The following is a 115,343-nucleotide window of genomic DNA, read 5'->3' as shown; positions in this document are numbered from 1 at the left end:
GGCGACATGCTTCTGCGGCACGCCATCGGCTCAGTGCTCCGCCGGATCAGGGCGGAGCGCGGTGCGACGCTGCGCGAGCTCTCCGCACACTCGCGAGTCTCGGTCCCGTATCTCTCCGAGATCGAGCGCGGCCGCAAGGAGGCGTCCTCCGAGATCCTCGCCGCGCTGTGCCGAGAGCTGGGAGTCAGCGAAGGGGAGCTGCTCACCCGCGTCGCCGCCGAATTCGCCGGAGCGCAGGTGCTCAGCCTGGTTCCGGAGCGTCAGGGGCCGCAGGAGGTCCGCACGGCGACGGAGCTGCAGCCGGCCGTCATCGGGTCGACCGCTCAGAAGCCCGGCGTGGTGGCCCTCGCGGCCTGACGGAACACCGGCGCGCTCACGGGGTGCGCGCTGATTTCGCGTGCGGGCACACGGCGGCTATTCTTGTCAGGCGCCTTCGATCACGAGACTACTGGTGGTTGGAGCGCCACGGCGAGTTACCCAAGCGGCCAAAGGGATCTGACTGTAAATCAGACTGCTCAGCATTCGGGGGTTCGAATCCCTCACTCGCCACCATTGTCATGAGTCGCGGCACACGTCTCTGCCTATCGGCCGACTAATGGGCTGGGCAGTGACCGCCGTCGTTCGGAACGAGTGCGGTCGCGCGAGCGGCGGCGCACGTTACGAACGGCCGCAGTCGCCCCTCGGGGCGGCCACATCTGCGAGGCTTGGGGGCATGACCTCCAACGCCGAACTCCGCGAGATCGCCACCACCGTCGCCCGCCGTGCCGCGGCGTTCGCGCTCCAGCGGCGGCAGGCCGGCGTCGAGATCGCCGCGTCCAAGTCGTCGCTGAGTGACATCGTCACGCGGGCCGATCGCGAGACCGAGCAGCTGATCCGGGACGCCCTGGCGGCCGCGCGCCCGCGCGACGGCTTCCTCGGGGAGGAGTCCGGCGGGGGGAGCAGCGAGAGCGGCCTGACCTGGGTGGTCGACCCCATCGACGGCACCGTCAACTATTTCTACGGCATTCCGGCCTGGGCGGTGAGTATCGCCGTGGTGGAGGGCGACCCCGAGCCGTCGACGTGGCGCACGTTGGCCGGCGCGGTCGTCAATCCGGTGCTGAAGGAGACCTTCGCGGCGTCGGCCGGCGGCGGCGCCCACCTCAACGGAGCGCCCATCCACGTCACTGACGGCGTCGAACTGGAGCTGGCCCTGGTCGGCACCGGGTTCGGGTACGACGCGGAGGTGCGCCGACGCCAGGCCCGCTTCGTCGGCGAGCTCATCGGGGACGTGCGAGACATCCGCCGCATCGGCGCCGCATCCCTCGACCTCTGCTCTCTGGCGGCCGGCAGGCTCGACGCGTACTTTGAGCGCGGGCTCAACCCGTGGGATCACGCCGCGGGCGCCCTGATCGCCCAGGAGGCCGGGGCGCGGGTCGCGGGAGTCGGCGGAGGTCCGGCCGACCACCGCCTCCTCGTGGCTGCCGCGCCCGACCTCTTCGACCGGCTGCACCCGCGCGCCGACGCCTACTTCTCCGCCTGGGACTGACGCCGTTCCGCCCCTCGAGGTGCTCGTCGTTGCGGTCGACACGCCGGTGACGGCCACAACAACGAGCACCTCACGGGCGATGGGATGCGGTCAGGCCAGCCAGACCGTGGTGTCGCGGGGGAGGTCGCCGTCCTGCAGCGGGCCGCTCGCCAGCACGACGTCGCCGGCGCCCTCCGGCAGGGCGACCGCCTCCGTGCCGAAGTTGACGACCACCGTCACATCGCCGGTCCGGAAGGCGAGAGTGTTGCCGCCGAGCTCGATCCACTCCGGGCCACCGAACGCCAGATCGTGCTGTCGGCGCAACCGCAGCGCATCCTGGTACATCGTCAGCGTCGAACCGGTCACCCCATCCTGCGACGAGCGCGTGTAGTTCGCCCAGGCGGCGGGCTGGGGCAACCAGCTGGCCGAGCCCGGACCGAAGCCGTACGAGGCAGCGTCGCCCTCCCACGGGATGGGGACGCGGCAGCCGTCGCGACCGTAGCGCTCGCCGTCGGTCCGGAACCAGGTCGGGTCCTGCCGGGCGTCGTCCGGCAGGTCGATGGCCTCCGGGAGCCCCAGCTCTTCGCCCTGGTAGAGGTAGGCAGATCCGGGCAGCGCCAGCATGAGCGCCGTCGCAGCGCGGGCGCGGTGCAGGGCGAACGCCGGGTCCGGCAATCCTTTCGTCTTCGGGCCGATGCCGTGCCCCTGCAGGTTCTCGCCCTCCAGCGCCAGACGGGTCGCGTGGCGGACGACGTCGTGGTTCGACAGCACCCAGGTGCTGGGGGCGCCGACACTGCTGAACGCCTCGATGGACCGGTCGATGATGCTGCGCAGCGCGCGCGCATCCCACGGGGTCTCCAGGTAGCCGAAGTTGAACGTCTGCTGCATTTCGTCCGGACGGACCCAGCGGGCGAGCTTGTCGAGCGGCTCCACCCAGGCCTCGCCGCACAGGACGCGGTCGCCGGCGTACTCCTCGAGGACCTTGTGCCAGTCGCGGTAGATGGCGTGGACGCCGTCCTGCGCGAAGTACGGCGGCGTCGGCGGGTCGGACTCGGCGTGCGCGGCGATCTCGGGTTCGAGCGCGACACCGCCCATGCTGCCCGTGCCCGCGGGCGGGGTGTAGTCGGGGAGGCCCGCCTCCTTCACCATGCCGTGCGCAACATCCACCCGGAACCCGTCGACCCCGCGGTCGAGCCAGAAGCGCAGGATGCCGCGGAACTGCTCCCAGACCCACGGGTTCTCCCAGTCGAGGTCGGGCTGCGACTTGTCGAACAGGTGCAGGTACCACTGGCCGGGGGTGCCGTCCGGCTCGGTGATGCGGGTCCAGGCGTGACCGCCGAAGATCGACTCCCAGTTGTTCGGCGGCAGCTCGCCGTTCTCGCCCTTGCCGTCACGGAAGATGTAGCGCGCCCGCTCGGCGCTGCCTGGGGCGGCCGCCAGCGCCTCCTGGAACCAGGCGTGGTCGCTGGAGGAGTGATTGGGGACGATGTCGATGATGACGCGGAGTCCCAGATCGTGTGCCTCGGCGAGCATCGCGTCGAAGTCGGCCAGTGTGCCGAAGCGGGGGTCGACGTCCCGGTAGTCGGAGACGTCGTAGCCGGCGTCGCGCTGCGGCGACCGCTGGAACGGCGACAGCCAGACCGCGTCCACGCCGAGGCCGCGGAGTGCGCCCAGCCGGCTCGTGATGCCCGGGAGGTCGCCCATCCCGTCGCCGTCCGAGTCGGCGAAGGAGCGCGGGTACACCTGGTAGATGACGGCGGAACGCCACCACTCGCGGCCGGGGGCCGAAGGGGTGGGCGCGGTGTCGGGGGTGGGGGTTGTTGCGGCGATGGTGGTCACCTCGTGTTCGTGTCGGGTTTCGGGTGGGGGTCAGGGATGTGCGGCGGTGCTCGAGCGGACGACCAGATCGGCTGGGGCTGTGTGGCTGACGGGCTCCGGTCGAGCGCCGCCGCCGGTACTTCGGGTGCTCCCGAGGGCGTCGAGCAGCAGCTCCGCAGCATGCTCGCCCTGCTGCACAGGATGCTGGGCCACGGTACTCAGCCCGAAGAACTCCGCGAGGGGGTGGTCGTCGATGCCGACGACGGAGACGTCCCGTGGCACGACGAGGCCCAGGTCGCGCGCGGCCAGGATGGCGCCGATCGCCATTTCGTCGGACGCCGCGAAGATCGCGGTGGGGCGTTCGTGCGGCGTTCCGAGCAGCTGCTTTGCCGCCTCGTAGCCGCCCGGCAGGGTGAAGTCGGACGCTCGGTGCAGACGCTCCTCGACCGGCAGCCCCGCCTCGGTGAGCGCCGCTTCGTAGCCCAGGCGACGGCTGGTCGGGATGTGGAAGTCGAGGTCGAACTCGTGGGAGCCGCCGATGTGCGCGATGCGGCGGTGGCCGAGAGAGATCAGGTGGTCCGTTGCGAGGCGGGCGACCGCGACATCGTCGATGGTCAGCGTGCTGACGCCGGGAAGCGGGCCGCCGACGCCCACCAGGGGTTTGCCGAGCGCGAGCAGGCGGCTCACCTCGTCATCGGACAGCTCCAAGGAAACGGTGAACACCGCATCCACACGGTTGCGTAGCAGGTGGTGCTCGAACACCCTGCTCCGCTCGTCGCCCTCGCCGCTCAGGTTGTAGAGGGTGAGGTCGTAGCCGCGGCGGAGGAGGACGCGCTCCGCGCCCTCGATCACCGAGGTGAAGAACCAGCGGTTGAGGTGCGGGATCACCGCGCCGATGTTGCGGGTGCGGCCGGAGGCCAGACTCGACGCGTCGGACGACACCACGTAGCCGAGATCGGAGGCCGCCTGCACGACCCGAGCGCGGGTGGAAACCGAGACCGGGCCGTTTCCGCTGAGTGCGCGGGAGACGGTGGCGGTGGACACACCGGCGAGGCGGGCGACGTCGGCAATGCCGGCCATCCCACCTCCTGAAGTCGGGTTCGGTGGAAGCGCTTGCTACCGCCGGTGCCGGGATGTGACCGGGCACAGGGGGAGTATAGCGAGTGCAGTGGAAGCGTTTGCACAGAGGAGCGGCTCGGGCGGTCCTGCCTCAGCGCCAGTGGCTCGGGCGGGCGAGGGACGCCGGGAGACGCGTGCGGGCATCCCCGTTCGCAGCGTTCACCTGCGGCTGGGTGAGGTAGATCGCGTCGCGGAGGTCGGCGCCGTCGAGCCGTGCGTCGCGGAGGTCGGCGCCGATGAGTTCCGCGCGGGCGAGGTCGGCGTTCCGGAGGTCGGCGGCGATCAGCAGGGCGCCGCGGAGCTCGGCGCCGCGGAGGTCGGCGTCGCGGAGGTCGGCACCCAGCAGGTCGGTGTCCGGGCGGATCCGCGAGCGGGGCACGCGTTTCGGCCCGGCGCCGATCGGCCCTGCTTCCCGCGTGAGCCGGGCGGCGTCGCGCAGCAGCCGCGCCGCCGGTGCTCGCACCAGCTCGAGGTCGGTCGAAAGGATGGTCTCGGGGGCAGCGTCAGCGATGGACTGCGCCTCGGCGCGGATGCGGCGCAGCGCGGGATGGAGGGAGGCTGCCGCCGGGAGCGCCAGCGCCTCCGTGACGTACCAGAGCAGTTCGTGGACCTGCCGCATCAGCGGGAAGACGGCGAACATGGCGGCGCGCGTGTCGCCGCTGTCGCGCCAGCTCGCGCCTCCGAAGGTCTGCTGCGTCACCTGCTGGCCCGCACCGAAGCAGTCGAAGACCGTGCAGCCTTTGAACCCGCGATCCCGGAGCTCGGGGTGGATGCGGCAGGAGTAGTCGTCGTCCAGATTGACGCACGGGTCGCCGGCCGGCTTGTCGAAGGCGAAGTCGGCGGAGCGGGCGAAGGCCAGCGCGACGCAGCACAGCCCGACGCACCGGGAGCAGTCCGCTCGCAGCTCGGGGCGGGTGTCCTGAGGGATACGCACCCGTCCACAGTACGTGCCGCATGCAACCTTTCCACATCTTCAGCCTCACCCGGAATAGCGCCAGGAGCCCCGCGTTAGCGTGGAGGACACGGACAAACGAAGGAGACACGAATGATCGCACCCCGCCGGACCATCGGCTCGTCCGACCTCGAGGTCTACCCGCTCTCGCTCGGAGGCAACGTCTTCGGCTGGACGGCCGACCGCCAGACGTCGTTCGACGTGCTCGACGCCTACACGTCGGCCGGGGGCACCTTCGTCGACACGGCCGACGGCTACTCCGCCTGGGTCCCCGGCAACACCGGCGGCGACTCGGAGCGCATCCTGGGCGAATGGTTCGATGCCCGCGGCAACCGTGATCGGGTGGTCCTTGCCACCAAGGTCAGTCAGCATCCCGACTTCAAGGGACTCGCTGCGGACAACATCCGCCGGGCTGCGGATGCGTCGCTCGAGCGCCTGCGCTCCGACTACATCGACCTCTACTACGCGCACTTCGACGACGAGACGGTCCCACTGGAAGAGACGGTGGGCGCACTGTCGGAGCTGGTCGACGCGGGCAAGGTCCGCTACATCGGCATCTCGAACTACTCCCCGGAGCGCATCGACGAGTGGTTCCGCATCACGGAGCGCGACGGGCTCCACCGCGCCGTCGCCCTGCAGCCGCACTACAACCTGGTGGAGCGCGCGTACGAGACGTCGTACCGCCCGATCGCCGAGCGCGAAGGCCTGGGCGTCATGCCGTACTTCGCCCTCGCGGCAGGCTTCCTGACCGGCAAGTACCGCGACGGCGTCACCGTCGACAGCGCTCGCGCCGGCGGGGCCGCGAAGTACCTCGATGAGACGGGCCGCTCCGTCCTTTCCGCCCTCGACGAGGTCGCCGACGACCATGACGTCTCGGTGGCGTCCGTCGCCCTGGCCTGGCTCGGCGCGCAGCCGACCATCACGGCTCCGATTGCGAGCGCCCGCACGACCGATCAGCTGCCCGACCTGCTCGCATCCGTCTCGCTCGAGCTGACAGCCGACGACCTGGAGGCGCTGGACGGCGCCTCGGAGGCCGCGAAGGCAGCCTGAGCAGGCGTGGCGGACCTGCCCTGGCGGGGCGGGTCCGCCTGCGCTCACAGTGGTATGGAGCAGCCCGTGGTGAATGGTATCCTCGTACGGTTGCCGAAAACGGCCGGCCCTCTGGTCGGCGCCGGCTCCGCCCCCTTAGCTCATTGGTAGAGCACTTCCTTGGTAAGGAAGAGGTAGTGGGTCCGATTCCCACAGGGGGCTCCGTCTCCCCGTCTCGCCACGGGGGGATGACTCGGCGGGGTAGCTCAGGTGGTTAGAGCACACGGCTCATAATCGTGGTGTCGCGGGTTCGAGTCCCGCTCCCGCTACAAGCGTTGGAAACACTGGGAACGGCGGCTGATCATCAGCCGCCGTTTCGTCGTTGATTGTGCCATTTGGACGCAACTTGGACACACTCCAATTCAGGCGGCCGGCCGAGTGCATCGATGGTCGGCGAAACGAGCTCTACGACGTGACGATCAAACGGGGTGATTCAACGCGATCGAAGCAGCATCATTGAGGCGATGTGCGACGTCATCGAGGTCGTCATTGAAGAGGTCTAGAGGCCGCTCGCGGCTCCATCGGTCGTTCGCAACATGCAGCTTTTCCCGGGCGAGTGATGCGGGGGATGGATCGGGCCGTCGCCTATTGGCAGCTGTCGCATTGCAGGTCCTCCATCGGATCGACGGGAACCAGGTAGGCGAGGGGTCTCCCAGGTAGTGGGCGTCCTCGACTTCGTCGTCTCTTGGCCCTGCCGCTCGTGACTCAAGCACTCTGCTCACGTAATCTGGATACCAAGGGGACGTAGATAGGGTCTTGGACCCGGTGTCTCAGGTGGAGTCGATTGTTCCACGCTTCGCTTCGCCTGAGCGCACCATCGAGCGAACCGCCCTGGAGCGCCGCGGCGGATTGAGACGGATTCGCTTCTACCTTGACCTTGCCCTCACGGATGTGCTTCTAACCCCACGTATGACCTGCCAGACGCGGTGTACTACAGGCACACTGGACGGAGATCCGATGAACGCGGAGCTGCCGACGTTCACGTTCAACGCCGCCGCGACTCATCAGAAGTTCCAGGACCTCGCATGGGGGTCGCTTCTCCCTTCCTTCTCAGGAGCACCTCGAGAATCTCGCCGACGGCGACTTCGTCCAGCCCTTCCCGGCGGAGCGGCTGGTTCGGATGTAGCTCGTAGAAATTGCGACTGCCTACTCGGCGGCGGGTCAGGTATCCGCCTTCGACCAGTTCCGCCACGATGCGGTGTGCCGCCCGCTCCTGGACGCCTATGCTTTCGGCGATCTCCCGGATCCGGATCCCGGGGTGGCGCGCAACGCAGTAGAGCGCATGTAGGTGATTTGTCAGAAAGCCCCACTCAGCCATGACGATGAGTCTACTGTCACCGAAGACATGTTTATCTTGCCATGTCGTTTACGACAGGATACCGTTGCCAATGTCGGCGCAGACGTTCGCAACGCAGTCACGCTGACAGAAGTCGCGGACCTGGCCGGGATGAGAGGCCCCGCCCGCCGCTGTGACGCCACCCCCACACATCTGCGAGGGCCGGCCTTCACGGCCTAGTGGAGGGACTTCTTATGGAGCAACTGTCTGCATACGCGCTTGTCTTGGAGGGTGAGCAATCCCGGCGGCTGAGCCGCTGGCTATGGCTCGTCAAATGGCTGCTTATCATTCCGCACGTCATTGTGTTGTTCTTCTTGTGGATTGCCTTCCTGGTGCTGTCGGTGGTGGCGTTCTTCGCGATTCTGATCACCGGCCGCTATCCGCGGGCAATTTTTGACTTCAACGTCGGCGTGCTGCGGTGGACGTGGCGGGTCAGCTACTACTCGTACAGCGCCCTGGGCACCGACCGCTATCCGCCGTTCCGGTTAGCCGATGATCCGAATTACCCGGCACGACTATTCATCGAGTACCCGCGGTCGCTCTCACGCGGACTCGTGTTGGTGAAGTGGTGGTTGCTCGCGCTGCCGCAATACTTGATCATCGGCGTGTTCACCGGCGCCGCCTTCGCGGGCTATAGCCAGATACGCGATGGCAACGCTTGGGCCTACAGCAGTGGCCTGATCGGCCTGCTGGTCTGCATCGCCGGCTTCGTCTTGCTGTTCTCTGGCCGTTACCCCCGTGGCGTGTTCGACCTCATCATGGGCATGAACCGTTGGGTCTACCGAGTCAGCGCCTACGCCTCCCTGATGACTGACCAATACCCACCACTGCGCATGGACATGGGCGGCAGCGAACCCCCGCTCAGCGCAGAGGTCTCCAGGACGATCGGGCCGGACCCGCTGCCGGCGACTTAAGGACGCCCAAACCATGCGGAAGCGGTGGCCATCAACGAAGCCCAGAGCGAAAGGCTCCACGACCGCTTCGCTCTGAACGATAGGGGTCCGCCACCCGTCAAGTTCCCTCTCCCCGTGGGCCCGCCGCCCGCATCACGATTCATCACAACCAGTGCCAACGCACCATCAAAGGAGCACGCAATGGCCGCCAACACCGATATCGCCCCGCCCGTGAGAGCTCCCATGCCGGGACATCGAATGCGCCCGACGAGGCGGATCTCCCTGACGGTCGGCATCCTGTACCTGCTCACGTTCGTCTCCATCCCCACCCTCGCGCTGTACAAGCCCATCAAGGACAACGTCGGCACCTTCATCCTGGGCGCCGGAAGCACAACCGCCCTACAGTGGGGCGTGCTGTCCGAGGTCATTGTCGGCTTGGCCGGCATCGCAACCGCCGTAGTGCTGTACCCGTTGACTAAACGAATCAGCCAAACCGCGGCCCTGGGGTTGGTGGCCGCCCGGCTCCTGGAAACCTGCCTCATCTTCGTCAGCGTCGTCAGCCTGCTCACGATCATGACACTGCGAAATGACGTGGCCGGCACCGCCGGGACGAACCCGGCGCTGGTCACAACCGGCCACAGCTTGCTCGCAATCTACAACTGGACGTTCCTGCTCTCCCAAAGCCTGATGCCCGTCGCAGTCGACCTGCTCCTGGGCTACATGATGTACCGGTCCGCCCTCATTCCCCGCATCTTCCCGATCGTCGCATTCATCGGCGCACCGCTGCTCCTGGCCTCCGACATCGCGGTCTTCTTCGGCGCCTACTCCCAGGTGTCCACGATCGCCGTTCTCGCCGCACTGCCCATCGCCGTGTTCGAACTGGCCTTCGGCATCTGGCTGATCATCAAGGGTTTCAAGACAACGCCGCTGACCGCCGACTACGACGGCAACAGCAAGATCAGGATGCCCGAGAGCTGAATGCTCCGGCGGAGTCCCCCATGAAAGCGGCCCGGATCATCCACGAGGATCCCCGTAGCCGGTCAGGCATGGAATGGAGTTCATCATGAGTACCGGCCGGACCACGCCCGCCCCGGAGCGCGAAGATCAAGGCCCTCCACCACGGACCGGTCGCGGTCCGAGGGGCCACTTTGGTTGGGTCGTGCTGGTCTCGCTGGTCGCGGGATTTGTCTGCGCACTTCTGCTCTCAGCGGCCCCCTTCGTCCCGGCGACCGAGAACGGCGTGACTGGCGCAGTCCTCTTCGGATTCGGGCTGGGCTGGGCGACGTTGGCCATGCTCTCGGTGTGGTTCACCGACCGACCCCAGAGATGGGCCGCCGTACCGGCCTTTTTCATGGGGGTGGGCGGCTTGCTTCTGTTCGTGCTCGGCTCGTCAGTGCGCGGCGTGATCGACTGGGTGTGGCCTCCGGCCTTGCTGGCGTTGGCGGTGTGGATGATTTTTTGCATTCATCGACAACTTCCGAGTCGCGCTGGACGCTGGCTGCTCTACCCGGTAGTCGGGTTCTTGGCTCTTGCGTCCGTCGGTGGCGGATACGCGATCGTCGGGGCAGCAGCGGATGCGTCGGCCTACCCGATGCCGGGTCGGTTGATCGACGTAGGCGGTCACCGGTTGCATCTGAATTGCACGGGCTCCGGCAGCCCCACTGTCGTTCTGCAACCGGGCGCCGGCGAGATGTCATCGAATCTTGGATGGATCGCGTCGGCCGTAGCCACTGCCACCCGGGTCTGCGTCTACGACCGCGCAGGTCGCGGATGGAGCGACTCCGCCGACACCCCCCAGGACGGTACGCAAATAGCGACCGACCTTCACACGTTGCTTCACAACGGACATATCCCAGGACCATATGTGCTGGCGGGCCATTCCTTCGGCGGGCTCTATGTGCAATCTTTCGCAGCCCTTTACCCCGAGGAGGTCGCCGGGATGGTCCTGGTGGACTCCACCGATACTGCGTTGGCGGTGAAATCGGCGCCGGCGTTGCCCGGCAAGGTGGACTCATACGACGTCATGGGCCGTGCCGCCGCGTTGGCCTCGATTACAGCTCGACTGGGTCTGACCCGCTTGTACGCCCCGCTCGAAGGCGGCAATCTCCCGCCGCGGTCCCGAGACGAGGTACGTGCCAACATTGCGACCGCGAGCAGTCTCCGCAGCACGATCGACGAGTACCTCCAGTCGGACACCTCAATGCGGCAAGCTGCAGCTCTGCGTGACTTCGCCGACAAGCCTCTGATCGTCCTCACGGCCGGCATCGGAAGTGGCGCCACCCACTTAGCGGAGCAGAACCACCTGGCCACCTTGTCAACCAACAGCCTGCACCGCATCACCGACGGGGCAGACCACGAAGGGATGGTCGCCACCCAAAAAGGTGCCGCCGCCACCACACAAGCGATCCTCGACGTACTGGGAGCCGCGAGCTCCCATACGCTCCTCCGCTGACGGCCGCGCCGTCCAGCCCACCCGGGAACTCCAGCGCAGAGGTCCACAATCCGTTGAGTGAGCGGTAGGTCTAGTTGCGTGATGCGCGCGGACTCGTTTGGTTTCAGTCCTTCATCCGGTCGCGTAGGTACTGGTGTACAGACGCCACTGCGGCGGATCCCTCGCCGACGCCACTGGCAACCCGCTTAATGGATCCGAACCGTACATCACCAACCGCGAAAAGACCGAGGAGATTCGTCTCGAAAGGAAGCGGTGGGCGATTCGCCGGCCAATATTCCGCGGGCACATCTGATCCGGTCCGGACGAAGCCGCGGTTATCTCGACTGATGTCCACCAGCCAGTCTGTATGGGGTTCGGCTCCGATCAGGACGAACGCTGCGCTCACCGTAAGCACTCTGCGCCTCCCCGAGTCGGTATCTTCAATCTCCAAGGCGTTCAAGCGGGCATCGCCGGCGCCGTTGATGATACGCGCGCAGAGCATCACCCGAATCTTCGGTGTGGCCTCGATTTGGTCAATGAGATAGCGGGACATTCCCGTTGTTAGCGAATGGCCGCGCACGACCATGGTGACTTCGCTGGCGAACTTGGCGAGATGCAGCGCTGCCTGCCCGGCGGAGTTAGCGCCACCGATGACGGCAACGGGTTCACCCGACAGCGCTGGTGCCTCGACCCCCGCGGCACCATAAAACACGCCGACCCCTGTCAACCGGTCGATGCCTTGGATGCCCAGTCGGCGGTACGTAACCCCAGTGGCGAGGATGACGGCATCCGCTCGGATTTGTTCGTCGTCGGTCAGTGTGAGGTTCAAACTGTGGCCGTCAGACGTCACTGCCACCGCCTCGTGAGTGAATACGAACTCTGCGCCGAGCAGGACGGCCTGCTCCCAAGCCCTGTGAGCGAGTTCGCCGCCGGCGATGCCGCGCGGAAACCCGAGGTAGTTGCGAACCATTGAGGTGGTGCCGGCTTGGCCGCCGATGGCTTGGCTCTCGATGATCACGGTTTGGAGGCCTTCGGACGCGCCGATTACTGCCGCGGCCAGGCCGGCCGGTCCCGCGCCAACGATGGCGAGATCATACTTTTCTCGCAAAGCATGGATGGAGATGCCGTGTGCGGCCGCGATCTGAGCGGAAGACGGGTCGTGCAGAACGGAACCGTCGTGGCGAATGAGCGCGGGAAGTTGTCGGCCATCCACGCCGTGGTCGAGCGCCAGGCGCTGACCCTCTTCGGAATCTATGGAAAAGAAGCGGAACGGGATCCCGTTCCTAGTGAGAATGTCGCGAATCTCGTGGGAGTGCGGGTCCCATTGATGACCCAACACGCGGTAGACGAGGTGTTGAGGCCGGTTAGCCAGTGTCCAGGCCGTAAGTACCTCTTGCATTTGGGGATACAACCACTCTTCGGGAGTGTCCCATCCCTTCACCAGTGCTAGGTCGATTTGACCCAGGGCGGTAGCACGGTGAATCCGATGCAGCTGGGTAAGTGGAATATTCGTGTGGTACTCGTCCATCGCGATCATGAGGATTCGAGTTGCTTGACCAGCAAGCGCGTGGGCGCTCGCCAGGAAACTCACGCCGTCCACGTCAGGGAGTCCGATGTCCGCTGCGATAGTGGCGATGTCGTACCCGAGTTCGATGAAGTGACGGATGCTGTCCAGGCCCTCAGCGCCCGAACCCACGGCTTCGATCTCGTAGTCCGCTCCGAATCGTCGTGTCAGCGCCGTCGATGCGGCATCGCGCGACGAGTCCTCTGCGTCCGCAATCAGGATCACTGGCGAGTAGGGCATGGTTCCGGAGCCTCCCTCAGTCTGCCCATTCGCGTGCACAACTCCCTAGGACAATCGCGGAGCCAAACCCCAAAGTTGCGCTGGGCTGCTGATCTGCTCGGGTCCGCCCGCTTCCAACGAGGCGTTCGCCGCGGAAGGCGTCGGGCCTTACGCTTCACCAAAAACTGTCCTCCGGCTTGTGAGGATGTGTCAAGTCACCAGCCCGCCATTGCATTCGGGACCACGTAGTTGCTTTTCCTAATTGCTGGCGACGTCGTAATTCAGCAATAGGGCGCCGGTGTCCATTTGTCGGGTGTCGATCAGGCGAAGGCTTTCCCCCGGTCCTCCGTTGTGGAAGATCGAGCGGCCGCCGCCGGCGAAGCGCGGCATGATGAGCAGGCGGTAGTGGTCCACCAAGCGTGTGCCAATGAGGGCGGATATCAGAGAGATGCCGCCGACAGCGACGATCTCGCCTTCGTGCTGCTGTTTGATGCGGGTCACCGCCTCGTCCAGCGGGCCGGATTCGACCGTGGCGTTCCAGCCGGGTGCCTTCAGGGTGTTGGAGACGACGACTTTCGGGAGGCGGTTCATGGTGCGTGCGAAAGCTCGATACTCGTCGCCGTTCTGTTCGGTGTCGGCAGTCGGCCAATAGGACGCGTTGAACTTGAATGCGGTGCGTCCGTAGAGCAGGAGCTGACCGTCGTGGGCGTTCGCGCCCGACCAGTACTGCTGCATGTCGTCGGACCAGTCCGGCGAGATCAGATCGCCGTCGCTTGTCTCGGTGTATCCGTCGAGGGTCATGAACATGGCCACGGTGAGTGTTCCCATTGCGGTTCTCCTTCTATCGGTGGTGCCGTTATCGGGTGGTAGATGAGGTGCGTCGGACGAGGACGAGGGCAACCGGCAGCGTCAGCGCGAGGGCAAGGAATGCGGCCGTAGAGCCGATGAGCGCGGCGAGCGTGCCGATTGCGAGCGCGCCCACCGCCATGCCGCCGTCGTAGCCGGCGTTCCAGAGGGCGCTCACCGTGCCGAACAAGCTCTCATCCGCCCGCTCGTACATCGCCGAGATGGTGCTGTTCTGCAGGGCCCCGAAGCCGAGTCCGAAGACCGCTGCGCCCGCGATCAGGAGCGGAACGCTCGCCGTGGCTGCCATTGCTGCCATTCCCGCGGCGGAGAGGGCGATGCCCGGGATGAATAGCCGGTTGTGACCGAGGCGGTCTCCGAAGCGGCCGGCGAGCCAGCGTCCCGCGGAAGCGGCGGCGGGCTGCACGAGGAGCAGGATCGGCGCGAGGGTCGAGGCGGCACCCGTCAGGGCGCCCGGAACGCAGGTGACGACGACCCCGGCGACGGCCGCCGAGGCGGCGAAGACGAGAGCAGGACGCAGCAGCTCGGGCGACCGCAGGCCGGCGATGATCCCGGACGACGAGCGGACGCTGGATGAGGACGTGACCGCGGCGCTTGCCTGCCTGGAGCCGAGAAGTGGCAGCGCGTGGACCGATGCGAGCGCGAGTAGAGGGACCGCTCCCGCGATCACGAAGACCACCTGGGCCCCGGAGGCCTGGCTGAGCCAAACGCCGAGCGGGAGAGCGAACAGAGAGGGGATGGCGCTGACCAGGCCGGCGATTGCGAGTCCCTCGCCACGCCGTTCGCTCGGGACGAGCGCCGCGGTCACGGCTCCGCCGGCCACGATCGCGAGGGCGAAGCCCAGCCCGCGGAGGACAGCGGTCGCGGCCAGCATCGGCAACGACACGGAGAACAGCAGGAGGAAAGTCGGGGCGCCGAGCAGCGCCAACCCGGCTGCGAGGACGAACCGTGCGCCGAGGCGCTTCATGAGCCACGGCGAGAGCAGCTCGCCGACGACGGTCGCCGCCAGCAGCGCACCGTTCGCCAGACCACCGGCGAGCCCCGGGTTGCCGGCGCCGGGAGTCGCCGTGGCGTCCGCAAGCAGCGGAACGGCCGCGAGCGGAAGGAAAAAGCCTACCGAGCACGCCATGATCGAGACGAAGCGCAGCAAGAGAGCGGGGGTCACCAGCCGTGCGCGGGGCGGAAGGGCGGTTGTGCTGAACGTCATCGCTGTCATAGGGCCGAACCTAGATTGCGTGGTGGCATGCCGGTAAGATCCATTCGCATGGTCGTGGAGTGGTCCAATTCAAGTCCGGATCTACTGGTCCATCTGGACAGGGACCCTGGAGTTCCGCTGCGCACTCAGCTGCAGGCGCAACTCCGCGCCGCAATCCAGGAGGGACGGCTCGCGGCGGGGGAGCGGCTTCCGTCGTCGCGGGACTTCGCCCGCAGTCTGGGGGTGGCCCGCGGAACCGTGCAGGACTGCTACGAGCAGCTCGGCTCCGAGGGCTACCTGGTCGCCCAGACCGGGTCGGCCACCCGCGTCGCGAAGGTGCGCGTCGACAACGCTGACGATGCCGCGGTCCAACCGGGCGGACCTGGCGCTCAGCCACCGCGTCCGCTCATCGCCGACTTCGCCTCTGGAGTGCCAGATCTGGGCAGCATCCCGCGCGACGACTGGATGTGGGGCCTCCGCGAGGCGACGAGAACCGCCCCGAACGCAGCCTTCGACTACGGCGACCCCCGCGGTGAGCCCGCTCTCCGCGCAGTGATCGCCGGGTACTGCCGCCGCGTGCGGGGGATGAACGCACGGGCGTCGCAGATCGTGGTCTGCGGCGGCTTCGCACAGGGCATCGCGCTGACCTTCCGCGCGCTCGCAGAGCGCGGGCACCTGTCCATGGCGGTCGAGGACCCCGGCTCGATCGGCACGATCACCCGGGCGGCCGAGGCGGTCGGCGCCTCGGCCGTCCCCGTGCACGTCGACGACCTCGGGATCGACGTGGAAGCCCTCGACGCCAGCGGCGCCCGAGTCGTCGTGCTCACTCCCGCCCACCAGTGGCCGACTGGCGTCGTGCTCGCCCCCGATCGGCGACGGCAGCTACTCGCATGGGCGGAACGTCGGAACGGCGTCATCGTCGAGGACGACTACGACGCGGAGTTCCGCTACGACCGAGAACCGGTGGGCTCGATGCAGGGCCTCGCTCCGGACCGCGTGGTCACCCTCGGCACGGTCAGCAAGTCGCTCGCACCCGCCCTCCGGTTGGGGTGGGCGGTCACCCCGGCGTGGCTCGCCGACGAGGTGGCAGCAGCGAAGGAGGCCGCTGACCGTGGAGCGCCGACACTCGACCAGCTCGCACTCGCCCGCCTCATCGAATCCGGACGCTACGACCGTCACCTGCGGCGCATGCGCGCCCTCTACGCCGCGCGCCGCGACGCGCTCGCCTCCGCGCTACGCGCAAACGCGCCTCGCGTGCGGCTCACGGGCCTCGCGGCAGGCTTCCACGCAGTGGCTCACCTGCCCCCCGGCGCCAGCGAGCGGTGGGTCGTGGAAACCGGTCGTGAGCGTGGCGTCGGCCTGTACGGGATGAGTACCTACCGCTCGAGCAAGAGCCCAGAGCCGCCCCGCCTCGTGTTCGGCTTCGGAAACACGTCGGTGGAAGCGATCCACGCGGGAATCAGCGCAATCGGTGACCTGCTGCGATGAGGAAACCGTTGTGCGTTTCTCAGTGAGTTCTGGGCCATAGCTCCCTGCCGATAACGATCGTTTGCGAGCAGTCCCAAGGATGTGGAGGGACGCGCCCGGAACTTCGCGAATACGTGTTGCTCAAAACCCTTGCCGAAGCCCCCAATTGTTCAAAACGCTTACTAAAGGTTTTTGAGCAGCTCGTAGAACGGAGAGGTCGAGAGAGGCGGCGATGAGCGGCAAGACCGCCAGCACGATTTCCGCTGCCGAGCGCGTGCTTCGCCGCGGGTGGTGGCTGACGCCGCGCACAGCTCGGACATGGAGAGCCTGACAGCCTCGGCCGAGTACCGCGCGGACGCTACCGCGTTCGTCGAGGGGCAGTTCGACGCCGACGAGTTGGGGCGCCGCACCCGCACCCGCGCCCGCTACGGCCTTAGCTGAGGTCGTCGACGAGAGAGCGAGCCGACGACGACCGTGGCGGTCGGATGCGCGCGAGATCGCCTCGGCGCACCGAGCGGATCCTGATCGAGAGCCTTGAATGGTGCTCAGCGATTCACGACCCCGCACTTAGCCTGCACATTGAGGCAGATCCAGGTCGATCCAAATCAAGTCGTTGCAGTCGAAAGCCGCGGAAAATCAAGTCAAACGCACCCAAGGGGACCCAACAATATCTATCGGAACCTAATCGTGGTGTCGCGGGTTCGAGTCCCGCTCCCGCTACAAGCGTTGGAAACACTGGGAACGGCGGCCTTCAACGGGCCGCCGTTTCGTCGTTAAGTGAGCCATTTGGACAAAATTTGGACACACTCCAAATCAGTGGGGCCGGCCGAGTTCTTCTGCGTACACGTCCTGCAGGTCCTCGTAGGCGACAGCCGGATCCTGGTCGATCATCGCGGCGATCGAGTACGACGTGGGCGCACTGACCGTCGCGTCCAGGATCAGGTCCGCGACCGGCGACTCGAGGTCGCGTCCACGGCGCTCGCCGGTGAGGGGATCGATCCCGTCGATCCACTTCTTGAGCTCAGAGCGTGTGAGCGGGTCGTCACGGATCGCACCGTCTCAACGACGTACCGGGTCATCAACGCGTCCGCATACCCCGCCGCGGCGATCACACCTTCAGCGGTCTTCGCGGTGCGCGTGGCATCGCACACGCCAGCGAAGGCGTACTGCACCGTCTGTCTCACGCCCTGTGAAGTCTGCCTGCGCTTCCATCGCTGAAGCCCTCCCCTCGTACCAACACATTGTGTTTAAGGGAAACCCCGGCCCAGGTGGGCGCAATGGTGCGAACCGTCATCCCGCTGAGGTGCCGATAGTGGCGACTTCGAGTTCTTTTGCTCGACGGCTAGGCTCCGGTGCGGCCTCGGTCGAATCGCGGATCACCATTCCGACTGGCACGACTACGTGGCGCGAGCGTGTTTCGGGCTGCTCGATCGCCTCGATGATGAGGTCGACCGCTGCGCGAGCCATCTCTGGAAGGGGAGAGCGGACGGTTGTGAGCGGTGGGGTGAGGTGGTGGGCAGCGGGGATGTCGTCGTAGCCCACGACGGATAGATCGCCCGGAATGCGGATTCGCATTGAGGCGGCCGACACGATGAGGCCCACCGCGATGATGTCACTCGCGACGAACACAGCCGTCGGTCTGCGTTCCGACGCCATGATCTGCGCGAGCACTGTCGCGCCGTATTCTTCGGTGAACGAACCGGTTCCGCGGAATTGCTGGTCGGGGTCGATGTTGTTCTGCCGGAGCACATCCCTATAAGCCCGCAGCCGGTCTTGTGTTGTGCGCATGTTCGATCCGGCGACGAAGCCGATCTCTCTGTGGCCCTGTGCCACCAGGTAGGAAACGGCCTGGAATGCACCGGAGTAGTCGTCCTGGAAGACCGTGTGTGTCTCCAGGGCCGACTCCTGCGGCTCGTCGACGACGACGACCGGGAACTTCGCTCGGATCGCTTCGTCGAGCGCCTCATTGTGGAATGTCGTTCCGAGGTAGAGAAGGCCGTCGAGGCTGAGGCGTTGGGTGAGCTCCACGTACTGGCGCTCATTGCCCGGAAGATTCGTCGCCGAGAAGATCACGGTGGACAGCGACTGCTGGTCTGCCGCAGCGATGATTTCCTCCGCCAGGATCGCGAAGTACGGGTTCGTCAACTCGGGGACGATGATGCCCACGATCGAGCGCCGCTTCGGTTTCGGCCGCTTCGCGCGAGGACGATGGACGTACCCCGTGGACTCGAGGGCGGCATCCACCCGGGCCTTGGTCTCGCCTTTCAGGACCAGAGTGCCGTTGAGATACCGCGAGACGGTGGATGGCGCAACCGCCGCCCTCTTTGCTACCTGCTGGATGCTCACAGACCTGGCCTTCCGTACTCGTCGCGCAGTGCGCACAGTAAGGCTATACCGCTTGGTGTTGCGCACGCAACAAGCAATCAAGATGCGCAATTGTGTTGACACGATGATCTCGTTGTGTCAATCTGGCCGCATGGTGAACTTCTCCTCAAACGACGCGCCGGACGCGAATGCCATGACGGCTGAGCGGCGTTCCCTGAGTTCGCACTATCTGCGTCAACTGCCGAAGGCCGAGGTCCACTGTCACCTGGAGGGGTGCGTGCCGCCGAGGACCGCCGCCGTTCTTGCCGAGCGCCATGGTGTGACCCTGCCGGCCGGCGCTCTCGTCGGTGACGGCCGCTACCACTTCCTGAACTTCGACGAGGGCCTCGAAATCTACGTCGCCGTCTCCAACTCGATGCAGACCGCAGACGACTTCGAAGCGGTGACCTACGAGAGCCTGATGATCGGGGCGGAGGGCGGGCTCCGCTACCGGGAGATCGCTTTCAACCCGCAGAACCACCCCGAGCTGACCTATCACGAGATGATCAGCGGGATCCTCTCCGGTGCACGCGCGGCGGAGGTGGATGCCGGTGTGGTCTCCCGAATCGTGGTCGCGATCAACCGAGAACTTGGGGGTGAAGCGGCCCTGGCTCTGGTCCAGGATGTGCTTTCGCACCCGCACGAGGAAGTTGTCGCCATCGGCCTGGATTCCAACGAGCTCGCTGGTCGACCTTCGGAGTTCATCGACGCATACGACCTCGCACGTGAAGCAGGACTCAAACTCACCGCGCACGCAGGAGAGCATGGCGATCCGACCGAGATGGTCGAGTGCCTCGACCTTCTCCGCGTCGACCGCATCGATCACGGATACGCCGCGTTGCTCGATTCCGCCCTGCTGTCACGCACCGTCGCCTCACAGATCCCCTACTCGGCGTGCTGGTTCATCGACGAACCGGCCCTCGAAGTGGAGGGTCGGCGACGCGATGTCGCCGCCATGGCCGCTGCGGGTCTGAACATGTCCCTCAACTCCGACGATCCCGCGTTGATCGGACCGGAGCTGCATGAAGACTTCATCGATGCGGCGATGCATCTCGACTGGACAGTCGAGGACGCCGAGAAGTACGTGCTTGCGGGCTTGGACGCCTGCTTTGCGGACGACGCCACCGTCGCACGCCTCCGCGCCGAGTTCACTGCCGAGCTCGAGCGCCTCCGACCGGTCGCCTACGGCACCGACGAACAGTAAGGACGAAGACATGACCAATCAGTCACACGCCTCGTGGTTCACGAAGCAGCGCCGGGGGCTCCTCAGCGTCGGGCTCACGGCGGCCCTCGCCATCGTCCTTTCCGCGTGCTCCGGCGCGTCGGCGGGCTCCAGCTCGGATGATGCGTCAGCTGGAAAGCTGGGACAACTCGACTACGCCTTCTCATGGTTGAACGACGTGACCCAGGCGGGGCCATACATCGCGGACACGGAGGGCTTTTACAAGAAGGCCGGCTTCTCCTCCGTCAAGTTCATTCCCGGTGGCCCGCAAGCGGTCTCCGTACTGACACAGCTGGCGAACGGGACGGCCCAGTTCGGTGTCTCCTCGCCGACCGAGATCGTGGGAGCCAACGCGAACGGCGCTTCGTTCAGGGTCATCGGAGCGATGTACCAGAAGGATCCCCGCGCCATCGTCTCGCTGGCGGGTAAGCCGATAAAGACCCCCGCCGACCTCAAAGGCAAGACCATCGCGGTCTCCGACGCTGACAAACCGTTCATGAAGGCTTTCCTGGAGCTCAACGGCCTGAAGATCAGCGATCTCACGATCGTGCCCTTCCAGTACGACCCGGCTCCGCTCGTCGCCGGGCAGGTGGACGGGATCCTGGACTACTCGACGAACTCGCCGCTCAGCCTCAAGCAAACCGGTCAGAACCCGGTGGTGATGATGTTCTCGGACTTCCACTGGGCGACCATCACTCAAACCTACGTCGCCTCCACCGACGAAATCTCCAAGAACCGGGTACAGCTCAAGGCGGCACTGCTCGCCGACATCATGGGCTGGCGCGCGGACATCGCCGACCCGAAGAAGGGGGCGAGCCTGACCGTCGACAAGTACGGCAAGTCACTGAAGCTGTCCCTCGACAATCAGATGGCCGCCAACGACGCCAGGATCGACTTCATGAAGACTCCTGACACGGAGAAGAACGGGATTCTCACGGTCACCCCTGAACTGCAGAAGGACACAGTGAAGACCCTCGCCCTCACAGGTGTGAAGACAACCCCTTCCGATTTGTTCGACCTGTCCCTGCTGAACGAGGTCTACAAGGAGCACCCGGAGCTGAAGAAGCTGCAGTGATCTTGCCACCGGCGCCACCCATCCACCCATGAGAGCGAAGGAGCTCCCGATGCCTACGCAGATCGACCATCCCCCCGCCGCGACGCCCGCCGGCATTCAGCTCGACGACGTCACGAAGACCTTCGTGACCCGGCGGCAGCGGATGGACGCCCTGGGCGGCGTCAGCCTCACCGTGGAGCGAAACCAGTTCGTGAGCCTGATCGGTCGCTCGGGCTGCGGGAAGTCGACGGTGCTGCGCCTTCTCGCCGACCTCGACACCCCGACCGCCGGCCGTGTGTCCGTCAACGGTCAGAGCCCGTCGGTAGCTCGCAAGAGTGGGCGGTTGGGCGTCGCGTTCCAGGACTCGGCGCTTCTGCCGTGGCGCAGCGTCAGCGACAACATCCGTCTGCCTCTCGAGGTGGCCGACAGGCGGCCCGACCGGTCGACGATTCAAGACATCGTCGACCTGGTCGGGCTCCGGGGGTTCGAGAAGTCGCGGCCCAACCAGCTCTCCGGTGGGATGCGCCAGCGCGTATCGATCGCCCGCGCACTGGCCTTCGAGCCGGAAGTCCTGCTCCTCGACGAGCCGTTCGGCGCACTCGACGACATGACACGGCAGCGCCTCAACGTGGAACTGCAGCGGATCTGGACGGAACGACCCGCCACGACACTCCTGGTCACCCACGGTGTCTCCGAGGCGATCTTCCTCTCCGATGTCGTCGTCGTCATGACACCGCGACCCGGTCGCATCCTGCGAACCGTCCCGATCGACCTCCCCCGACCGCGCGTACCCGAAATGATGCGCACCCCCGAATTCCATCGCCTGGTCGACGAAATCGGCCAGCTGCTCTTCGAGGACACCGCAGCCACTCCCACCGAGCCCGTCGCCCAGCGGAGCGCCTGAGATGACCACGATGGAAACCAGTCGCGGACGTCAGCTCGTCCCGTCTGGAGCGCCTCACGGTTCGCGCCCCTCGCGCGCCCCTCGCCACACACGGCAGGTACCCGGCATCGTCTGGACCGTGAGCGGGTTCGCGCTCGCCCTCGCCGCATGGTGGATCGTCGCCCTCTCCGGGATCCTCCCGGCCGCATCGGTCCCGAGCCCGGTGAGCGTGGCCGAGGACCTGGTCGGGAACTTCTCCTACTACCTCTCCAATGCCATCCCGACATTGATCACGGCGCTCGAAGGCTTCGCCGTCGCCGTCGTCGTGAGCTTCGTCTTCGGGGCGGTGGGATCGCTGACCGGGGTACTCGAACGTTCGGTGTCGCGTGTCGGCCTGGCGATCTACTGCCTGCCGCTCCCCGCGCTCCTTCCGCTGATCTCCAGCCTTCAAGGCCCGGGGCAGCCCACGAGGGTCACGATGGCGTTCCTGTTCTCGTTCTTTCCGATGCTCATCGGGACCCTCGCCGGACTCCGCGCCACTCCCGCGGACACCGCCGCCATCGTCTACTGCGCGGGTGGCGGCCGACTGAAGGTGCTCCTGAAGGTCGGGCTTCGCTCAGCGCTGCCGTACATCATCGGCGGCATGCGCATCGCGGGCCCGGGGGCTCTTCTCGGAGCGCTCCTCGCCGAGTTCAGCGGTGCCGACAACGGCCTGGGCGTCGCCCTCGTCGTCAGCCAGCAGAAGCTGCAGACCGCGCAGACCTGGGGTATCGCCATCGTCGCCACCATCATCGGAGGCCTGCTGTATGCGCTGATCACAGCGGTCGGCCGCTGGCTGCGAGCGGACCCTGTCGAAGCGCAGATATCGATCGGATCCGCCCCCGGAGCGAGCCCCGTGCGACGCACGCTCGAGTTCCTCACGCCCGCCTTCGCCGTGATCGTGATCTGGTTGGCGCTGATCTGGTTCGGCGGGGCCAGCCCGCTGGTGTTCAAGTCACCGCTGGACGTGCTGAATTACCTGGTCAGCAACCCTGCTGCGGGCGAACACCGGGATGCGTTGCTCTCGGACTGGCTGACCACCATGCGCGACACCGGCATGATCTTTGTCGTCGGCATGGCAGCCGCTCTCGTCGCGGGGTGTCTGCTGGTGAGCTTCCCCGTGCTCCTGCGCTTGGGGCTGCCGCTTCTGATCGCGTCGCAGTGCGTTCCGCAGATCGCGTTCATCCCATTGCTGGTCGCGATCTGTGGGCGCGGCCCGGCCTTCATCATCGTGGCGGGCCTGCTGGTCGTCTTCTTCCCGGCGATGATCGTGATCGTTACGGCACTGGAAGAGCGATCACGCTCGACTCTCGACGTGGTGAGCGTCTTCAGCGGGGGGCGCTGGTCCATCCTGCGCTACGTGAGGCTTCCGGGTGCAGTTCCCGGCATCCTGAACGCCGCGCGGATCAGCATCCCTCTCGCGCTCTTCGGGGCACTGGTCGCCGAATGGCTGGTCACCGGCACGGGGATCTCGGAGGCCATGACCACCGCCACCACCACCTTCGACTACGCCCGGCTCTGGGCCGATGTCGTGGCCGTGACCGTCACCGTCACCGTGCTGTACGAAGTGGTCGCCGTGCTGCACAAGCGCGCCGCCCGACGCTTTTCCAGTTGATCTCGCGCGGGCCGATCGGCGCCGCTCATCCATCCACCGACACGGGCTCGGCAACGTCATCGCGCCCGCAAGCAAGGAGAGAACATCATGGTCCGCTTCATCGGCCCCGACAACGACGCCTACGTCGCGAGCGTCGCCCGGCACATCGACGAGTTCGAGGAGCTCACCGGCCAGAGCGCGACCCTCGAGATCATCGCCGAGACCGACTACGTCACCAACTCGCTCGACGCCCTGCGCTCGCGGCTCCGCGGCGAGAACGCTCCGGACGTCTACCTCTCAGGGCCCGTCTCGATGTGGAAGCTCGCCGGCGAAGAACTGGTCGAGCCGCTGGACGAGTACATCGATAACGCCTCCGATGGCTACGACCCCGGTGACTTCCTGCCGCAGCTGCTCGACGTGAACCGCTGGTCCGGCCGGCGAGCCGATGCGCTGGGCGCCGGGCCGCTGCTCGAGATCCCGATCAACTGGGAGACCTACAACCTCGCCTATCTGCCCGAGCTCCTGGAGCAAGCCGGCCTCAGCGAGCCGCCGGCGACCTGGGAGGACTACTTCGCAGCTGCGGCCCGGATCGCCGAGAGCGTACCCGGAGTCCGGGGCTTCGCCCAGCGAGGAACGGACATGTGGCACACCATGTACACCGGCTTCGCGACCCAGTTCTGGTCGTACGGTGCCACCGACTTCGACGCCGACGGACGCAGCGCCGTCGCGAGCCCGGCGGCGTTGCGGGCCACCGGCGACTTCCTCGACGCGGTGCGTCGATCCGGACCGACGGCCTGGCCGGACGGACACTGGCTGGATGTGGCCCGCGACTTCGCCGCCGGTCGATACGGCCTCATCGTCGACTCCGACCACTACGTCGCCTTCTTCGAGGGTCCCGGGTCGGCAGTTCGTGGACGCGTCGCCTACACCGCACCTCCGACCGGCCCGGGCGGCCTGCGCGAGGCCAACATGTGGACCTGGTCGCTGGTCATGAACACAGCATCCGGCGACAAGCAGGCGGCCTGGCGCTTCATCGAGTGGGCGAGCTCATCGGACTTCCTCACCCGCGCCGCACTGGAGGGCAACATGAACCCGACGCGTCAGAGCACGTGGGACAACGATGCCTTCCAGGCCGCCGCATCCGGATGGAACGGCTTCGCGGAGAACAGTCTCCAGCTCCTGCAGACGACCGCCCGTGTGCTCCCAACGCCGATGCCCGAATATCTGGATGTCGCCGCGCTCTGGTCCCAGGCGCTCGTCGACGGCTACCGCGACCCGGTGGCGCTGGAACAGATCCTCATCGAGACGGCGGGGTCGATCGACCTGCTGCCGAGTAGAGACGTGGCACGTTCACTATGAGAATCGGGGTGATCGGAGCCGGCCGCCACGCAAACAACGCGCTGTACCCGGCCATCGTCGAGTCCGGCCTCGAACTGGCCGCCGTCTGCGCGCGCACTCCCGAGCACGCACGGTCGACCGCCCAGCGCTGGGGAGCGGCCCGTCACTACACGTCGATCGACGACATGCTCGCCCGCGAGGACCTTGACGGCGTCGTCATCGCCGTACCGGCCGCGGAATACCGGCCGCTCGTCGCCCGTTGCGTCCAGGCCGCGGTGCCGGTCTTCTGCGAGAAGCCCGGGGGACAGTCCGCCGAGGAACTCAGTGAGTTGGCCGGCCTGGCGGCGGCAGCGGAGTGCGAGGTCGTCGTGGGCTACATGAAGCGATTCGCTCCGGCCTATCGCAGAGCCGTCGGACTGATCCGTTCGCCGGGATTCGGTACGCCGAGCTTGGCGCATTTCTCCTTCACCATGGGCCGCATCGACGAGTACCTCGCCGACCCACGCCACTATCTCATCGACAACCCCGTGCACATGATCGACCTCGCGCGATACCTGGTGGGGGAACTGCGAGACATCTCCGCCGTCGTCAACACGATTCCGGATGTCGGCATCAGCGTGAGCCTGGTGGCGCGGGCCGAGGGTGGCGCCGTCTGCTCCTTCGACTTCTGCACCACAGCCTCCTTTGCGCACCGCGGGGAGTCCGCGGAGGTGTACGGGCACGGATCCGCGGTGCATGTCGACAACGTCGACACCTGCATCCATCGCCCGGTGGATGGGCCCGCCCAGGTCTGGCGCCCCAACTACACACTTCCGATACCTGAAAACTCCGGGCTGACGACGATGGGTTTCATTCCTGCCCTGCACCACTTCCGCGACGTGGTGGCGGGAGTCGCTGTCAACGAATCCGACCTGGAAAGCGCGGCACGGACGTTGCAGACCACCGAGCGGCTCTGGCAGCAGGTGAGTGCCGCGATCTCGTGCGGAGAGGCGGAGTCACGATGACGATCGACGTCGCCCTCGCGATCCTCGGCTGGGCCGGAAGCGTGCTCCTGGTGGTGTCGCTCCTGCAATCCAGGATGCTCACGCTGAGGATCCTAAACCTTATCGCCGCGGTCCTGCTGACCGCCTATACCGCCGCACTCGCCGTCTGGCCGTCGGTGGCGATGAATGCCGCAGTCGCCCTCATCAATACCTACTACATCGCCGCTCCGCGACTACGACGAATCCGCCCCGTCGTCCCCGGGTCCGCGATGAAAGGAGATGTGAAGGAAATTGGAACCCGAGATCCCGTTCACCCCGCCAACTGAACTTCTCCTCGAAGAGGACGCTCTGATTCTGGAACGAGTCGACGAAGTCACGTGCTACTCGCTCGGACGCTACATCGTCGAGCTCGGGCTAGAAGAGCAACAGCCGCTCACCGTATCCGTACGGTTGGGCGATCGCGAAGTGTTTCATGCGGGGCTGCCCGGTTCCACCGCGGTCAATGACGTCGTCGTCACGGCGAAATGGAACACCGCTAAAAGAGGCGGGCACTCGAGCTTGTTCGAGCGGAACGTGTGGCTCGCGCGCGGCACCACCTTCGAGGAAGCGACAGGGCTGACGTTCCCCGCCTACGCAGCGTTCGGCGGTGCGGTCCCGGTTTGGCAACAAGGGCAGGACCACGTACAGGCGTTCGTGACGGTCTCCGGCCTCTCACAAGAGGAGGATCACGCGCTGGCCGTCAAGGCCATCCGATCCGGAGGCGCGAAGCGTCGTGAAAGAGATGACGAATGACATTTATTGATGGCATCCGTTTCGCCCTGCACCAAGGCGAACTATCCGGGCCGGGATTCGATCCGCGCCCCATAACTACTAGGAGGCTCATGAACACATCGCTTGAAACTGGTCCTACGACTGGACTCAGTAAGGAATATCTTCTGGCCCTGCCGAAGGCCGAACTCCACTGCCATCTCGGAGGCTGTGTCCCCACGGAGATGGCTGCACGGCTCGCGAAGAGCCATGGAGTGGAGATCCCGGAATCGGCCGTACGTCATGGCGGCCGTTACCGCTTTGCGAACTTCGACGAGGGCCTCATCGTGCTGAACGCGGTCACATCGTCAATGCAGACAGCCAGGGACTTCGAAGAGGTCACCTACGAGAGCCTGAAGGTCGCGGCGAGCGGAGGCGTGCGGTACCGCGAGCACTACTTCGATCCTCAGAACCACCCGAAGCTCAGCTACCCGGAGATGCTCAAGGGCATCCTGGCGGGGGCGCAGGCGGCTGAAGACGAGGTGGGAGTCGTTTCCCGCATTGTCCCGGCGATCAATCGGGAGCTGGGCGGGGAAGCCGCCGTCGAGCTGGTGCGTGAGATCATTCGTCATCCGCACGAGTACGTCGTCGGAATCGGGCTCGACTCCGACGAGAAGGCCGGAAGGCCTTCGGAGTTCGTCGCGGCGTATGATCTGGCTCGCGAAGCCGGGTTGAAGCTCTCCGCTCATGCCGGTGAGCACGGAAACCCGGACGAGGTCGAGGAAGCGCTGGACCTGCTCAAAGTGGACCGGCTCGACCACGGGTACGCCGCGCTTGAGGACGCCGAACTGTCGTCACGTCTGGCCGCATCCCAGCTGCCGGTGGCAGCGTGCTGGTTCGTCGACTACCCGGCGTGGGAGGTCCCGGGCCGCATTCGGGACCACAAGGCCATGGCAGCAGCGGGATGGAACTTCACCATCAACTCCGATGACCCGGCGCTGATCGGCCCTGAACTGCACGACTGCTACTTCGATGCTGCGACCCAGATGGGTTGGACGGTTGATGATGCAGAGCGGTACTCGTTGGCGGGCCTGGAAGGCAGTTTCGCAGACAGCCCCACCAAGGATCGACTGAGGGCTGAGTTCGAAGCAGAACTCGAACGTATACGTCCTCTAGCCTGAGGCGGACGGAAAGTCCTGAGTAACGGCGTATGGCCGGCTGTCACATCGTGGACGCCGGCCATACCGCTTTTGCGCAACACGTGCGGCATGCGAGCTCGATCGGCTCGGACGTGGTGGCCGGCGCTTGCGCGCGCTATAAAAAGTTGACTATGGTGACTTTTTAAGTAGAATGACTAGTCACTCTACATCTTTCAACGAATGGACAGACATGACCACCACCACCCCCGAGGCGCGGCCCGCGACGATCGCCTCGTCGCTGCGCGCCCTGTACTTCACTCGCTTCGCCTTCGCAATCGTGTGGGCGACGATCATCGCCCTCACTGCAGCGGCCGTCACGCCGATCAGCGCGACGCTGCTCGTGCTCTACCCCGTCTTCGACCTGCTCGCCGCCGTGATCGATCACCGAGCCTCGCGGGGCACCCGGTCGGCCGGACTGCTGTACGTGAACATGGCGCTGAGCCTGCTTGCTGCCGTCGGTCTGGCCTTCGCGGTCGGGTCCGGGCGGTCGGCGATACTTCTGGTCTGGGGGCTGTGGGCGATCACGGCCGGCGTTGTGCAGCTGGTCGTCGGCATCTCGCGGCGCTCTCTCGGCGGGCAGTGGCCGATGATCCTGAGCGGTGGGATCTCTGTCTTCGCCGGTGCCGGGTTCGCGCTGCAGTCGGCCGGTTCCTCCGCGTCACTTGTCAGCCTTGCCGGATACGCCACGCTCGGCGGGATCTTCTTCCTGGTGTCGGCGATCCGCCTGTCGCGTGCGGCAAAGGCGGGGAACCGATGAGCGGCGACATGTACGACGTCATCGTGATCGGCGGAGGTCCCGTCGGCGAGAACCTGGCCGACCGCGCGGTGCAGGGCGGCCTGACGGCGGTGATCGTGGAGGCCGAGCTGGTGGGAGGCGAGTGCTCGTACTGGGCGTGCATGCCGACCAAGGCGCTCCTCCGGGACGCCGCCGCGCTCCGAGCCGCCCGCAGCCTACCCGGCGCGGCCGCGGCCATCACCGGGAGGCTGGACACGGCCGCCGTGCTCGAACGCCGCGACCAGTTCGCTGCGCACTGGCACGACGACGGGCAGGTCTCCTGGCTCGAGAGCGCCGGCATCGCGCTGGTCCGCGGCCACGGCCGCCTCGTGGGGGAGCGCACGGTCGCAGTGACCAGGCCCGATGGGAGCGCCACGGTGCTGGAGGCCCGGCACGCCGTCGTCATCGCGACAGGCACGAGCGCGGCGGTTCCTCCGATTCCGGGGCTCGCCGAGGCGAGGCCGTGGACGAGCCGGGACGCGGTGGGAGCCGAACGCATCCCCGAGCGGCTCGCGATCATCGGCGGCGGCGTCGTCGGCGCCGAACTGGCGACCGCCTACAGCGCATTCGGCACGGCCGTGACGCTCATCGCCCGCGACGGGCTCCTGCCCCGCGTCGAGCCCTTCGCCTCCGCGCAGGTCGCGACCGCGCTGACCACGGACGGCGTCCGCCTGCTGATCGGCGCCGAGCCCACCGAGGTGTCGCGCGAGGACGACGGCACGGTGAGGATCGTCCTCGCCGTCGGCGAGACCGTCCGCGTGGACGAGCTGCTGGTAGCGACCGGCCGTCGGCCGAACACCGGCGACATCGGCCTGGAGAGCGTCGGCCTCATGCCAGGCAGCTGGCTCACGGTGGACGAGTCCCTCCGCGTCGTCGACGAGTCCGGCACCCCCATCGCGGGAGGCGGGCTCTACGCGACGGGCGACGTCAACGGGCGCGCTCTGCTGACCCACCAGGGCAAGTACCAAGCCCGTGCGGCGGGCGACGTGATAGCCGCGCGCGCCCGCGGTGGGGAGGTCGACGACGCCCCCTGGGGTCGCCATGCAGCGACCGCGGACCACCTTGCGGTACCGCAGGTCGTCTTCACGCATCCGGAGATCGCGTCGGTGGGCCACACGCTCGCCAGTGCGACCACGGCGGGCCTGCGGGTGCGCTCAGTCGAGTACGACCTCGGCGCGGTCGCCGGCGCCTCCCTGCACGCCGACGGCTACATCGGCCGGGTGAGCATGCTGATCGATGAGGATGCGGGCACGATCGCCGGCTTCACCGCCGTCGGTCCCGACACCGCCGAGCTCGTCCACGCCGCCACCGTGGCCATCGCGGGACAGGTGCCGATCGAGCGGCTCTGGCATGCCGTCCCCGCCTACCCGACAATGAGCGAGCTGTGGCTCCGCCTGCTGGAGACGGCCGGCAGCGACACCCGCACCCGAACCACAGACCAGCTCGTCACGAGCGACCGATAAGAAAAGGAAGAACAGTCATGCCGACCAAGATCACCCTGATCATCGACAATCCGGCCGACCCCACCGCTTTCGAGGACGCGTACACCGAGGTCGAGACCCTCGCACGCCGCCTCCCGGGGGTGCGCCGAGTGGAGGCGGCCAAAGTCTGGCCGAAGGAAGATGGAAGCCCCACGCCCGCGCACCGTACCCTCGACCTCTACTTCGACAGCTACGAGGAAGCCTCCGCCGCTGTCGCCACCCCGGTTGCCGGTGCGTTCTTCCAGCGACTGATCGGAACCGGTACCCCGTTCACCGGGCTGTTCTCGGACATCGCCCAGGATTGAGCCGGTCCACCACGACCGAAGCCGGGCCCGCTCTCTTTCAGGAGCGGGCCCGGCTTCGTCGGTCGTCGTGCCGGTGTCAGGCCCGCGGCCGCACCCGGAGGGTGACGATCTCGAACGGGCGCAGTGTGAGTCCGACGGGCTCCTCACCGCTCCAGTACCCCTCTCCCGTCTCCCGCTCGAGCAGATCCGTTCGCCAGGCGTCGATGAAGGGCACGCCGAATGTCAGAGCCGCGTCCGTACGGGCGCCCTGCGACTCGAACAGGCGGACGACGAGGTCGCCGGACCGATCCTCCGCGAGCTTCACCGCCTCCACCAGCACCGAGGCCGCCGAGACGGCGACGATGGGATCGACGGCAGTGCGCCCGGCGCGGTGCACGGATCGCACAGGAAGGTTGAGCGCGTAGCCGGACCGGGCGGCGTCGAGCGGCGTGGCGGCGAACCCGAGGGTGCTCCGGAACACGTGCACGCCCTGGTCGGCCGCAGGGTCGGGGAACGTCGGCGCGCGCAGCAGCGACTGGCGCACCAGCGTGGTCGTCCCTCCGTCCGGCCGCACGGTGCGGGTGACGTCGTGCCCGTAGGTGGACGCGTTGGCCACCACTGCTCCGAACCCCGGCTCGGCGACGTGCACCCAGCGGTGCGCGACGGTCTCGTAGCGGGCCGTATCCCATGACGTGTTGGCGAAGGTAGGCCGATCGATGTGCCCGAACTGGATCTCGGATGCGTAGGAGTCGGCCCGGAGGTCCAAGGGGAAGGCGAGCTTCAGGAGCTTCTCCTGCTCGTGCCAGTCCACCTCCGTCTCCACCTGGAGGTCCGTCGCGGTGGCGCCGAGGCGATACCGCTGGGTGATGAAGGAGCGGCCGAACGAGTGGCGGACCGCGAGTGCGCCGTCTTCGATGGTCACGCTCTCGGGGGAGCGAAGCTCCGTCACCGTGTGCGCATACGAACGGTCGATGTCCCACGCCTCGAACAGGTTCGGGCGGTCACGGAAGACCTGCAGCACGGCGCCGTCGTCACCGGCCGGGATGAGATCCCGACCCGAGACCAGGTCTTGCAGCGATACGAGCAGGCCGCCGGCGTCGAACCGGGCGCGAACACCTCCGTTCGCCAGTTCGAAGCCGCCGTCCGTGCGAACCGGCGAAGGGTGCTCGTTGCCGGCCGAGGCCGCCGCGACGGCACTCAGGGGCGCGACGCCCTCCAGCGGGACGGGCGCAGCATTGAAGTGGACCGTCGTCTCGCCGACTCCTGCCAGGGCGCGCTGGGCCCGCGTGATCAGCGCCTCGAGCTCCCGCTCGATCCTCTGGTACTCGGCTTCGGCCTCCTGGTGCACCCATGCGATCGCCGAACCGGGAAGGATGTCGTGGAACTGATGCAGCAGGACCGTGCGCCAGATCGCGTCGAGCTCGTCGTACGGGTATTCCACGAGGCGGCGAACAGCGGCGGCCGCACTCCACAACTCCGCCTCACGAAGCAGGTGCTCGCTCCGGCGGTTGCCGCGCTTGGTCTTCGCCTGGGAGGTGTAGGTGCCGCGATGGGTCTCGAGATACAGCTCTCCCGTCCACACAGCGGGTTTCGGGAGCGCGGCCTTCGCTCGATCGAAGAACTCTGCGGGTGAGCCGAGTGCCACACGCGGTGACCCTTCCAGATCGTGAGCGCGGTGAGCCGCCCCCAACATCTCGCGGGTGGGGCCGCCGCCGCCGTCGGACCAGCCGAAGAGGGTCGCCGACACCTCAGAGGTACCCTTTTCGGCGAACTGCCGCTGCGCCTTCGCCAGATCGGCTCCGCTGAGGTCAGAACCGTAGGTGTCATTCGGCGGGAAGTGCGTGAAGATGCGGCTGCCATCGATGCCCTCCCAGAGGAATGTGTGGTGCGGGAGGGTGTTGGTGTCGTTCCACGACATCTTCTGCGTCAGGAAGCTGTCGGCCCCCGACGACAGCGCGATCTGCGGGAAGGCGGCCGTGAAACCGAACGTGTCCGGGAGCCACGCCTCGCGGGCGATGCGACCGAACTCCTCCTGGAAGAACCGTTGGCCCTGAAGGAACTGGCGAACAAGGGACTCACCGCCGGGCATGTTCAGGTCGCTCTCGACCCACATCCCGCCGACGGGCACGAACCGGCCCTCGGCGACCCGGGCTCGGATGCGTTCGAACAGTTCGGGGTAGTGCTCCTTCACCCAGGCGAACTGCTGGGCGCTCGATGCGGCGAAGACGAACTCCGGGTCCTCGTCCATCAGATCGAGGACATTCGAGAACGTGCGTGCCGCCTTGCGCACGGTCTCCCGGGCGGGCCACAGCCATGCGGAATCCAGGTGCGCATGCCCGATCGCGACGATCGAGTGAGCGGACGTGGAGGCCGGTGCGCTGAGGGCCCCGGCGAGCTCGCTGCGGGCGGCGCGGGCCGATCCGGCGACATCCTCCGGGTCGATGGAGTCGCACATCCTGTCCAGGGCGCGGATGATCCCCGCCCGGCGAGGGAGGGCCGAGTCGAGTTGGCGGACGAGGCCTGCGAGCACGGAGATATCCGAAAGCAACTCGCTGACGTCATGGTCGCGCTGGACCAGGGCGACGTTCTGGAGGGTGTAGATCGGCTCCGAGCCGGCGGTGGCCTTATCGCCGAGGTGCGATACGGGCGGTCGCGGGGCCGGCATGAAGGGGCCCGGCAGTCCGGCACCGCCGTCGGAGGTGATGCGCGGGGACACGAAGAAGTGCGCCAACATGTTGGGATTGGAGGCGGCCTCCACGTAGAGATCGATCGTCCGCTCGTGCGCATCGACGTCGACCGCATTGTTGAACGGTTCGAGGCCTTTGACGATGCTGCCATCCGGGCGGTAGAACATGCCCTCCGATTGGAACGCGGGGACGAGTCCGGAGAACCCGAGGTCCACGATGACCTGCAGGGTCGTCCCGTCCGAGTCTGCGCTCCATTCGGTCGGGATCTCGCCGGTCAGGTGGAACCAGGTGGTGCCCCAGGGTCTGCTCCACTTCTGCCCGACGTGGAAGGGCGAGAACGTCTGCTTCACCGCCTCGGCGAAGGGCACAGGCTCGTCCGGGACCTCCCAGGCGCCGATGGTGAGGGGTGTGCTGCGGCGGCGCAGCGCGGGTGCCAGCTGGTCGCGGACGGTGTTCGCGACGCGATGCTCCACCCGGTCGAGATCGTCAGTCATGAGGGGCAGGGTACCAGAAAGTTCCGCGTGGAACATTCTTGACTTGCTACCGTGGTGCCCATGCAGAGCAAGCAAGCAGAGCCGCACGGGGCCGAGACGGAGGCCACGCCGGCAAAGGGGCCCGGTTCTCGCGGTCGCTACCCGAAAGGTGTGATGAGGCGTCAGCAGATCCTCGATCGCACGATCGAGGTCTTCGCGCAGCTCGGACTGGAAGGGACGAGTCTGCGGGCGATCGGCGAAGCGATCGGAGTGAGTCACGCTGCGCTGCGACGTTACTTCGAGACGAGGGAGGAGCTTTTCCTCGAGATCCTGCGCGAGAAGGACCGACAGGCCCTCGTCGACGCGCAGGAAAGCGGGCGCCTTTCCACCGACTTCGCCGGCCACCTCGACTCGTACGCGTCCGGGGCGCCGGGGCTCATGTCGCTGAGGCACAGCATGGTCGCCCGCGCGCTAGAGCCCGGAAACGAGTATTCGCGGACTTTCTTCGTCGAGCGGTACCGGCAGCTTCGCAGCGATGCGCTCGACATCCTCCGTCTGGCGCAGGGCGCGGGCCTGGTGCGTGAGAACATCTCGCTGGAGTCCGCATCCGCTCTGTTGATCGCGGCGATGGACGGGCTGTCCACGCAGTGGCTGCTCGACCCGGAGGTCGACATGCATGCCGGCATGGTGCTGTACGAGCAGCTGCTGCAGCCGGTCGGTGACGGAAGCAAATAAAAAGTTCCAAGTGGGGCTTTTAGTGTTATCTTGGTCTCTGCCCGGGGGCATCCGCACCCGGAAACCCGCTTGCAGAGAGAAGTCAACGTGGACGAGCCCAAGCCCTTCACCGTCCCCGCCGCGTTCAGCACAGAAGTGTTCCCGTCGGACCAGGTCGTCGCATCGGCGCCCGGCCCGGCGCGTCCTTCGCGCTACCCGATGGTCGCCATCCCCCTTGCGATCCTCGGCTTCTCGATCGCCCTGGTCCCTCCGCTGGTGATCACGATCGCGCTCCGACTCCGAGAGCTGGATCTCGCGAACTCGGCCGCCGATCTGGGAGTCGTCCTCGGCATCGGAGCGCTCTTCTCCCTCCTCGCCAATCCGCTGGCGGGCCGCATCTCCGACAGGACGACCAGCAGGTTCGGGATGCGCAAACCCTGGATCGTCGCCGGCGGCCTGGTCGGATACGTGGGAATCGCCGTCATCGCGGTCGCGCCCAGCGTCGCGCTGGTCCTGGTCGGGTGGAGCATCGCCCAGGTCGGCCTGAACTTCGCTCTCGCGGCCCTGGTCGCGATGCTGCCCGACCAGATCGGCCCGGAGCGTCGAGGCCGCACCGCCTCCTTCATCAGCCTGGCGCAGAACGTCGGTGGCGTCGCCGCCACCTTCCTGGTCCAGCTCTTCCCGGTCGGGCTCGTCCAGAGCCTCGTCCCCAGCCTGATCGGCGTCGCGCTCATGATCGGCATGGTGCTTCCCGTGAAGGACCGCATCGCCACGCGCGGCCCGAAAGAGCCGTTCAACGCGCGGGAGTTCTTCGGCGCTTTCGTCTTCAACCCGCGCAAGCATCCCGACTTCGGCTGGGCATGGCTGACGCGCTTCTTCCTCACCACCACGCAGTTCACCGCGACCAGCTACCTGACTTACTTCCTCATCTCCCAGTTCGGAGTACCCGACTCCAAGGCCCCCACTCTCGTGTTCCAGGCGATCCTGGCCAACGCCGTCGGCATCCTGCTCGTCACCCCCGTGCTCGGATGGCTCTCCGACCGCCTCCGGCGGCGTAAGCCGTTCGTCGTACTCTCGTCGGTCATTGCCGTCGTCGGGCTCACGATCATCGCGTTGGCGCCGTCGATCGCGGTGGTGCTCCTCGGCGAGCTCGTTCTCGGTGCCGGGCTGGGGGCCTTCTTCGCTGTGGAGTTGGCGCTCCTCACCGACGTGCTGCCCAGCCCGGACACAGCGGCGAAGGACCTCGGCGTCGCGAACCTCGCCCAATCGCTGCCGCAATCCCTCATTCCCGTCGCCGCTCCCGCCCTCATCGCGGCGTTCGGATACCCGGGCCTCTTCATCAGCGGGGCGATCTTCGGGGTGCTCGGCGCCCTCAGCGTCACCCGCGTCAAGAAGGTGAGATGAGCTCGCCCTGACTGGCGCCGGTGATGAAGGTGGTTTCCGAATCGACGCTCTGAATCAATGCCGCGCTGAAAAGGCTTCCCACATGTCGGAGGTCGCCGAGACCGTTGCCTTCCTCGCCTCCGATCGAGCGGCCGCCATGACGGGAACGGTCGTGAATCTGTCGGGTGGAGCCCTGGTCGATTAGTGCCAAGAGGAACGTCAAGCCTCGCGACGTCGATGCGGTTGGTTGGTGAAGCGCCCCTGACCGCATTCAAGCGGGCCGCGTTCGTCGGCTGTCTGGTTCGTCCCACAGGCGTCGAAGATCACCGACAACCTGATCGGAGCGGGCTTCAGGGGCCGCTCGATCTACGCCGAGAATCACGGCGGGCTCCTGATCACCGCGAACAACGTCTTCCCCCGCGGTGCCAGCAGCGTCCACCTCAGCGGCGTCACGCGCTCGAGCATCACCAATAACCGGCTGCATTCGTTCTACCCGGGGATGGTGCTGCTCGCCGCGAACAGTTCGGAGAACCTCGTCGCCTCGAATCACTTCCTCCGTGATCATGAGCCCTGGACGCCGTTTCTCGGGGTCGACAACGGACGGGACGACCTGTTCGGGCTTCTTTCGGTCAGTGGCAGCAACAACTCCGTCATCGGCAACCACTTCTCGGAAGTCATCGACTCGCAGAGCATCCGTCCGGCCGGTGCGACGCCCGTCATCATCAGGCTGATGAGCGGGGGCGGCAACTACGTCTCCAGCAACCACGTGGTCGCAATGGACGTCAACGCGAAGTCGAGTGACTCCGCCTACGCAGCTCAGGTGGACGCGCTGCTGGCGACCGGGTCGTCGGAGGGTCTCGCCGTCATGGCCGTCACGGTCGACCCGCAGTCGGTCCGCAACACGATCCTCGACTCGGGGACTGAGGCTCACGTGGTCGTCGATCGCGCGGTCAACGCTTTCAGGCCCACACCGTCGGTTGGAGAGTAGACGTGAACTCTACTCATGGGACGGGAAGTCGACCACCGTACTGCCCACCGGAACCGGGACCAGTGTGCCGGCGCCGACCACGCAGGTAACTGTAGAATGACCAGTCACTCTACACAATCGCAACCGTAGGTGCCAGGAGTGATCGACGCATGCAGCGGAGGCGGAGAACTTATGATCGGGGATGTGAAGGTGTCGATGCGTGAGGTACTGGTCGACGCAGCGACGGAGCTGTTCTATGCGGAGGGCCTCCGCGCGGTGAGCGTCGAGAAGGTCATCGAACGCGCGCACACCACGAAGGTGACGTTCTATCGCCACTTCAAAAGCAAGGACGACCTGGTCGTGGCCCACCTCGAGCGTCGGGCTCAGCAGGAGCGCGACGGGATCACCGGTGCCATCGAGGAGGGAGGCGGCGACCCCGACCGCGCCTTCGCCGTGATCGCCGAGGGGCTGGGCGCGATGGCATGTCTTCCCGGATTCCGGGGCTGCCCGTTCATCAACGCGGCCGCCGAGTACCCCGATCCCAGCAGCTCGGTGCGCAGGACGGTCAGTCAGCACCGCGCCTGGTACAAGAAGACCTTCGCCGAGCTGGTCAGCCCGCTCGGGCTTCCCGACCCGGTGGCCGTCGCAGACGACATCATGCTCATCCGCGACGGCGCGATGGTCGCCGGCTATCTGGACGAGCCCGACACGCTCGCTGCTTCGTTCCTCCGCAGCATCCGCGCCCTCATCCAGCCGCGCTGAGGAGATGTCCTCCGAGTGGATTGGGCTGGTCGCCGTTGCGCCGAAGTCTTCGGCGACGTGTCACCTGTAGACCGGGGCTGCTAACGGCTCGCAGTGATCTCCACTTCGAATCGGCAGTCACGTGCCAGGGCGGCGACGCCGACAGTGGCTCGAACGGGCGGGTTTCTGGGAAAGAGCTCGCGGAAGATCTGGTCCATTTCGGGGAAATCGGCGAAGTCCATGAGGTAGATGACACACCTCACGACAGATTCCAGCCCGAGCCCAACGTTGGAGAGCAGCCCCGCAGCACTGGCGAAAGCGGCGCGCACTTCTGCCGCGAAATCGGCGGGGTAAGTCTCCGGACGGCCACCCAAACTGCCGACCTGACCTGCAAGAAAGACCAGCTGACCTGCCTCGACTACCTGCGAATAGGAGTCGTGACCGGGCTGTACACCTTCAATGGGAGGAATGGTCTTCGTCACTTTCAGTTCCGATCGTGTGTAGGGTTCAGCGCTGCTGGGGATTCGGTGGTGTAAGCGGCTAGGACAGGTGGCCGCGTGCGTCGACGGGCCATCGACCCGCCACGGTTCCGGCATCGATGACGATGTACTCGCCGAACAGATTGGCCACCGGGCAGGCGTGGTTCGGTACCACGATGAGGACGTCTCCCACGGACGGGCGCGTCACGCCCTCGTGTATCGAAAGGTACCCGTGGTGCTCGTTGAGGAGGCGAAGCGAACTCCCCGGCAGTGAGGGAACCAGCCCATATCCCTTTTCCGCGTTGCCCTCCCTGCCGAGGGCCTTTGTTCCAGCGTCGATGATCACTTGCCCTTCGACAGCGGTACTGACCACCGTGGTGGCGACGAAGAGGCCGACATCCGCGAGACTTTCGCACGTGCCGAGGCGCACATTGTCGGCATCGTTGAAGATGTACTCGCCGGGCCGTGATTCCGTTATCGGGGCGTGCGCGGAGATCACGGCTGTGGGGGTGGAGCCTGCGCTGACGATTCCCACGGGTATGCCCTGTGCCGAAAGGGAGGCGATGGCCTGTTCGACGGCGTGAACCTCATCGGCCGCACCGCTGAAGCGTGCGTCCTTGGACGTGCCAGCATGACCGGCGTAGGTGAAGATCCCCACAACGTCGAGACCGAGCTGCTGACACTCGGCTGCCAGGTCGCCGGCTTCCTCTGATCTCACTCCCGTGCGATGAGCCCCGCTGTCGATCTCCACGAGCACTCGCAGCGGCCGGTCCGCACCGCGGGTAGCATTTGCCAGCTGTTGTGCTCCTGCGGTGGAATCCACTCCGACGGAAAACGACCGTACCCGCTGGTGAAGACCCATGATCCGTCCAGCCCGACGTGCCGAACCGGCCCAGATCGTGTAGGCGAGAAAGATGTCCTCGACGCCCGCATCTGCGAAGACTTCGGCCTCCCCGACGCTCGAAACGGTAATCCCCACCGCTCCAGCTTCTAGCTGGCGTCGCGCGAGATCGACTGACTTATGGGATTTCACGTGCGGGCGGAGGTTGACGCCCCTGCTGGTAATGGCGCCCTGCATGCGGGTGATGTTCGCGTCGACGACCTCGAGGTCGATCACGACGGCCGGCGTCTCGATCGTGCTCAGTTCTTCGGCGTTCAGCATCTTCTTGTGCTCCAATCACGTGCCGTTACAGGCGGCGCGCCATCACCAGGGCAGAGGCGAGCGGTCGTAGAAGTAGCCTCCTGAGGGGCCGTCTGAGGGCAGAGTGGCCAGCCAAACGGCGGTGTCTGCTCCGACCTCTACAGTCCTCGTCGCGTTCGGACTCATTCGCGTCCGCGTGTAGCCGGGCGACGCGGCGTTGACCAGGATTCCTGTCGAGCGCAACTCCGCTGCGAGAACCACGGTCAACATGTTCAGCGCTGCTTTGGAGATGCGATAGGCAGGAGACTCCTCATCGGCCGTCAACTCCATGGACGCCATGTTGCTCGACATGTTGACGATCCGCCCAAAGCCAGCGACCCGCATATGGGGCACCACAGCGCGAGCACACGCCCACGAGCCGATCAGGTTCGTGTCCAAGGTCCTGCGAATCGTGTCGAAATCGGGCTCCGATGGCCGATGGCCTGGTCCATCGATTGCGATGCCGGCGTTGTTCACCAGCACATCGATCCCGCCGAATTCGCTGACAGCCGTAAGGGCGGCCCGGTGGATCGAATCAGGCTCCGTCACGTCCAACTCGACTGCCGAACTGCGGAACCCGAGAGCCCTGAGCTCGTTCGCTGAGCTCTCACCATCGGCTTTGCTCCTGGCTCCCACCATGACATGGTGGCCCCGCGCGCCAAGTTGCCGGGCGATCTCGAGGCCAATACCTCGATTGCCCCCCGTCACGAGAGCGACCTTTCCCTCCGGCTCGGCAGTCATGACAGTGCTTTCCCGTAACCGCTCCCACCACGACCGGTGAATCGGTCGGGCCTGAGGAAATCGAAGCCGGGTTCCTCCTGTCCGCCGAGGGCCTCCCGGGCAGCCATGGCGCCGAACGCTGACGACATCTTGAAGCCGGTGCCTGAAAATCCTGTCGCGTAGTAGATGCGCGGGCTGGAACCCGAAGTCCCCAGGAGGGCCGCCTCGTCATCCGTGAAGAGATCCGGGTAGGCATCCGACCGGACGATGTCGGGGATCAGTCCGGGGAGGAACTCGGCGACCGTTTCCTCGGTCTCGGCGATCTCTTCAGGCGTGAGTTCCCTTTGCACCGAGGCGGCGTCCGCGGCCGGGGAGCTGCGCCCGTCGAGCGTGGCCTTGACCGTTACGCGATCCACCGTCGGCGCGCCGTAAAGAGATCGATCGCCTGAGATCCGAATGAAGATGGGGAAGCGTTCGGGAACGAACTGCGTGGCGTCGCGTGCGGCGAACCAAGACAGATAGGAACGACGAGGCCGGACCCACCGTCGCAATCCGTCCGGAAGCAAGGTCGTCGACCATCCACCGCCGGCGACGATGACTCGATCGAAGGTCCACGACGATGTCCCGGAGTGCACGATCACTCCATCGGCCACTTCGCGGATTTCTTCCACAGCGGTGTGGCGCATGATCGACGCACCGTTGGCCCGAGCGACGTCGAGCGCAGAAAGAACGGCGCGATCGGTGCGGAGGAAGCCGGCTTGGGCGTCGAAGACCGCGCACTCACCTTCACGGAGGTTGTGCTGTGGATACCGCTCAGCCATTCGGGCCTGGTCGAGGATCTCGTGCGGTGCACCTGTGCGATGGATCGATTCGAGAAGCTGCGGGATGTACGTCTCGTCGGGTGAGCCGATGGAGAGCCCACCGCACTGCGTGAGGATGCTCTGCGATGACTCCGCCTCGAGTTCACGCCACAGGTCTCTCGAGCGCTGAAGTATCGGATAGTAGTTGTGCTCGCCTCGGTAGGTCATGCGGAACAACCTTGTGTCGCCGCCTACTGCGCTCCGCGGGTGGCCGGGGCTTTCGGCCTCGAACCCCACAACGGACTGCGAGATCTGGGAAGCCTGCCACAGAGCCATGCTCCCGATGCTGCCGATGCCGATGACCGCGAGCTGCCCGTCGGTCACTACAACACCATCCTCAGGAATTGCTTCGTCCGTGGCTCTTTCGGATTGGTGATGACCTCGCGTGCGTCGCCGCGCTCGACGACGACCCCGCCGTCCATGAAGATCAGAGTGTCTGCCACCTCTCGAGCGAATCCCATTTCGTGGGTGGCGATCAGCATGGTCATACCGCGCTCGGCCAGATCTTGCATCACGCCCAGAACTTCGCCGACCCACTCGGGGTCGAGGGCACTGGTCGGTTCGTCGAACAGCATGACGCTCGGGTCCATCGCCAACGCACGAGCGATCGCAACCCGCTGTTGCTGGCCACCGGAGAGCTGGGACGGATAGTGGCCTTCGAGTCCCTTGAGGCCCACGCTTGTGAGAAGCTCCGTGGCTCGAATGCGGGATTCCCTCTTATTGGCCCCTTTGACCAGCACGGGGCCGGACATGACGTTCTCGGCGGCCGTCATGTTCGGGAACAGGTTGAACTGCTGAAAGACGACCCCCATCTTCGTCCGCTGCCGTGCTACCTGCTTGGGACTGAGCGCTTGATACGCGGTGGGAGTCTCGTAGTATCCGAGGTCCTCGCCATTGACGCGCAGGACGCCCGAATCGACCGATTCGAGACCGTCGATACAGCGCAGCAGCGTCGACTTCCCCGAACCACTGGGGCCGATGATGCAGCAGATCTCGCCAGACGCGACATCCAGATCGATGCACTGCAGCACCGTTCGGTCACCGAAACATTTGCGCAGGCCCCGCACGTGGACTGTGCCGAGTTCGCTCATTTTCCCTCACCTATCTGGATGCTCTCGGTGGGCATGATTGTTCGCCCGATTGCCGCGGTGGAGCGCGAATACCGCTTCTCGATCAGAGACTGCGGGTAGCTCAACAGAAGGGTCATCGCCAGGTACCACAGGCATGCCACGATCAGCAGGGGGATGGTCTGGTACGTTCGCGCGTAGATCAGTTGTGCGCTCTCCAAGAGTTCCGCCACCCCCAGCACGCTGACGAGCGATGTCTCTTTGAACATCCCGATCACCTGGTTGCCGGTCGCTGGAATGATCGCCGGCATCGCTTGCGGGATGATGATCTTGCGCATTTTCGTCATCCCGCTCATCCCGAGCGAGTCGGCAGCCTCGAGTTGCCCCTTGCCGACCGAGGTGAATCCTCCGCGAATGATCTCCGCCATGTATGCGGCCTCATTGAGTGAGAGTCCAATGATCGCCGCCGTTGTGGCACTCATGATCTGATTCACGTTGATCGTCTGAGAAACATCGGTGAAGGGGATCCCGATGGCCAAGTGCGGATACAGCGCCGCCAGGTTGAACCAGAAGATCAGCTGGACCAGTACGGGCGTGCCTCGGAAGAAGGTGATGTAAGCGGATGCTGCCAGCATGATCGGACGGATCGAGGATGCACGCATGACGGCGACCAACAGGCCGATGAGCGTCCCGAGGACCATGGAGACCGCCGTCAAGACGAGCGTGAGTCCGAGCCCGCGAAGGATGGACGCAGACGTGAAGTACTGCGCAACCACGTCCCACTGATAGTTGGGGTTGGTCGTGAGCGAGTACACCAGGCCGGCCGCCAGGAGGATGAAAACCACCCACGAGACGTACTCCAGCACGCTCTTGCGGTGGACCCTCGGCTTTTCTGACGCATCCACGGTGTCCACTCTCCCTATCTCGCTGGTGCGACCGATAGCGGGCGCTTTCACAGACACGACTACTGCTGCAATGTTGCTGTCGTGATCGCGCCGGCACCCAAGCCCCAATTATTGAGCGCCTTCTTGTATTGGGGGCTGTCCAGGACCGCTTGCGTTGCAGCGTGCAGGGCGGGGATCAGCGGGGAATCCTTGGCGATTCCGAGCGCGACAAGATCGGTTCCGGTCTGCTTCTTGTATTGCGGAGTCAGCAGTTCGAACGACTGCGACTGCTTCTTCGCCGCCCAGCCGAGCGAGCTCGTGTCGTAGAAGACGCCGTCAAGCCGCTTGGACGCGAGCTGGGTGAGTGCATCCTGAACGTTCGGCAGAATGACCGGCTTCACGGGCTGCGCGCCAGCTGACTCGCACTTCTGCGAAATCAGCGGAATGTATTGTTCGGCCTGTGTCGACCCCACGGTTACACCGATGCTGTGGCCGCACAGAGAATTGTTGGCCAAGCTCAGCTTGGCCGGGTTACCGCTACTGACCACCAGAGACGAACCTGCGTCCCAGTAATCGATCATGCTGAGTACCTTCAGACGAGCAGGCGTAGCACTCATGTCCGTTGCGGTGAAGTCGTACCGACCGGCCGCGATGCCCGGAACGATGGTATCGAATGACACGTTCTCGATCTGGATCTTCAGGCCGAGCTTCTTGCCGATCAGCCGCGCGAAATCCGGATTGAATCCGATCGCCGTAGCGTTGTCGGAGGCCAGAAACGAGGTGGGCGGATAGTTCAGGTCCATCGCGACAGTGAGCACGCCTGCCTTCTTCGTCGCGGCCGGCAGCAGCTTGGCGGCGGCCGGATCGACCTTCACACCCGCTGTTACATCGGTTGAGCTCGACCCGGCGGCTGAATCTCCGCCGGAGGAGGCGCTACAGCCGCTCACAGCCAGGAGAAGTGCGGCGCCTGCGGCGGCTAATGTCAGGGTTTTTGCGGATCTCATGGTTCGTCCTTCCGGGGCAAGTGACGTCTTCGTGACTCACATAAAACCATGGTCTCGGCAGATTGTCGACAATCTGCCACGAACTTGCATTACTGCAATTTGCTGGAATGCGCGATCAGGGGCCGACCGCCGGCAGAGGAGAGGTGAGGCGGGTCGCCGCGACGTTCAGATGCGAACTGAGCGCGTCAAGGATTTCGTCGAGGTTGCCACCGACGAGCAACTCGATCAGATGCTCGTGATCTGCCACGAGGTCTAGCCCGGCGGGATAGGCGATTTCAAGACGGTTGATGCATGCAAGCGCTTCGGCCGAAAGGATGGTGTACGCATGCAGGAGACGGGAGTTGCCGGCAGCAGCGATCAGCCCTGTGTGAAATTCGAGATCGATAGCCGAGACTTGGCGTCTGTCGCCGGCCCGGATGGCGTCGGCGAGGCTCGGCAGAATCCGACTCAGTTGTTTTGCTGCACTCGAACGTGCTGCAGATCCCCCCGACACGATCTGGGACGCTGCATGCTTTTCCATGGCAAGGCGAGCGTCGTAGATCTCTCGGATGTCGTCCGGAGTGAAAGACACGACAGAGACCCCCTTGTTCCTGGCGGCGACCACGAGCCTCTCTTGTACGAGCTGCTGCAACGCCTCCCTGACCGGGGCTCGGGAGACCCCGAGTTGGCCCGCGATCTTCGCCTCGCCGAGCTGTTCGCCCGGCCGCAATGTACCGTCGATGATCATTTGCCTCAGCTCGTCGCTGATGCGGTCAGCGGTCGATCTCAACTCGAGCGCCTTCAGATTGCTCAGACCGGCCATCACGTACCTCCACCGCGGGTATAGCTGAGGCGGCGCCCCCGCAGGCTGCCCGCCGAGGCCGCAGGCATAGCTGACCCCGCTCTCTATCTTGGCATGCAATGATGCTGTCAACAAACGGTTGCCGACTGTCGACAATCGGCACATTTGAAGATATGTTGATCACGAACTGCAGGAAGATCTCCGGGACCCTTCGGAGAGCCCGGAGCCAGAAGATTGGACACGTTATGCCAAACACGAACTTTCGACCGAAATACGTCTCGTTCGACTGCTACGGCACCTTGATCAATTTCGAGATCGAGAGCGTCACGCGTCGGCTGATCGGCAACCGCCTGTCGGAGGAACAGATCAAGACTTTCCTTCCTCAGTTCAGCAAGTACCGGTACGACCAGGTGTGCGGCTCGTACTACGCCTACCCCGAGGTTCTTCACGATGCCTACACCCGTACGTGCCGCAAATGGGGTCTCGATGTGCAGGCCGATGCCGGGGAGCAGCTTGCGGCCGCGGTCCTCACCTGGGGTCCGCACCCGGGTGTCGTCGAACCGCTGAAGAAGATGGCCGCGAACTTCGAACTCGTGATCCTCTCCAACGCCGACACGCGTTTCCTCGAAACGTCCGTTCCGAAGCTCGAGGCCGACTTCCATGCCGTCTATACGGCCGAGCAGGCCGGCTTCTACAAGCCGCGCTATCAGGCCTTCGAATACATGGTCGACCAGCTCAACGCGACGCCGGAGGACTTCCTGCACGTGTCATCACACACGCGTTACGACCTGATGCCGGCCGATGATCTCGGCTTCACGAACAAGGTCATGCTGGACCGCGGGTACGACCCGCAGAGCCCGGCCTACAACTACACGTTGGTCAATTCGCTTGACGAACTGAATTCCCTTCTCGGAATCTGAACCGCGCACTAACAGGAGGTCCTGGTGAAACTCACTCCGTACTGGTTGGACACTGCGACGCCGTCCGGCGACTATCGGCGCACCCCGGTCCCGGAAAGCGCAGACGTCGTGGTCGTGGGCGCCGGGCTGACAGGACTGTCAGCGGCTCTCGAGTTGGCCAAGCACGGTGCAAAGGTCGTCGTGATCGACGAGCACACCGTCGGGTGGGGCGCATCCGGACGAAACGGCGGGATGGCCACCACAGGGCTCGCGATCGGATTCGGCACCGCCATCAAGCGCTACGGCGAGGACCGCGCGGTCGCCATGTTCCGGGAATACAACCGGGCCATCGACACCGTGGAAGGCCTGGTCACGGACAACGACATCGATTGTGATTTCGAGCGGTCCGGAAAGCTTTCTCTCGCGTTCAAGCCCGCACACCTACAGGGCATGTACGCCACGCAGAAGAGCCTCGCCAAGCTCGCCGACTATCACGTTTCGGTCGTCCCCAAGTCGCAGATCCATGATGAGATCGGGACGGATTTCTACCACGGCGCTATGGTCGACCCGCTTGGAGCGGGGGTACACGTCGGCAAATTCGTCCACGGCCTGGCCAAGGCGGCGGTCGCAGCGGGCGCTGTCATCTGCGAGGACGCCAAGGCGATGAAGCTCTCCAGGATCTCCGGGGAGGTTCACGACGTCCAGACGACCAGGGGAGTGATCAGGGCGAGCAAGGTGCTGGTGGCGACAAGTGGCTACACGGGCTCGTTGACCCCCTGGCTACAACGGCGTGTCGTCCCCGTGGGCAGTTTCATCATCGTCACAGAGCCCCTCGCCCAGGACGTGGTCGACCGGATACTTCCCCATCGCCGTCAGGCAGCGGACGCCAAACTTCTCACTTACTACTTCCGCATCACACCGGATAATCGCTTGCTGTTCGGAGGCCGCGCGCGGTTCGCGCTGTCGAATCCGGAATCCGATCTGAAGAGCGCCGAGATCCTGCAGCGGGCGATGCTCACCCTCTTCCCTTATCTGGCGGGGACGCGTATCGACTACACGTGGGGTGGGCTCGTTGACATCTCGATGGATCAGATGGTTCACGCGGGCACCCACGACGGCGTGTTCTACTCCATCTGCTACAGCGGTCACGGCGTGCAGATGGCCAGCCACATGGGCAAGCAGATGGCTTTGCGATTGGCGGGCAGGCCGAGCACCGAAGTGTGGCAGAGCTTGAAGTTCCCCCCGGTCCCGGGACATTTCGGACCGCCCTGGTTCCTGCCGTTCATCGGTCTCGGTGCCAAAGTCGTCGACTTCGTGAAGTAGAAGGAGCATCGGATGGACGTGTGCGAACAAGTCAGGCTCGCTCCCGGCGGCGCGTATATCGCCGGCGAGTGGCAGCGCTCCGAACTGAATCTGGCGGTCACGGATCCGCAAGACGGCCGGGTTCTCGGACACGTGGCTTCATCGACGAAAGACGATGTGACTCGCGCCATCACCGGAGTCGCGGAGTCGCTCGAGGAACAGGCGTGGCCGGTTTGGGCTCGTCGCGAAGCCCTGGAAGCGTCGGCTCGCCTGGTCGAGGCGCAGTCAGACGATTTCGCGCGGCTCATCGCCTCCGAGGGCGTGAAGACGCTGGCCGAGGCCGAGCGGGAGGTGCGTCGCTGTGTCGAGACACTGCGCCTGTCGGCCGAAGCCGGCGCATTCCTGACGGGCGAGACGATTCCCTTCGAGGCCAGTCGTAACGGAGTCGGCAAGGTCGGCTGGTTCACCCGCGAGCCGGTCGGCATCGTCGCCGCCATCACCTCGTTCAACGATCCCTTGAACCTGGTCGCCCACAAAATCGGTCCTGCGCTGATGGCCGGGAATGGCGTCGTCCTCAAGCCGTCATCGTTCACTCCACTCACCGCTCTGGCCCTCACGAACGCCCTCCTCGAGTCGGGAGTCCCCGCCGGGCGCATCGCAGTGGTGTGCGGAGGCGCCGCGGTCGGAAACGCTCTCGTCACCGACGATCGGATCTCGCTGGTCTCGTTCACGGGTGGACCCAGCACTGCGAGGAAGATCACAGACGCTTCGGGTCCGCGAAAAATGCTGATGGAGCTGGGCGGAGACAACCCTACGATCGTCTGCGCGGACGCAGACCTTGCCGTAGCAGTCGACGATGTCATCCGTGGTGCCTTCGGCGTCGCGGGCCAGAACTGCCTCTCGGTTCAGCGCGTCTACGTCCACAGCTCGCTGTTCGATCGCTTCCTCGCTGACGTGGTTGAGCAGACCGGTCGGCTCCGGGTCGGCGACAAATTCGACCCCACCACGGACATCGGGCCGCTCATCAGCGAGGCGGCAGCGACCCGTGTCGAGAGCTGGGTCGAGGATGCGCGGGCACAGGGTGCGACCGTCCACGTGGGAGGCCGGCGCACGGGTTCGTTCTACGACCCGACCGTTCTCACGGGGGTCCGCTCGGACTCACCGCTCATCACGGAGGAAATCTTCGGTCCCGTCGTCACGGTCATGGCGTTCGACGAGATCGATGAGGCGATCCGTGCGGCCAACAGCACCGACTATGCCCTCCAAGCAGGCCTCTTCACCCAATCGGTCCGCACCGCGTACACGATTGCTGCGCAGATCACTGCGGGCGCCGTGATCGTCAACGGCACGAGTGACCTCCGCTCCGATGCCATGCCCTTCGGCGGATTCAAGAACTCGGGCATTGGAAGGGAAGGGGCTCGATTCGCGTTGGAGGCGATGACCGAGCCGAAGAGCATCATCGTGAATGTATAGGCACCAACAAGATCGGCCCCGTCATCGCGACGGGGCGGATGGTGGCCTCAACCGCTGGTCGTAGACACTGCCGCCGAGGCTCAGCGAGACGCCCTTGCGCGCGACCTCGTCGGCGATGTCGCGAGCATCGGGAAGGGACCGGGCGAGCCTGTCGAGCTTCGTGACGACGAGGGTGTCCCCTTTACGCACGGCGGCCATCGCTTCTCGGAGACCTGACCGCGCTCGGTTGGCGCCGGTCAGTCCGTGGTCCACATAGACGTTCTCGGCATCCACCCCGAGGACGGCCAGCCCGTCCCGCTGGGCGGTGGGGTCTTGTTCGTTCGTCGAGACACGCGCGTGGCCGATCTTCATCTATTCAGATGTGCAGTTATGGTCCCATCACCGTGCATTTCATCGTGCGGGTCTTACGTACATCGAACCTGTCAACTCGTGCCTCAACGAGCAGCCGCGTCGAACTGCGCACGGTGAGGGACCGGCTTGCGGGCGCCCCCGGTGGGGCGCCCTACGATTCGTCCCGGATCAACGGATTATGACGGTGCAGAGGTTCAGCAGAGTTCCGAAGGCGGGGCCGATGACCCTCTCGCACACCAACCAAGGTCTTTGGTAGTCAACCTCGACACAAAAGAGAACGCCACGCCGAGGACCACGACGATGACTCCAGCGAATATCTTGCCAGCGGATCCCCGCACACCACCAATCAGGCGTACGCCAAGCCCGCGAATCACGAATATCGACGGCAGAACTTATTGGAAGATGTACTTCACCGGATTTGCGTCGCTCCTGCTCTTCGGTAGGCGAGGCCGGCGATCAGCCAAAGCATCATCCCTGCGATCAACAGCAGCGCTGCTGCGACGGCGGGCCATAGCCAATATGCAACGCGCCGAAAATACCCCGGGCGACCAAGCCGACGACGATGAGGACGGAAGCCAGATCAACTGTCGCTAGAACTGGCGCAACGCAACCCACGCTTCCGAAGCGAAGCATCCCGACAATACGTTGACCGGCCGCTCGCTGCGGGACGATCACGCTTCGTGAAGGGCCTTGGCCACTAGCTCGAGAGCGACATTCGGCTTGATGCCGAGGCGCATCATCTGGCTGGTGAACTCGATCGCGGCAGCCTCGGCTCGGTTCTTGGTGTCGTCGGCTGAGGAAGCCACCACGGTCCCCGCCCGTCCTCGCGTCCGCACGAATCCGTCGCTCTCCAACTCCTTGTACGCACGGGCCACTGTGTTCACCGCGAGACCCAGGTCGGATGCAAGGTGCCGGATCGTCGGCAGCTTCGCCCCGACGAGGAGAGCACCATCGGTGATCTGAAGCTGAAACTGCAGACGAATCTGTTCGTAAGGAGGAACAGCCGAGGCGCTGTCGATGGAGATCACGAGTGTTGTGACGCCGATGACCCGGGCCCGCCTGGGAGGACGGGGTCCCGGCGGAGCTCTCTCGCTGCCGCGCGACGTGGCACCGGAACGGCAGCCGCGGTCACCGTCTGGTCCCGATCAGTCAGCGGAACCAAGCCCGCGAGAACGCTTCGCGCCGCCCCGGATTGCCTTAGGTGCATAAGCCCAGAGCGAGCGTCACCAAGGCGACGCCAGCAAAGGCTGACAACGTCTACAGCGTCGGGGGAAGTGACTAATTCAGGTTGCACGCGGACCTCCTCAGCAGCCCAGGGTATACGACCGGAACTGTACGCGATCGAGGGGACGGCACGCATCGGCCCGAGACTCGGACCAGGGATCGGCTTGCTGAGTGTTAGGCGTCCCGCGCAAGACGATTTCCGGCGAGGTACGACGGCCAACCGTTGCCAAGGCCCTGGGACTGGCGTGTAACTTGGAGCGAATCAAGCCCGTGACGCGTTGACGGTTGAGATCAGCGGGCGTTGCGGACGCACACTGGTCTGGAAGGACGGGCGCATGGCGACTCTGGGCAACATCGTCTTTTACGCCGACGACCCGATACGGCTTTCTGACTTCTGGGCGGAGGTTTTCCGTTACCCACCCCAGCGGATCGATGGCGAGTTCCGTGAGATGCTCCTCGCGAGCGGGCTCAATGAGGAGCAATTGGACAGGCGGGGACTCGTCGAGAGCGCGGACGGCACCGGTCCGCGGTTGTTCTTCCACCACGCCGAGGGCCCGAAGGCCGGGCGGAACCGAGTGCACATTGATGTCCATGCCGTGCAGGGGCGGCCTCCCACCGATGAGGAGCTGGATGCGGAGAAAGACAGGTTAGTAGCGCTCGGCGCTACTAACGTCCGGCTCGTCGACCAGAGTTGGGGACCCGTGCATGAGCACTACTACCAGCTGCGTGACCCAGAAGGGAACGAGTTCTGCCTGCAGTAGTCCCTGACAGGCCACCGCGGAGGCGGCTGCTGCACCATCCCAGGACACCCTCTCACCAATCTGGAGAGGACCTTAAAGCATCCTCACTCTCTTCATAGGTAGTGTCGACGCTCGGTTAGCGCGGGCCGCAGCGTGAAAGGTGACGCTCATGCCTGCTCCCGACCGGCAGGTGCTCAATCGTCACGTCGAGCGGGGAGAGGTCGTCCCAGGCTGCTGCGTCCAGCTCTGCCGCGAGCTGCGCAAGCGCCGCGCTGTTGCAGCGGACCATTCGGAGCGGCAGGGTCAGGGAGACCGTGCCGCCGCCGTCTCCCGAGATCACGACGGCGTCATCGTGGCCGGCGTGCTTCCCGGCTCAGGAGGTCACCTCCGCGGCAGCCGCGGTCCCGAGTTGTTCGAGGGGGGTAGGCCCCTTATCCGTCGAAGCCGGCGCACCGAGATGGCGGGCGCGCAGTTCGTCCATGACCTCTTCGACGAAGGTCGGACCGCGGTCACGGAGGAGCTCGTGCCTTCGTCGCAGACCGTTACCGGCGGGACGCCAGTCGAGTCCCCAGGTGCCCAGGGCGCAGAGGACCGGCACTGTCTGGATGCCGGACTCGGTGAGGCTGTAGCGGATTCGCTGGCCCCGGGCGCCGGTGCCACGGCTCAGCAACCCTGCGTCGACGAGCCGCACGAGTCGGTCCGCGAGGATGTTGGACGCGATGCCTTCGGCCGAGCCGGTGAGCAGGGCCCGGAAGAAGCGGCGGTCCTCGAAGATCACGTCACGCAGGACCAGCAGCGACCAGCGGTCGCCGAGCACCTCGACAGCCGCGTTGACGGGACAGCCAGAGCGAGGTTCCACGAGTACTCCTTGACAGTCGCTTGGTTGTCCCTATAGTAGTTGTGAATTGCAATCGGTTGAGGAGGAGGACGCCGGTGGGTCGTTTTGTCTACTGGATGAATGTGTCGCTCGACCTGAAGATCGAGCAGGTCCCGGGAGACCACGGTGCCGGCGAGTGGCTGCGCATCGACGAGGCGCTGCACGAGGAGTTCAACACCCAGGCGCGCGACCTGGCGATGATGGTCCAGGGCCGGGTCTTCTGCGAGATCATGGAGGCCGCCTGGCCGCAGAATCGCGACGACGCGTCCCTGCCCCAGGTCATGCGTGACTACGGGGAGATCTGGACGACCATCCCGAAGGTGCTCGTCTCGCATGCGCGTGACACCGCGGACTTCAACACCCGTGTGATCGGCGGGGACGACGCGATAGACCAGCTGGCCGCGCTGCGCGCCGGGACCGAGGGCAGGATCGGCGTCGGCGGGGCCGACCTCGCCACACAGCTCCTGCGTGCCGGGTTGCTCGACGAGCTGCTGCTCTTCGTGCACCCCTCCATCCTCGGCTTCGGGCGGCCACTATTCGACGACTACGACCGGCCGGTCGACCTTCACCCGATGGAGCAGAAGTCCTTCGGAAACGGAGTCACCATGCAGCGTTTCGACCTCCGCGGCTCGGCTCAGGATGCGCCGTCCAGCCAGGGGCGGCACGAGACGACCGCGGGCACACGATGACGACGCCCTCCATCACCGTGCGGCAGGTACACGTCGCCGACCTCATGCCCGAGGATCAGCTGATGCCCGTCTACGTCTACGTCGTCGAGCACCCCGAGGGGAAGGTCCTCGTCGACACCGGGATGACCCAGCTGCATCCCCTGGTCGATGACATGAACCCGCGCATCCTCCCAGTGGCCGAAGAGGAGCTGGATCCCGCGACCATCGACATGGTCGTCAACACTCACCTGCACTTCGACCACTGCGGAGGTAACCACCTCTACGCCGGGATCCCGATCTATGTCCAGCGCCAGGAGCTCGACGACGCCCTGACTCTGGAGGACTACACGATCCGCGACTGGGTGGACGCTCCCGGCCTGCAGTACATGCCGGTTGCGGGTGAGGTGGAGCTGCTGCCCGGGATCCGCCTCGTCCCGGGTTCGGGCCACACCAGAGGCTCCCAGATGGTCGTAGTCGAGACCGCCGACCGACCCGTCGTCATCGTGGGCGACCTCGCGATCACGCACCAGGACCTCGACGACCCCCAGACCCCGGGCCAAATCCGAGTGCGCGAGCTCAACCCCTCCGAGGTCTGGCTGGCCCACCAGCACGAGCCCTGGCGGCCCAAGGCGGTCTGACGCACCTTTACGGAGGGGGACTCAGGCTTCCCGGGGCATGGAGAGGTACTTGTACTCCAAGAACTCGTCGATCCCTACTCGTCCGCCCTCGCGACCGAGCCCGGACTGCTTGACGCCGCCGAACGGTGCTGCGGGGTTGGACACCAGCCCGGCATTGAGCCCGACCATGCCGACCTCGAGCCGATCGCTGAGCCGGAAGGCGCGATCGAGATCCTGGGTGAAGAGGTAGCCGACGAGCCCCCACTCGGTGTCGTTCGCGATCGAGACCGCGTCGTCGTCGTCGTCGAAGGGGATGATCGGGGCGACAGGACCGAAGATCTCCGTCGACATGAGCTGCGAATCGGCGCTGACATCGGTCAGGACCGTCGGCGGGTAGAAGTACCCGGCGCCGCTCTGAACGGCTCCGCCCGTGATCGCTCGGGCTCCCTTCGACACGGCATCGTCAACGAGTTGCTGAACCTTGCCCAGTCCGGCCTCATCGATCAACGGCCCGATCCGGGTGTCGTCCTCGAACCCGTCACCGACGCGGAGGGCTTCCATCTTCTCTGCGAGACGAGTCGAGAACTCGGAGGCGACCGAGCGATGCACGAGGAAACGATTCGCGGCGGTGCAGGCTTCACCCATGTTCCGCAGCTTCGCGAGGATCGCGCCATCCACTGCCGCACTGATGTCCGCATCCTCACAGACGATGAACGGGGCGTTTCCGCCGAGTTCCATGGAGGTGCGCATCACGTTCTCCGCCGCCTGGGCAAGAAGAACCTTCCCGACAGCGGTGGAGCCGGTGAAGCTGATCTTTCGCGCGATACCGCTGTTCATCCAGGTCGAAACGACAGCGGACGGATCCGTGGTCGTCACGACGTTCAGCACGCCGTCCGGTAGTCCGGCCTCCTCGAGGATGTCCACCAACGCCAGCGATGACAGCGGAGTCTGAGCTGCCGGCTTGAACACCATGGTGCATCCAGCGGCAATGGCCGGACCGATCTTGCGGGTGCCCATGGCAAGTGGGAAGTTCCACGGGGTCACGAGTACGCACGGCCCGATCGGGGTACGCGAGACGAGAAGCCGATGCCGGCCGTCGGGACTGGTCGTATAGTCGCCCGAAACGCGCACGGCCTCCTCGGAGAACCAGCGGAAGAACTCGGCGGCGTACGCCACTTCGCCGCGCGCTTCCGCAAGCGGCTTGCCCATCTCGGCGGTCATGATGGCCGCGAGATCCTCGGTCCGCTCGACGATGAGCTCGTACGCTCGCCGCAGGATCTCGCTGCGCATCCTCGGCGATGTGCGGCCCCAGGCGTGCTGTGCATCGCCGGCCGCCTTGATCGCCCGTTCGGCGTCGACAGCCGATCCATCTGCGACCTCGGCGATCACCTGTTTCGTGGCGGGATTCTCCACCGGGAAGGTCGCCCCGTTCGCGGCGTCCTCCCATGCACCCTCTATGTAGAGCCGGTGCTGCAGTGAATCGATGATCACCTGTGCGTCTTGAGCGGTCGTCATGGTTCTTTCCTTTGGCGTGATGTGGGATTCGGGTTGGAGACTCAGCGAGCGACGGTCACAGCGGCGCTTTGCGCCATCGCGGTATGCAAGGACGCAGTGAGCCGGCCGACGCCCGAGTCGATCTCATCGGCGCTCACCGTCAGCGGTGGAACGATCCTGACGACGTTCCCGGCCGGCCCACAGGTGAGCAGAAGCAGTCCCTCCTCGATGGCCGCCTGCTGCACAGCAGTGGCGAGCACAGGGTTCGGCTCGCCGCTCGGCGTCACGAACTCGACTGCCTGCATGAGCCCGAGACCGCGAACGTCGCCGACCAGCGGCTGGGTTGCCTGCAGTTCGTCGAGGCTCTGGCGAAGTTGATCGCCGCGTAGCCGGGAGTTCTCGACGAGCCCCTCGTCCTTGACCACCTGAAGCGTCGCGACGGCTGCGGCGGCGGCGACAGCGTTACCGCCGTATGTGCCGCCCTGCGAACCAGGCCACGCCAGCTCCATCAGTTCATTCGACGCCGCGATGGCCGAGATCGGGAAGCCGCTCGCCAGTCCTTTCGCCGTGATCAGCACATCAGGCGTGATCGTGCTGTGCTGGTGTCCCCAGAATCGTCCGGTACGGCCGACCCCCGCCTGAACCTCATCCAGGATGAGGATGATTCCCATGTCGGTGGCACGATCGCGCAACCCTTCAAGGAAGCGCGGCGGCGTAGGAAGGTACCCGCCGTCGCCGAGGACCGGCTCGATGATGAACGCCGCAGTGTCCTGAGGGGAGGAGAGCGTCTGCATCAGATAGTCGAGTTCGGTGAGGGCGAAGTCGATCGCGGTCTCCAGATCCCAGCCGAACCGGAACGCGTTCGGGAACGGCGCGAAATGGACGCCGCCCATCAGCGGGGAGAAACCCGACCGGAACTTCGTGCCGGCGCTCGTGAGCGACGCGGCCCCCACAGTTCGGCCATGGAACCCACCATGGAAGGCGATGATGTTCGGCCGGGCGGTCGCCATCCGCGCCAGTCGCAGTGATGCTTCGACTGCTTCGGATCCCGAGTTCGCGTAGAAGACGCTATCGAGCCCTTCGGGCAGCACCTCGCCCAACGCGTGCGTGAGCGCGAGCAGTGGCTTGTGCATGACCGTGGTGTATTGCGCATGGATGACCTGGCCGACTTGGGCCCTGGCGGCCTCGACCACGCGCGGGTGGCAGTGTCCCGTGCTGGTGACCCCGATCCCGGTCGTGAAATCGAGATAGCGCTGGCCATCCATTCCGTAGATCCAGCTACCGGATGCGTGGTCGACGAGCACCGGGGTCGCTTGCTTGAGGATCGGGCTCAATGCCGCCATTGGAACTCTCCAAACAGTTGTGTAGATTGTCAACAACATACAAAGTACAGGAACCGGGCTCACCGGGCAATGGCCGGCTCACCGACAAGAAGTAGGCAAAGATGGCACGGCGAACTCACCGAGTGGCAGCTCTCCCCGGCGATGGAATCGGAACGGAGGTGCTGCCGGCGGCGCAACGAGTGCTCGACATCGCCGGCGAAAGATTCGGATTTCGGCTCGAATGGCACCAGTTCACCTGGGGCGCCGAGTACTTCGTCAAGCACGGCCGCATGATGTCCGTGGACGCGCTCGACAAGCTGGGCGGCTTTGATGCGATCTTCCTCGGCGCCGTCGGTGCTCCGGACATCTCCGACGTAGAAACACTGTGGGGGATGCTCATCCCCATCCGCCGCGAATTCGACCAGTATGTGAATCTGCGTCCTGTCAGATCGCTGCCCGGAATCGAGTCGCCGCTGAAGCACGCGAGTGATGTGGACCTTGTCATCGTGCGGGAGAACGTCGAGGGGGAATATTCGGCGGTCGGCGGCCGAAGTTACCAGGGACAACCCGAGGAGGCCGCGTACCAGCAGTCCCTGTTCACCCGTCGGGGGATCGAACGAGTGACTCGATTTGCTGCGGATCTTGCGGGAACACGCTCGGGCAGGATCACATCAGCGACGAAGTCCAACGGGATCATCCACACCATGCCGTTCTGGGATGAGGTTGTATCGGAGACCCTTTCCGACTATCCCGACATCCAGCTCACCAGTGTGCTCATCGACGCTCTCGCCGCGAGCCTGATCCTGCACCCCTCCCGTCATGACGTCATCGTGGCCTCCAACCTTTTCGGTGACATCCTTTCGGATCTGGCGGCCGCAATGGTCGGGTCGATCGGGATCGCCCCGAGTGCGAACCTCAACCCTGGGCGCAAGCACCCGTCCATGTTCGAACCTGTTCACGGGTCAGCACCCGACATCGCCGGGTTGGGTATCGCCAACCCCGTCGGTCAGGTCTGGGCTGGTGCGCTGATGCTCGAACATCTCGGACACGACGATGCCGCGGCTGCGATCGTCGCAGCTATCGAGGCGACATTGGCCTCAGGGGTGATGACTTCTGACATCGGCGGCACCGCGACCACGGAGCAGGCGACGAACGCGATCATCGAGTCTCTCGTCTCGACGGACTGAATCCATGCGAACCGAAGCAGACTCGCTCGGCCACCGCGATATTCCGGCTGAGGCGTACTGGGGAGTCCACACCTCTCGTGCTGTGGAGAACTTCCCGATCGCCAAGCGTCCGATCTCGGTGTACCCCGAGTTCGTGGTGGCACTCGCATGCGTCAAACAGGCGGCCGCGCGTGCGAATGCACGGATCGGGGTGCTGGAGCAACACAAAGCCGACCTGATCGATCAGGCGTGCAAAGAGATCATCGACGGGAGGCTTCACGAGGAATTCGTCGTCGGCGTGATTCAGGGCGGCGCGGGAACCTCGACGAACATGAACGCGAACGAGGTGATCGCGAACAGAGCGCTGGAGCTCGGAGGTCATGCCAAAGGGCAGTACGAGTTCATCCATCCGATCGACGACGTGAACCGGAGCCAGAGTACGAATGACACGTACCCGACCGCATTGAAGATCGCGCTTTCGTTCTCGCTCAATCGGATGCTCGAGCAATTGTGGCTGCTGCAACAGTCTCTTCAGCGCAAGTCGGTCGAATTCTCCCAGCTGCTGAAGGTCGGTCGGACGCAGTTGCAAGATGCCGTTCCGATGACCTTGGGCCAGGAGTTCCACGGCTTCGCGACGACCGTGGCTGAGGACTATTCGCGTCTGAAGGAAACCCTCTCGTTGCTGTCAGAGATCAACTTGGGTGCGACGGCGATCGGAACCGGAATCACGGCCGACCCGAGCTACGCCGCAACGGTCTGCGAGTGTCTGAGCGCGATCACGGGGCTGAACCTGGTGACTGCTCCCGATCTGATCGAAGCGACAAGCGACGCCGGAGTGTTCATGTCGATCAGCGGCGCGCTGAAGCGCAGCGCGATCAAGCTGTCGAAGATCTGTAACGACTTACGTCTGCTCTCCAGTGGACCGCAAGCGGGTTCGGCGAGATCAATCTGCCCGCCATGCAAGCCGGTTCGAGCATCATGCCGGGCAAGGTCAACCCGGTGATTCCCGAGGTCGTCAACCAGGTCGCGTTCTCGGTGGCGGGTGCGGACGTAACAGTGACGATGGCTGCCGAGGCCGGCCAGCTGCAATTGAATGCGTTCGAGCCGGTGATCGCGCATTCGCTGCTGCAGTCGATCGCGTGGATGTCGCAGGCATTCCAGACATTGCGGGCCAATTGCATTGACGGAATCACGGCCAACGAACTGCGACTGGAGAACATGGTCGGCTCATCGGTGGGCGTCATCACCGCGCTCACGCCGTACATCGGATACGTCGCGGCCGCGGCGCTCGCCAAGACGGCGTTGTTGACTAACCGGAACGTCGCCGACCTCGTGGTCGAGTCCGAGTTGATGAGCCGGGAAGACGTGGGCAGGCTGCTGTCACCGGCCCGACTCAGCGGAGCCGAAGCGATGAGATAGGCCCCGCCTGCCTAACACCGGCAGGGCTTTCGTCCGAGGTGACGCTCGCGGATGGCGGGCGCCGCCTCGGACGCGTCGGAGGCGTCGTCAGACCGCAGCCGGGAGAGCTTCCTCGCCTTCGTCGACCAGATAGCGGGCGTAGGCCGGGATGGTGAGAAAGGTCGGGAACTCGTCGCCGAGAGTGACCTCGCGGAGGATGTCGGCGGCGTCGTCGAAGCGGTCGCCTGGCCGACCGCCGAGCCGGGCTAGTTCCTCCTCGAGGATGCGCGCGACCATGGCGCGGTCGACAGACGTGCCCTCTTCGGTGGTGACGCGGTTCTCGATCCACTGCCGGAGCAGGGAGCGCGAGATCTCCGCAGTCGCGGCGTCCTCCATCAGGCCGTCGATGGCGACGGCGCCGATGCCGCGCAGCCACGCCTCGATGTAGCGGAGGGCGACGGACACGTTCGAGCGGACGCCCGCGTCGGTCACCGTTCCTCCCGCGCTGGTGATGTCGAGGAGATCGTTCTCGGTCACGTGGACGTCGTCGCGCAGGCGGTCGACCTGGTTCGGGCGCTCACCGAGGACGGCGTCGAATTCTGCCAGCGCGGTGGGGATGAGGTCGGGGTGGGCGACCCAAGTGCCGTCGAAGCCGTCGCCGGCCTCGCGTCTTTTGTCGTCGGACACGCGGGCGAGCGCGCGCTCGGTGGCCTCCGCGTCCCTTCGGTTCGGGATGAACGCGCTCATGCCGCCGATGGCGTGGGCTCCTCGCTTGTGGCAGGTGGCGACGAGCAGTTCGGTGTAGGCGCGCATGAAGGGAACGGTCATCGTGATGGCGTTGCGGTCGCCGAAGGCGAAGCGTTTGCCGCGCCCGAGGAACGTCTTGATGATGGAGAAGATGTAGTCCCAGCGGCCTGCGTTCAGGCCCGCACAATGGTCGCGCAGTTCGTAGAGGATCTCATCCATCTCGAACGCGGCGGGGATCGTCTCGATCAGCACGGTCGCCCGGATGGTGCCGACGGGCATCCCGATGCGCTGCTGGGCGAAGACGAAGATGTCATCCCAGAGCCGCGCCTCGAGGTGCGACTGGAGCTTGGGCAGGTAGAAGTACGGTCCGCGGCCCGAGTCGACGAGCGCCTGGGCGTTGTGCCAGAAGTACAGGCCGAAGTCGGTGAGGGAGGCGCTCGCTGGGCGGAAGTGCCCGGCACGGTCGGTGAAGGTGAGGTGCTTCTCCACCAGGTGCCAGCCGCGGGGTCGCACCACGATGGTCGGCGTGTGCTCGTGCGGGGTCGTCACCCGGTACTCCTTGCCCTCGACACTGGTGTGCCGGAGTTCGCCGCGGATCGCGGAGCGGAGGGTTGCCTGGCCGCCGATGACGTTCGCCCAGGTGGGACTGGTCGCGTCCTCCAGGTCGGCCAGCCAGACGCGGGCGCCGGAGTTGAGGGCGTTGATCGCCATCTTCGGTTCGGTCGGGCCCGTGATCTCCACTCGGCGGTCCTCGAGGCCGGGGCCCGCTCCGGCGACGCGCCAGTTCGGGTCTTCGCGCACGGCAGCGGTCGACGACAGGAACTTGGGGTCGCGCCCGTTGCCGGCGTCGACCCGACGGCGTCTCCTCTCGGTGAGGAGTTCCTGGCGGCGCGTGGCGAACGCCTGGTGGAGGTGGTCGACGAAGGCGATCGCTTCCGGGGTGAGGATTTCGTCGTGGCCTTCTGTGTACGGGCCTGTGATGTGGATCATCAGTCTGTCCTTACGTTGTTCGATGCGATGCGATTCGGTTCAGAATTGGTGCTGCTCGGTGGAGCCGACCAGGGCGAGCGTGGAGCTGTCCGGGTTGAGCGCGCTCGCGATGCGGTCGAAGTAGCCGGTACCGACCTCCCGCTGGTGGCGGGTGGCGGTGTACCCGCCGGATTCCGAGGCGAATTCCGCCTCCTGCAGGTCCACGTACGCGCTCATCTGCCGCGACGCGTAGTCCTTGGCGAGCGTGAACATGGAGTGGTTGAGGGCATGGAAGCCCGCCAGGGTGATGAACTGGAACGCGTACCCCATCGCGGCCAGCTCCCGCTGGAATCGCGCGATGGTCTCGTCGTCGAGATGCTTCTTCCAGTTGAACGACGGCGAGCAGTTGTATGCGAGCTTCTTGTCCGGGAACTCGGCGTGGACCGCCTCCGCGAACCGGCGTGCCAGCTCCAGGTCGGGTGCGGCCGACTCGACCCAGAGCAGGTCGGCGTAGGGCGCGTAGGCCAGCCCGCGGGCGATGACCGGCTCGATGCCGTTCCGCACCTCGTAGAAACCCTCCGCGGTGCGCGTGCCGGTGAGGAACGCATGGTCGCGCTCGTCGTGGTCGCTGGTCAGCAACGTTGCCGCGAGGGCGTCCGTCCGGGCGATGACAATGGTCGGCACTCCCGCGACGTCGGCTGCGAGACGCGCCGCATTCAGAGTGCGGATGTGCTGGCCGGTCGGGACGAGGACCTTGCCGCCCATGTGGCCGCACTTCTTCTCGCTGGCCAGTTGGTCCTCCCAGTGCACGCCGGCGGCCCCGGCCTCGATCATTCCGTGCATCAGCTCGTATGCGTTCAGTGGACCGCCGAACCCGGCCTCGGCGTCGGCCACGATCGGCGCCATCCAGTCGGAGATCGGGCCGTCGGTGCCCTCAACCTGGCCGGCGCGCAGCAGCGCATTGTTGATGCGGCGGACGACAGCCGGCACCGAGTTCGCCGGGTAGAGACTCTGGTCGGGGTAGGTCTGGCCGGACAGGTTGGCATCGGCGGCCACTTGCCAGCCCGAGAGGTAGATGGCCTCGAGACCGGCCCGCACCTGTTGGACCGCCTGGTTCCCCGTCAGCGCCCCGAGGGCGTGCACCCAGCGGGCGTCCGGTCCGCTGCCGTCGCGCTGGATCAGCTCCCACAGCTTTTCGGCACCGCGTCGGGCGAGGGTGCGCTCCTCCTGGACGGGACCGCGCAGCGCGACGACATCCTGGGCCGTGTAGTCGCGGCGGATGCCGGACCAGCGCGAGTCGGCGTCCCACTCGAGGCTGAGCTCGGCGGCAGTCTGGCTCGTGTCGCCGGGGCGTTCGTTCGTCATCGTGGACCTCCATCGGTCGGTTGGTATGACTCGATGATGTGGTGGCGCCAGACCCTGATGTTCGGATTGATGCGCAGAAGTTCGTGCCTTCTTCTGTTTGTCACAAGTCGGGCGCGATGTCACCATGGCTGCATGATCGAAACCTCGAACGAGGACGTCGACGCTGACGTTCTGACACTCGGCCGCCGCATCCGCGCTTTCCGGATGCGACGCGGGATGACACTGGAGGCTCTGGCAGCGGCGATCGATCGTGCGCCCTCTCAGGTGTCGATGATCGAGAACGGCAACCGGGAACCTCGTCTCGCCCAGTTGCGTCTGATTGCCGCCGCCCTGGGGGTCGGTGTCGATGATCTGCTCTCGCCCGACGCCCCCGACGAGAGAGCAGCCCTGGAGATCGCGGTCGAGCGTGCGCAGCGCGGACCAGTGTTCTCGTCGCTCGGCATCGCCCCGGTTCGGGTGTCCAGGTCCGTCCCCGACGTGACACTCCAGGCGATTCTGGCGCTCTACCAGGAGGTCGACCGCCTGCATCGTGAGCGCGCCGCGACACCGGAGGAGGCCCGTCGCGCCAACGTCGAGTTGCGCGCGACGATGCGGGCGCGGGACAACTACTTCACCGAATTGGAGGCGATCGCAGCGGAGTTGCTCGGGGTCGTGGGCCACACCGGCGGTCCGGTCTCTCACCAGACCGTGACCGACATGGCGGACCATCTCGGTTTCTCACTCCACTACGTCGGAGACCTGCCTCACTCCACCCGGTCGGTCACGGACAAGCGCAACGGGCGGATCTACCTGCCGACCGAGCAGAGCGTCTCACGCGATTCACGCTCGCCGATCCTGCAGGCCTTCGCCTCGGAGCTGCTGGGGCACGAGGAGCCGAGAAGCTACGCCGAATTTCTTCGACAGCGGATCGAGACGAATTACCTCACCGCTGCGTTGCTGCTGCCGGAGAAGGACGCGGTCGCGTTCCTTACGGAGGCCAAGAACTTCCGCCGCATCTCGATGGAGGATCTCCGGGACGCGTTCGCCGTGTCGTACGAGACCGCCGCGCACCGCTTCACCAACCTGGCAACCGCGCGTCTCGGCATCCCCGTGCACTTCATGAAGGTGCACGAGTCTGGCACCATCATCAAGGCGTACGAGAACGACTCCGTGGCCTTCCCGTCGGATGCGCTCGGAGCCATCGAGGGGACTCCGGTGTGCCGGAGCTGGACAGCGCGAACGGTCTTCGATGTGGCGGACCGGTTCAGCCCGTACTACCAGTACACGGACACGCCGAGCGGGACATTCTGGTGCACCTCCCGGATCGCGAAGGCCAAGGAGGGCGACTACTCGGTCAGCGTCGGAGTGCCGTTCGAGCACGTCAAGTGGTTCCGCGGACGTGAGACATCGAACCGTGCAGTGTCGCGCTGCCCGGACGACTCGTGCTGCAAACGTCCCTCCGGTGCGTTGGCCGAGGTGTGGGAGGGCAAGGCGTGGCCTGCGGCGCGGACCCCGACGTCGTTGCTCGCCGCCCTTCCTACCGGCGCGTTCCCTGGCGTGGATTCGACGGAGGTGTACACCTTTCTCGAGCGCCACGCGCCAGCTGCCGAATAGCGTGCGGCCTCGTCGGCTCAGCCGTTGATGACCCGCGGCACAGCCACAGCCTTCAGGCCCTCGATGCCGAACTCGAGGCCATAGCCGGACCCCTTCACGCCACCGAAGGGGATCAGCGGGTGAACGCCACCGTGCGAGTTGATCCACACGGTGCCGGCCTCGATGCGCGACGCGACGACTCGTGCTTCTTCGCGGTTGTTCGCCCAGACCGAGCCGCCCAAGCCCACATCCAAGCGGTTGGCACTCGCGATCGCATCGTCGACATCTGCATAGCGGATGATGGGCAATGCCGGGCCGAACTGCTCCTCGTCCACGAGAGCAGCGCCATCCTCGATGTCCGCCACGAGGGTGACCGGATAGAACAACTCGCCGAGTTCGGTGGCAGGGGAGCCGCCCGTTACGATGCGTGCGCCGCGGCTCTTCGCGTCTTCGACGAGCCGGTTGACGATGTCGAACTGCTGCTTGTTCTGCAGCGGACCGAGGACGTTGTTCTCATCCAGCCCGTTTCCCATGGGCGTACGGAGCGCCACCTCTGCGAGCGCGTCTACGACGTCTTCATACACGGAGTCATGCACGTACAGACGCTTGAGCGCCGCGCAGGTCTGGCCCGTATTGATGAATGCGCCCCAGAACAAGTCGTCGGCGATCGCCTTCGCGTCGGTGCCGGGCAATACGATGCCGGCGTCATTGCCGCCAAGCTCGAGCGTGAGGCGGGCCAAGTTGCCGGCCGAGCTCTCGATGATGCGGCGTCCGGTGGCGGTGGAGCCGGTGAACATGACCTTGTCGACCTCGGGATGCGACGCTAGTCGCGCTCCGACGTCGCGGCCACCCGAAACGGCGACGAGAACATCCGGTGGCAGTGCCTCGTTCAACACATCGACCATGGCAAGCACGCTGAGCGGCGTATTTCCGCTCGGCTTGAGGACGACAGTATTACCCATCCGGAGCGCCGGCGCGACCTGCCAGATCGCGATCATCAATGGCCAGTTCCACGGGCCGATCGCCCCAACGACCCCGGCTGCCCGGTATGTGAGTTCAGCGTGCGTCTCGCCGTCGTCGACGAGAACCTCGGGCTCTAGCACCAACGATGCGTTCGTTCGAAGCCACGCCGAACAGGCGCCAAGCTCGAATCGCGCATTTGGTCCGTTCAACGGCTTGCCTTGCTCGCGAGAGAGGAGGCGAGCCAGCTCTTCTGCTCTGGAGTCGAGGGCATCTGCTGCATTCAGAAGGCACTCGATCCTGCGGTCGTGGCCGAGCGCCTCCCAGGCGGCCTGGGCTGCACGCGCCCGGGCCACTGCGGCGTCGAGCGCGTCGACGCCCTCTACCGGCGCGTGGGCTATCAGCTCGCCGGTGGCGGCATCGTAAATCGGGCGCCCGTTCGGCGCTGTCGTGCTGACGCGGGCGAGCAGGTCGCGGACATCCGTCATGGGAGACTCCTTCGTCGAAAGCGGTTCCTCCCGGCCAGCTTCCCCCGCTGAGCGTGCGAGGACGTTGACCGTGTGCGCACTCCCCATGTCGAATGGTGCACGACGACGGGCTACGGATGAGTGACAACCCGGGGGGCACGGTGCTAGCATCGCGTCTCACGGATCGTATACAAAGTAGTCCGGACCGTAGTGAGGTCGATCGTGCTTACCCCCAGCCCGTCGACTGGTGGCGCTGAACGCGTCTCCAGCGACACAACTCGAGACTTCGACGCGTTCCGGAACAGCGTGTCGAAGTCATTCGTGCCGCTTCACGTCACCACCGATCGGCCGGATGCGTTCTGGGGTCGTATCCGAGCGGCCCACGTGGATGAGATCCACGTGTCCGAGGTGAGCGCGACACAACACGTCGTCGAACGCACACCCGAACTGATCGCCCGCGCCGACCGCCACTACTTCAAGCTGAGCATGTTGCTGTCCGGCACAAGTCTGCTCGTCCAAGAGGGACGGGAGGCCGTGCTCCACCCGGGGGACCTGGCCATCTACGACACCCATCAGCCGTACTCGCTCGTATTCGACGACGATTTCCGGACGATGGTCGTGATGTTTCCCAAGCAACTCCTGGGCCTTCCCACAGAGCTGGTGTCCCAACTCACCGCGGTGAAGTTCGATGGACGGTCCGGGATCGCCGGCATGATCGTCCCCTTCCTCGGGCAGCTGGTGGGAAACCTCGAACAGCTTTCCGGCGCAGCCGGCGGGCGACTCGCGCACAGTGCGCTCGACCTCGTCTCCACTCTCTTCGCCCAGGAGCTCGACCTGACGGCCGGCGCTTCCGACCCGCATCGAGTGCTGATGCGACGCATCCACGCCTTCATCGAATCCAACCTGGGCTCGGCCGACCTCGGACCGAGCCAGATCGCCGCGGCCCATTTCATCTCCACGCGCCACCTGCAGGGACTCTTTCAGGAGCAGGGAACGACGGTGTCGACCTGGATCCGTTCGCGCAGGCTGGAGCGTGCCCGCCGCGACCTGATGGACCCGGTCTGCTCGACGCAGTCCGTCTCATCGATCGCCTCGCGGTGGGGGTTCTCCGATGCCGCGCATTTCAGCCGGGTCTTCAAGGCTGCGTACGCCGAATCGCCGTCGGACGTGCGCGCCACCGCCTGGAGCTGACGCGCGTCAGTCCTCTCCACCCAGCTCGGGCGCGTCCACCTCTTCCGGGCCGTGCCCGATCTGCGCGTAGACACGCGGATTCGAGCGCTCGATCACGAGACCCCACACCACACCGAGGATGCCGGGCACGATCACGATCGCAGGCAGGATGAAGGTCGTCGCACTCGGCGGAGCCGTCGGGTCGCTGGTCAGGAGCGTGTTGAAGTAGACCAGGATCAGGGCGAAGACGACGAGGAGTGCGACGCCCGCGATGACCGGCGCGATCGTCCGCTGCCACGAACCCACCCGGTGGTCGTCACGGCGGAAGAAGCCTACGACGGCGAAGGAGACGACGGTCATCAACAACGTCAAGCCCAGCGCGCCGGTATTCGTGAGCCAGGAGAAGAGGGTGAGAACCGGGAACAGAGCGGCAGGAACGCCCTTCGGCGGAACCCACCCGCTCCCGGCGACAGCGAAGGCCAGGATGAGGACGATGGCCAAGGCGGTCTGCGTCAGCGAGCCGGCCCACGGCGCACCGCTGTGGCGACGCACACGTGAGAGCCAGGACGGCATCACGCCCTCACGGCCAAGCGAGAAGAAGTAGCGCGCCACGGCGTTGTGGAAGCTGACCAGTGCGGCGAACAAGCTCGTGACGAACAGCAGCTGCGCGATGTCACTGATGATCACGCCGGCGTGGGTCGTCAGGAACGAGAACAGCAGGTCGGGCCCCTGGGTGCGAGAGTCCGCGACGACCTTGCTCGGGCCGGAACCGACGACCATCGCCCAGGACGACAGCGCATAGAAGATCGCGATCACGCCGACCGCGGTGTACGTCGCCCGCGCGACCGTGCGCGTGGGGTCCTTGGACTCCTCGCTGTAGATCGCGGCGGACTCGAAGCCCATGAAGGCCGCGATTCCGAAGGCGAACACCGCGCCGACACCGGGAACGAACAGTGCCGCCGGCGTCAGCGGGGCGGCGCTGACGCCTTCCGGCGCCACTACGAAAGCCGAGACGTCGTACACGATGACGACGACGAACTCGAGCGCGACGAGCACGCCGAGCACCTTCGCCGACAGATCGACGCGATTGACGCCGAGCAGGGCAACGGCGGCGATGCACACGAGCACCGGGATCCACCAGGGCACTGCCCAGCCGAATTTCGAGTCGAGCAGCGAAGACACCTGGAAGCCGAAGAGCCCGTAGACCCCCACCTGCATCGCGTTGTACGAGATCAGCGCGACGATCGAGGCGCCGACGCCGGTCGGCCTCCCCAGTCCTCGCGCCACGTAGGAGTAGAACGCCCCAGCGTTCGTGATGAACCGGCTCATCGCGGCGTAGCCGACCGCGAAGATCGCGAGTGTCACGCCGAGGACGAGGAATGAGAGAGGTACTCCGAGGACCCCGGTGACGGCGAAGGTCGTCGTGACACCGCCGGCAAGGACGGTGAGGGGGGCGGAGGCGGCGATGATCATGAACGTCACGGCCGGGACGCCGAGCCTGCGGTGGGCGGCAGTCCGGTTTGCGACAGCCGGGTCTGCTGATTCAGTAGAGGTCAACGGGTCCTCCTCGGTCGATGGGGCGCGAATCGCGTGGATCGATCAAATCTCCGATGGGTTGCTCGCAGCTTGGCCTCTCGCGCACGACGGTTGTCTGAATCGGTACGTTCCAGGCGCTTGTACGGATCGCCGAGTGGTCAGCGACCGATACTTGTTCGACGGCCCCGAAGTGAGGATCTGCATGTCCGGTCACGACCACAGTTCCAGGACGACGACACCCGACGTCGTCGTGCATCCGCTCGACCTCCTCACAGGTGAGGAGATCGTCGCCGGTCGAAGGGTACTGGAAGTCGCCGGCCTTGTGACCGAGACGACACGCTTCCCCAACGTGCTGCCGGTCGAGCCGTCGAAGGAGGCGGTCGCCGCCTTCCGGCCAGGGGATGCGATCGAGCGCCGCATCCTCTTCGTGATCCTGGATACGGCCACCGGCGAGTCCGCGGAGGCCATCGTCTCCGTGACGACGCACGAGCTCGTCGACTATCGGAAGCTGGGCAGCGCCGACATGCCCTACGGGCAGCCGCAGTACCTCTTCGAAGAGTACGAACGCGCCGAGCGGATCGCGAAGGCATCGCCGCTGTGGCAAGCCGCGATGAAGCGTCGCGGGCTCGAAGACCGGATGGAGCTGGCGTTCTGCGCGCCGCTCGCTCCGGGGTTCTTCAACCGCGAGGACGAAGTCGGCCGTCGCGCGATCCGCAGCCTTACGTTCCTGCGCTCGAGCCCGGAGGACTCGCCGTGGTCGCATCCGGTCGAAGGTCTCATCGTGCACATCGATCTGACGCACGGCGAGGTCATCCGGGTGGAGGACGAGGGCGACATCCCCGTGCCTGAGCTCGACGGAAACTACAATGCCGCGGCGATCGGTGAAGCGCGCCAGAGCCTGAAGCCCATCGAGATCACCCAGCCGGAGGGCCCGAGCTTCCGCGTCGACGGACATGCGGTGGAGTGGGAGAACTGGTCGTTCCGCGTGGGTTTCAACGCCCGTGAAGGGTTGGTGCTGAATCAGGTCGGCTTCCGCGACGGCGACGAGGTCCGGCCGGTCCTCGCGCGGGCCTCGGTGCCCGAGATGGTGGTGCCGTACGGTGACGTCTCGCCGACCCGGTTCTGGATCAGCTACTTCGACGCGGGCGAGTACCTCCTCGGGAAGAACGCGAACCCGCTCTCGCTCGGCTGCGACTGCCTCGGCGTGATCCACTACTTCGACGGAATCGTCGCCGATGACCACGGTCACCCGGTCGCCATCCCTCAGGTGATCTGTATGCACGAGGAGGACTACGGCATCCTCTGGAAGCACACCGATCTGCTCGGCAACGCCGAGGTTCGCCGCTCGCGTCGCCTCGTCGTCTCCTACTTCTCGACCATCGGGAACTACGACTACGGCTTCTTCTGGTACTTCTACCTCGACGGAACCATCCAGGTCGAGGCCAAGGCCACCGGAATCGTGTTCGCCGGCGCCGGTCTGCCCGGCAGCACGGACCCGCACGCGACCGAGATCGCACCGGGGCTGTTCGCGCCGGTGCACCAGCACCTCTTCTGCGCCCGGCTGGATGTCGCGGTCGACGGCGAGCGCAACTCGCTGTCCGAGGTGGATGTGGTCGGTATCCCGATGGGGCCGGAGAACCCCTACGGCAACGCGTTCACCTGGACGACCACGCCGATCAGGAGCGAAGCCGAGTCCGGGCGGATGGCGAACCCCGTGACGTCCCGCGTGTGGGAGGTCACCAGCTCGACCCGTCGCAACGCCGTCGGCCGGCCGACGGCGTTCCACCTCATCCCGCAGCCCGGAGCGACGCTGATGGCTCAGCCCGAGTCGACCGTCTACGCGCGGGCCACCTTCGCGACGAAGCACCTCTGGGCGACCCGATTCGATCCGGCCGAGCGGTTCCCGGCGGGCGACTACCCGAACGCGCATTCGGGTGGTGCCGGGCTACCGACGTGGACGACGGCGGACCGCCCGCTCCTGGACGAGGACATCGTGCTGTGGCACGTCTTCGGTCCGACGCACATCCCGCGGCCGGAGGACTGGCCGGTGATGCCCGTCGACTATTCGGGATTCCAGTTCAAGCCCTACGGCTTCCTCGACCGGAATCCGGCGCTCGATCTCCCGGAGGGCATGACAGCGTCCGCGTGCTGCACCGGTGGCGACTGCCACTGTGAGCATTAGCGGTCGTCGGCCCGGAACCGGGTGCAGCTGACCGCTGCAGTCACCATTGCAGCAGCATCGCGAGGGTCGCGACGCACATCCCCGTGGCGGAGGCCGCGGGCAGAAGGCCGCGTCCTACGCCGCCGGCTCGGATGCGACGGTAGGCACAGCGGACGCACACGGCGCACAGTACGAGAAGGACCGCGGCGAGGAGCGCCCAGAGCGGGCGCTCGAGGTGCGAGGCGTGACCTGCGGCGGATGCGCTCGCCGCAACCTCGCCTCCATGGCCATGAAACAGCGAGAGCACCGTCATGATCCCCATCCCGTACGGCTCTGCGGCGAGAGATGCGGTCCCATTGCGCCGCCCGACGAGAGCGCACCCGATCGCGACCGTGAGGAGCACGGCGACCCAGGCGAGGGGGCGGATCAACAGATAGCCGAAAGCCATGTCCGTCATGGCGGCGATAGACAGGATCGCCAGCGCTCCCGCCGTCAGATATCCCTTCGGCGCGCTGGGCGCGGACACGGTGTCAGCCCGGTGCCGGAAGGTGGCGGTCCATGTGGGTTCTCTCCTCCGGCGGCGGGTGCTAGATGACGATCTAGACCGAAAATACCGACCCGACGTCGCTCAGCGGTTGTTCGAGAACGCACGACACTTGCCTGTCCGCGACCCGCTGTGTCTCCTTCAGCTGAACCGGTACGACCCCGCGGCAGAGGCGGAGGGCAGCCGGTCGGATCGGTCGTCGCGCAGCCGGGATCGCAGCGTGCCGTTCTTGGGGTCGGTGTCGTAGAGGCCCCGCGCGGCCAGTGCGGGCACTACCTGTTCGGCGAAGTCCTCCAGCGTCCCGGGGCTGGTCAGTGGGTTCAACATGTAGCCGTCCAGGCCGGAGGCGCTCGCGTGGTCGCGCATCTGGTCGGCGATGTCGTCCGGGGTGCCGATGAACAGCAGGTCGGATCCGCGGGTGACGCGGGCGAATCTCTCCCGGAGGTCGCGGGCGGTGAGCGGGGCCTGACCGGCTCCGGATTTCTGCACGTAGGAGCTCAGTCCCTGGCTTTGCGTCGTCAGCGGTTCGTCATCGGCGTAGCGGCTGAGGTCGATGCCGGTGTCGCCGGCGTAGCTGACGAGCTGGGCCTCCAGGTGGTAGTTGGCTTGCAGGTCGTCGTACTTCGCCTGGGCGAGGCTCGCCGTCGGGGCGGTGATGACCCGCGCAAGCGCCATCGATTTCAGGTCCTCTGGCGCCCGGCCGGCGGCTTGTGCCAACTGCCGGATGTTGTCCAGGCCTCGGCGGATCTCCGTCGGATCCTTCTTGGGCAGCAGAACCACTTCGGCGTGGGCTGCGGCGAACTGCTGGCCGCGCGGGGACCACCCTGCCTGGAAGAGCACCGGTGTGCGCTGCGGGGAGGGGGAGGTGACGGCCGGCCCGGCGACCCGGAAGTCCTGGCCGGCGTGGTCGACCGGTCGAACGCGGCCGCCGTCGGCGTAGACGCGCCGCTCCCGGTCGGCGACGACTGCGTCATCAGCCCAGCTGCCCTCGAGCAGCTTGTACACGACCTCCATGAATTCGTCCGCCCTGCGGTAGCGGTCCTGCGGGTCGAGCATGGCGTCCAGCCCGAAGTTCCTGGCGGCGCTCTCGAGGTAGGAGGTGACGATGTTCCAACCGATCCGGCCCTTGCTGAGGTGATCGAGCGTGGCGAACCGGCGGGCGAGGCTGAACGGGTGCTCGTAGGTCGTCGAAGCGGTGACGACGAACGCGAGACGCTCAGTCAGCGCTGACAGGGCTGCCACGTAGACGAACGGGTCGTTCGCCGGCGCTTCAACGGCCCACTCGACGGCGGCCGACGCGGACCCGCGGTAGATGTCGTAGAGGCCGAGCACGTCTGCAAAGAACATCGCTTCGAGGTTCGCCTGCTCTGCGACGATCGCTGTGCTCCGCCACCGGTCCAGCGAGTTCACCCCCAGGCGGTCGTCCGACGGGTGCGTCCACAGGGACGGGGCTCCGCCACAGCCGACGCTGGCCTGCTCGTATAAGGCGAACCGGAGGGGCCGCTGGTCTGACATTGCATCTCCATCTTTGGCGTTCGAGCAAGCCGCACCAGTGTGCGGCGTCTCCCAGTATTGTCGTCAAGGCACTCGGAGATGCTCATGTTGCATTGTGTTGCGCTCCATTTTGGCGCGCTTCCGGGGTAAGGCACTGTGGATGGACGAAACGGCAATTCGAGGGAGCAGAACGCACTGTTCGTGTTGCGGCTTTCGATACGCCCCTATACCGTTTCCACAAACGTGCATGGTACGCACCTACAGGTGTTCATATAGCCCACAACAGTTCTTAGCTCGAAGGTGAGATCAATGACTGCATCCAATCGCAGCGCGGAGTTGTCGAACGTGCTGCCGGAGACGGCGGCAACCCAGGTTCCGCTCCGCAAACTTCAACGGTCGATGGGTGCGCGCCACCTCATCATGATCGCGCTCGGTGGCGTCATCGGCTCGGGTCTGTTCCTGAGCTCCGGCTACACGATCCACCAGGCCGGCCCCCTCGGCGCGATCATCGCGTACGGCATCGGCGCCGTCGTCGTCTATCTGGTGATGGCCTGCCTCGGTGAACTGGCCGTCGCGTATCCGGTTTCCGGCGCGTTCCACATCTACGCCGCCCGGTCGATCAGTCCCGCGACCGGGTTCACCACCGCATGGCTTTACTGGCTGTGCTGGGTGGTCGCGATCGGATCAGAATTCACGGCCGCCGGCATCCTCATGCAGCGCTGGTTTCCGGGCGTCGATGTCTGGGTGTGGTGTCTGATCTTCGCGGCGGTGCTGTTCGGCATCAACGCGATCTCAGCACGGGTGTTCGGTGAGACCGAGTTCTGGTTCTCGATGATCAAAGTAGCGGCGATCGTCGCACTCATCGTTCTCGGCGGCGCAGCCATCTTCGGCTTCTCCCCATTCTCCACGGTGCATCACGCGCCCGTGTTCTTCAGCAACTTCAATACTCCTCACGGGCTCTTCCCGAACGGCATCGGCGGCATCCTGGTGACGTCGCTCGCGGTGTTCTACGCCTTCAGTGGGTCGGAACTGATCGGGGTCGCCGCCGGCGAGACGAAGGACCCGGCGCGGAACATCCCTCGTGCCCTTCGCTCCACGGTTCTGCGACTCGTGATCTTCTTCATCGGCGCGATCGCGGTGATCGCTGCGATCCTGCCGTACAAGCACGCCGGTCTGACGAACAGCCCGTTCGTCGATGTCTTCGACTATGTCGGCATCCCCTACGCCGGTGATGTGATGAACTTCGTGATCATCACGGCCCTGCTCTCGGCGGGAAACAGCGGCCTCTTCTCGTGCGCTCGGATGCTGTTCTCCCTCGCGCGCGAAGGCCACGGCCCCCGGGTCTTCGCGAAACTGACGCGCCGCGGCATCCCTCTCGTCGCCCTCTCGGTCAGCATGGTCGGAGGTCTCGCCTCGCTCATCTCCAGTGTCATCGCTGCCGAGACGGTCTACCTCGTGCTCGTCTCGATCGCCGGGTTCGCTGTCGTCGTGGTCTGGATGTCCATCGTCGCCTCCCAGTTCTTCCACCGCCGCAAGTTCATCCAGGCGGGCGGCGACCTGAAGACGCTGCCGTACCGCACGCCCCTGTATCCGCTCGTGCCGATTCTGGCGTTCGTTCTGCTGTTCATCTCGTTGGTCGCCATCGCCTTCGACCCGACTCAGATCGCCGCGCTGTACTTCGGCGTCCCCTTCACGGCGGCTTGCTACCTCTTCTTCTGGCTGCGTTATGGGCGGAAGTCGAAGGCGACAGGAGACGCACCACTGGTGATGAGCGCCGAAGACGCCGAGGAGCTCGACGAGAGCACGACGGCCTGACCCCTGCGCAGCACCCTGAGGCCCTGCGCATGACAAGGTGGAGACATGCAGCCTCATTCGTCACTCACGCAGGGCCTCAGCCTGCTGGAAGGCGCGACGGACCGGGAACAGTCGGGACGAGCCGGCTACAGCGTCTCTCGGCTCGCCGACGCGGTCGGGCTCGAGCGGAGCCGGGCGTCGCGGTTGACGCAGGAACTCCGCGGGTCGGGATACCTCGAGATCGACGAATCGCAGACGCTCCGCCCCGGCCCGACCTTCTTCGGTATCGCCGCCGCCCGCAACGAAGAGTGGCTCCGAGCATCCCGCGCCGTGCTCAGGATGCTCGCCTCACGCTTCGACGTCAGTGCCCGCCTCTCGACACGGTCGGGCGCCGGGGTGCTGTTGTTGAGGTATGAGACGGGCGTCAGCGCGCCTGACAGTTCGGTTCGGCCGGGGATGACGACACCGGTGTGGTGCACGGCCGCCGGCCGAGCCCTCCTCTGGGATCTGGACGATTCTGCGATCGCGACGCTGCTGCAGGACGTCGAATTCGTCGGAGTGGGCGGCCCCCGCGCCGCCCACTCCACCGAAGAAGTCGTGACGCTGCTCGGTCGGGATCGCGAAAACGGGCACGCGTCCGCCGTCGAAGAGTTCGAGCAGGGGCTGACGGAACTCGCGCTGCCGCTCCGTGACCGGAGTGGCCGCGTCATCGCCGCGCTCAGTGTTGTGACGCGCCCGGCGACTCAGCACGTCCAGGAGCGGATGGTCGCCGAACTCGCCGACGCGAGCCGGCGCCTGCAGGCGCTGATGGCCGGCGACTGAGAGATCAGGACGCGCCGGCGCCCGGCGCCCCGAGAAGTGCAGACAGGGCCGACGCTGCGCGCACGCACTCCAGACCGAGCTCGGAGGTGCGATCGACGAGCCGGTCGCGCACTCCGACGATCTGAAGCGCAGCGATCACTTCACCCCGGAACTCGCGGACCGGAGCAGCAACCGAGTACAGGTTCGGCTCGGCTTCCTGGTCGACGATCGTGTAGCCGCGTGCGCGCGCTTCGCCGAGACGCTCGAGGAACTCCTCAACGGTGGCTGCCGCGTTAGGACCTGTCGACGTGAAGCGGGTGGATGCGAAGACGGCTCGGATCTCCTCCTCGTCCGCGTCCCACAGCGTGGCCTGTCCGGCGTCGCTGCAGAATGCGGGAAAGGCTCGTCCGACCCACGACCCGATCAGCCCCGTCGACCGGGGGACGCTTTCGACGATCGTGACTGTGCTATCTCCGTGCAGCGTTCCGAGGAATGCTGCTTCGCCGGTTCGCTCCGACACGTCCTCGAGGATGGTCAGACCATCTTCGCGCATGCGTCGCGCGGTCAAAGCCTGAGCCTTGGCGTACCAGTCCCAGCTCACCTCGTAGTACTTGCCGTTCTTGACGGCCAGTCCGCTGTCGGCGAAGTACTTCAGCGTGCGGGAGACTTGTGATCTCTCACGCTGCAGTCGGTTCGCAAGGTCCACCACAGCGGCGCGATAGGGCGGCCGACTGGACGCTTCGGCGAGGGAGGCGAGGATGTCCAACCCGCGCCCCATGCTCGACTGTCGCTCCACACGGTCGAGCTTAGCGATGCCCACCCGAGGGCAGGTCAGTGGATGGCGAAGACACGCGCCGGGAATCCGCTGCCGCCGAGCGGCTTCGCCCACGTCGCGACGACGAGAGCATTCGCCTCAGGAACGGCGTCGAGGTGGGCGAGCAGCTCGATCTGCCACCGATCCTGTTCCAGAAGATAACGCTCCAGCCCGAGGTCGCCCCGCGATGTTGCCAGTCCGGGGTCCGTATCGGTCTGCTCGTGGCCGACTGCGGCGATGTTGCGTTCGTCGATGAGGAATTCGAGCACCTCGCGACTCCATCCCGGCGTGTGACTGATGCCGGCCTCGTCGAGGTTCGCCATCTTCTCCCCGTCCGGCCACTTCCTCCACCAATCGGTGCGGAGGGCGACGAAGGAGCGTTCCGGGATTCGTCCGTTACGTTCCTCCCAGGCGTGCACGTCGGCGAGAACCGGGGTGCTGTCGGGGTTGCCCGCAACGCGCTCGCTGATGTCCAGCACGACCAGCGGCAGGATCATCTCGTCGACCGGGAGTTGATCGACGGTGCGTCCGCCGGACGCGAAGTGGGCAGGTGGGTCGATGTGTGTACCCCACTGCCCGATGAGCCTGAACTCGTGCGTCGTGAACCCGTCTCCCCGCTCGATCGAGAAGAGCTCGCGACGCTGCTCATCGGGAAACGCGGGAAAATGCGGCTGGCCGGCATGGAACGCGTGCGTGAGGTCGGTGTACGTGCGTCCCGACAGTACCGAAGCGGCAGCGCTCCACAGGTCGTGAACAGGCGATTCCGTGATCGCGATCATGCCAGGGCCTCCGCCCGCTCGGTGCTGACCGAGGTCACCAACTCCACCGTCTCGCTCAGCTCGATGACGGGGACCTCCCAGGGGTGCGCGGAAACAAGCTCTGAGATGACCTGATCGACGCGCGCCGCGCTCAGTTCGGCACTCAGGTAGGTGGTGACGACCAGCGTTGGAGACACGCATCGTTCTCCGCGGGCGCCGAGCGTGGCGTTCGCGGAGTCGCCGACGAGGAAGGTCTCCACACCGAGGGACATTTCCACGACGTCGGTGTAAGCCCCGAAATCGCCCAGTTCTGAGGTCGTCTCGATGACGTTTCGCAGGGGCCGGAGATCCTCACTCAGATAGGCCGCTCCGGCGCTCGCCACCAGGGAGTCGAACGTCTCGGCCGACACCGGCCAGTGCACACGCAGCTTGTGTCGCCGCGACTTCTCTAGACGCATCGTTGCATCCCCTTCAACTCGTGCAGCATAAACATATAGAAGTGTAATTCTGGCACAGAAACAGCCGGTTATGCCACGGACATCGTGGACAGCGGGCGCACGACGCGCACCGAATGGACACCGACCTGCTTGCCGAAGAGGCTCTCCAGCTCATCGACCCGCTCTGGGGAGGTCACCTGAATCCGCAGAAGAATGTCGAACTCGCCGTCGCCGACGTCGCAGCTGAGAACCTCAGGGATGAACTGAACGCTCCGCAGCACGTCCTTCCCGCTCATCGTGCGATCCCGTTCGATGAGAAGCACGACCACCGAAGGCCGCTCCTCGGGATCCGGGAAACCACGGACGGCCCGGTATCCGGCGATGTAGCCGGCGGCCGTCAGATCAGCGATCCGTTTCAGGCAGTTCGCCGGCGTCTCTCCGATTCGTGATGCGAGAACAGCGGCACTCATGCCTGCATCACGCACCAGCAGGTTGAGCAGCGAGCGATCCGTTGAGTCGATCGAGTGGGACATCAGGCCTCCTTGAGGTGTTCCTGGGCCAGTAAATACGGCGACCAGGGGATGCGGACCGCGGTTTGACGTTTCGATCGGTGGGCGGCCGAAACGACCACCCCGCAGAGCGGAATGACAGCGGCGGACGGACAACAGGCGACCTGAGGATGGAACGGACAAGCAAGCAGGAGAAAGGGAGATCATCGTGGATCGTTACGATTTGGCGCTCATCGGATTCGGCGGTGTGAACCGCGCGCTGGCCGAATTGATTCGCGACGGGGGCGCAGAGCTCGCCGACCGGCTCGGTTTCGAACTGCGCGTGGTGGCCATCACGGACCTGCGGTTCGGTTCCGTGATGCAGTCGGACGGGATCGATCTCGGTCGGGTGCTCGCAATGGGCGCGACAGAGACGTTCGCGGGGATGCGCGGCGGCAACATCCAGCCCCGCAACGAGGAGGTCATCCGCTCGTCGACCGCGGACATCGTCGTCGAGGCGACCTTTACGAATCCGGTCGACGGTGAGCCTGCCGTTTCGCACGTCAGATGGGCGCTCGAGTCGGGCAAGCATGTGACGACCACGAACAAGGGGCCGATCGCCCTCGCAGGCAGCGTCCTCAAACGGATCGCCGACGACAAGGGCGTCAACTTCGAATACGAAGGGTCCGTGCTCAGCGGTACTCCGATCCTGCGCTTCGCGAAGGAGCAACTCGCCGGTCTGCGGCTCTCCGGCGTCCAGGGCATCCTCAACGGCACCAGCAACTACGTGCTGGGTCGTATGGAAGCCGGCCTCGACCTGGCCGACGCCGTCGCGGAAGCCCAGAAGCACGGCTACGCCGAAGCGGACCCGACGGCCGATATCGAGGGCTTCGACGTGCAACTGAAGGTGGCGATCCTCGCCAATGAACTGCTGGGAGCGAACCTGAGCACCGAGGACATCCCGCGCGTCGGGATCTCGACCGTGTCGGCCGAAGACATTGTGAGCGCCGCGCGTGAAGGCAAGCGCTGGAAGTTGATCGGATCGGCTACGCGAAACGCCGATGGCTCGGTCACCGGCCGGGTGACGCCCGTCGCGGTGGACTCCGCGAGCGCGCTGCACGGGATCAGCGGTCCGACGAACGCGGTCACCTTCCAGACCGACCTTCTCGGCGACGTCACCGTCTCCGGCCCTGGCGCCGGACGCATCGAGACGGCATACGCCCTGCTGTCCGACATCATCGCCATCGATCGCTCGGTGCGGCACGAACGAGTGAGCGTGAGCAATGTCTGAGACAGTGCTGATGTCATCCGCGCCGACCGACAAGGCGCACGAACTCACGGTCCACAACCCGTTCGACGGGACCGAGATCGGGCGGGTCGCGCAAACCCTCCCCGCCGACATCGACCACGTCATCGAACGTGCGGCCCTCGGCTTCGAGCTCTCGCGCAGGCTCTCGCGGTTCAGCCGGCACCAGATTCTGAGCAAAGCCGCCATGCTTCTCGAAGCTCAGCGGGAAGTCGGCGCGCAGCTGATCGTTCGTGAGGCGGGAAAGACGATCCGCCAGGCGCGCAAGGAAGTGGATCGCGCGGTGAGCACCCTGTCGTTGTCCGCCGACACCGCCCGCTCCAACGCGGGGGAGCTCATCCCCTTCGACGCCTTCGAAGGATCGGAGAACCGCAAGGGCTGGTTCACCAGGGAGCCCCTGGGGATCGTCGCCGCGATCACGCCGTACAACGACCCTCTGAATCTCGTGGCGCACAAGCTGGGCCCCGCGATCGCGGGCGGCAACGCGGTGATCCTCAAGCCGTCACAGCTCACGCCCCTCACTGCGCGCGTGCTCGTTGACGTTCTCATCGAGGCGGGGCTGCCGGACGAAGTCGTCACCGTCGTCTGCGGTGACCGCACCGTTGCGCAGGCGATCGTCGGCAGCCGTACTGTTCGCATGGTCTCCTTCACCGGAGGGTTCGCCACCGGGGAGGCGATCGCGCGCACCGCAGGCTTGAAGCGCCTTTCGATGGAGCTCGGCGGCAACGCCCCGGTTCTGGTCTTCGACGACGCCGATATCGCTGAGGCGGTGGAACTGTGTGTGTCGGGTGCGTTCTGGGCCGCTGGACAGAACTGCGTCGGGGCGCAACGAATCCTCATCCAGCAAGCGAGTTACGACGCGTTCCGGGAACAGTTCGTGGCCGCGACCGCGGCACTGCGCGTGGGTGACCCCCGCAGGGAAGCCACGGATATCGGGCCGATGATTTCGGTGGATGCCGCACGTCGCGCGCAGCGCGTTGTCGACGCTGCACGGGAGGCAGGCGCGAAACTCCTCATCGGGGGCCACCACACCGGAACATCCTTCGGCCCGACGGTTCTGGAAGATGTGCCGTTCTCGTGCGAGGTGTGGGCGGACGAAGTGTTCGCCCCCATCGTGGTGCTGCAGCCGTTCGATACCGAAGAAGAGGCACTGAGGCTCGCCAACGAGATCGAGTTCAGCCTCCATGCAGGCGTTTTCACGAACGATCTGAACCGGGCGCTCCGCGTTTCGAATGCATTGGAGGCCGGCGGGGTGATGATCAACGACTCGTCCGACTTCCGGGTGGACGGCATGCCGTTCGGAGGGGCGAAATACGGGAGCATGGGCCGCGAGGGCGTCCGTTTCGCGTTCGAGGAGATGACCCAACCAAAAGTCGTCTGCATCAACGCATGAGCGCCGAGGCAACGTTCCGGATCGAGAGGGATTCGCTCGGCGAGGCACGCGTCCCCGCAGAGGCGTACTGGGGGATCCACACGCTGCGGGCGCTGGAGAACTTTCCGATCAGCGGAACGCCGATATCCCGCCACCCGGCGTTGATCGTCGCGCTGGCCACGGTGAAACAGGCGGCCGTCCGGGCAAACGAAGAACTGGCCCTGGTACCTCACTCGACGGCGGATGCGATCGCTGCAGCCTGCGAGCGCGTTCGTCGAGGCGAACTCCACGACCAGTTCTGCGTCGACGTGGTTCAGGGAGGCGCCGGCACCAGCACCAACATGAACGCGAACGAAGTGATCGCGAATGCGGCCCTCGAAGAGCTGGGGTTTCCGCGTGGCCGCTACGACCGGGTGCACCCGATCAACGACGTCAACCGCAGTCAATCCACGAACGACGTGTACCCGACCGCAGTGAAGCTCGCGATCGTCTCCGCCTTCACTCACCTGATCCCGGAGCTGGAATCCCTTGCGGCCGCGTTCGAGGAGCGTGGCAACGCGCACCGCGACGTGCACAAGGTCGGCCGCACTCAGCTCCAGGATGCGGTTCCGATGACCTTGGGACACGAGCTGACCGCTTTCGGCGTGACGATTCGGGAAGATGTCACGCGCATCCGGGAAGTCATACCGCTTCTCCTCGAATGCAGTCTCGGCGCGACCGCGATCGGGACCGGGATCACCGCAGAGCCCGCATATCAAGACGCCGTGCTCCGTCACCTCCGGCGACTGTCGGGGTTGCCCATCCGGCCCGCCTACGACCTCTTCGAAGCCACCTGGGACACGGGAGCTTTCATGCAGGCGTCCGGCATGTTGCGGCGCACCGCCGTGAAGCTGTCGAAAATCAGCAGCGACCTGCGGCTGCTCTCCAGCGGACCGCAGGCTGGCCTGGCGGAGCTCCGGCTGCCGCCGCGGCAGGCCGGATCGTCGATCATGCCGGGAAAGGTGAACCCCGTCATTCCCGAAGTGGTGAATCAGATCGCCTTCGCGATCATGGGAGCCGATGTCACTGTCGCGGTCGCATCCGAATCCGGTCAGCTCCAGCTGAACGCGTTCGAGCCGATCATCGCTCACCTACTGCTCCAGGGCATCAGCTGGCTCACGAACGGAGTCAGCGTCTTGCGCGAGCTGTGCATCACGGGCATCGAAGGCAATCGAGAGCTGCTCGCCGACCGGGCGGCGACGTCGGTCGGAGCCGTCACCTCCCTGGTGCCGGCGATCGGATATGAGGCGGCCGCGAAGGCAGCAGAGTTCGCGCTTCGACAGCGCGTGCCGCTCGCGGATGCCGTGGCCAGGTACTCGGGGCACACGCCCGAAGAAGCGAAGGAGCTGCTCGAACGCTTGCAACGTTGACGCGAGCGACGACGAAACGCGCCGGTACGTGTATTATCGTCATCATTAAATGCGAATAGCGCACACTACATGTGCATTTCGACTCAGTCAGCCCTGCGAAGGAGCAGCAGTCATGGCGACGCGACACCTCGATGAGATCGACGAGCAGTTGCTCGCCGAGTTGACCAATAACGCCCGGGTGTCCCTGGTCACGCTCGGCAATCGCGTCCACCTGTCGAGAAACGCTGTTCGCCAGCGCGTCGAGCGGATGGAGCGCGACGGCATCATCGGCGGCTACACCCTGACGCCGGGCAAGAACAGCAAGGGCGGCCGGCCGATTCGGGCCAACGTCTTCGTGTACCGCCTGGACAGAATGCGCGGCGAACTCGTCTTATCGGCGATCCGTGCGATTCCTGAGGTAGTGCGATGCGACATCCTGTCCGGCGATTTCGACCTCCTGCTCGCTGTCGAGACGGAAACCGTTGAACGGATGCAAGCCGTCTGGGAGCAGATCGCTGCGCTACCCGAGGTTGCCAACACGGTCACCTCGCTGACGCTTGCCACCCCGGTCAACCGCCACAAGGTGAACGCACCCGCCGAGGGGTGACATCAGGCGTGGCGACCATGAGAGTGTGGATGCCATGCGCGTCGTTGTGATCGGAGCAACCGGACATGTGGGCACCTACCTCGTGCCACGGCTGGTGCGGGCCGGCCACCAGGTGATGGCGGTCACCCGCGGGCTGAGCGAGCCGTACCATCCGGACCCGGCGTGGGACGCGGTCGAGCGGGTCCAGCTCGACCGCGAGCAGGGCGATGCCGACGGCACGTTCGCCACCCGGATTGCGGACCTGCACGCGGACGCTGTGATCGACATGGTCTGCTTCACACCCGAGTCGGCGCGACAGCTGGTCGACGCGCTCCGCGGCCGGGTGCAGTTGCTGCTCAGCTGTGGCACGGTCTGGATCCACGGACCGGCGACCGCGGTCCCCGTCGCCGAGGACGAAGCCCGCGAGCCCTTCGGGGACTACGGGATGAACAAGGACGCAATCGAGAGGCTGCTGCTGGACGAGGCGCGCACGCCGGGCGGGCTGCCGTGTGCTGTGCTGCATCCTGGGCACATCACCGGCCCAGGATGGGACATGATCAACCCGGCGGGCAACCTCGACCCGACGGTCTGGTCGCGGCTTGCCGCCGCTGAAGAGGTCGTGCTGCCGAACTTCGGCCTCGAAACTGTGCACCACGTGCACGCGGACGATGTGGCGCAGGGCTTCGAGCTGGCACTGGCGAATCCGGCCGCTTCGGCAGGCCAGGGCTTCCATCTGGTCTCCGATCGTGCGCTCACACTGCGCGGCTTCGCCGAAGCCGCCGCCGCCTGGTTCGGCGCCGAACCGAGACTGCGATTCGAGCCATTCGATCGCTTCGCACAACTCACCGACGCCGAGCATGCCGCCACGACGTGGGAGCACATCGCTCGCAGCCCTTCGATCAGCATCGACAAAGCCCGCCGCCTGCTGAACTACGAGCCCCGCTATACGAGCCTCGACGCGGTAGCCGAAGCGCTGCAGTGGCTCATCGACGAAGGACGCGTCAACACCGGGGGGCGTTCGCTGCGTCGATCCGATGCAACCGGAGGTGCGAAAGCAGGACGGTAAGGCTCGCGTTCGTCGTTCTGTGCAACTATTCGACCGGTATCCCGATGGAGTCGATGTCGCGGTCCGCATGGGCGATGATCTCGCGCTCGTGGGTGAGATCCAGGTTGCGGCAGAGCAGCCAGTAGACGAGGCAACCCACGGGAACTCCCACGAAGAAGGCGATGTCGACGCCGCCGAGCGCGGCGGCGATGGGACCCTCGTAGAAGCTCAGATTCATGAATGGAATCATGATGGCGAAGGTAATGGCGTAGGCGGTGAGTCCCCGCCAGTTCCAGAGCCCGTAGATCCCGTCCTTCCTGAACATCTCGGTGACCGAATACCGCCCTCGACGGACGATGAAGAAGTCCGTGAGGTTGACGGAGGTCCACGGCGCCATGAGATAGGCGATGACGGCGAGGACTGTCGCGAAGCTGGTATTCAAGAAGTCTGCTGGTACGAGGGCCGCGGCGATGGTTCCGGTGACACCGACGAGCAGGATCGTGATGAGACGGATCCGACGGGTGGGGACCACGGGCCGGATGCTGTCGAGGGCAGTGATGAGGGTGAGTGAGCCGCCGTAGACGCACATGGCCATGAGCCCGAGGAGACCGAGTCCGCCGGCGATGAGCATCAGGGCGCCCAGGCCAGGCAGGACGTAGTCACCTGTGACGGCAAGCCCGGTGATGAAGTCGTCCTTGGGCAGAAGAGCCGCGCAGATCGCCCCGACTGCCATGAACGCGAAGAGCCCCAGGATGAGCCCGAGCGACGTATACGTGATGATGGATCGTTTGCTGGTGTGGGCCGGCATGTAGCGGGAATAGTCGGAGACGAAGAACGCCCAGGTGAGCTGGTAGCCGGTGGCGGCTGACACGACGACGAGGAACGGCGCCAGGCTGAAGGTCTGGGTCAGGTCGAACAGTTCAGGGGCGATGTGGCCGCCGACCGTCAGCCCGATGACGTAAACCACGAGAATGACCACGAGAGCGATCGTGATGACTCGCTGAGCGACGTGCAGCCAGTGGTAGCCGAAGATCGCCAGCACGATTGCCACGACACAGGTGAGGATCGCCCAGAACGGGGCGTTCCCCGCGCCGAGTTGAACGGCGGTGACCCCGAGCAGATTTCCGCCGAGCACGACGTAGCCCCAGTACACGACGATTGCCATCGCCCAGATGAACAAGGCGCCGTATCGACCGAACTGGGGGCGCGACTGGATCATCTGGGGAAGCCCGAGATGCGGTCCCTGCGTCGCGTGTGCCGAAACGGGGATGGTCCCAAGAACCGTGCCGATACCGAGCGCGATCAATGTCCACCCGAGGTTGAGGCCGAGCGAGATGCCGATGGCACCGGTTGCCAAGGAGAGCAGCTGTGCGCTGCCCGCGAACCAGATCGTGGCTTGGTCCGTGAGGCGGCCTCGCCGTTCGCTGTGCGGCACATAGTCGATCGATCGGGACTCGACGCGGGAAAGGACGCCTGTTTCGGCGCGGACCGGGTGGTCATTCATAGGGTGAACTCCAGGGAGGGGGCTTCGTCGTCACAGTGTGATGCGGCCCCCAGGCTGTACTGAATAGGACGATCGCACGGGAATCATGGCTGGGTTTGGGCTTTTGCATAGTTGCCGCCTTCTACCCTGAAGTTATTCATTCAAAAAGCCAAAATGATGCGGAGGCGTCATACGATGGGCGGATAGGTGACGAGGCTCCCAGGCCCGAGGGTGGTTGAAACATGAACCCTCAACGGAGTCGAGAAATGAATCATCAAACGGAATTGGCCCGTCTCAGTGGAACCGTTTATCGCGACGGCCGCCACATCCCATCCACGTCGAACCGGCGCAAGGCTGTTCTGGATCCGGCCACTGCGCGGCAGATCGGCGAGTTCGCGGATGTCGACCCCCACGAGGTGGATGAGACTGTCGAGTCCGCGAATCGTGCCCAGCAGGAGTGGTGGTCGTTGAGCGCCCTGGAGCGCGCGGAAGCGCTTCACAAGGTGGCTGAACGCACGCGGCACCTGAGCCCGGCCGTGGCTGAACTCCTGACGCGAGAGACCGGAAAGCCGTACAAAGAGTCAGCCGACGAGCTGATGTGGACTGCTACGGCGATCGACTACTACGCGGAGCTCGGACGGCACTCCATGGGCACAGTGCTGGGGCCGTCTGTCGCAGGTCAGCTGCACTACACGCTGAAAGAGCCGATGGGGACGGTGGTCGTGATCCTGCCGGCCAACTACCCGATCCTGCTGTTCATCTGGGAGGCAGCCGCCGCACTGGCCGCCGGAAACTCGGTCATCGTCAAGCCTTCGGAATGGGCGACGCTGACGACGCTCAAGTTCATGGAGGTGTTCGATGGGCTTCCGGCCGGCCTCGTGCAGTGTCTGACCGGCGGAGGCGACGTTGGTGCGCGTCTCGTCAGTCACGCTGGCACCCACATGGTGGGCTTCACCGGAAGCATCAACACGGGGCGGGCGATCGCCCGGGCATGCGCCGATCAGTTCAAGCCGTACCTGATCGAGGCGTCGGGCAATGATGCGTTCATCGTGATGCCCTCTGCTCCCATCGCGACCGCGGCACGCGCCGCCACGTTTGCTGCGTTCTTCAACTGCGGCCAGGTCTGCACGTCGGGCGAACGGTTCTTCGTCCACGAGGACGTTTACGACGAGTTCCTCCGGCTCTTCGTCGCCGAAGCATCCAGGCTGCGAATCGGCAGCGGGCTCGACCAGGTCGATGTCGGTCCGATGGAGCATGCGGGGGAGCGGGCCAGGGTCGAGAAGGTCCTCGAGCGCGCCGTCGAGCAGGGGGCTGAGATCGTCCTCGGAGGTGCCAGGCCCGACGACCTGCCGGAGCACCTTTCTGAGGGCTTCTTCTTCGAGCCGACCATTCTGGTCAATGTGACCCCCGAGATGGAGATCCTTCAGGCGGAGATCTTCGGACCGCTTGCGCCGATCGTCAAGGTGTCCTCACTCGACGAGGCGATCGCGTTGACCAACAGGTCGGACTTCGGCCTGGGCGCCACGATCTACACCAAGGATGCCGAGGAGATCTTCCGAGCGACGAATGAGATCGTCAGCGGGATGGTGTGGGTGAATGCGCCGATCCTCGACAACGACGCTGGGCCGTTCGGTGGTCGCAAAATGTCCGGGGTGGGACGCCAGCTCGGCGCGGAAGGGCTCGAAACGTTCCGGCACACCAAGCTGGTGCTGGTGGATCCTGCGGCGAGCGAGCACGACTTCTGGTGGTTCCCGTACCCGGACGCCGAGTCCTGGAAGAACGAGACAGCGTCCTGAAATCAGGGGGTCCGGGCCGGCGTCGCTCATTCCACGGCGACGCGGCGCTCGGCCGTCTCGACGACATTGGCCAGAAGCATCGCTCGCGTCATCGGACCCACGCCCCCTGGGTTCGGGGTCACCCACGATGCCACCGACCAGACGTCAGCAGCGGCGTCGCCGGCGATGCGGCTCACTCCTGTCAGGGTGTCGACGATTCGGGAAACGCCCACGTCGACGACGACCGCGCCAGGCTTGAGCTCGGCCGCGCGGATGATGTCGGGCGTGCCGACGGCGGACACGATGACGTCTGCTATCCGGATGAGCGATTCGAGCTCCTGTGTGCCGGTGTGCGCGAGGATCACCGTCGCATTGATTTCGCGCCGGGTCAGCAGGAGGCCGAGTGGCCGTCCGACGGTCGTTCCCCGGCCGAGGACCACGACGAGTTTGCCGGCCAGGGCGAGCCCGTGACGCTGGAGAAGCTCGACGATGCCGCGCGGGGTGCACGGCAATGGCGTGTCGAGCGGTCCGTTGACGCCGAGGACGAGGGCGCCGAGGTTGGCTGGATGCAGCCCGTCGGCGTCCTTGGCGGGGTCGATGCGGCGCAAAATGGTGTTCTGGTCGATGTGCGCGGGCAGCGGGAGCTGCACGATGTACCCGGTGACATCGGGGTCGGCGTTGAGCTGGTCGAGCTTGGCCTCGAGCTCGCTCTGGCTGATGTCGGCGGGGAGCTCTCGCCGGATCGACCGGATGCCCACCTCCGCACAGTCGCGGTGTTTGCCGCGGACATACGAATGGCTGGCGGGATCGTTTCCGACGAGCACCGTCCCCAAGCCGGGAACGATTCCGTGGTGTGCAAGCGAGGCCACGCGTTCTGACAATTCGGCGCGGATCGCCGCAGCGGTTGCGGTGCCGTCGAGCGCGTGCGCCGTGTGGACCTGGTCTGCGTGCGTGAAGCGGTCAGTCATCGCACGATCATGACATTCGAGGACATTCTTGGGACGGCCCGACGTTCTGTACTTTCGAACAAACCCGACCCGCCCGTGAGACGATGAGCGAATGACTATTACGGTCGCTCAGATCGTCGAGACAGCCTTTCTCCGGACGCGGTTCCTTGCCGGCGCGAGCGGCGGTTCCCGAGGCGTCGTCTGGGCGCATACCTGTGAGCTCCCCGACCCGTGGAATTGGCTGGGCGAACGCGAGCTCCTCCTCGCGGACGGCTACAACTTCCCGGCCGATGCGCGCGACCAAGTCGAGTGGTTGAACAAGCTGGCTGAAGCGCAGCTGGCCGGCCTGGCACTGGCTGCCGGCATGCATGCTCCGCCGCTGACGAGGGAGGCCGTCGAGGCGGCCGACAGCTTGGGATTTCCGGTACTCGAAACCGAGTACGAGGTGCCTTTCGTCGCAATCGCCCGTGCGGTGGCGGAACGAAACAGCAAAGCGTCCGTCGCCAGCCTCAGCAAAATCCTCGGCGTTTATGACCGGCTTCACCGCTCGGACCGAGCCCCCGCCCGGCTCGGCCTTCTGGAACAGCTCGAGATCGAAGCAGGTGCTCGCCTCCATGTCATCGATGTGACGACCGGCCAATCGCTCCTCGAATCCCGTACCCATCTCTCCGAAGCCGTCTCACTCGCGGTCGTGGAAGCACTGCAGGCTCGTCAGGGACCTCTTCCCAGCTACACCAGGATCCCCATCGGCGACTCCCGTCTCCTGGTCATACCGCTCCCTCGGTCGGGAGCCGTCCTTATCGCAGAGCCCCTGAAATCGAGCGATGCGGTGGAACTTCCCCTTCTTCAGCACGTTGCAACGATCGCTGAGCTGGAAATCACCCGCCAAGCGCAAGACTCCGAGGCCGCCCGTCAGGTTTCGGCCCAGCTCTTCGGCCGAATCCTCGAAGGCAGTCTGGGCGACGAAGGCGTTGAGGCGCGTTTGGAGATATTGGGTTTCCGTCCGGGAGAGCGCCGCGTTATCGCCGTCCGCAGCGGGACGCGAACATCGAGCATCCATACGCGCCTGTTTCGCGATGGCGTCAGCCACCTGCTGCTCAGTCGCTGGGGCGTGGACCTCATTTTCACCGACACGCCCGGAGCGGTCCTGGACAGAATGAATCTGCAGCAGGCCGATGATTCGGCCGGTGTCAGTCTGCCCGTTACCCGGGCCGCCCGGGTGCCGGACGCGGTACGCGAGGCGCGGTGGGCGCTGGAGGCCGCACTCAGCTCGGGGACGGTCGCTGTGACGTACGGGGATTACTCCGCCCCGTTTCTGCCACGTACACCGGAGGAAGCGCAGCTGGTCGTCGACCGGGTGCTCGGTCCGGTCATCGCCTACGACCAGGCGGAAGGTTCCGACCTGCTGCTGACTCTCAGGGCATTCTTCGACGCGGATTGCTCGTGGCAGATCACTTCGCAGCGGTTGAACATCCACAAACAGACGGTGGTCTACCGGATCCGCCGAATCGAAGCTCTTACCGGCCGTACCGTGCGCGACCTCGCGGACCAGACGGACCTTTATCTCGCCCTCCGCGCGAAGGTGCTCCTCGAGCTGCACGACTAGACGGACGGATAGGGCGCGTCTTCCGGACTGCACAATCGGCTAACTCACTGTAACGTAAACGGCTCATAGCCTGTGGATGAATAGCAAGCCGCACGACGGCTGTCATCGCTCCAGGAGACGTCATGAACCGTTCGCAATCGAACCAGCTCGTCCTCACGCTGGATTGCGACGACCAACTCGGAATCGTCCACGCAGTTGCGGGGTTTCTGGTCGCCCACGGCTGCAACATCGTCGACAGTCAGCAGTTCGACGAGAGCAGTGGGGAGCGGTTCTACCTGCGGGTGCAAGCGACCTATCCGAATGCCACGACGACCGAAGCGCTCCGCGCGGCGTTTCAAGCCACTGCCGACACCTTCGGCATGAATTGGTCGCTCACCGACACGAGCGAGCGGACCCGCACAATTCTGATGGTCTCCAAGGCGAGCCATTGCATGAACGACCTGCTGGAGCGGTGGTGGAATGACCAGCTCCCGATCGACATCCCTGCGATCGTCTCGAATCACCGGGACCTGGAACCGATCGCTGAACGGTACGGGATCCCGTTCATTCACATCCCGGTGACGGCCGAAACCAAACCTGCTGCCGAGGCTGAGCTTCTCTCTCTGATCGAGAAGGAGAATGTCGACCTCGTGGTTCTGGCGCGGTACATGCAGGTCCTCAGCGATCAACTGTGTGCGGCCCTCCCGAACCAGATCATCAACATCCACCACTCGTTCCTCCCGGGATTCAAGGGCGCGAAGCCGTACCACCAAGCCCATGCCCGCGGGGTGAAGCTCGTCGGGGCATCCGCTCACTACGTCACGGCGGATCTCGATGAGGGTCCGATCATCGAGCAGGAAGTCTTCCGCGTGGACCATCGGTCGACACCGGAGGACCTCGTCGTCGCGGGACGGGAGGCCGAGCGAGCCGCGCTGTCTCGCGCCGTTCGATGGCACGCAGAACACCGAGTGATGGTCAACGGCCATCGAACGGTCGTCTTCGACTAGATCAGCGGCCATCGACCGCACTGGAAGGGAAACATCATGGAACGGCTCGTCGACAAGTCCATCAGCGGATCGGTTTTCACCGACTCGACCCGGGACCCGCTGCCGGCTCGCGCCAAGATCGTCATCGTCGGCGGCGGCATCGTCGGCTCCAGCGTCGCGTATCATCTCGCGGCTGCGGGCGAGAAGGACGTGCTCCTGCTCGAGGCGAACGTTCTCGGCAGCGGTACGTCGTGGCACGCAGCCGGCCTCGTGACCGGTGCACGGGGTAACAGCACCCTGACCAAACTCGCCCAGTACGGGCTCGAGACCTACGTGAACCTCGAGGACAAGTCGGGCATCGAGGTCAACTTCACACGTGCCGGCTCCCTCTCGATAGCCCGAACTCCTGGTCGACTGGACGAGATCACCTACGCAAGAGATGTCGCCCGCCAGCACGGTGTACCGACCGAAATGCTGGACGCGAAGCGGTTCGCCGAGGTGTGGCCACTTGCCGGCCATGCTGGCGTCCTCGGCTCACTGCTGTTGCCCGACGACGGGCACGTCAACCCTGGTTGGGCCACGATAGCGTTCGCGAAACTCGCGTGGGAGAGCGGTGTCCGGATCCGCGAAGCCACGCGAGTGACCGAAATCCTTGTGCGCTCGGGCCGCGCCGTCGGCGTGCGCACTGCCCACGGCGATATCGAAGCCGACCAGGTCGTCCTGACCGGCGGCTTGTGGAGTCGCGACCTCGCGGCCACAGCGGGCGCCCACGTTCCTCTGTACGCCGCCGAGCACGTCCACGTCCGCACGAATCCGATTGAGGGAGCCGTCCCTCAGCTTCCGGTCTTCAGGGACCTGGACAACAGCTACTACCTTCGGCACGAGCTGGGTCGGATCCTCGTCGGTGCGTTCGAGCCGGACGGGCTGCCGCGACCGGTCGCTGAAATCAGCCAGGACGGATTTGCCGAGTTCGGTGCGGACTGGCAGCACTTCGCACCGATCCGCACCGAAGTCGAGAAGACGGTGCGGGCGATCGGTGACGCGGGATACGACCGCTTCCTGAACGCTCCGGAGAGTTTCACTCCTGACGCGAACTTCGCGATCGGCGAGACCGGGGAAGTCGATGGATTGTTCGTGGCCGCCGGGATGAACTCTCAGGGCATCATCTATGCGCCCGCCGTCGGTCGTGAGCTCGCTGACTGGATGATCGCGGGCGCTCCCCAGTTCGACGCCTACGACGTCGACGTGCGCCGATTCTCGACCGCCCACAACAACCGACGCTTCCTGCACGATCGGACCAAGGAAGGGCTCGGCCGGCTGTATGCGATGCACTGGCCCCAACTTCAGATGTCGACCGGCCGCGGGGTTCGTCGGACACCGCTCCATGATCGACTGAAGAGTCTCGGAGCCTCCTTCGGCGAACTCGGCGGATGGGAGCGAGCGAATTGGTACGAGACCTCAGGAGCGACCCCGACATACGAATACAGCTACGGCCGCGCCAACTGGTTCGATCGGGTGCGCGAGGAGCACAGCGCAGCGCGTGAAGGCGTCGCACTGTTCGACTTGACCCCCTTCGCCAAAATCGAGGTGGCCGGCCCCGACGCTCTCGCGGTCGTCCAGCGAACCTTCACGGCGAACATGGACGTCGAGATCGACAAGGCGGTCTACACGCTGCAGTTGAATGAGCACGGCGGCATCGAACTGGACGGCACGGTCACCCGTTTGGCCGAGGACCGCTTCCTGGTCGTCACTCCGAGCGCGACTCAGCAGAAGACGCTGTCGATTCTGCGCCGGGCGACCACCGGCTCGGCTTCTTCGGTCTTCGACGCGACGGCCGCCTACGCGACGATCGCCGTGATGGGCCCCAAGTCGAGAGAACTTCTCGAACGCGTCTCGCCCGAGGACTGGTCGGACGAAGCACAGAAGTACACCTATGGCCGACGAGTCGAAATCGCGCATGGATTCGCCTACGCACTGCGCGTGTCCTTCGTGGGCGAGCTCGGCTACGAACTCTACGTGAGCTCGGACCTCGCACTGAACGTCTTCGACGCGCTCTGGGAGGCCGGCCAGGACCTCGGGCTACGGCTCGCCGGCTACTTCGCGCTGGATACCCTTCGCAGCGAGAAGGGGTTCCGCCACCTCGGGCACGACATCGGCCAGGTCGACGACCCCTACGCCGCGGGACTGCGGTTCACGCTCGATATGGAGAAACCCGGAGGCTTCGTCGGCCGCGATGCCGTCGCTGCGCTCGACCCGAGCGCGCCGAAGCATCGCACCGTCTACTTCGCCGTCGATGATCCCCGCCCGGTGCTGGTCCACGACGAGACGCTCTTCCTCGACGGCGATCCGATCGGTCGTGCGACCAGTGGCAACTACGGCCATACCCTGGGGCGCGCTGTGGGTATCGCGGCCATCGAGCCCGATGCTGACCTGGCCGGCGCGTTCTCCATCGAATGCAAGGGGACCCGGTACCCGGTCACGGTCTCGCGGCGCCCGCTGTACGACCCGACCGGTTCGCGCATGAAGTCGTGATCGGCGATCCATCTCCGGTCCGACACAAACAAGGAGGCACGATGACCATCACGATCTCAGTCGACGAAGCAATCGCGCGGCTCGACGGGGCTGGCCCGATCCAGCCGCCGCTCGCCCAGGCGCTCAGCGGCACCATCGAGACATGGTCGCGCAGTGTGTTCACGGCGGAGGAGCGAGCCGTCTCGACTGGTTTCTGGAAGACCGAACCGGGAACATCCCGTTGGGACTTCTCGGATCGGGGAGAGATCATCCATGTTCTGGCAGGCGCCATGACCGTTCACGAGGATGACGGCGTACCGCTCGAGGTGACTGCCGGGGACGTCGTTGTCTTTCCGTTCGGTTGGAGCGGCGTGTGGACAGTGACGCAAACACTGACCAAGTTCTACGTCATCTACCGCTGAGCCGAGGGCGCCCCGGCTATACGGGATGTCCGAGCTCGATGCACAGGACTCCTGCGGCGATGAGCACGATGCCTGTCGCCATGATCCATGTCAGCCGCTCCTTGAAGAGGACGCGGCTTAGCACAGCGGTCAGGGCCACGCCGCACGCTGTCCATACCCCGTATGCGACCGTCAACGGGACTCCAACGCCAAGCGCGACGCTGAGGAGGGTAAACGCCGCACCGTAGTTCGCGATGACGAGTAACCACCAGGCGCGTCGGCCGGTCGAGGCCATTCGAAGCGCCAGAGTCCCGCCGACTTCGATCACGATCGCGCACGCCAAGGCGAAGTATCCGATCATTGCCCGGGCTCACCAGCCTCCGTCGTCGAGTGTGAACCGACCTCGACCAGAAGGACACCACACATGATGACGACGATTCCGATCGCCATCAGGACCGATATCGGCTCCTTGAACAGGACGAGTGACATAACGGCAGTGAGTGCGACGCCGATTGCGCCCCAGATTCCGTATCCCGTGCCGAGCGGCATGCCGCGACGCAGCGCGAGGCTGAGGAATATGAAGGCACTCACATAACCGGTGATCACCACGACGTACAGCACGGGCATCTCGAGCGCCGCCTTGAGAGCGAGCGAGCCAGATACTTCCGTCACGATCGCCCCCGCCAGGAATAGCCACTTCATCTTCGGTACACCTCCGTCTCGGTCGTCTGCGGTCCCCCCGGCCACAGGTGTCCCTCCTAGCCAGCTTGGAGAGGAATACCGAGTGCTCACTCAGTACGAAAAGCCGAAAACAGGCGGGTGCTTTGGATTTCCGTCTAATTGTTTGCCTGGGGCGGCGACCGTACCGTTGGGCCAACCCTGAGCACCCCCAGCCCGAAGTGCAAGAGAAAGGTCCGGTCCTCATGTCCGGTATCACCCCAGCGCCCTCCACAGTGCAAGACCCTCAATCCGTCACCCCAACGCGACTGAGCGGGCACATGGGCGTGTTCGACATCGTCTTCAGTGTGCTGGCATTCAACGCGCCGATGTCCGTCTTCGTCGGTTTCATCACCGTGATCGTCGGTTTCGGCAACGGCATCGGTGCGCCGCTCGTATTCATCGCCACCGGCGCCCTCATGCTCCTGTTCGCCGTCGGATTCACGACCATGAGCCGCGACCTCCCCAACCCCGGCGCCTTCTACGCCTACATCACAGCCGGCCTCGGACGCCCCGTCGGTCTGGGAGGTTCGTTCGTCGCTCTGGTGTCCTACGTCTTCATCCTCGTGGGCGGCTACTGCTTCGGAGGGATCTCCTGGCAGAGCCTGATCCACGATCGATTCGGCGGTCCTGACATCCCTTGGTGGATCTACACGCTCGCCACGATCGTCGTCGTATCGATGCTGGGGTATTTCCACATCAACCTCTCGGCCAAAGTGCTCATGATCTTCATGATCCTGGAGACCGTCGTCATGGTCGCCTACGATGTGGCCGTCATGGCCCGAGGGGGCGAAGGTGGCGCTGTGGCCCTCTCGTTTGCGCCGCTCAACCCGGCAAACGCGTTCGGCGGCTCGATCGGGCTAGCCGTCATCTTCGGTGTGGTCTGCTTCTCGGGATTCGAAGCCACAGCTGTGTTCCGCGAAGAGGCGCGGTCTCCCGAGAAGACCGTGCCACGGGCTACGTACGCGGCGATCATCTTCTTGATGGTGCTCTACGCGCTTACCGCTTGGGCGATGATCAACGGGATCGGGCTTGAGAACGCGGTCAAGGCGTCAGCGGCTGATCCGACAGGTGCAGCTTTCGCCACTGCCGAGATGTACCTGAGCAAGATCGGCGTCGACGTCGTCAACCTGTTGCTCTGCACCAGCATCTTCGCCGCAAATCTCGCTGCCCACAACGTCTCGACGCGCTACATCTACTCCCTCAGCGTCGACCGGATCTTCCCCTCATTCCTGTCGTCGGTTCACAAGCGGCAGCAGTCCCCGCACCGCGCTTCCATCCTGATCTCGATCGTCACCGTGATCTCGATCGCCGCTTGCGTCGTGCTGAATGGGAACCCGGGAACCCTCTACGCGACCCTGGTAGGAATCGGCGGCTACGCGCTCATCCTGCTCTTGCTGCTGACGAGCATCGGCGTTGTGGTGTACTTCCGGCGTAAGCCCGGTCTCAAGGCGCGCATCTTCAAGACCGTGGTCGCCCCGCTGCTGGCGGTGCTCGGGCTCGCCGTCGCGTTCGTGATCGCAACGCAGAACGTGGACGTGATGATCGGAGGGAGCGTCGCCCTCGCGATCGCTCTTGTGGTCCTCTTCTTCGCACTCCTTGTCGCCGGCATCGTCGTTGCGGTGATCCTTCGCAAGACGCGGCCAGATGTGTACGCCCGGATCGGCCGTCAGGATGTCTGAATCGAGCGCCAAGGAGAGACGTGTCAGCATCCTGGGCACTGGTGCAATGGGCACCGCGATTGCAAAGCGTCTCCTTTCGGAGGGTACGAGCGTGACCGTCTGGAACAGGAGCAAGGAGAAGACTATTGGGCTGCGGGACATCGGAGCCGACGTGGCGGATTCAGCGGATGCTGCCGTTTCGGCAAGCCCACTCGTCATTTCGTGCCTCCTGAGCACTCCCGTACTCATACAGGTGCTCCGCGGGCCGGAGATGACGACGGCATTGCGAGGTCGCACCCTCGTCGACACGTCGACGGGGTCCCCAGCAGACGTCAACCTGCTCAGTGAGTTCGCCCGCCTGCGAGGCTGCAATCAGCTCGATGGAAAGCTCATGTTCTACCCGGCCCAGGTCGGATCCGACCAGGCGGTCATGTATATCGCCGGACCCGAGGAGTTGTATCGAGCGCACGCTCCCGTGTTCGAATCGATCGTTGGAACGCCACTCCTGGTGGGAACGGACATAGCGGCGGCCGCGGTCCTCTACAACGCCGTGTGGACCTTCTACTATTCGGGGCTCTTCGGATTCCTGGAAGCTCTCGCGTTCGTGAAGCGGAGCGGGATGGACCCGGAGGTGTTCGTCGATCAGGCCCTTGCCTCGACGCCCGACTTGGTGCGACAGGTGCGAGACGCAGCTCACCGTGTCGGCACCGGTGATCTAGGGGGCGACCAAGCTGCGGTGGCCGTCTACGTGGACGGCTTCCAGACCATGCGAAACGCCTTCGGCGAGGTCGGCCTTCGATCACGCATGCTCGAGACTCTGAGCGAGCTCAGCTCCCTCGCTGAGGCGGGGGGCTACGGTCGCGCGGATATCGCCGCCGTGACGAACGCGGTCATCGAAGAGGATGCCCGCCAGCGCCAGCGCCAGCGCCAGCTCGAACCCGAGCCCCAAATCCGATGAAAGGACATGAAATGCCCGGATATGTGAAGACCATCGAAGAGGTGGAGCGGATCGAGAACTTCCTCGCCCCCTCCCGATTCACGTGCGAGGAGATCGGCGTCTACTTCAAGACCTCGTGGGAGTTCGCCAAGGAGGTGCTGCCGCCGTGTTTCGAGCCGATCGGGGACGAGGCGGCCGGCACCGCTGACGCCTACGCGAACGTCACGAGCTACGAGAGCGCGTATTGCGGCACCTTCGATGGGGCGATCGTCTCCATCCTGTGCCGCTATGGAGACATCGACGGATATTGGATGCTCTCCGAGATCATTTCCCCCGAACTTCCAGTGGCGATCGGCCGCGAACTCTGGGGGGAAGTGAAGAAGAACGGAAACGGCCGGATCTGGCGGGACGGCACTCGCACGCGCGCCACCGGCGAGCGCCGCGGCATCACGTTCATGGAAATGAATGTGGACGTCGATGGACCGGAGCAGGGGCCGTTCACGCTGGACAGCAACGGATTCGACATCAAGATGTTCCCGAGTTCGAACGCGCGCGGCCTGCAGTACCCACCCCTGCTGAACATCTGGGACATCAAGTACGAATGGACAAGCTACCGCGAAGGCACCGGGACCCTGGAATGGGGCCACTCGATCTGGGATCCCACGTACACGATCCCGATCCTGTCGATCGACAAGGCGATCGACGGCAAATACGTGGGCTACTGGCCTCTTGGGCAGCAGGTCCAGCTCGACGACCCTGACAACATCTACCGCAAGTACCTCTGGGGCCGTGCGTACGACGACCCGACGTGGTTCCCGATCTCGAAGCGATTCCAGGGCCTGGATGAACTCAACCCGGTCCCCGAAACGAACTGATCGAGGTTCGCAAATGTGCGGGAGCGAGTGAGCGCTCGCCGCTCCCGCACACGACACCATAGGCATGGTCTACCGCGTCGACGGCGGTTCCACCGCGGGGTACTTCGAGCTTCCTCGGTGACAGACGCAAATGCTTACTCAGGCACAAGCGCGAAGCCGTATTTATACTGACGTACGATAGTTGAAGTTTGTTCGCTGTCATACTCTGTATGCATATCAGTTCATCAGCGGCGATGACCCGGCTCGGCATAGATCGAGTTGTCGCAGATCCCAGGTCCTCGCCGTGATCAGAGTTCGTAGGAGATCAGCGTGACTCGAATCGCCATCCTCGGCGCCGGCCTCGCAGGCCTCGCCGCAGCAGACGTCGTCGCCAAAGCGGGCCACCAGGTCACCGTATACGAGGCTCGGGAACGGCCCGGCGGCCGGGTCTGGTCGAGTTCCCTCTCGGCTGGGGGAGTGGATTGGACGATCGAGCGCGGTGCCGAATTCGTTCTCGACGGTTACTCCACCATCAGAGAGCTGCTTGCCGAGCACGGCCTGTCGCTGGTCGACACGGGAATGAGCTACTACGTGCGAGTTCCCGGCGACGTGCCGACCGTCACGACGGAGGACATCGTCGCGGCCGGCGGTCTCGCCCTACGGCTCTCCACCGAGTCAGGAGGAGTCCACAGCGCCGAGGATGTGATCTCCCGGCTGCGCGTCCCGAGCGAATTGGCCGACGCGCTTCGTGCACGGATCGAGATCTCGACGGCCGTTACCGCGCAGGAGGTAACCGCAGACGCGCTGGCTACCATCGCGTCGTTCGAACCGAAACCGAGCTGGCGGATCGCTGGTGGCAATCAAAGCCTCCCGAATGCGCTCGCCGCGTCGCTCGGTGACAGGATCCGCTACAACCAGACGGTGCGAAGAGTTGAGAATCTTCCGACGGGGAGCGTCGTCGTTGCAACTCAAGATGGGTCTGAGCTATTCGATGCGGTCATCGTGGCACTCCCTCTTGCCCTGGTCCGCGACCTCGGGACCGTGATCCTGCCATCGAACTTCGCGCGGGAGGCAGCGCTGGCGAAGGTCGTCCAGGGGCATGCGGCAAAGCTCCACCTTCCTCTTACTGCACGACCGGAGACAAGCGCCGTGATGTCGGTGCGAGGTCGGTTCTGGACGTGGACGGCGACCGACTCCAGCGGGATGGTCGCCCCTGTGCTCAACGCCTTCATGGGCTCCGCCCCGGCCATCGAGCGTGCGGGCCTCGTCGCCCATCCGGAACGCTGGGCGGACCGGGCTCGTCTGCTTCGCCCCGAGTTGGCGATCCCGGACGATGCTCAAGTGATCGCTACGGTCTGGTCCGAGGACCCCCTGGCCCGCGGCGCCTATGCGGCCCACGCGCCGGCGGACAGATCCGCGCCGACGGATCTCGAAGCGCCGATCGGCGCCGTCTACTGGGCGGGCGAATATGCAGAGCCGGAGTTCACTGGGCTGATGGAGGGTGCGGTGCGCAGTGGCCGACGAGCGGCGAAGCGAGTGCTGTCGAGGGACGCGAGCTCGTGCGCCTCGGAGGCGAGAGCAGGCGCCACCGCGTAGCCCGGCGCCCCACCCGGTTGCTCAGCCGGAGGTACGCAAGACACGCCGCAGGTACTCCCGAGCCCACGCATCGGTCAGCGGTTCCTCGAGCCCGAGGCCATAGAGGATGATGGCGTCGAATGACGCGATGACCATGCTCACCTCGTCATCGGGAAGGACCGTCGCGAGAAGCTCGGCGAAGGCGTTCTCCCAGCGCTGACCGAGACTCTTCATGCTCTGTCGCCGGTAAGCGAGCATGTGGATCTCGTACTCGAGGGTGCTGCGCTCGCGATCGTCGTTCGCGTACGAGAGCACAAGCGCGACGAGAGCGTCTTCGAGCTGTGTCGTGAGATCCCAAGCAGCGCGCCACTCCCCGAGAATGCGCAGCTCCTCGTCGCTGATCTTCTCCAGGGCGGCAGCGAGCAGCGCGTCGAGATCTGCGAAATAGTACGTGGTCGATCCCAGGGGCACGCCGGCCTCTGCGGCCACCGCGCGATGCGTGAGCGCGAAAACACCGTCGCGCATGATGACGACGGTCGCGGCGTCAGCGATTCGCTGCCTGCGGTGCGGGTCGCGGCGCCTTCTGCGCGCAGGCGGCCCCGGTCGCTCGTCTGGTTGGTGTTGTGCAGTCACTCGTTCCCTCTGTGCCGTGAGCATATCGTTCGGTCCTGCGCGTCCTGGCTCGGTTATGTACTGATGTACATTACCGGCAGGTGGGTTCTGACTTTCGTAGCATGGCTGCTGCTTCCGCGCCGAACGTACCGTTGCCGGAACAGCACACCACGAGCGGTGGGCGGACGGTCACCGATGACCAACAGGGGAGCGATGAGTATGAGCTACGTCTGGACCGCAGAGCAGATTCAGCGGTACTTCGGATACTACGAAGGTCTGAGCACGCGAAACACGTACTCGTACCTGACCTTCGAGACAACGGAGGAGTTCGCACGCTCGGTCCTGCCACCATGCTTCGAGGTGGCGCTCCGGCCGACGGTCACCGTGTCCTTCATGGATTTCATGGAAGTGTCCGGGGGACACACGAACCGCTTCGGTCGTGACCGCGCCGCAATGATCCACGTCAACGCCGTGTACGGCGGAATCGAGGGCATCTATTACCTCAGCGTCTTCGAAACCGAGGAAGTCAATCTGGAGACGGGGCGGGAGCTCTGGGGCATGCCGAAGAAGCTGGCCACCGTGGACTCATTCGACGACGGGGAACGCTTGTGGGGGTTCGTCGAGCGCAAGAACCAGCGGCTGATCGAATTCGAAGCCGACCTCGGTCCCGAGCAGGGAGCACAGCCCGCCGAGCCGGAGTACTACTTCGAAATCCGTGGCGCTTTCACCGCTGACGGATTCCGTCTGACATCAGCCGAGCTCCTCGTTTTCCGCCTCGGGGCGGTCACCACGAGGTACCGGGAGCTGTCATCCCCCCGTGTCGTCCTCACCGGTTCCCCCGTCGACCCAGGCGTCGGCACCGTCCCTCTCGGCGACTTCATCGAGGGCGGCACTCTCGGGGGACAGACGGCGTACGAAATCGAGGACGTCGTCCCTCTCGATCGTGACGCGCACGACTACGCCCCGTACATCCTCGGGCGCCTCTATGACGATTGGCCGGACTATCGCGACACCGATGGTCGACGGAGCACCCAGACACGCGTCTAAGTCAGCGACGGTCATCTACCCGAAGGATTGAAATGCTCGAACAGCGTGAACCAACACAAGAGCCCGAGGTAGGGCTGCAGCACGGACACACCTCCCTCGGAGCGCTGACGGTGCTTGGTCTGTCCGCCCAGCAGATCGGACCGGGCATCGCCTTGGCCGGCGGATACATGATTCTCTATGCAGGCAATGCATCTTGGGTGTCGATGTTGTTGTCCCTGATCGTCTCGGCATCCATCGGAGCGATCGTCGTGACGTTCTCCCGGAGGCTTGTCGCTTCCGGCGGGCTGATGTCGTACGTGTCCTCCGTGCTAGGCCCCGTCGGCAGGGCGCTCACCGGCGCCGGATACCTCATCGGGTTGCTCATCGCCGCCGCCGCGGTGACCACCGGCGTGGTCATCTTCACGGCGAGCTTCCTGGTGCAGATCGGGCTCAGCTGGGCCTCGTCGCCGCTCGCGCAGGCCGTCTCTGCCGTCGTCGTCGCCGTGTTGGCGGGTACTGTCGCCTTCCGCGGTGTCGATACCTCGGTGAAGGTGTCCGCTGTGCTCACGTTCGTGGGCATCCCGTTCGTTCTCTGGGTCACCATCGCTGCAGCCGTCGCCACGCCTGGGTACTCCTTGGCCCCGCAATTCGACTTCGGGTCCGGCGATTTCAAGTGGGACAGCATCTTCCAGGGCGCCCTCGTCGCGCTCTCGTACTTCGTCGGTTTCGATGGGCTCAGTGCCATGGCGGGCGAGACGAAGAATCCGAAGCGCAACCTTCCGCGCTTCATCCTGCTGCTGCTCGGCATCACGGGCGGCGCATACGTCGCCATTCTGTGGTTCCAGATCCCCGCTCTGGGACGCGGGACGGAACTGCTGGCGAAGGGTGACTCGCCGACAGCGGTGCTCGCTCACCTGGGCAACGTGGGATGGCTTGCGGCACCGCTCGACCTGCTGATGGCCGCAGCGACGTTCGCCGGACTGATCGCCACCTTCAACTATGGGTCGCGAATCATCGGGACCGCTGCGGAAGCACGCCTGCTCCCTCGGGGACTCGCCCACGTCAACGCCCGGTTCCGGTCGCCGTCTCGTGCGGTTGCCCTCCTCGTCATCATCTCCGCCGGCATTCCGATCGCCTTCGAGATCATCGCTGCGACACCACCGCTCGAGTCGTCGGTCCTGCTCTACACCCTTTTCAGTTACTGCTACTTCGTGCCATATGTGGTCGCTGCGATCGCTGCGATCGTGCTGGTGTTCCGTGAGGGGACGCCGAAGGTCCTGATGTTGCTCGTCTATGCGTTCGCGGCCGTGAGCTTCTCGTACCTTCTCTTTTACGCGCTCACGAGCGCCGGCGGAGGAGTCTTCGGGGCGCTGCCGTGGGTGGCGCTCGCGCTGACCGTGGTCGGGTTCGTTGCCCTTCTCATCGTCGACAAGCGGAATGCAGGGGCTGGCGACACCCTCACGGACCTCCTCTGAGCGCCGGTGTCAAATGGGCGGGGCCGGTTCGGGCCGGTGCACACCACGCGGGCGGTAGCCGAGCGCGTCGGACACACCGAGCAGGTCGGCGAGGTACCAGATCGTCGCAAGCCACATCTCGGTGCCCTGGAGGCCGGGGAGGGATGCGGCGTCCGACGGGTCATCCACACGGCGGGCGCGGAAACCGTAGCCCTCCCCGGCGACCCACCTGTCGAGAGCGGCGTCGAGCAGGCGTCGGGCCGTCTGCTCGACCTCGCTTGCGCGGTACCCGGAACTGCGGGTCAGCCAGAGCGGGTGCGCCACATCCAGGACGTTGCAGGCGTCGTGGCGATCCGGTCGGAAATACCGGGCATCCTGCGCGTGCGCGAGCACCGTATCGACCGTCCGCTCGGGGTAGGGGAGAGGAACGCCGAACTGGGCGAAGGTGCCGCGCGACGCGCGATAGAACCCGTTGACGAGTTGGAGGCGGTTGCCGTCGGCTGCTACCCGTCCCCACATCCCGGTCGCAGGATCCACGTGGGTCACGAGCCAGCCGAACAGGGCTTCCCGAAGGCCGCCCGGCTCGCTGTCGCCGCGGCGCTTGGTCCAGAGCAGTGCGGTGCCGACCGCGTCGACCCAGGCGCCGGCGTTCCACGCCTGCGTCTCCCAGGGCAGTGCGTCGCAGAACGTGACGAGCTCGTCGGCGGAGGATTCAGTGACCAGGCTCAGTGGGTAGCGGAAGCTGGAACCGAGCAGGTCGAGGGCGTAACCGGCGGACAGGACGTGGTACGCCGAGTCGTCGTCGTTCGTTGCCGGATCGGCGAGCGAGCCGTCGGGCTCCATGCGGGGGATGCGGCCAGTCGCAGCATCCTGCCATCCGCGCAGACGCTCGGCCTGTTCGTCGGCGGCCAGCTGCGGAGGAGCGGTGCCGAACAGAAGATCGGCGACTTCGATCGCGTCGGCCTGTGCGCGCACGGTCGGCTCTGCGCCCGGCCGGTCGATGAAGAGCAGGCGATCCGCATCCCAGGAACGGTCGAGGATACGGACACCCTGCTCGCGGGCCTGCTCTGCAAACTCGGCGAGGCGCGAGCCCAGATCGCCGCGCGGGGGAGCGGCGTCGGCCGGCGGGATGCGCCACCGGATGTGTTTCGCGGGGTTGCCGCCGACGATTGAGCCGGCGGGGACGTCTTTCGTGACGACCGCGCCGGCGCCGAGCACGGAGTGGTCGCCGACCGTGACGCCGTCCAGGATCACGACGTGCGACCCGATCCAGACGTCGTCGCCTACCTGGATGCCCTGTGTCGTGAGCGGCTGCCGGTAAACGGGGATGTCCGGATCGCTCATGCTGTGGTTGAAGCCGAGGATCGACGTGTGCGCACCGATCCGGACGCCGTCGCCGAGCTCCACTCGTCCCCGGACGACCGTGTACGGGTTGATACTGCAGTCGGCGCCCGCTCGGAGGGACCCGGTCAGGTAGGCCCCGGCGGCGACGTACATCCGATCGCCGAGCCGCAGCTCGTCCGTGTCGACCGCTGCGAGCCCGGAGACGAAGCATCCGTCGCCGATTTCGTGGTCCGGGCGCACAGCGAGTGACCGCAGCGTTTGACGCTGGCGTTCCCGTGCGGATTCGTCCGCCTCGGCCCAGAACCTCCAGGGTGAATAGTCGAGCGTGTCCACCGCAGACCCCGCGGAACCGGGCGACGGGCGGTGGATGCCGGGGCCGGTCACGCTCCGCGCGCCGGAGCCGGCGCGGTGGAGGCCCGCACATTCAGGGCCGGGTTCACGGTTACGCGATGAACGGGCCGTGCCGGATCCTCGAGGCGCCGCAGGAGCAGGTCGACCGCCGCCGCGCCGAGCGCTTCACGCGGCGGCCGCACGGCGGTGAGCGCGGGGGAGAACATGGCGGCGACCTCGTCGTCGTACGCGATGATCGACAGATCCTCCGGCACACGTATGCCGCGGGCCAACGCCAGGTCGGCGAACGCCATCGCCTCCGGGTCGGGGTGGACCAGCAGCGCCGTCGTCCCCCGCTGCACCGCGGTGTCCAGCGCCGCGTCGACCGCTGCCGAGAAGTCCGGGCTGGTGCGGTCGGGCAGGAACGACTCGAAGTGCTCCGTCGGGGTGAGGTCGAGCTCGCGGCACGCCGCATCCCACCCCCGCGAAATCTTCCGCGATGTGGGCGAGTCGCGCGAGATCACGAGCCCCACCGTGCGGTGACCGAGGCCGGCCAGGTGCCGTGCGGCGAGCACCGCGCCCAGCGCGTGGTCGGAGGTCACCGACTCCACCGGCTCATTGCCCGGAAGCACGACCGCCTCGCGCTCGACGAGCACGCTGGGGACGCCGCATTCGGCGAGCCACTGGATGACGTCCTGCGCGTGCGGGGTCTCGGTGTTCGGCGCCACGATCAGGCCGTCGACGCCCTCGTCGTTGACGAAGCGCTCGAGCACCGGCCGCTCGTCCTGCAGCGAATACGACGCGGCGCGGACCAGCAGCCGCACTCTCCGGCGGCGGGCCTCCTGCTCCATGCCGCGGGTAACGCCCGGCCAGTAGTAGTTGAGCGACGGGACGAGCACCGCGATCGTGCGAGCCAGGGCCGGCTCCGACGTCGACGACGGCGCGTCCTCGTCCCCCTCGTCGGCGATCACGACCGGCGGGACGGCCCCGCCGTGGATCCGGACGAGCAGCCCCTCGTCCTCCATCTGTGCGAGGTCGCGGCGCAGGGTGACGGGGGAGACCCCGAGCTCGTCGATGAGCTGCGAAATCCGCACGACCCCGTCGCGGGAGAGCGACGCGAGCACGTGCGAGCGACGCGCCGGCGCGAGCAGAGAGTAGTTGCCGTTGCCGTTGTCGTTCATCGGGATTCCTCTGGGGTCGTTACGAACAGTTCTACCGTGACAGAGAGCGCGCGCCGGTCCGTGACGACGAGGTCGAGGCGGGTGAGTCGTGTACCCCACACGGAGGCGAGGAGCGGGTCGTCGAGTTCGAGCTCGGTGGTGCGTGCCTCGACACCCGATGGCCAGCGCACGACGACGGGTCGGGCGCCCTCGACTGGGACGATGTGCGCGTCGCCGTCGGAGAGGCGCACCTCGCCGGCGAGGAGCATCCGGACGGTCGTCTCGGGCTCCGGGCCGCCGGCTGTCCACGGGTCGAGATCCCACACGTCGTCGACGTGCACGCGAGCGACCGCACCGCGGTCGAGCCGCACCCGGCGATGCCAGGAATGGAGGCCGGGCACGTCGTACGCACCGGCGAGGTCGAGCGCGATCCCCGCATCCTCGCGACTGACCTGGCGCGCCGTGAACTCGGCTCCGGCGGACTGCGGCACGCCACGTACTTCCGGCACCGAGTGCCACGAGCTCTGCATGGTCCAGATGTCGTAGCGGCGCGGACCGAACGTCTGCGCCGTGTACGTCGGGCGACCGGCGTCCACCACCACCGGCACCCCGTCGACCGCCACGATGAACGAGCCGACGTCGTTGTGGTTGTGCGACTCACCGTTGTGGCCGCCCTTGGCTGCGAGCGTCAGGCCTCGTGCAGTGCCTGCGGCCTCGCGGACGACAGCGAGCTCGACCGAGGGGAGCCAGACATCCCGGGGCAATGGGGGCTCTGCGGGCGTCGCCGTCACCCACTGCTCGTCGGCGATGGCGCGCAGCAGCCGCCCGAGGCCCTGCTCCTCGGTTGCCGATGGCGTGCCGGGCGCGCGGTGGGAGGCGGCGAACGCTTCCGCGTCGCCGTCGCCGAAGCGCCGCGCGGCGCGGTGGAGGGCCGACCAGGGCAGTCCCGACGGCGGCTTGGCCCGGCCGTCTGCGACGTTGACGAACCACTCGTCGCCGAGCTGCATCGAGTGGGGGTAGGCGACCGTTGCCCGGAGCGCCAGGATGTCGGCGGCGTACGCATCGACCTTCCCCTCCGTCGCTGAGGCGAGGAGGTCCAGCGCCTCGAGGGCGCGGAGTGCGCCCTCCCACCAGTAGCCGTAGCCCTCGTCGATGGCGCCGTCCTCGGGGAGCACGGCGACGAAGCGGTCGAGATCTGTCGCCGCGGTGGCCACCGTGCGCGCCCGCACCTCGGCCTCGCCGGGCCCGTCGAGCAGCCGCAGCGCGGCGGCCAGCACGTTGGCGTGGATCCAGGCGTTCCAGTTGATGGGGGTTCGCTCGTGGCCGATCCACCACCAGTCGCGCCGGTTGAGGAAGGGCATGAAGACGCGGCGGGACGCCTCGAACCGGATGCGCGCGCGCAGGCCGGGGTATCGCTCGTCAAGGGCATCTCCGAGCACATGGTCCGCCCACGCCAGCTGGGCCACCGCCTCGCCCGCACCGAGGTCGAGGAAAGGGTCGTCGGCCACCGGAACGACCGAGCCGTGCCGGGCGAACGAGTCGTCGTGCGCGGGCCAGCACCACGAGCTCTGCTCGCACAGCAGCGTGATGCCGTCGGCGACGTCGTCGATCCGCGCGTCGTCGAGTGTCACTGCTGCCGCGACGACGGCCCGGCTGAGCCGGCGCTGCCGGGCGAATGCCGCGTCCTCCCAGGCTGAGCGGTCGCCATCGCGGTGATACCGTGCGGCGTCGCTCGCCAGCGGCTGGGGCCACGGCGTGCCGTGCTCCTCTTCCGCTGCGGCCAGGATGCGGTCGATCGTCGGCCGGTCGGCGGCGATGGCCTCCCACGCGGTGCGGTCAGTCGCGGCCGGGACGGGCAGCGCGCGGTCCGCGGGCACCAGGAGAGCGGTGACATCCATCGGCCCGAAGGCATCCGCGAGGGGGCCGTGGAAGGCGAGGGATGCAGTGGATTCGGTCGGCACGGTTGTCCGGGGCTCCTCTCCGAGCGTGGCGGCGGCGTCGCCTGCCCGCATGCTGTGATCGAAAATGATCGTATCACGATCGGATTACGTGTTGTGATGATCGTTTCCGTTTGCTAATCTCCCAAAGTGATCGCATTGATCGTGGTCACGCCCAGCCATTCAAAGGAGAATCCGTGAGCACAGCGCCCGTCGCCATCCGCACGGACTGGACGCGTGACCAGTGGACCGCGCACGCGGATCGCCTCCTCGCCGGCGCTCGCCGCTGGGCATCCCCGGGTAACGGGCGCATCACCCCTCCGGGTGCCGAGGGCGGTTACGGCCGCGCCGTCGACGGGCTGGAAGGCTTCGCGCGCACCTTTCTCCTCGCCGGGTTCCGCATCGCGGGGGAGCGCGGTCAGGGCGTCGACGACCTCATCGACTTCTACGCGAAGGGCATCGCGACCGGCGTGGACCCGGACGCGCCCGACCGCTGGGTGCGCCCGGAGGAGCACGCCCAGGCGAAGGTCGAAGCCGCATCCCTCGCGCTGATCCTCGACATGACCCGTCCCTGGATCTGGGACCGGCTCGACGCCCTCACGCAGGAGCGCGTCATCCACTACTTCTCCCCGATCGTCGGAGACACCAGCTACCCGCGCAACAACTGGCTGTGGTTCCGGATCGTCGTGGAGACTTTCCTCCGCTCCGTCGGTGGTCCGTGGTCGGCGCAGGACATCGCCGACGATCTCGGGCGCCACGACTCCTATGTGCGTGCCGACGGGTGGATCGCGGACGGCGTCGAGCGCTCTTTCGACCACTACACCGGCTGGGCGCTTCACCTGTACCCCATTCTGTGGTCGCGCATGCAGGGCGCGGCCGAGCTCTCCGGCGGCCGCACCGCTCAGGACGTGGCCGCGCTCGATCGCTACCTCGTGGATGCCGTCGCCCTCGTCGGCGCGGACGGGTCGCCGCTCATGCAGGGCCGCAGCCTCATCTACCGCTTCGCTGCCGCCGCTCCGTTCTGGGCGGGCGTGCTGGCCGATGTGCCGTCGACGTCGGCGGGCCTGCTCCGTCACGCCGCGAGCCTCGAGGTGGCCCACTTCGCGGACGCTGGTGCGCCGAACGGGCAGGACCTGCTGACGATGGGTTGGCACGCCGACTGGCGCCGGCTCGCGCAGTCCTACTCGGGGCCGGCATCGCCCTACTGGGCGACGAAGGGGATGCTGGGCATCTCCCTGCCGGCCGACCACCCGGTGTGGACGGCTCCAACGGAGCCGCTTCCCGTCGAGCGGGGCGACGATCTGCGTGTCGTCCGCGCCGCCGGCTGGCTCGTCTCCGACACGCAGGCCGATGGCATCGTCCGCGTCGTGAACCACGGCACCGATCACTCGACTCCCGGCTCCTCCGTCGGCGATTCGCCGATCTACACGCGCCTCGGCTACAGCACGGCGACCGCGCCGCTGCACGACGGCCGCGCCTGGCGCGAGCCTCTCGAGCAGACCGTCGCCCTGGTGGACGACCGCGGTCGCGCGTCGCACCGCGCCGGGATGGAGTTCATCGACGCGCGACTCGACGGCGACGTCGCGGTCGGCGCATCCATCGCCGACGCCCACTGGATCGATCCGGCCGAGGTGCAGACGCGCCACGGATCCGGCATCACCGGCGTCACGACCGCAGCCGGCCGCATCCTCACGGTGTCGCTGGTCCGCGGTCCGTGGGAGGTCCGCCTCGTCCACGTCGAGGGCGTCGACCCGAGCGCGAGCGTCCTGCGCATCGGCGGATGGCCCCTCGCCTCCGACGCCGCCGTGGCGGTCTCCGCCGACGCATCCCTGGCCCGCGTCGCCGTCGCGCGTGGCGACGGCCGGCTCGAAAGCACCGTCCGGCTCATCGCCGGGTCAGGAGCCGCGGCAATCGTCGAGCGGAACGACGCGAGTCCGCTCGGATCCACCGCAGCCGTTCCGGTCATCGAGCGGGATGCGGCGGCACCCGACGAATGGACCGCTGTCCTGGTCACCCTCGACGCCGCCCAGGCCGGCGCACCCGAGCAGGCCGCGGTCGCCTTCGAGGACGGGCAGGTCGCCGTGAGGTGGCCGGACGGTCGGACCACCGCCCACGACCTCACCATCTTCCGTTCCGCAACCCCGACGGACCGGTAGCCCAGACCCGGCATTCATGACCGGGACCATTGCAAAGGAGCAGCATCCACATGAATCGCAAGTTCGCAGCCGCGGCGGCCGTCACCATCGCCGCCACGCTGTCGCTCGCGGCCTGCAGCGGCGGTGCATCGACCGCACCCACGGCCACGTCCGACAACAAGCCCGTCACCATATCGGTCTCAGGGTGGAGCCTGACGACCACGCCGGAGTTCCAGGTCCTGGCCGACGGCTTCCACAAGCAGCACCCGAACGTCACCGTCCAGGTCAAGGATTACGACGCCGCCAACTACGCGACGCTGCTGACCGCCGACCTCGCCGCGGGCACCGCCCCCGACGTCGTCGCGATCAAGCAGGTCACCGACATGGTGACCTTCGCCTCGGGCGGACAGCTGGTCGATGTCTCCGACGTCAAGCTGAGCGACGGCATCAAGGGCGCGAGCTCCTACAAGCTCGATGGCAAGCAGTACGCCATTCCCTACCGCCTCGACGGGAACGTCCTGTTCTACAACAAGGACCTCTTCAAGGCGGCCGGCGTGCCCGCCCCCGACGGCACGTGGACGTGGGACGACTACACCGCCGCCGCCGAGAAGCTCAAGACCGGCCTGAAGTCGGCTGGCAGCTCGGCGCTGCCCGCCTACCTCCACACCTGGAACTCGCAGGTGCAGAGCTTCGCGACCGCGCAGGCGCCGAAGGCCGACATGCTCTCGGGCAACTACGCGTACATGAAGCCGTACTACGAGCAGGCGCTGAAGATGCAGGACGAGGGACTGCAGCTGCCCTTCGCCACCGCGTCGGCCAACAAGACGACCTACCAGGCTGAGTTCGGCAAGCAGCAGGCGGCCATGGAGCTCATGGGCTCGTGGTACGTCGCAACGCTCCTCGCCCAGCAGAAGAGCGGTGACGCCGACAAATTCCAGTGGGGCATGGCTCCGGTGCCGCAGCGCACGTCGGCGACCGCCGGCACGGACAAGACGCCGGTGACCTTCGGCGACCCCACCGGCTTCGCGATCAACGTCAAGGCCGACGGTGCCAAGCTCACCGCGGCGAAGGAGTTCCTCTCCTACGTCGAGAGCGAGAAGGCCGCAGAGTCGCTCGCGCAGATCGGCATCTCGCCGGCGCTCGTCACGGATGCGGTGACGAAGAGCTTCTTCGGTCAGCAGGGCATTCCGACCGACTCGCTGTCGAAGTTCGCATGGGGCAACCAGAAGATCGCCCCGCAGAACCCGCCGTCGCCGAAGACGCCGATCGCGTCGACCGCGCTGACCGCGATGCACAGCGCGATCATGACCGGTTCGACGTCGCTCGACAAGGCCATCAGCGACGCCGGCGCCCAGTTCAAGAACCAGGCCGGCTGAGCCGACCCACCGGGTGGGGCGCGTCCCCAGCGCGCCCCACCCCACCCCTCACATCCCCGAACCGTAAGGACGAGCAATGACGGCGATCGCCACCGACGTCGACACGTCGCCGACCCCGCCCCTCCCGCGGCGCAGGTCGCGACTGCGGATGCGTAACACCCTCATCGGCTGGAGCTTCATCCTCCCGAACTTCCTGGGCTTCGCGTTGCTGACGCTGATCCCCGTCGTGACGCTGTTCTATCTCGGCTTCACGAACTGGAACATCTTCGGAACCGCCAACTGGACCGGCCTCGCGAACTTCCAGCGCCTGCTGGGCGACACGACGTTCCACACCGCGGTGGCCAACACCTTCTACTATGCGATCCTGCACATCCCGCTGACGTTCGTCGTCTCGTTGGGACTGGCTCTGCTGCTGAACACCAAGCTGCGCGGTGTCGCCTTCTTCCGCACGGCCGCCTTCTTCCCGTACATCACGTCGATCGTCGCCATCGCGGTGGTCTGGAACCTGTTGTTCAGCCCGCAGTACGGCCCGATCAATCAGCTCCTCCACCTCATCGGCATCGCGAACCCGCCGACCTGGCTGCAGTCCACGACGTGGGCTCTCCCCGCCACGGTCATCGTCAGCACCTGGCGCGACATGGGCTACTACATGATCCTGTTCCTCGCGGGCCTGCAGACGGTGCCCCGCGAACTGCACGAGGCGGCCCGCGTCGACGGCGCGAGCGTCTGGCAGCGGTTCTGGAATGTGACCATGCCGTGTCTGCGGCCGACCACCTTCTTCGTGACGGTCATGCTCACGATCAACTCGTTCAAGGTCTTCGACCTGATCCTCGTCATGACGAACGGTGGTCCGGGCAACGCGACCCTCGTGCTCTCGCAGTTCATCTACCAGACCGCGTTCGTGCAGAACCAGTTCGGCTATGCCTCGGCAGCATCCATCGTCCTGTTCTTCATCTGCATCGTCGTGACGATCATCCAGTTCCTCATCAACAAGCGACGGAGTGCCTGATGAGCGCGATCACCGAACCCGAAACGCTCCAGCGGAGCCTTCAGGAGCTCGCCGAGCGCCCGCCCCAGCGCGACACCCGCGCACCACGGAGCCGCCTGCACCGCGTCGGCCGCGTCGTCGGCTATGTGGTGCTCGTCATCGCCGCATGCGCGCTCCTCGTCCCGTTCTTCTGGATGGTGTCGAGCTCGCTCAAGCCCAACAACGATGTCTTCTCGGTCCCGGTGAAGTGGCTTCCGCAGACGTGGGACTGGAGCAACTACGTCAACATCTGGACCCACTCGAACATCATCGTCTGGATCCGGAACACGCTCGTGCTCGCGGTCGCCGTGACGATCCTCCAGGTCTTCACCGGCTCGTTCGCCGCCTACGGGTTCGCGCGCATCAAATTCCGGGGTCGTGATGCGCTTTTCCTGGCATACATCGCGACCATTGCGGTGCCGTGGCAGTCGTACATGATCCCGCAGTTCATCATGCTCTCGAAGATGCACCTCGCGAACACGCTGTGGGCCATCATCCTGCTCCAGGCGTTCAGCGCCTTCGGCGTGTTCCTGATGAAGCAGTACTACGAGACGATCCCCGAAGAGCTCTCGGAGGCGGCCCGCATCGACGGCCTCAGCGAGTACGGCATCTGGTGGCGCATCATGGTGCCGCTGTCGGTTCCGGCGATGGCGAGCCTCACGCTCCTCACGTTCGTCACGGTGTGGAACGACTATCTCGGTCCGCTCATCTACCTGCGGAACCCGGATCTGTGGACCCTGCAGCTCGGGCTGCAGACGTTCGTGAGCAACCAGTACGCCGCGAACTACGGCCTGATGTTCGCGGGCCTCGTGATCTCCGTCGTGCCGATCGGGATCGTGTTCCTTTTCGGGCAGAAGTACTTCGTCGAGGGCATCGCGACCAGCGGATTGAAGGGCTGAGCGCCATGCGACGGATCTCCCACGGCGCAGCCTCCACCATCTTCGACGTCGTCTACCTCGGCCTCGCCACCAACCTGATGCTCGCGCTCGCGTGCCTGCCGCTGCTCGTGCTGCTCATCGGTACCAATCCGGCTGAGACATGGCCCTACCTCGCGGCGACCGCAGCGCTCGCCGCCCCCGGCTGCAGTGCGGCGTTCACGGTGTTCCGTGAGCACGGGCAGAACGGCGCCGGACCGGTGCGGGCGTTCCTCCGCGGCTATAAGGCGACGTGGCGCAAGGCGCTGGCGATCGGTGCGGCAACGGCTGCGCTCCTTGTCGTGCTGCTCGGTGATGTGCGCGCGCTCGCGTCGTCGGCAGTCGGGGTCGTCGTCGTTCCGCTGCTCCTCATGCTGAGCGTGCTTGCGCTGGCGGCGGCGATGCTCTCGCTGGTCGCGATCGCGGAGGTTCCCATCGCCCGGCTGCGGGATGTGCTCCGCGCGGCCGTCCTCCTCGGCGTGCGGCGCTGGCACCTCAGCCTCGTGTCGCTGCTGATCGGGGCCGTGCAGATCGCCCTGTTCGTGAACCTTCCGGCGATCGCCGCCGGAGTGACCGCCGCTGCCGCGCTCTACCTGATCTGGGCCAACTGCCGTTACACGCTGCGCCCTGTGCTTCCGGCCGCCGTGCCGGTGACCGACTGACCTCTGATGAATCGACAAGGACTGCCACGCATGACCTCTCTCTCCTCCGCGCCGGGACACACCGGCGCGATCCAGACCGAAGCCCGCGCGGCACTCGAGACCGCGATCGCGACGACCCGTCGCAACGTCGAGAAATTCGGTGCCGGCTACCCCGACGACACGACGGCTGACGGCGTCTATCCGCCTCGTCCGGCGTTGCGCGACATCCCCGAGGGCGGCAACCACGGCTGGACGACGAGCTTCGTACCGGGCATGCAGTGGATCGCGTGGGAGGCCACAGGAGACGACGCGTTCAGGGAAGCCGCGCTGCGACACACCCGCGACTTCGAGCGCCGCGTCAACGAGGGCCAGGACCTCGACACCCACGATCTCGGCTTCCTGTACAGCCTCTCGTGCGTCGCCGCGTGGCGCCTCACGGGGGATGAGGATGCGCGTCAGGCCGCGCTGGCCGCAGCCGACCACCTGATGACCCGCTTCCTGGAGCCGGCCGGCATCGTGCAGGCGTGGGGCGACCTCTCCGACCCGCGCCAGGCCGGCCGCACGATCATCGACAGCCTGATGAACATGCCGCTGCTGACCTGGGCCCACGAGCAGACGGGCGACGAGCGCTACGCCGACGCGGTCCGGCGGCACACGCTGCAGCTGCGCGACCACATCCTGCGGCCGGACGATTCGACCTTCCACACGTTCTACTGGGATGTCGAGACCGGCGAGCCGCTCCGAGGTGCGACAGAGCAGGGAGCGCACGACGACTCGTGCTGGGCGCGCGGACAGGCGTGGGGCATCTACGGCTTCGCCCTCAACTTCCGCGCCACGGGCGACGAGCGGTTCCTCGAGGCGTCGCGCCGCTGCGCCGCGTACTTCCTCGCGCACCTTCCCGCCGACGATGTCGCGTACTGGGACCTCGTGTACACGGACGGCAGCGACGCCCCGCGCGACAGCTCGGCCGCAGCCATCGCCGTGTCGGGGCTCCGCGAGCTCGCCATCGCCGAGGACGACCCCGAGGCTGCCGCGCGTGCGACCGAAGCCGCGGACCGCATCCTCGCCTCGCTGATCGAGAACTACACGCCGGCGGATGATGTGTCCGACGCTCTCATCCTGCACGGCGTCTACAACCTCCCCGGCGACCACGGCGTCGACGAGGGCACCCTCTGGGGGGACTACTTCTACCTGGAGGCGCTGATGCGCACCGTCGATCCTGAGTGGCGGCTCTACTGGTGAGCCCGGCACGTTCGGAGCGGGAGCCGTCATGCGCCTCGTAACCTACCGAGAGGCGAGCGGCGATCGACCCGCTGTCGTCGTCTCGAGCCCCGGCGGCGATCGCCTGCTCGACCTCTCCGCGGTCACGCCGCGCGTCGAGCAGATCCTCGCGGACGAATCCCTGCTCGCGGAGGTGCGTGCGGCGGTCGAGACGACGGATGCGGCGACCCTGCCGGCACTCGAGAGTGTGGCGCTCGCCGCGCCGGTGACGCCGGGCAAGATCCTGTGCCTGGGCTACAACTACCGCGGGCACGTGCCCGACGGCGTCGACCCGACGGCGAACGATCCGGAGTGGCCGGACGTCTTCGTCAAGACGTCGAACACCCTCGCCGGTCCCGACGACGCGGTCGCCATCCCGCCCGGTGCCACCGACGTCGACTACGAGGGCGAGGTCGCGATCGTCATCGGGCGCCGAGCCCAGCGCGTCTCGATCGACGACGCGCTGAGCCACGTCGGCGGCTACACGATCCTCAACGACGTGTCCGACCGGGCATGGCAGCGGCGGCAGAGTCAGTGGGCTCTCGGCAAGTGCTCGGACGGGTTCGCGCCACTCGGCCCGTGGGTCGTCACGCCCGACGAGGTGCCCGATCCGCAGGATCTGCTCGTCGAGGTGGTCCGCGACGGGGTCGTCACCGTCTCGCAGTCGACCTCGACCACGATCTTCAGCGTGGCGTTCGTCATCCACCACCTGAGCCAGGTGCTGACCCTGGAGCCGGGCGATGTCGTCTCGACGGGGACACCGCAGAAGCTCCCCGAGGCGCAGGAGGCGCATCGGCCGCTCGCGGACGGCGACGCCGTCACCGTGCGCATCTCCCGGATCGGAGAGCTCACCACCCGCTTCGTGTCCCCCCTCACTCCCTCGACGACCGGCACCCCGCAGGAGGTCCACGCATGATCCTCGATTCGTTCCGCCTGGACGGGAAGGTCGCCCTCGTGAGCGGCTCGAGCCGCGGGATCGGCCAGGGCGCCGCGATCGCGCTCGCCGAAGCCGGCGCCGATGTGGCGCTCCTCGACCGGGGCGACGCGTCCGGGACGGCCGACCGCATCCGCGCGCTCGGTCGCCGCGTCCACCCGATCCGCCGCGACTTCGCCTCCGCGAGCCCTCAGGAGCTTGCGGACGCCGTCAGCGAGGCCGTCGCCGAGCTCGGCGGCCTCGACATCCTCGTCAACAACGCCGGCACGATCCGCCGCGCCCCGGCGGCGGAGTACCCGGCCGGTGACTGGGACGATGTGCTCACGGTCAACCTGGACGCTGTGTTCCACCTCTCGCAGGCCGCCGGTCGCCACATGATCGCGCAGGGGAGCGGCCGCATCATCAACGTCGCGTCGATGCTGTCCTTCCAGGGAGGCGTCTTCGTCCCCGCCTACACGGCGTCCAAGCACGCGGTCGCCGGACTCACGAAGGCCCTCGCCAACGAGTGGGCGGCCTCCGGCATCACCGTCAACGCCGTCGCGCCCGGCTATATGGCGACCGACAACACCGCGGCCCTGCGCGCCGATGCGGAACGCGAGGCGTCCATCGTCTCCCGCATCCCGGCCGGACGCTGGGGCACGGCGGCCGACCTCCAGGGCGTCTTCGTCTTCCTCGCCTCGGACGCCGCGGCCTACGTCACCGGCGCCATCGTGCCGGTCGACGGCGGCTGGCTCGTCCGCTGAGCCGCCGACACCCTCGAACCCGAACACCATCCGCCGACATCCGAACAGGAGCATCATGGCCACCCCCATCGAGCAGCGCTACGCGACCAACCCTGCCCAGATCCCGGGCATGACGACGCAGCAGCTGCGTGAGACATACCTCATCCCCGAGGTGTTCGTCCCGGGCGAGATCCGCCTCACCTACACGCACCACGACCGCATCGTGCTCGGCGGCGCGACCCCGGCCGGGGGCGTGCTGGAGCTCGGAGGCTACCCCGAGATCCGCAGCGACTACTTCCTCGAGCACCGCGAGCTGGGCATCGTGAACGTCGGCGGCACCGGAACGGTCACGGCGGACGGCGAGGGATACGAGATGGTGAACGGCGCGTGCCTCTACCTCGGCCGCGGCATCCGTGAGGTGTCGTTCGCCGGCGACGCGGCGCAGTTCTACCTCTTCTCGGCTCCCGCGCACACGAGCCACCCGGCCGCGCTGGTCTCGCCTGGCGAGGGCAACGTGCGCGAGCTCGGCGACCAGGTGACGAGCAACCGTCGCACTCTCAACCAGTACATCCACGAGAACGGCATCGCGAGCTGCCAGATCGTCATGGGCGTGACGCAGCTGCACCCGGGCTCCATGTGGAACACGATGCCCGCTCACACGCACGATCGTCGCACCGAGTGCTACCTGTACTTCGCCGTGCCGGAGGAGGCGCGCGTCATCCACCTCCTCGGTGAGCGCGAGGAGACCCGTCATCTCGTCGTGGCCGACCGGCAGGCGATCATCTCGCCGAGCTGGTCGCTGCACTCGGGCGTCGGCACGGCTGCATACTCGTTCGTATGGGCGATGGCGGGCGAGAACCAGACGTTCGACGACATGGATGCTGCGCCAGTGACCGACCTCGCGTGAACGGGATGCTGCTCGCCGCCGGCGAGACGATGGCGATGGTCGCGCCGCGCGCGGCTGAACGTCTGCACGCTGCCGACGCCTTCCGGGTCGACGCGGGCGGTGCGGAATCGAATGTCGCGGGCCACGTCGCCGCCCTCGGGCACCCCGCGGCGTGGTTCAGCCGGCTGGGTGCGGATCCGCTGGGCGACCGTATCCTTCACCGCCTCGCCGCTCGAGGCATCGACGTATCGAAGGTGGTCCGGGATGCGGCTCATCCGACCGGACTCTACGTCAAGGACCCCGGCCACGGCGTGCACTATTACCGCAGCGGGTCGGCGGCGTCTTTCCTCAGCGCGGCCGACGCCGACGCCGTCGAGTTCGACGGCGTCGGTGTGCTGCATGTGTCGGGCATCACGGCGATCATCTCGCCATCCGCCGCGGAGTTCCTCGACCGCCTCATGCTCCGTGCGCGCGAGGCCGGAGTACTCGTCAGC

101 protein-coding genes, 3 tRNA genes and 5 pseudogenes (1 of these 109 running past the window's edge) are annotated in these 115,343 nt (G+C 66.0%); 67 read left to right on the top strand and 42 right to left on the bottom strand.

All coding sequences use genetic code 11. The features are described from left to right. Nucleotides 1–6: 6 nt before the first annotated feature. The 3 genes from AB4079_RS02325 (at nt 7) to AB4079_RS02315 (ending at nt 1,525) form a co-directional block, all read left to right on the top strand. The gene (locus tag AB4079_RS02325) at nt 7–357 is read left to right on the top strand and encodes a helix-turn-helix domain-containing protein (protein ID WP_441785661.1); all 351 of its coding nucleotides are present in this window, start codon (nt 7–9) and stop codon (nt 355–357) included. 110 nt (nt 358–467) lie between these two features. Further along, nucleotides 468–552, top strand: a tRNA-Tyr gene (locus AB4079_RS02320). A 160-nt stretch (nt 553–712) separates the two neighbouring features. Next, nucleotides 713–1,525 carry an inositol monophosphatase family protein gene (locus tag AB4079_RS02315; protein ID WP_441785660.1) on the top strand — a complete coding sequence of 271 codons (813 nt, stop codon included), beginning with the start codon at nt 713–715 and terminating at the stop codon, nt 1,523–1,525. Between the two features lie 90 nt (nt 1,526–1,615). Here AB4079_RS02315 and AB4079_RS02310 read toward each other — a convergent pair whose 3' ends face one another. From AB4079_RS02310 to AB4079_RS02300, 3 genes are all read right to left on the bottom strand, one after another. Further along, nucleotides 1,616–3,343: a glycoside hydrolase family 13 protein gene (locus tag AB4079_RS02310; RefSeq protein ID WP_441785659.1), complete on the bottom strand. Its 1,728-nt coding sequence runs from the start codon at nt 3,341–3,343 to the stop codon at nt 1,616–1,618. Between the two features lie 30 nt (nt 3,344–3,373). Beyond that, nucleotides 3,374–4,402 (bottom strand): LacI family DNA-binding transcriptional regulator, encoded by a 1,029-nt coding sequence (locus AB4079_RS02305; protein ID WP_441785658.1) that lies wholly within the window; start codon nt 4,400–4,402, stop codon nt 3,374–3,376. 130 nt (nt 4,403–4,532) lie between these two features. After that, nucleotides 4,533–5,375, bottom strand: a complete 843-nt coding sequence (locus tag AB4079_RS02300) for a pentapeptide repeat-containing protein (protein ID WP_441785657.1) — start codon at nt 5,373–5,375, stop codon at nt 4,533–4,535. 111 nt (nt 5,376–5,486) lie between these two features. Here AB4079_RS02300 and AB4079_RS02295 point away from each other — a divergent pair, with 111 nt between their 5' ends. The 3 genes from AB4079_RS02295 (at nt 5,487) to AB4079_RS02285 (ending at nt 6,751) form a co-directional block, all read left to right on the top strand. Then, the gene (locus tag AB4079_RS02295; protein WP_441785656.1) at nt 5,487–6,443 is read left to right on the top strand and encodes an aldo/keto reductase; all 957 of its coding nucleotides are present in this window, start codon (nt 5,487–5,489) and stop codon (nt 6,441–6,443) included. 129 nt (nt 6,444–6,572) lie between these two features. Beyond that, nucleotides 6,573–6,644 (top strand) — tRNA-Thr (locus AB4079_RS02290). Nucleotides 6,645–6,677: 33 nt separating this feature from the next. Further along, nucleotides 6,678–6,751, top strand: a tRNA-Met gene (locus AB4079_RS02285). Between the two features lie 716 nt (nt 6,752–7,467). On the opposite strand, the gene AB4079_RS02280 is transcribed toward AB4079_RS02285, so the two are convergent. Then, a complete protein-coding gene (locus tag AB4079_RS02280) occupies nt 7,468–7,800 on the bottom strand; it encodes a helix-turn-helix transcriptional regulator (protein WP_441785655.1) in 333 nt (110 codons plus the stop codon). 212 nt (nt 7,801–8,012) lie between these two features. Here AB4079_RS02280 and AB4079_RS02275 point away from each other — a divergent pair, with 212 nt between their 5' ends. From AB4079_RS02275 to AB4079_RS02265, 3 genes are all read left to right on the top strand, one after another. Then, on the top strand, nt 8,013–8,732 hold the full coding sequence (locus AB4079_RS02275) for a DUF4389 domain-containing protein (RefSeq protein ID WP_441785654.1): 720 nt from the start codon (nt 8,013–8,015) through the stop codon (nt 8,730–8,732). 180 nt (nt 8,733–8,912) lie between these two features. Beyond that, complete coding sequence (locus AB4079_RS02270) at nt 8,913–9,689, top strand: DUF4386 domain-containing protein (protein WP_441785653.1); 777 nt, start codon at nt 8,913–8,915, stop codon at nt 9,687–9,689. Between the two features lie 181 nt (nt 9,690–9,870). Next, nucleotides 9,871–11,163: an alpha/beta fold hydrolase gene (locus AB4079_RS02265; protein WP_441785652.1), complete on the top strand. Its 1,293-nt coding sequence runs from the start codon at nt 9,871–9,873 to the stop codon at nt 11,161–11,163. A gap of 103 nt (nt 11,164–11,266) precedes the next feature. Here AB4079_RS02265 and AB4079_RS02260 read toward each other — a convergent pair whose 3' ends face one another. The 3 genes from AB4079_RS02260 to AB4079_RS02250 all read right to left on the bottom strand — a co-directional run bounded on the left by AB4079_RS02260 (nt 11,267) and on the right by AB4079_RS02250 (nt 15,005). Next, nucleotides 11,267–12,946: an FAD-dependent oxidoreductase gene (locus AB4079_RS02260; protein ID WP_441785651.1), complete on the bottom strand. Its 1,680-nt coding sequence runs from the start codon at nt 12,944–12,946 to the stop codon at nt 11,267–11,269. A 237-nt stretch (nt 12,947–13,183) separates the two neighbouring features. Further along, nucleotides 13,184–13,753 (bottom strand): dihydrofolate reductase family protein, encoded by a 570-nt coding sequence (locus tag AB4079_RS02255; protein WP_441785650.1) that lies wholly within the window; start codon nt 13,751–13,753, stop codon nt 13,184–13,186. A 28-nt stretch (nt 13,754–13,781) separates the two neighbouring features. Further along, nucleotides 13,782–15,005: an MFS transporter gene (locus AB4079_RS02250; RefSeq protein WP_441785649.1), complete on the bottom strand. Its 1,224-nt coding sequence runs from the start codon at nt 15,003–15,005 to the stop codon at nt 13,782–13,784. A 27-nt stretch (nt 15,006–15,032) separates the two neighbouring features. Here AB4079_RS02250 and pdxR point away from each other — a divergent pair, with 27 nt between their 5' ends. The 3 genes from pdxR to AB4079_RS02235 all read left to right on the top strand — a co-directional run bounded on the left by pdxR (nt 15,033) and on the right by AB4079_RS02235 (nt 17,669). Further along, on the top strand, nt 15,033–16,472 hold the full coding sequence (pdxR, locus tag AB4079_RS02245; RefSeq protein WP_441785648.1) for a MocR-like pyridoxine biosynthesis transcription factor PdxR: 1,440 nt from the start codon (nt 15,033–15,035) through the stop codon (nt 16,470–16,472). A gap of 267 nt (nt 16,473–16,739) precedes the next feature. After that, the gene (locus AB4079_RS02240; RefSeq protein ID WP_441785647.1) at nt 16,740–16,892 is read left to right on the top strand and encodes an antitoxin VbhA family protein; all 153 of its coding nucleotides are present in this window, start codon (nt 16,740–16,742) and stop codon (nt 16,890–16,892) included. Between the two features lie 336 nt (nt 16,893–17,228). Continuing rightward, nucleotides 17,229–17,669, top strand: coding sequence for a hypothetical protein (locus AB4079_RS02235; RefSeq protein WP_441785646.1), 441 nt, complete (start codon nt 17,229–17,231; stop codon nt 17,667–17,669). 72 nt (nt 17,670–17,741) lie between these two features. Here AB4079_RS02235 and AB4079_RS02230 read toward each other — a convergent pair whose 3' ends face one another. After that, complete coding sequence (locus tag AB4079_RS02230; protein WP_441785645.1) at nt 17,742–18,797, bottom strand: LacI family DNA-binding transcriptional regulator; 1,056 nt, start codon at nt 18,795–18,797, stop codon at nt 17,742–17,744. Between AB4079_RS02230 and add (AB4079_RS02225) the strand changes: the two genes are divergently transcribed. From add (AB4079_RS02225) to AB4079_RS02170, 12 genes are all read left to right on the top strand, one after another. After that, the gene (add, locus tag AB4079_RS02225) at nt 18,751–20,019 is read left to right on the top strand and encodes an adenosine deaminase (RefSeq protein WP_441785644.1); all 1,269 of its coding nucleotides are present in this window, start codon (nt 18,751–18,753) and stop codon (nt 20,017–20,019) included. The two genes, AB4079_RS02230 and add (AB4079_RS02225), sit on opposite strands and share 47 nt — an antisense overlap. A 10-nt stretch (nt 20,020–20,029) precedes the next feature. Continuing rightward, a complete protein-coding gene (locus AB4079_RS02220; RefSeq protein WP_441785643.1) occupies nt 20,030–21,112 on the top strand; it encodes an ABC transporter substrate-binding protein in 1,083 nt (360 codons plus the stop codon). A gap of 49 nt (nt 21,113–21,161) precedes the next feature. Next, a complete protein-coding gene (locus AB4079_RS02215; protein WP_441785642.1) occupies nt 21,162–21,995 on the top strand; it encodes an ABC transporter ATP-binding protein in 834 nt (277 codons plus the stop codon). A gap of 118 nt (nt 21,996–22,113) precedes the next feature. Then, nucleotides 22,114–23,628 carry an ABC transporter permease gene (locus AB4079_RS02210; protein WP_441785641.1) on the top strand — a complete coding sequence of 505 codons (1,515 nt, stop codon included), beginning with the start codon at nt 22,114–22,116 and terminating at the stop codon, nt 23,626–23,628. An 87-nt stretch (nt 23,629–23,715) separates the two neighbouring features. After that, nucleotides 23,716–24,966 carry an ABC transporter substrate-binding protein gene (locus tag AB4079_RS02205; RefSeq protein WP_441785640.1) on the top strand — a complete coding sequence of 417 codons (1,251 nt, stop codon included), beginning with the start codon at nt 23,716–23,718 and terminating at the stop codon, nt 24,964–24,966. Nucleotides 24,967–24,974: 8 nt separating this feature from the next. After that, nucleotides 24,975–25,949, top strand: coding sequence for a Gfo/Idh/MocA family oxidoreductase (locus AB4079_RS02200; RefSeq protein ID WP_441785639.1), 975 nt, complete (start codon nt 24,975–24,977; stop codon nt 25,947–25,949). Further along, nucleotides 25,946–26,254, top strand: a complete 309-nt coding sequence (locus tag AB4079_RS02195; protein WP_441785638.1) for a hypothetical protein — start codon at nt 25,946–25,948, stop codon at nt 26,252–26,254. Before AB4079_RS02200 ends, AB4079_RS02195 begins: the two co-directional genes overlap by 4 nt. Further along, complete coding sequence (locus AB4079_RS02190; protein WP_441785637.1) at nt 26,220–26,720, top strand: heme-binding protein; 501 nt, start codon at nt 26,220–26,222, stop codon at nt 26,718–26,720. Before AB4079_RS02195 ends, AB4079_RS02190 begins: the two co-directional genes overlap by 35 nt. Nucleotides 26,721–26,809: 89 nt before the next feature. After that, the gene (gene add / locus AB4079_RS02185; protein WP_441785636.1) at nt 26,810–27,856 is read left to right on the top strand and encodes an adenosine deaminase; all 1,047 of its coding nucleotides are present in this window, start codon (nt 26,810–26,812) and stop codon (nt 27,854–27,856) included. Between the two features lie 208 nt (nt 27,857–28,064). Continuing rightward, on the top strand, nt 28,065–28,631 hold the full coding sequence (locus AB4079_RS02180) for a hypothetical protein (RefSeq protein ID WP_441785635.1): 567 nt from the start codon (nt 28,065–28,067) through the stop codon (nt 28,629–28,631). After that, entirely contained in the window at nt 28,628–30,112 is a 1,485-nt protein-coding gene (locus tag AB4079_RS02175; RefSeq protein WP_441785634.1) for a dihydrolipoyl dehydrogenase family protein, read from the top strand. Before AB4079_RS02180 ends, AB4079_RS02175 begins: the two co-directional genes overlap by 4 nt. A 17-nt stretch (nt 30,113–30,129) precedes the next feature. After that, nucleotides 30,130–30,435, top strand: coding sequence for an EthD family reductase (locus tag AB4079_RS02170; RefSeq protein WP_441785633.1), 306 nt, complete (start codon nt 30,130–30,132; stop codon nt 30,433–30,435). 76 nt (nt 30,436–30,511) lie between these two features. Here the strand turns inward: AB4079_RS02170 and AB4079_RS02165 are convergent, their stop codons facing one another. After that, nucleotides 30,512–33,595 (bottom strand): alpha-mannosidase, encoded by a 3,084-nt coding sequence (locus tag AB4079_RS02165; RefSeq protein WP_441785632.1) that lies wholly within the window; start codon nt 33,593–33,595, stop codon nt 30,512–30,514. A 60-nt stretch (nt 33,596–33,655) separates the two neighbouring features. Here AB4079_RS02165 and AB4079_RS02160 point away from each other — a divergent pair, with 60 nt between their 5' ends. The 4 genes and pseudogenes from AB4079_RS02160 (at nt 33,656) to AB4079_RS02145 (ending at nt 37,400) form a co-directional block, all read left to right on the top strand. Then, nucleotides 33,656–34,309: a TetR/AcrR family transcriptional regulator gene (locus tag AB4079_RS02160; protein ID WP_441785631.1), complete on the top strand. Its 654-nt coding sequence runs from the start codon at nt 33,656–33,658 to the stop codon at nt 34,307–34,309. 87 nt (nt 34,310–34,396) lie between these two features. After that, nucleotides 34,397–35,692 carry an MFS transporter gene (locus AB4079_RS02155; RefSeq protein WP_441785630.1) on the top strand — a complete coding sequence of 432 codons (1,296 nt, stop codon included), beginning with the start codon at nt 34,397–34,399 and terminating at the stop codon, nt 35,690–35,692. 289 nt (nt 35,693–35,981) lie between these two features. Then, nucleotides 35,982–36,659, top strand: a pseudogene (locus AB4079_RS02150) (right-handed parallel beta-helix repeat-containing protein); the annotation flags it as partial. A gap of 171 nt (nt 36,660–36,830) precedes the next feature. Next, complete coding sequence (locus AB4079_RS02145) at nt 36,831–37,400, top strand: TetR/AcrR family transcriptional regulator (RefSeq protein ID WP_441785629.1); 570 nt, start codon at nt 36,831–36,833, stop codon at nt 37,398–37,400. 80 nt (nt 37,401–37,480) lie between these two features. Here the strand turns inward: AB4079_RS02145 and AB4079_RS02140 are convergent, their stop codons facing one another. From AB4079_RS02140 to AB4079_RS02105, 8 genes are all read right to left on the bottom strand, one after another. Continuing rightward, the gene (locus AB4079_RS02140; RefSeq protein ID WP_441785628.1) at nt 37,481–37,861 is read right to left on the bottom strand and encodes a RidA family protein; all 381 of its coding nucleotides are present in this window, start codon (nt 37,859–37,861) and stop codon (nt 37,481–37,483) included. Nucleotides 37,862–37,919: 58 nt separating this feature from the next. Next, nucleotides 37,920–39,020 (bottom strand): alanine racemase, encoded by a 1,101-nt coding sequence (locus AB4079_RS02135; RefSeq protein WP_441785627.1) that lies wholly within the window; start codon nt 39,018–39,020, stop codon nt 37,920–37,922. A gap of 42 nt (nt 39,021–39,062) precedes the next feature. Then, nucleotides 39,063–39,779, bottom strand: a complete 717-nt coding sequence (locus AB4079_RS02130) for an SDR family oxidoreductase (RefSeq protein WP_441785626.1) — start codon at nt 39,777–39,779, stop codon at nt 39,063–39,065. Further along, complete coding sequence (gene solA, locus AB4079_RS02125; RefSeq protein ID WP_441785625.1) at nt 39,776–40,942, bottom strand: N-methyl-L-tryptophan oxidase; 1,167 nt, start codon at nt 40,940–40,942, stop codon at nt 39,776–39,778. The genes AB4079_RS02130 and solA overlap by 4 nt, the downstream gene beginning before the upstream one ends. Further along, a complete protein-coding gene (locus AB4079_RS02120) occupies nt 40,942–41,709 on the bottom strand; it encodes an amino acid ABC transporter ATP-binding protein (protein ID WP_441785624.1) in 768 nt (255 codons plus the stop codon). The genes solA and AB4079_RS02120 overlap by 1 nt, the downstream gene beginning before the upstream one ends. Next, on the bottom strand, nt 41,706–42,599 hold the full coding sequence (locus tag AB4079_RS02115; RefSeq protein ID WP_441785623.1) for an amino acid ABC transporter permease: 894 nt from the start codon (nt 42,597–42,599) through the stop codon (nt 41,706–41,708). The genes AB4079_RS02120 and AB4079_RS02115 overlap by 4 nt, the downstream gene beginning before the upstream one ends. A 50-nt stretch (nt 42,600–42,649) precedes the next feature. Beyond that, nucleotides 42,650–43,444: an ABC transporter substrate-binding protein gene (locus tag AB4079_RS02110; protein ID WP_441785622.1), complete on the bottom strand. Its 795-nt coding sequence runs from the start codon at nt 43,442–43,444 to the stop codon at nt 42,650–42,652. 244 nt (nt 43,445–43,688) lie between these two features. Next, nucleotides 43,689–44,375, bottom strand: coding sequence for a GntR family transcriptional regulator (locus AB4079_RS02105; protein ID WP_441785621.1), 687 nt, complete (start codon nt 44,373–44,375; stop codon nt 43,689–43,691). Between the two features lie 224 nt (nt 44,376–44,599). On the opposite strand from AB4079_RS02105, the gene AB4079_RS02100 reads away from it, so the two are divergent. From AB4079_RS02100 to AB4079_RS02090, 3 genes are read left to right on the top strand one after another with little or no spacing between them, the layout of a single operon-like run. Beyond that, nucleotides 44,600–45,274 carry a haloacid dehalogenase type II gene (locus AB4079_RS02100; protein ID WP_441785620.1) on the top strand — a complete coding sequence of 225 codons (675 nt, stop codon included), beginning with the start codon at nt 44,600–44,602 and terminating at the stop codon, nt 45,272–45,274. A 24-nt stretch (nt 45,275–45,298) separates the two neighbouring features. Then, nucleotides 45,299–46,576: an NAD(P)/FAD-dependent oxidoreductase gene (locus AB4079_RS02095; protein ID WP_441785619.1), complete on the top strand. Its 1,278-nt coding sequence runs from the start codon at nt 45,299–45,301 to the stop codon at nt 46,574–46,576. A 12-nt stretch (nt 46,577–46,588) separates the two neighbouring features. Further along, on the top strand, nt 46,589–48,028 hold the full coding sequence (locus AB4079_RS02090; RefSeq protein WP_441785618.1) for an aldehyde dehydrogenase family protein: 1,440 nt from the start codon (nt 46,589–46,591) through the stop codon (nt 48,026–48,028). Between the two features lie 57 nt (nt 48,029–48,085). On the opposite strand, the pseudogene AB4079_RS02085 reads toward AB4079_RS02090, so the two are convergent. Next, a pseudogene (locus AB4079_RS02085) lies at nt 48,086–48,379 on the bottom strand (recombinase family protein); the annotation flags it as partial. A 671-nt stretch (nt 48,380–49,050) separates the two neighbouring features. Then, complete coding sequence (locus tag AB4079_RS02080) at nt 49,051–49,407, bottom strand: GntR family transcriptional regulator (protein WP_441785617.1); 357 nt, start codon at nt 49,405–49,407, stop codon at nt 49,051–49,053. A gap of 531 nt (nt 49,408–49,938) precedes the next feature. Between AB4079_RS02080 and AB4079_RS02075 the strand changes: the two genes are divergently transcribed. Beyond that, nucleotides 49,939–50,364, top strand: coding sequence for a VOC family protein (locus tag AB4079_RS02075; RefSeq protein WP_441785616.1), 426 nt, complete (start codon nt 49,939–49,941; stop codon nt 50,362–50,364). Between the two features lie 115 nt (nt 50,365–50,479). On the opposite strand, the gene AB4079_RS02070 is transcribed toward AB4079_RS02075, so the two are convergent. Together AB4079_RS02070 and AB4079_RS02065 are read right to left on the bottom strand one after the other, a co-directional pair. Continuing rightward, nucleotides 50,480–50,683, bottom strand: coding sequence for a hypothetical protein (locus AB4079_RS02070; protein ID WP_441785615.1), 204 nt, complete (start codon nt 50,681–50,683; stop codon nt 50,480–50,482). Between the two features lie 33 nt (nt 50,684–50,716). Further along, on the bottom strand, nt 50,717–51,202 hold the full coding sequence (locus tag AB4079_RS02065) for a winged helix-turn-helix transcriptional regulator (RefSeq protein WP_441785614.1): 486 nt from the start codon (nt 51,200–51,202) through the stop codon (nt 50,717–50,719). Nucleotides 51,203–51,276: 74 nt separating this feature from the next. On the opposite strand from AB4079_RS02065, the gene AB4079_RS02060 reads away from it, so the two are divergent. Then, a complete protein-coding gene (locus tag AB4079_RS02060) occupies nt 51,277–51,909 on the top strand; it encodes a dihydrofolate reductase family protein (RefSeq protein ID WP_441785613.1) in 633 nt (210 codons plus the stop codon). After that, on the top strand, nt 51,906–52,526 hold the full coding sequence (locus AB4079_RS02055; RefSeq protein WP_441785612.1) for an MBL fold metallo-hydrolase: 621 nt from the start codon (nt 51,906–51,908) through the stop codon (nt 52,524–52,526). Before AB4079_RS02060 ends, AB4079_RS02055 begins: the two co-directional genes overlap by 4 nt. A gap of 21 nt (nt 52,527–52,547) precedes the next feature. Here AB4079_RS02055 and AB4079_RS02050 read toward each other — a convergent pair whose 3' ends face one another. After that, nucleotides 52,548–54,020, bottom strand: coding sequence for an NAD-dependent succinate-semialdehyde dehydrogenase (locus AB4079_RS02050; RefSeq protein WP_441785611.1), 1,473 nt, complete (start codon nt 54,018–54,020; stop codon nt 52,548–52,550). A 41-nt stretch (nt 54,021–54,061) separates the two neighbouring features. Next, on the bottom strand, nt 54,062–55,342 hold the full coding sequence (locus AB4079_RS02045) for an aspartate aminotransferase family protein (RefSeq protein WP_441785610.1): 1,281 nt from the start codon (nt 55,340–55,342) through the stop codon (nt 54,062–54,064). Between the two features lie 122 nt (nt 55,343–55,464). Here AB4079_RS02045 and AB4079_RS02040 point away from each other — a divergent pair, with 122 nt between their 5' ends. Both AB4079_RS02040 and AB4079_RS02035 read left to right on the top strand, forming a co-directional pair. Continuing rightward, nucleotides 55,465–56,508: a tartrate dehydrogenase gene (locus tag AB4079_RS02040; RefSeq protein WP_441785609.1), complete on the top strand. Its 1,044-nt coding sequence runs from the start codon at nt 55,465–55,467 to the stop codon at nt 56,506–56,508. A gap of 4 nt (nt 56,509–56,512) precedes the next feature. Beyond that, nucleotides 56,513–57,906 (top strand): annotated as a pseudogene (locus AB4079_RS02035) (aspartate ammonia-lyase). An 87-nt stretch (nt 57,907–57,993) separates the two neighbouring features. Here AB4079_RS02035 and aceB read toward each other — a convergent pair. Both aceB and aceA read right to left on the bottom strand, forming a co-directional pair. Beyond that, nucleotides 57,994–59,622 carry a malate synthase A gene (gene aceB / locus AB4079_RS02030; protein WP_441785608.1) on the bottom strand — a complete coding sequence of 543 codons (1,629 nt, stop codon included), beginning with the start codon at nt 59,620–59,622 and terminating at the stop codon, nt 57,994–57,996. Nucleotides 59,623–59,661: 39 nt separating this feature from the next. After that, nucleotides 59,662–60,966 carry an isocitrate lyase gene (aceA, locus tag AB4079_RS02025; RefSeq protein ID WP_441785607.1) on the bottom strand — a complete coding sequence of 435 codons (1,305 nt, stop codon included), beginning with the start codon at nt 60,964–60,966 and terminating at the stop codon, nt 59,662–59,664. 132 nt (nt 60,967–61,098) lie between these two features. Between aceA and AB4079_RS02020 the strand changes: the two genes are divergently transcribed. Further along, nucleotides 61,099–62,559, top strand: a complete 1,461-nt coding sequence (locus AB4079_RS02020; protein ID WP_441785606.1) for a helix-turn-helix domain-containing protein — start codon at nt 61,099–61,101, stop codon at nt 62,557–62,559. A gap of 17 nt (nt 62,560–62,576) precedes the next feature. Here AB4079_RS02020 and AB4079_RS02015 read toward each other — a convergent pair whose 3' ends face one another. Further along, on the bottom strand, nt 62,577–63,986 hold the full coding sequence (locus AB4079_RS02015; RefSeq protein WP_441785605.1) for an aldehyde dehydrogenase family protein: 1,410 nt from the start codon (nt 63,984–63,986) through the stop codon (nt 62,577–62,579). Between the two features lie 201 nt (nt 63,987–64,187). Here AB4079_RS02015 and AB4079_RS02010 point away from each other — a divergent pair, with 201 nt between their 5' ends. Continuing rightward, complete coding sequence (locus AB4079_RS02010; protein ID WP_441785604.1) at nt 64,188–65,156, top strand: helix-turn-helix domain-containing protein; 969 nt, start codon at nt 64,188–64,190, stop codon at nt 65,154–65,156. Nucleotides 65,157–65,162: 6 nt separating this feature from the next. On the opposite strand, the gene AB4079_RS02005 is transcribed toward AB4079_RS02010, so the two are convergent. Then, nucleotides 65,163–66,692, bottom strand: a complete 1,530-nt coding sequence (locus AB4079_RS02005; protein WP_441785603.1) for an APC family permease — start codon at nt 66,690–66,692, stop codon at nt 65,163–65,165. Between the two features lie 181 nt (nt 66,693–66,873). Here AB4079_RS02005 and AB4079_RS02000 point away from each other — a divergent pair, with 181 nt between their 5' ends. Further along, nucleotides 66,874–68,853, top strand: coding sequence for a primary-amine oxidase (locus AB4079_RS02000; RefSeq protein WP_441785602.1), 1,980 nt, complete (start codon nt 66,874–66,876; stop codon nt 68,851–68,853). A gap of 40 nt (nt 68,854–68,893) precedes the next feature. On the opposite strand, the gene AB4079_RS01995 is transcribed toward AB4079_RS02000, so the two are convergent. Both AB4079_RS01995 and AB4079_RS01990 read right to left on the bottom strand, forming a co-directional pair. After that, nucleotides 68,894–69,358, bottom strand: coding sequence for a hypothetical protein (locus AB4079_RS01995; protein ID WP_441785601.1), 465 nt, complete (start codon nt 69,356–69,358; stop codon nt 68,894–68,896). A 159-nt stretch (nt 69,359–69,517) separates the two neighbouring features. After that, a complete protein-coding gene (locus AB4079_RS01990; RefSeq protein ID WP_441785600.1) occupies nt 69,518–70,891 on the bottom strand; it encodes an NtaA/DmoA family FMN-dependent monooxygenase in 1,374 nt (457 codons plus the stop codon). A gap of 288 nt (nt 70,892–71,179) precedes the next feature. On the opposite strand from AB4079_RS01990, the gene AB4079_RS01985 reads away from it, so the two are divergent. Both AB4079_RS01985 and AB4079_RS01980 read left to right on the top strand, forming a co-directional pair. Next, nucleotides 71,180–72,685, top strand: coding sequence for an amino acid permease (locus AB4079_RS01985; RefSeq protein ID WP_441785599.1), 1,506 nt, complete (start codon nt 71,180–71,182; stop codon nt 72,683–72,685). A gap of 45 nt (nt 72,686–72,730) precedes the next feature. Next, nucleotides 72,731–73,486: an IclR family transcriptional regulator gene (locus AB4079_RS01980; protein ID WP_441785598.1), complete on the top strand. Its 756-nt coding sequence runs from the start codon at nt 72,731–72,733 to the stop codon at nt 73,484–73,486. A gap of 4 nt (nt 73,487–73,490) precedes the next feature. On the opposite strand, the gene AB4079_RS01975 is transcribed toward AB4079_RS01980, so the two are convergent. From AB4079_RS01975 to AB4079_RS01960, 4 genes are all read right to left on the bottom strand, one after another. Then, a complete protein-coding gene (locus tag AB4079_RS01975) occupies nt 73,491–74,261 on the bottom strand; it encodes an IclR family transcriptional regulator (protein ID WP_441785597.1) in 771 nt (256 codons plus the stop codon). Nucleotides 74,262–74,296: 35 nt separating this feature from the next. Beyond that, entirely contained in the window at nt 74,297–75,058 is a 762-nt protein-coding gene (locus AB4079_RS01970; RefSeq protein ID WP_441785596.1) for a cyclase family protein, read from the bottom strand. Further along, nucleotides 75,055–75,495, bottom strand: a complete 441-nt coding sequence (locus tag AB4079_RS01965; RefSeq protein WP_441785595.1) for a hypothetical protein — start codon at nt 75,493–75,495, stop codon at nt 75,055–75,057. The genes AB4079_RS01970 and AB4079_RS01965 overlap by 4 nt, the downstream gene beginning before the upstream one ends. 68 nt (nt 75,496–75,563) lie before the next feature. Further along, complete coding sequence (locus AB4079_RS01960; protein WP_441785594.1) at nt 75,564–76,190, bottom strand: Lrp/AsnC family transcriptional regulator; 627 nt, start codon at nt 76,188–76,190, stop codon at nt 75,564–75,566. A gap of 1 nt (nt 76,191) precedes the next feature. Here AB4079_RS01960 and AB4079_RS01955 point away from each other — a divergent pair, with 1 nt between their 5' ends. The 5 genes from AB4079_RS01955 to AB4079_RS01935 all read left to right on the top strand — a co-directional run bounded on the left by AB4079_RS01955 (nt 76,192) and on the right by AB4079_RS01935 (nt 81,680). Further along, nucleotides 76,192–77,253, top strand: a complete 1,062-nt coding sequence (locus AB4079_RS01955; protein ID WP_441785593.1) for a homoserine dehydrogenase — start codon at nt 76,192–76,194, stop codon at nt 77,251–77,253. Beyond that, nucleotides 77,246–78,661 (top strand): aldehyde dehydrogenase family protein, encoded by a 1,416-nt coding sequence (locus AB4079_RS01950; RefSeq protein ID WP_441785592.1) that lies wholly within the window; start codon nt 77,246–77,248, stop codon nt 78,659–78,661. The genes AB4079_RS01955 and AB4079_RS01950 overlap by 8 nt, the downstream gene beginning before the upstream one ends. Continuing rightward, a complete protein-coding gene (locus tag AB4079_RS01945; RefSeq protein ID WP_441785591.1) occupies nt 78,658–80,049 on the top strand; it encodes an aspartate ammonia-lyase in 1,392 nt (463 codons plus the stop codon). The genes AB4079_RS01950 and AB4079_RS01945 overlap by 4 nt, the downstream gene beginning before the upstream one ends. 112 nt (nt 80,050–80,161) lie before the next feature. Next, on the top strand, nt 80,162–80,635 hold the full coding sequence (locus tag AB4079_RS01940; protein ID WP_441785590.1) for an Lrp/AsnC family transcriptional regulator: 474 nt from the start codon (nt 80,162–80,164) through the stop codon (nt 80,633–80,635). Between the two features lie 34 nt (nt 80,636–80,669). After that, a complete protein-coding gene (locus tag AB4079_RS01935; protein WP_441785901.1) occupies nt 80,670–81,680 on the top strand; it encodes an NAD-dependent epimerase/dehydratase family protein in 1,011 nt (336 codons plus the stop codon). A gap of 25 nt (nt 81,681–81,705) precedes the next feature. Here the strand turns inward: AB4079_RS01935 and AB4079_RS01930 are convergent, their stop codons facing one another. Next, nucleotides 81,706–83,163, bottom strand: coding sequence for a purine-cytosine permease family protein (locus AB4079_RS01930; protein WP_441785589.1), 1,458 nt, complete (start codon nt 83,161–83,163; stop codon nt 81,706–81,708). A 245-nt stretch (nt 83,164–83,408) separates the two neighbouring features. Here AB4079_RS01930 and AB4079_RS01925 point away from each other — a divergent pair, with 245 nt between their 5' ends. Beyond that, nucleotides 83,409–84,938, top strand: a complete 1,530-nt coding sequence (locus AB4079_RS01925) for an aldehyde dehydrogenase family protein (protein ID WP_441785588.1) — start codon at nt 83,409–83,411, stop codon at nt 84,936–84,938. A 26-nt stretch (nt 84,939–84,964) separates the two neighbouring features. Here AB4079_RS01925 and AB4079_RS01920 read toward each other — a convergent pair whose 3' ends face one another. Next, the gene (locus tag AB4079_RS01920) at nt 84,965–85,885 is read right to left on the bottom strand and encodes a bifunctional methylenetetrahydrofolate dehydrogenase/methenyltetrahydrofolate cyclohydrolase (RefSeq protein WP_441785587.1); all 921 of its coding nucleotides are present in this window, start codon (nt 85,883–85,885) and stop codon (nt 84,965–84,967) included. Between the two features lie 91 nt (nt 85,886–85,976). Between AB4079_RS01920 and AB4079_RS01915 the strand changes: the two genes are divergently transcribed. The 4 genes from AB4079_RS01915 (at nt 85,977) to AB4079_RS01900 (ending at nt 91,368) form a co-directional block, all read left to right on the top strand. Continuing rightward, entirely contained in the window at nt 85,977–87,470 is a 1,494-nt protein-coding gene (locus AB4079_RS01915; protein ID WP_441785586.1) for a PucR family transcriptional regulator ligand-binding domain-containing protein, read from the top strand. A 122-nt stretch (nt 87,471–87,592) separates the two neighbouring features. Further along, entirely contained in the window at nt 87,593–88,456 is an 864-nt protein-coding gene (gene purU / locus AB4079_RS01910; protein WP_441785585.1) for a formyltetrahydrofolate deformylase, read from the top strand. 36 nt (nt 88,457–88,492) lie between these two features. Further along, on the top strand, nt 88,493–90,967 hold the full coding sequence (locus AB4079_RS01905) for a GcvT family protein (RefSeq protein ID WP_441785584.1): 2,475 nt from the start codon (nt 88,493–88,495) through the stop codon (nt 90,965–90,967). A 41-nt stretch (nt 90,968–91,008) separates the two neighbouring features. Next, nucleotides 91,009–91,368, top strand: a complete 360-nt coding sequence (locus tag AB4079_RS01900; RefSeq protein WP_441785583.1) for a cupin domain-containing protein — start codon at nt 91,009–91,011, stop codon at nt 91,366–91,368. Between the two features lie 16 nt (nt 91,369–91,384). On the opposite strand, the gene AB4079_RS01895 is transcribed toward AB4079_RS01900, so the two are convergent. After that, nucleotides 91,385–91,708, bottom strand: coding sequence for a DMT family transporter (locus AB4079_RS01895; protein WP_441785582.1), 324 nt, complete (start codon nt 91,706–91,708; stop codon nt 91,385–91,387). After that, nucleotides 91,705–92,094 carry a DMT family transporter gene (locus tag AB4079_RS01890; protein ID WP_441785581.1) on the bottom strand — a complete coding sequence of 130 codons (390 nt, stop codon included), beginning with the start codon at nt 92,092–92,094 and terminating at the stop codon, nt 91,705–91,707. The genes AB4079_RS01895 and AB4079_RS01890 overlap by 4 nt, the downstream gene beginning before the upstream one ends. 251 nt (nt 92,095–92,345) lie before the next feature. On the opposite strand from AB4079_RS01890, the gene AB4079_RS01885 reads away from it, so the two are divergent. From AB4079_RS01885 to AB4079_RS01870, 4 genes are all read left to right on the top strand, one after another. Then, nucleotides 92,346–93,746 (top strand): APC family permease, encoded by a 1,401-nt coding sequence (locus AB4079_RS01885; protein ID WP_441785580.1) that lies wholly within the window; start codon nt 92,346–92,348, stop codon nt 93,744–93,746. After that, a complete protein-coding gene (locus AB4079_RS01880) occupies nt 93,739–94,683 on the top strand; it encodes an NAD(P)-dependent oxidoreductase (RefSeq protein WP_441785579.1) in 945 nt (314 codons plus the stop codon). The genes AB4079_RS01885 and AB4079_RS01880 overlap by 8 nt, the downstream gene beginning before the upstream one ends. Nucleotides 94,684–94,694: 11 nt before the next feature. Next, on the top strand, nt 94,695–95,537 hold the full coding sequence (locus AB4079_RS01875; RefSeq protein WP_441785578.1) for an acetoacetate decarboxylase family protein: 843 nt from the start codon (nt 94,695–94,697) through the stop codon (nt 95,535–95,537). 309 nt (nt 95,538–95,846) lie between these two features. Further along, nucleotides 95,847–97,112, top strand: a complete 1,266-nt coding sequence (locus AB4079_RS01870; RefSeq protein WP_441785577.1) for a flavin monoamine oxidase family protein — start codon at nt 95,847–95,849, stop codon at nt 97,110–97,112. A 21-nt stretch (nt 97,113–97,133) separates the two neighbouring features. Here AB4079_RS01870 and AB4079_RS01865 read toward each other — a convergent pair whose 3' ends face one another. Then, nucleotides 97,134–97,616 carry a TetR/AcrR family transcriptional regulator gene (locus AB4079_RS01865; RefSeq protein ID WP_441785576.1) on the bottom strand — a complete coding sequence of 161 codons (483 nt, stop codon included), beginning with the start codon at nt 97,614–97,616 and terminating at the stop codon, nt 97,134–97,136. 282 nt (nt 97,617–97,898) lie between these two features. Between AB4079_RS01865 and AB4079_RS01860 the strand changes: the two genes are divergently transcribed. Next, nucleotides 97,899–98,750, top strand: a complete 852-nt coding sequence (locus tag AB4079_RS01860; protein ID WP_441785575.1) for an acetoacetate decarboxylase family protein — start codon at nt 97,899–97,901, stop codon at nt 98,748–98,750. A 32-nt stretch (nt 98,751–98,782) separates the two neighbouring features. Next, nucleotides 98,783–100,204 carry an APC family permease gene (locus AB4079_RS01855; protein ID WP_441785574.1) on the top strand — a complete coding sequence of 474 codons (1,422 nt, stop codon included), beginning with the start codon at nt 98,783–98,785 and terminating at the stop codon, nt 100,202–100,204. 1,110 nt (nt 100,205–101,314) lie between these two features. On the opposite strand, the pseudogene AB4079_RS01850 reads toward AB4079_RS01855, so the two are convergent. The 4 genes and pseudogenes from AB4079_RS01850 to AB4079_RS01835 form a co-directional block, all read right to left on the bottom strand. Continuing rightward, a pseudogene (locus AB4079_RS01850) lies at nt 101,315–101,467 on the bottom strand (DapH/DapD/GlmU-related protein); the annotation flags it as partial. An 87-nt stretch (nt 101,468–101,554) separates the two neighbouring features. Then, nucleotides 101,555–101,680, bottom strand: a pseudogene (locus AB4079_RS01845) (hypothetical protein); the annotation flags it as partial. A 227-nt stretch (nt 101,681–101,907) separates the two neighbouring features. Further along, entirely contained in the window at nt 101,908–103,038 is a 1,131-nt protein-coding gene (locus AB4079_RS01840) for a substrate-binding domain-containing protein (protein ID WP_441785573.1), read from the bottom strand. Further along, the gene (locus tag AB4079_RS01835; RefSeq protein WP_441785572.1) at nt 103,035–105,029 is read right to left on the bottom strand and encodes a heparinase II/III domain-containing protein; all 1,995 of its coding nucleotides are present in this window, start codon (nt 105,027–105,029) and stop codon (nt 103,035–103,037) included. Before AB4079_RS01835 ends, AB4079_RS01840 begins: the two co-directional genes overlap by 4 nt. 122 nt (nt 105,030–105,151) lie before the next feature. Between AB4079_RS01835 and AB4079_RS01830 the strand changes: the two genes are divergently transcribed. The 10 genes from AB4079_RS01830 to AB4079_RS01785 all read left to right on the top strand — a co-directional run. After that, nucleotides 105,152–107,110 (top strand): DUF2264 domain-containing protein, encoded by a 1,959-nt coding sequence (locus AB4079_RS01830; protein WP_441785571.1) that lies wholly within the window; start codon nt 105,152–105,154, stop codon nt 107,108–107,110. Nucleotides 107,111–107,160: 50 nt separating this feature from the next. Beyond that, the gene (locus tag AB4079_RS01825) at nt 107,161–108,465 is read left to right on the top strand and encodes an ABC transporter substrate-binding protein (RefSeq protein ID WP_441785570.1); all 1,305 of its coding nucleotides are present in this window, start codon (nt 107,161–107,163) and stop codon (nt 108,463–108,465) included. A gap of 76 nt (nt 108,466–108,541) precedes the next feature. Beyond that, nucleotides 108,542–109,474, top strand: a complete 933-nt coding sequence (locus AB4079_RS01820) for a carbohydrate ABC transporter permease (RefSeq protein WP_441785569.1) — start codon at nt 108,542–108,544, stop codon at nt 109,472–109,474. Next, nucleotides 109,474–110,391 carry a carbohydrate ABC transporter permease gene (locus tag AB4079_RS01815; RefSeq protein ID WP_441785568.1) on the top strand — a complete coding sequence of 306 codons (918 nt, stop codon included), beginning with the start codon at nt 109,474–109,476 and terminating at the stop codon, nt 110,389–110,391. Before AB4079_RS01820 ends, AB4079_RS01815 begins: the two co-directional genes overlap by 1 nt. 5 nt (nt 110,392–110,396) lie before the next feature. Beyond that, a complete protein-coding gene (locus AB4079_RS01810; RefSeq protein WP_441785567.1) occupies nt 110,397–111,068 on the top strand; it encodes a DUF624 domain-containing protein in 672 nt (223 codons plus the stop codon). Between the two features lie 30 nt (nt 111,069–111,098). Beyond that, nucleotides 111,099–112,289: a glycoside hydrolase family 88 protein gene (locus AB4079_RS01805; RefSeq protein ID WP_441785566.1), complete on the top strand. Its 1,191-nt coding sequence runs from the start codon at nt 111,099–111,101 to the stop codon at nt 112,287–112,289. Between the two features lie 28 nt (nt 112,290–112,317). Further along, nucleotides 112,318–113,223: a fumarylacetoacetate hydrolase family protein gene (locus AB4079_RS01800; RefSeq protein WP_441785565.1), complete on the top strand. Its 906-nt coding sequence runs from the start codon at nt 112,318–112,320 to the stop codon at nt 113,221–113,223. Further along, a complete protein-coding gene (gene kduD, locus AB4079_RS01795; RefSeq protein ID WP_441785564.1) occupies nt 113,220–113,984 on the top strand; it encodes a 2-dehydro-3-deoxy-D-gluconate 5-dehydrogenase KduD in 765 nt (254 codons plus the stop codon). Before AB4079_RS01800 ends, kduD begins: the two co-directional genes overlap by 4 nt. Before the next feature lie 55 nt (nt 113,985–114,039). Then, a complete protein-coding gene (gene kduI, locus AB4079_RS01790; protein WP_441785563.1) occupies nt 114,040–114,870 on the top strand; it encodes a 5-dehydro-4-deoxy-D-glucuronate isomerase in 831 nt (276 codons plus the stop codon). Nucleotides 114,871–114,875: 5 nt separating this feature from the next. After that, on the top strand, nt 114,876–115,343 hold the 5' portion of the coding sequence (locus tag AB4079_RS01785) for a sugar kinase (RefSeq protein WP_441785900.1). 429 nt of this gene lie beyond the right edge of the window; 468 of the gene's 897 nt are visible here — the first part of the coding sequence; its start codon is at nt 114,876–114,878; the stop codon falls past the right edge of the window.

It is taken from the genome of Leifsonia sp. 2MCAF36 (genome assembly GCF_052115525.1).
Taxonomy (GTDB): Bacteria; Actinomycetota; Actinomycetes; order Actinomycetales; family Microbacteriaceae; genus Leifsonia.
Note: the sequence above shows the minus strand (reverse complement) of the source record. Positions and strands in the feature narration are given on the sequence as shown.

Coding starts and splice junctions, on each gene's coding strand:
- AB4079_RS01905 (WP_441785584.1), top strand. CDS start 88,493: ATGGAACGGCTCGTCGACAAGTCCATCAGCGGATCGGTTTTCACCGAC.
- aceA (WP_441785607.1), bottom strand. CDS start 60,966: ATGACGAACGAACGCCCCGGCGACACGAGCCAGACTGCCGCCGAGCTC.
- AB4079_RS02170 (WP_441785633.1), top strand. CDS start 30,130: ATGCCGACCAAGATCACCCTGATCATCGACAATCCGGCCGACCCCACC.
- AB4079_RS01825 (WP_441785570.1), top strand. CDS start 107,161: ATGAATCGCAAGTTCGCAGCCGCGGCGGCCGTCACCATCGCCGCCACG.
- AB4079_RS02275 (WP_441785654.1), top strand. CDS start 8,013: ATGGAGCAACTGTCTGCATACGCGCTTGTCTTGGAGGGTGAGCAATCC.
- AB4079_RS02255 (WP_441785650.1), bottom strand. CDS start 13,753: ATGGGAACACTCACCGTGGCCATGTTCATGACCCTCGACGGATACACC.
- AB4079_RS02195 (WP_441785638.1), top strand. CDS start 25,946: ATGACGATCGACGTCGCCCTCGCGATCCTCGGCTGGGCCGGAAGCGTG.
- AB4079_RS02165 (WP_441785632.1), bottom strand. CDS start 33,595: ATGACTGACGATCTCGACCGGGTGGAGCATCGCGTCGCGAACACCGTC.
- kduD (WP_441785564.1), top strand. CDS start 113,220: ATGATCCTCGATTCGTTCCGCCTGGACGGGAAGGTCGCCCTCGTGAGC.
- AB4079_RS02270 (WP_441785653.1), top strand. CDS start 8,913: ATGGCCGCCAACACCGATATCGCCCCGCCCGTGAGAGCTCCCATGCCG.
- AB4079_RS02145 (WP_441785629.1), top strand. CDS start 36,831: ATGATCGGGGATGTGAAGGTGTCGATGCGTGAGGTACTGGTCGACGCA.
- AB4079_RS01855 (WP_441785574.1), top strand. CDS start 98,783: ATGCTCGAACAGCGTGAACCAACACAAGAGCCCGAGGTAGGGCTGCAG.
- AB4079_RS01885 (WP_441785580.1), top strand. CDS start 92,346: ATGGGCGTGTTCGACATCGTCTTCAGTGTGCTGGCATTCAACGCGCCG.
- AB4079_RS02220 (WP_441785643.1), top strand. CDS start 20,030: ATGACCAATCAGTCACACGCCTCGTGGTTCACGAAGCAGCGCCGGGGG.
- AB4079_RS01990 (WP_441785600.1), bottom strand. CDS start 70,891: ATGTCAGACCAGCGGCCCCTCCGGTTCGCCTTATACGAGCAGGCCAGC.
- AB4079_RS02260 (WP_441785651.1), bottom strand. CDS start 12,946: ATGCCCTACTCGCCAGTGATCCTGATTGCGGACGCAGAGGACTCGTCG.
- AB4079_RS01900 (WP_441785583.1), top strand. CDS start 91,009: ATGACCATCACGATCTCAGTCGACGAAGCAATCGCGCGGCTCGACGGG.
- AB4079_RS02000 (WP_441785602.1), top strand. CDS start 66,874: ATGTCCGGTCACGACCACAGTTCCAGGACGACGACACCCGACGTCGTC.
- AB4079_RS02015 (WP_441785605.1), bottom strand. CDS start 63,986: ATGACGGATGTCCGCGACCTGCTCGCCCGCGTCAGCACGACAGCGCCG.
- AB4079_RS02325 (WP_441785661.1), top strand. CDS start 7: ATGCTTCTGCGGCACGCCATCGGCTCAGTGCTCCGCCGGATCAGGGCG.
- AB4079_RS02180 (WP_441785635.1), top strand. CDS start 28,065: ATGACCACCACCACCCCCGAGGCGCGGCCCGCGACGATCGCCTCGTCG.
- AB4079_RS02090 (WP_441785618.1), top strand. CDS start 46,589: ATGGACGTGTGCGAACAAGTCAGGCTCGCTCCCGGCGGCGCGTATATC.
- AB4079_RS02295 (WP_441785656.1), top strand. CDS start 5,487: ATGATCGCACCCCGCCGGACCATCGGCTCGTCCGACCTCGAGGTCTAC.
- AB4079_RS02045 (WP_441785610.1), bottom strand. CDS start 55,342: ATGGCGGCATTGAGCCCGATCCTCAAGCAAGCGACCCCGGTGCTCGTC.
- AB4079_RS01875 (WP_441785578.1), top strand. CDS start 94,695: ATGCCCGGATATGTGAAGACCATCGAAGAGGTGGAGCGGATCGAGAAC.
- AB4079_RS01840 (WP_441785573.1), bottom strand. CDS start 103,038: ATGAACGACAACGGCAACGGCAACTACTCTCTGCTCGCGCCGGCGCGT.
- pdxR (WP_441785648.1), top strand. CDS start 15,033: ATGCCGGTAAGATCCATTCGCATGGTCGTGGAGTGGTCCAATTCAAGT.
- AB4079_RS02205 (WP_441785640.1), top strand. CDS start 23,716: ATGGTCCGCTTCATCGGCCCCGACAACGACGCCTACGTCGCGAGCGTC.
- AB4079_RS02280 (WP_441785655.1), bottom strand. CDS start 7,800: ATGGCTGAGTGGGGCTTTCTGACAAATCACCTACATGCGCTCTACTGC.
- AB4079_RS01880 (WP_441785579.1), top strand. CDS start 93,739: ATGTCTGAATCGAGCGCCAAGGAGAGACGTGTCAGCATCCTGGGCACT.
- AB4079_RS01965 (WP_441785595.1), bottom strand. CDS start 75,495: ATGCGTCTAGAGAAGTCGCGGCGACACAAGCTGCGTGTGCACTGGCCG.
- AB4079_RS02130 (WP_441785626.1), bottom strand. CDS start 39,779: ATGACTGCCGAGCCGGAGGGAAAGGTCGCTCTCGTGACGGGGGGCAAT.
- AB4079_RS01810 (WP_441785567.1), top strand. CDS start 110,397: ATGCGACGGATCTCCCACGGCGCAGCCTCCACCATCTTCGACGTCGTC.
- AB4079_RS02215 (WP_441785642.1), top strand. CDS start 21,162: ATGCCTACGCAGATCGACCATCCCCCCGCCGCGACGCCCGCCGGCATT.
- AB4079_RS02135 (WP_441785627.1), bottom strand. CDS start 39,020: ATGCTGAACGCCGAAGAACTGAGCACGATCGAGACGCCGGCCGTCGTG.
- AB4079_RS01950 (WP_441785592.1), top strand. CDS start 77,246: ATGTCTGAGACAGTGCTGATGTCATCCGCGCCGACCGACAAGGCGCAC.
- AB4079_RS01980 (WP_441785598.1), top strand. CDS start 72,731: ATGCAGCCTCATTCGTCACTCACGCAGGGCCTCAGCCTGCTGGAAGGC.
- AB4079_RS01960 (WP_441785594.1), bottom strand. CDS start 76,190: ATGATCTCCCTTTCTCCTGCTTGCTTGTCCGTTCCATCCTCAGGTCGC.
- AB4079_RS02105 (WP_441785621.1), bottom strand. CDS start 44,375: ATGGCCGGTCTGAGCAATCTGAAGGCGCTCGAGTTGAGATCGACCGCT.
- AB4079_RS02055 (WP_441785612.1), top strand. CDS start 51,906: ATGACGACGCCCTCCATCACCGTGCGGCAGGTACACGTCGCCGACCTC.
- AB4079_RS01930 (WP_441785589.1), bottom strand. CDS start 83,163: ATGAATGACCACCCGGTCCGCGCCGAAACAGGCGTCCTTTCCCGCGTC.
- AB4079_RS01940 (WP_441785590.1), top strand. CDS start 80,162: ATGGCGACGCGACACCTCGATGAGATCGACGAGCAGTTGCTCGCCGAG.
- AB4079_RS01860 (WP_441785575.1), top strand. CDS start 97,899: ATGACCAACAGGGGAGCGATGAGTATGAGCTACGTCTGGACCGCAGAG.
- AB4079_RS01820 (WP_441785569.1), top strand. CDS start 108,542: ATGACGGCGATCGCCACCGACGTCGACACGTCGCCGACCCCGCCCCTC.
- AB4079_RS01865 (WP_441785576.1), bottom strand. CDS start 97,616: ATGCGCGACGGTGTTTTCGCGCTCACGCATCGCGCGGTGGCCGCAGAG.
- AB4079_RS01805 (WP_441785566.1), top strand. CDS start 111,099: ATGACCTCTCTCTCCTCCGCGCCGGGACACACCGGCGCGATCCAGACC.
- AB4079_RS01985 (WP_441785599.1), top strand. CDS start 71,180: ATGACTGCATCCAATCGCAGCGCGGAGTTGTCGAACGTGCTGCCGGAG.
- AB4079_RS01800 (WP_441785565.1), top strand. CDS start 112,318: ATGCGCCTCGTAACCTACCGAGAGGCGAGCGGCGATCGACCCGCTGTC.
- AB4079_RS02305 (WP_441785658.1), bottom strand. CDS start 4,402: ATGGCCGGCATTGCCGACGTCGCCCGCCTCGCCGGTGTGTCCACCGCC.
- AB4079_RS01920 (WP_441785587.1), bottom strand. CDS start 85,885: ATGACTGACCGCTTCACGCACGCAGACCAGGTCCACACGGCGCACGCG.
- AB4079_RS01925 (WP_441785588.1), top strand. CDS start 83,409: ATGAATCATCAAACGGAATTGGCCCGTCTCAGTGGAACCGTTTATCGC.
- AB4079_RS01945 (WP_441785591.1), top strand. CDS start 78,658: ATGAGCGCCGAGGCAACGTTCCGGATCGAGAGGGATTCGCTCGGCGAG.
- purU (WP_441785585.1), top strand. CDS start 87,593: ATGAACCGTTCGCAATCGAACCAGCTCGTCCTCACGCTGGATTGCGAC.
- AB4079_RS02120 (WP_441785624.1), bottom strand. CDS start 41,709: ATGAGCGAACTCGGCACAGTCCACGTGCGGGGCCTGCGCAAATGTTTC.
- AB4079_RS01935 (WP_441785901.1), top strand. CDS start 80,670: ATGCGCGTCGTTGTGATCGGAGCAACCGGACATGTGGGCACCTACCTC.
- AB4079_RS01895 (WP_441785582.1), bottom strand. CDS start 91,708: ATGATCGGATACTTCGCCTTGGCGTGCGCGATCGTGATCGAAGTCGGC.
- AB4079_RS01970 (WP_441785596.1), bottom strand. CDS start 75,058: ATGATCGCGATCACGGAATCGCCTGTTCACGACCTGTGGAGCGCTGCC.
- aceB (WP_441785608.1), bottom strand. CDS start 59,622: ATGATCCACATCACAGGCCCGTACACAGAAGGCCACGACGAAATCCTC.
- AB4079_RS01835 (WP_441785572.1), bottom strand. CDS start 105,029: ATGCGGGCAGGCGACGCCGCCGCCACGCTCGGAGAGGAGCCCCGGACA.
- AB4079_RS02075 (WP_441785616.1), top strand. CDS start 49,939: ATGGCGACTCTGGGCAACATCGTCTTTTACGCCGACGACCCGATACGG.
- AB4079_RS02250 (WP_441785649.1), bottom strand. CDS start 15,005: ATGACAGCGATGACGTTCAGCACAACCGCCCTTCCGCCCCGCGCACGG.
- add (WP_441785636.1), top strand. CDS start 26,810: ATGAACACATCGCTTGAAACTGGTCCTACGACTGGACTCAGTAAGGAA.
- AB4079_RS01915 (WP_441785586.1), top strand. CDS start 85,977: ATGACTATTACGGTCGCTCAGATCGTCGAGACAGCCTTTCTCCGGACG.
- AB4079_RS02160 (WP_441785631.1), top strand. CDS start 33,656: ATGCAGAGCAAGCAAGCAGAGCCGCACGGGGCCGAGACGGAGGCCACG.
- AB4079_RS02050 (WP_441785611.1), bottom strand. CDS start 54,020: ATGACGACCGCTCAAGACGCACAGGTGATCATCGATTCACTGCAGCAC.
- kduI (WP_441785563.1), top strand. CDS start 114,040: ATGGCCACCCCCATCGAGCAGCGCTACGCGACCAACCCTGCCCAGATC.
- AB4079_RS01815 (WP_441785568.1), top strand. CDS start 109,474: ATGAGCGCGATCACCGAACCCGAAACGCTCCAGCGGAGCCTTCAGGAG.
- AB4079_RS02020 (WP_441785606.1), top strand. CDS start 61,099: ATGATCGAAACCTCGAACGAGGACGTCGACGCTGACGTTCTGACACTC.
- AB4079_RS02315 (WP_441785660.1), top strand. CDS start 713: ATGACCTCCAACGCCGAACTCCGCGAGATCGCCACCACCGTCGCCCGC.
- AB4079_RS02100 (WP_441785620.1), top strand. CDS start 44,600: ATGCCAAACACGAACTTTCGACCGAAATACGTCTCGTTCGACTGCTAC.
- AB4079_RS02175 (WP_441785634.1), top strand. CDS start 28,628: ATGAGCGGCGACATGTACGACGTCATCGTGATCGGCGGAGGTCCCGTC.